The 115,343-nt window shown below is 33.6% G+C and carries 103 protein-coding genes and 1 tRNA gene (2 of these 104 running past the window's edge); 60 read left to right on the plus strand and 44 right to left on the minus strand.

Annotated elements, in window-relative coordinates; all coding sequences use genetic code 11:
- The 3 genes in view from gcvT to idi are tightly spaced (at most 24 nt apart) and all read right to left on the minus strand, a layout consistent with a single transcriptional unit that may run on beyond the window.
- A protein-coding gene (gene gcvT, locus AC2A1D_RS05855) for a glycine cleavage system aminomethyltransferase GcvT (protein WP_484042695.1) crosses the window boundary here: on the minus strand, nt 1–428 show its start. It extends 646 nt beyond the left edge of the window; 428 of the gene's 1,074 nt are visible here — the first part of the coding sequence; its start codon is at nt 426–428; the stop codon falls past the left edge of the window.
- Nucleotides 429–452: 24 nt separating this feature from the next.
- Nucleotides 453–929, minus strand: coding sequence for a hypothetical protein (locus tag AC2A1D_RS05860; RefSeq protein WP_484042696.1), 477 nt, complete (start codon nt 927–929; stop codon nt 453–455).
- Nucleotides 930–938: 9 nt separating this feature from the next.
- Complete coding sequence (gene idi, locus AC2A1D_RS05865; protein WP_484042697.1) at nt 939–1,448, minus strand: isopentenyl-diphosphate Delta-isomerase; 510 nt, start codon at nt 1,446–1,448, stop codon at nt 939–941.
- Between the two features lie 240 nt (nt 1,449–1,688).
- Between idi and AC2A1D_RS05870 the strand changes: the two genes are divergently transcribed.
- Nucleotides 1,689–2,093, plus strand: a complete 405-nt coding sequence (locus tag AC2A1D_RS05870) for an LNS2 domain-containing protein (RefSeq protein ID WP_484042698.1) — start codon at nt 1,689–1,691, stop codon at nt 2,091–2,093.
- A 101-nt stretch (nt 2,094–2,194) separates the two neighbouring features.
- A complete protein-coding gene (locus AC2A1D_RS05875; RefSeq protein ID WP_484042699.1) occupies nt 2,195–3,154 on the plus strand; it encodes a D-2-hydroxyacid dehydrogenase in 960 nt (319 codons plus the stop codon).
- Between the two features lie 169 nt (nt 3,155–3,323).
- On the opposite strand, the gene mscL is transcribed toward AC2A1D_RS05875, so the two are convergent.
- The gene (mscL, locus tag AC2A1D_RS05880; protein WP_484042700.1) at nt 3,324–3,770 is read right to left on the minus strand and encodes a large conductance mechanosensitive channel protein MscL; all 447 of its coding nucleotides are present in this window, start codon (nt 3,768–3,770) and stop codon (nt 3,324–3,326) included.
- Between the two features lie 135 nt (nt 3,771–3,905).
- Here mscL and AC2A1D_RS05885 point away from each other — a divergent pair, with 135 nt between their 5' ends.
- On the plus strand, nt 3,906–5,423 hold the full coding sequence (locus AC2A1D_RS05885) for an NAD(P)H-hydrate dehydratase (protein WP_484042701.1): 1,518 nt from the start codon (nt 3,906–3,908) through the stop codon (nt 5,421–5,423).
- Nucleotides 5,424–5,486: 63 nt separating this feature from the next.
- Here AC2A1D_RS05885 and lgt read toward each other — a convergent pair whose 3' ends face one another.
- A complete protein-coding gene (gene lgt / locus AC2A1D_RS05890; RefSeq protein WP_484042860.1) occupies nt 5,487–6,335 on the minus strand; it encodes a prolipoprotein diacylglyceryl transferase in 849 nt (282 codons plus the stop codon).
- A gap of 424 nt (nt 6,336–6,759) precedes the next feature.
- Entirely contained in the window at nt 6,760–7,005 is a 246-nt protein-coding gene (gene yidD, locus AC2A1D_RS05895) for a membrane protein insertion efficiency factor YidD (protein WP_484042702.1), read from the minus strand.
- A 172-nt stretch (nt 7,006–7,177) separates the two neighbouring features.
- Between yidD and AC2A1D_RS05900 the strand changes: the two genes are divergently transcribed.
- Nucleotides 7,178–8,455: a replication-associated recombination protein A gene (locus AC2A1D_RS05900; protein WP_484042703.1), complete on the plus strand. Its 1,278-nt coding sequence runs from the start codon at nt 7,178–7,180 to the stop codon at nt 8,453–8,455.
- A gap of 57 nt (nt 8,456–8,512) precedes the next feature.
- On the opposite strand, the gene AC2A1D_RS05905 is transcribed toward AC2A1D_RS05900, so the two are convergent.
- Nucleotides 8,513–8,950, minus strand: a complete 438-nt coding sequence (locus tag AC2A1D_RS05905) for a hypothetical protein (RefSeq protein ID WP_484042704.1) — start codon at nt 8,948–8,950, stop codon at nt 8,513–8,515.
- Nucleotides 8,951–9,242: 292 nt separating this feature from the next.
- On the minus strand, nt 9,243–9,653 hold the full coding sequence (locus tag AC2A1D_RS05910; protein WP_484042705.1) for an acyl-CoA thioesterase: 411 nt from the start codon (nt 9,651–9,653) through the stop codon (nt 9,243–9,245).
- A 136-nt stretch (nt 9,654–9,789) separates the two neighbouring features.
- Here AC2A1D_RS05910 and dnaA point away from each other — a divergent pair, with 136 nt between their 5' ends.
- From dnaA to AC2A1D_RS05925, 3 genes are all read left to right on the plus strand, one after another.
- The gene (dnaA, locus tag AC2A1D_RS05915) at nt 9,790–11,244 is read left to right on the plus strand and encodes a chromosomal replication initiator protein DnaA (protein WP_484042706.1); all 1,455 of its coding nucleotides are present in this window, start codon (nt 9,790–9,792) and stop codon (nt 11,242–11,244) included.
- A 93-nt stretch (nt 11,245–11,337) separates the two neighbouring features.
- Complete coding sequence (locus AC2A1D_RS05920) at nt 11,338–11,799, plus strand: low molecular weight protein-tyrosine-phosphatase (protein ID WP_484042707.1); 462 nt, start codon at nt 11,338–11,340, stop codon at nt 11,797–11,799.
- A 21-nt stretch (nt 11,800–11,820) separates the two neighbouring features.
- Nucleotides 11,821–12,519: an SAM-dependent methyltransferase gene (locus tag AC2A1D_RS05925; protein WP_484042708.1), complete on the plus strand. Its 699-nt coding sequence runs from the start codon at nt 11,821–11,823 to the stop codon at nt 12,517–12,519.
- Nucleotides 12,520–12,526: 7 nt separating this feature from the next.
- Here the strand turns inward: AC2A1D_RS05925 and AC2A1D_RS05930 are convergent, their stop codons facing one another.
- Nucleotides 12,527–13,393, minus strand: a complete 867-nt coding sequence (locus AC2A1D_RS05930) for a DUF4349 domain-containing protein (protein WP_484042709.1) — start codon at nt 13,391–13,393, stop codon at nt 12,527–12,529.
- Between the two features lie 68 nt (nt 13,394–13,461).
- Between AC2A1D_RS05930 and AC2A1D_RS05935 the strand changes: the two genes are divergently transcribed.
- On the plus strand, nt 13,462–14,529 hold the full coding sequence (locus tag AC2A1D_RS05935; protein WP_484042710.1) for a DUF2891 domain-containing protein: 1,068 nt from the start codon (nt 13,462–13,464) through the stop codon (nt 14,527–14,529).
- Between the two features lie 67 nt (nt 14,530–14,596).
- Here the strand turns inward: AC2A1D_RS05935 and AC2A1D_RS05940 are convergent, their stop codons facing one another.
- Complete coding sequence (locus AC2A1D_RS05940; RefSeq protein WP_484042711.1) at nt 14,597–15,070, minus strand: Mpo1 family 2-hydroxy fatty acid dioxygenase; 474 nt, start codon at nt 15,068–15,070, stop codon at nt 14,597–14,599.
- Nucleotides 15,071–15,244: 174 nt separating this feature from the next.
- On the opposite strand from AC2A1D_RS05940, the gene AC2A1D_RS05945 reads away from it, so the two are divergent.
- A complete protein-coding gene (locus AC2A1D_RS05945; protein WP_484042712.1) occupies nt 15,245–15,949 on the plus strand; it encodes a class I SAM-dependent methyltransferase in 705 nt (234 codons plus the stop codon).
- Nucleotides 15,950–16,166: 217 nt separating this feature from the next.
- On the opposite strand, the gene metG is transcribed toward AC2A1D_RS05945, so the two are convergent.
- Nucleotides 16,167–18,203 carry a methionine--tRNA ligase gene (metG, locus tag AC2A1D_RS05950; protein ID WP_484042713.1) on the minus strand — a complete coding sequence of 679 codons (2,037 nt, stop codon included), beginning with the start codon at nt 18,201–18,203 and terminating at the stop codon, nt 16,167–16,169.
- 327 nt (nt 18,204–18,530) lie between these two features.
- On the opposite strand from metG, the gene AC2A1D_RS05955 reads away from it, so the two are divergent.
- The 15 genes from AC2A1D_RS05955 to AC2A1D_RS06025 all read left to right on the plus strand — a co-directional run bounded on the left by AC2A1D_RS05955 (nt 18,531) and on the right by AC2A1D_RS06025 (nt 40,066).
- Nucleotides 18,531–21,410 carry a SusC/RagA family TonB-linked outer membrane protein gene (locus tag AC2A1D_RS05955; protein WP_484042714.1) on the plus strand — a complete coding sequence of 960 codons (2,880 nt, stop codon included), beginning with the start codon at nt 18,531–18,533 and terminating at the stop codon, nt 21,408–21,410.
- Between the two features lie 11 nt (nt 21,411–21,421).
- On the plus strand, nt 21,422–22,975 hold the full coding sequence (locus AC2A1D_RS05960; protein WP_484042715.1) for a RagB/SusD family nutrient uptake outer membrane protein: 1,554 nt from the start codon (nt 21,422–21,424) through the stop codon (nt 22,973–22,975).
- Between the two features lie 18 nt (nt 22,976–22,993).
- The gene (locus AC2A1D_RS05965) at nt 22,994–24,106 is read left to right on the plus strand and encodes a SusE domain-containing protein (protein WP_484042716.1); all 1,113 of its coding nucleotides are present in this window, start codon (nt 22,994–22,996) and stop codon (nt 24,104–24,106) included.
- Between the two features lie 72 nt (nt 24,107–24,178).
- A complete protein-coding gene (locus tag AC2A1D_RS05970; protein WP_484042717.1) occupies nt 24,179–26,338 on the plus strand; it encodes a glycoside hydrolase family 97 protein in 2,160 nt (719 codons plus the stop codon).
- A gap of 400 nt (nt 26,339–26,738) precedes the next feature.
- Nucleotides 26,739–28,595, plus strand: a complete 1,857-nt coding sequence (locus AC2A1D_RS05975) for a glycoside hydrolase family 13 protein (protein ID WP_484042718.1) — start codon at nt 26,739–26,741, stop codon at nt 28,593–28,595.
- Nucleotides 28,596–28,688: 93 nt separating this feature from the next.
- Nucleotides 28,689–29,198 (plus strand): nuclear transport factor 2 family protein, encoded by a 510-nt coding sequence (locus AC2A1D_RS05980; protein WP_484042719.1) that lies wholly within the window; start codon nt 28,689–28,691, stop codon nt 29,196–29,198.
- 49 nt (nt 29,199–29,247) lie between these two features.
- Nucleotides 29,248–30,711, plus strand: coding sequence for an MFS transporter (locus AC2A1D_RS05985; RefSeq protein WP_484042720.1), 1,464 nt, complete (start codon nt 29,248–29,250; stop codon nt 30,709–30,711).
- 129 nt (nt 30,712–30,840) lie between these two features.
- Complete coding sequence (locus AC2A1D_RS05990) at nt 30,841–31,569, plus strand: pirin family protein (protein ID WP_484042721.1); 729 nt, start codon at nt 30,841–30,843, stop codon at nt 31,567–31,569.
- 265 nt (nt 31,570–31,834) lie between these two features.
- Nucleotides 31,835–32,386: an NADPH-dependent FMN reductase gene (locus tag AC2A1D_RS05995; protein ID WP_484042722.1), complete on the plus strand. Its 552-nt coding sequence runs from the start codon at nt 31,835–31,837 to the stop codon at nt 32,384–32,386.
- Between the two features lie 246 nt (nt 32,387–32,632).
- A complete protein-coding gene (gene purM, locus AC2A1D_RS06000; protein WP_484042723.1) occupies nt 32,633–33,625 on the plus strand; it encodes a phosphoribosylformylglycinamidine cyclo-ligase in 993 nt (330 codons plus the stop codon).
- Nucleotides 33,626–33,703: 78 nt separating this feature from the next.
- Complete coding sequence (purN, locus tag AC2A1D_RS06005; protein ID WP_484042724.1) at nt 33,704–34,276, plus strand: phosphoribosylglycinamide formyltransferase; 573 nt, start codon at nt 33,704–33,706, stop codon at nt 34,274–34,276.
- A 187-nt stretch (nt 34,277–34,463) separates the two neighbouring features.
- The gene (gene purH / locus AC2A1D_RS06010; protein WP_484042725.1) at nt 34,464–35,981 is read left to right on the plus strand and encodes a bifunctional phosphoribosylaminoimidazolecarboxamide formyltransferase/IMP cyclohydrolase; all 1,518 of its coding nucleotides are present in this window, start codon (nt 34,464–34,466) and stop codon (nt 35,979–35,981) included.
- 91 nt (nt 35,982–36,072) lie between these two features.
- Nucleotides 36,073–37,311 carry a phosphoribosylamine--glycine ligase gene (purD, locus tag AC2A1D_RS06015; RefSeq protein ID WP_484042726.1) on the plus strand — a complete coding sequence of 413 codons (1,239 nt, stop codon included), beginning with the start codon at nt 36,073–36,075 and terminating at the stop codon, nt 37,309–37,311.
- A gap of 218 nt (nt 37,312–37,529) precedes the next feature.
- Nucleotides 37,530–39,059 carry a glutamine-hydrolyzing GMP synthase gene (gene guaA, locus AC2A1D_RS06020; RefSeq protein WP_484042727.1) on the plus strand — a complete coding sequence of 510 codons (1,530 nt, stop codon included), beginning with the start codon at nt 37,530–37,532 and terminating at the stop codon, nt 39,057–39,059.
- A gap of 134 nt (nt 39,060–39,193) precedes the next feature.
- Complete coding sequence (locus tag AC2A1D_RS06025) at nt 39,194–40,066, plus strand: aldo/keto reductase (RefSeq protein WP_484042728.1); 873 nt, start codon at nt 39,194–39,196, stop codon at nt 40,064–40,066.
- 73 nt (nt 40,067–40,139) lie between these two features.
- Here AC2A1D_RS06025 and AC2A1D_RS06030 read toward each other — a convergent pair whose 3' ends face one another.
- Complete coding sequence (locus tag AC2A1D_RS06030; protein WP_484042729.1) at nt 40,140–41,303, minus strand: thioredoxin family protein; 1,164 nt, start codon at nt 41,301–41,303, stop codon at nt 40,140–40,142.
- Between the two features lie 104 nt (nt 41,304–41,407).
- On the opposite strand from AC2A1D_RS06030, the gene AC2A1D_RS06035 reads away from it, so the two are divergent.
- The 9 genes from AC2A1D_RS06035 to AC2A1D_RS06075 all read left to right on the plus strand — a co-directional run bounded on the left by AC2A1D_RS06035 (nt 41,408) and on the right by AC2A1D_RS06075 (nt 49,304).
- On the plus strand, nt 41,408–41,896 hold the full coding sequence (locus AC2A1D_RS06035) for a DNA-deoxyinosine glycosylase (RefSeq protein ID WP_484042730.1): 489 nt from the start codon (nt 41,408–41,410) through the stop codon (nt 41,894–41,896).
- Nucleotides 41,893–42,567 carry a hypothetical protein gene (locus AC2A1D_RS06040; RefSeq protein WP_484042731.1) on the plus strand — a complete coding sequence of 225 codons (675 nt, stop codon included), beginning with the start codon at nt 41,893–41,895 and terminating at the stop codon, nt 42,565–42,567. Before AC2A1D_RS06035 ends, AC2A1D_RS06040 begins: the two co-directional genes overlap by 4 nt.
- Before the next feature lie 3 nt (nt 42,568–42,570).
- Nucleotides 42,571–43,230, plus strand: a complete 660-nt coding sequence (locus AC2A1D_RS06045; RefSeq protein WP_484042732.1) for a hypothetical protein — start codon at nt 42,571–42,573, stop codon at nt 43,228–43,230.
- A 12-nt stretch (nt 43,231–43,242) separates the two neighbouring features.
- Nucleotides 43,243–43,884, plus strand: a complete 642-nt coding sequence (locus AC2A1D_RS06050) for a hypothetical protein (RefSeq protein ID WP_484042733.1) — start codon at nt 43,243–43,245, stop codon at nt 43,882–43,884.
- Between the two features lie 158 nt (nt 43,885–44,042).
- Nucleotides 44,043–45,092 carry a tRNA preQ1(34) S-adenosylmethionine ribosyltransferase-isomerase QueA gene (queA, locus tag AC2A1D_RS06055; RefSeq protein WP_484042734.1) on the plus strand — a complete coding sequence of 350 codons (1,050 nt, stop codon included), beginning with the start codon at nt 44,043–44,045 and terminating at the stop codon, nt 45,090–45,092.
- A 99-nt stretch (nt 45,093–45,191) separates the two neighbouring features.
- The gene (gene rlmN, locus AC2A1D_RS06060; protein WP_484042735.1) at nt 45,192–46,226 is read left to right on the plus strand and encodes a dual-specificity RNA methyltransferase RlmN; all 1,035 of its coding nucleotides are present in this window, start codon (nt 45,192–45,194) and stop codon (nt 46,224–46,226) included.
- Nucleotides 46,227–46,423: 197 nt separating this feature from the next.
- On the plus strand, nt 46,424–47,350 hold the full coding sequence (locus AC2A1D_RS06065; RefSeq protein WP_484042736.1) for a sterol desaturase family protein: 927 nt from the start codon (nt 46,424–46,426) through the stop codon (nt 47,348–47,350).
- A complete protein-coding gene (locus AC2A1D_RS06070) occupies nt 47,343–48,224 on the plus strand; it encodes a hypothetical protein (protein ID WP_484042737.1) in 882 nt (293 codons plus the stop codon). The genes AC2A1D_RS06065 and AC2A1D_RS06070 overlap by 8 nt, the downstream gene beginning before the upstream one ends.
- A gap of 102 nt (nt 48,225–48,326) precedes the next feature.
- On the plus strand, nt 48,327–49,304 hold the full coding sequence (locus AC2A1D_RS06075; protein WP_484042738.1) for a polyprenyl synthetase family protein: 978 nt from the start codon (nt 48,327–48,329) through the stop codon (nt 49,302–49,304).
- On the opposite strand, the gene AC2A1D_RS06080 is transcribed toward AC2A1D_RS06075, so the two are convergent.
- Nucleotides 49,264–50,994 carry a helix-turn-helix domain-containing protein gene (locus AC2A1D_RS06080; RefSeq protein WP_484042739.1) on the minus strand — a complete coding sequence of 577 codons (1,731 nt, stop codon included), beginning with the start codon at nt 50,992–50,994 and terminating at the stop codon, nt 49,264–49,266. The genes AC2A1D_RS06075 and AC2A1D_RS06080 overlap by 41 nt on opposite strands.
- Nucleotides 50,995–51,311: 317 nt before the next feature.
- Here AC2A1D_RS06080 and AC2A1D_RS06085 point away from each other — a divergent pair, with 317 nt between their 5' ends.
- The gene (locus tag AC2A1D_RS06085) at nt 51,312–51,503 is read left to right on the plus strand and encodes a hypothetical protein (RefSeq protein WP_484042740.1); all 192 of its coding nucleotides are present in this window, start codon (nt 51,312–51,314) and stop codon (nt 51,501–51,503) included.
- A gap of 259 nt (nt 51,504–51,762) precedes the next feature.
- Nucleotides 51,763–54,195 carry an alpha-ketoacid dehydrogenase subunit alpha/beta gene (locus AC2A1D_RS06090; protein WP_484042741.1) on the plus strand — a complete coding sequence of 811 codons (2,433 nt, stop codon included), beginning with the start codon at nt 51,763–51,765 and terminating at the stop codon, nt 54,193–54,195.
- A gap of 76 nt (nt 54,196–54,271) precedes the next feature.
- Here the strand turns inward: AC2A1D_RS06090 and AC2A1D_RS06095 are convergent, their stop codons facing one another.
- The 4 genes from AC2A1D_RS06095 to AC2A1D_RS06110 are packed head-to-tail and all read right to left on the minus strand — an operon-like array spanning nt 54,272 to nt 57,277.
- The gene (locus tag AC2A1D_RS06095; protein ID WP_484042742.1) at nt 54,272–54,619 is read right to left on the minus strand and encodes a DUF4377 domain-containing protein; all 348 of its coding nucleotides are present in this window, start codon (nt 54,617–54,619) and stop codon (nt 54,272–54,274) included.
- Between the two features lie 24 nt (nt 54,620–54,643).
- Nucleotides 54,644–54,988 (minus strand): Mpo1-like protein, encoded by a 345-nt coding sequence (locus tag AC2A1D_RS06100; protein WP_484042743.1) that lies wholly within the window; start codon nt 54,986–54,988, stop codon nt 54,644–54,646.
- A gap of 4 nt (nt 54,989–54,992) precedes the next feature.
- On the minus strand, nt 54,993–55,601 hold the full coding sequence (locus AC2A1D_RS06105; RefSeq protein WP_484042744.1) for a hypothetical protein: 609 nt from the start codon (nt 55,599–55,601) through the stop codon (nt 54,993–54,995).
- 5 nt (nt 55,602–55,606) lie between these two features.
- Nucleotides 55,607–57,277 carry an APC family permease gene (locus tag AC2A1D_RS06110; protein WP_484042745.1) on the minus strand — a complete coding sequence of 557 codons (1,671 nt, stop codon included), beginning with the start codon at nt 57,275–57,277 and terminating at the stop codon, nt 55,607–55,609.
- Nucleotides 57,278–57,531: 254 nt separating this feature from the next.
- Between AC2A1D_RS06110 and AC2A1D_RS06115 the strand changes: the two genes are divergently transcribed.
- From AC2A1D_RS06115 to AC2A1D_RS06125, 3 genes are all read left to right on the plus strand, one after another.
- Nucleotides 57,532–60,495 carry a tetratricopeptide repeat protein gene (locus tag AC2A1D_RS06115; RefSeq protein ID WP_484042746.1) on the plus strand — a complete coding sequence of 988 codons (2,964 nt, stop codon included), beginning with the start codon at nt 57,532–57,534 and terminating at the stop codon, nt 60,493–60,495.
- A 29-nt stretch (nt 60,496–60,524) separates the two neighbouring features.
- Nucleotides 60,525–62,306: a TonB-dependent receptor gene (locus AC2A1D_RS06120; protein ID WP_484042747.1), complete on the plus strand. Its 1,782-nt coding sequence runs from the start codon at nt 60,525–60,527 to the stop codon at nt 62,304–62,306.
- A 77-nt stretch (nt 62,307–62,383) separates the two neighbouring features.
- Nucleotides 62,384–62,455: transfer RNA gene (locus tag AC2A1D_RS06125), tRNA-Arg, on the plus strand.
- A 498-nt stretch (nt 62,456–62,953) separates the two neighbouring features.
- Here the strand turns inward: AC2A1D_RS06125 and ccoG are convergent.
- The gene (gene ccoG / locus AC2A1D_RS06130) at nt 62,954–64,411 is read right to left on the minus strand and encodes a cytochrome c oxidase accessory protein CcoG (protein ID WP_484042748.1); all 1,458 of its coding nucleotides are present in this window, start codon (nt 64,409–64,411) and stop codon (nt 62,954–62,956) included.
- Between the two features lie 343 nt (nt 64,412–64,754).
- Here ccoG and AC2A1D_RS06135 point away from each other — a divergent pair, with 343 nt between their 5' ends.
- Nucleotides 64,755–65,645: an AraC family transcriptional regulator gene (locus AC2A1D_RS06135; RefSeq protein ID WP_484042749.1), complete on the plus strand. Its 891-nt coding sequence runs from the start codon at nt 64,755–64,757 to the stop codon at nt 65,643–65,645.
- Between the two features lie 178 nt (nt 65,646–65,823).
- Here the strand turns inward: AC2A1D_RS06135 and AC2A1D_RS06140 are convergent, their stop codons facing one another.
- A complete protein-coding gene (locus tag AC2A1D_RS06140; protein ID WP_484042750.1) occupies nt 65,824–66,228 on the minus strand; it encodes a hypothetical protein in 405 nt (134 codons plus the stop codon).
- A 391-nt stretch (nt 66,229–66,619) separates the two neighbouring features.
- Nucleotides 66,620–67,357 carry a sulfite exporter TauE/SafE family protein gene (locus tag AC2A1D_RS06145; protein WP_484042751.1) on the minus strand — a complete coding sequence of 246 codons (738 nt, stop codon included), beginning with the start codon at nt 67,355–67,357 and terminating at the stop codon, nt 66,620–66,622.
- 383 nt (nt 67,358–67,740) lie between these two features.
- Between AC2A1D_RS06145 and AC2A1D_RS06150 the strand changes: the two genes are divergently transcribed.
- From AC2A1D_RS06150 to AC2A1D_RS06160, 3 genes are all read left to right on the plus strand, one after another.
- Entirely contained in the window at nt 67,741–67,917 is a 177-nt protein-coding gene (locus tag AC2A1D_RS06150; RefSeq protein ID WP_312077381.1) for a histone H1, read from the plus strand.
- Nucleotides 67,918–68,144: 227 nt separating this feature from the next.
- Entirely contained in the window at nt 68,145–69,290 is a 1,146-nt protein-coding gene (locus AC2A1D_RS06155; protein WP_484042752.1) for a hypothetical protein, read from the plus strand.
- 11 nt (nt 69,291–69,301) lie between these two features.
- Nucleotides 69,302–70,135: a GLPGLI family protein gene (locus tag AC2A1D_RS06160; RefSeq protein WP_484042753.1), complete on the plus strand. Its 834-nt coding sequence runs from the start codon at nt 69,302–69,304 to the stop codon at nt 70,133–70,135.
- 280 nt (nt 70,136–70,415) lie between these two features.
- Here the strand turns inward: AC2A1D_RS06160 and AC2A1D_RS06165 are convergent, their stop codons facing one another.
- From AC2A1D_RS06165 to AC2A1D_RS06175, 3 genes are all read right to left on the minus strand, one after another.
- Nucleotides 70,416–72,539 (minus strand): Tex family protein, encoded by a 2,124-nt coding sequence (locus AC2A1D_RS06165; RefSeq protein WP_484042754.1) that lies wholly within the window; start codon nt 72,537–72,539, stop codon nt 70,416–70,418.
- 107 nt (nt 72,540–72,646) lie between these two features.
- The gene (locus AC2A1D_RS06170; RefSeq protein WP_484042755.1) at nt 72,647–73,225 is read right to left on the minus strand and encodes a hypothetical protein; all 579 of its coding nucleotides are present in this window, start codon (nt 73,223–73,225) and stop codon (nt 72,647–72,649) included.
- Nucleotides 73,222–75,051 (minus strand): hypothetical protein, encoded by a 1,830-nt coding sequence (locus AC2A1D_RS06175; protein ID WP_484042756.1) that lies wholly within the window; start codon nt 75,049–75,051, stop codon nt 73,222–73,224. Before AC2A1D_RS06175 ends, AC2A1D_RS06170 begins: the two co-directional genes overlap by 4 nt.
- 267 nt (nt 75,052–75,318) lie before the next feature.
- On the opposite strand from AC2A1D_RS06175, the gene AC2A1D_RS06180 reads away from it, so the two are divergent.
- Together AC2A1D_RS06180 and AC2A1D_RS06185 are read left to right on the plus strand one after the other, a co-directional pair.
- Nucleotides 75,319–75,996 (plus strand): YceI family protein, encoded by a 678-nt coding sequence (locus AC2A1D_RS06180; RefSeq protein WP_484042757.1) that lies wholly within the window; start codon nt 75,319–75,321, stop codon nt 75,994–75,996.
- A gap of 224 nt (nt 75,997–76,220) precedes the next feature.
- Nucleotides 76,221–76,601 (plus strand): hypothetical protein, encoded by a 381-nt coding sequence (locus AC2A1D_RS06185; RefSeq protein WP_484042758.1) that lies wholly within the window; start codon nt 76,221–76,223, stop codon nt 76,599–76,601.
- A 58-nt stretch (nt 76,602–76,659) separates the two neighbouring features.
- Here the strand turns inward: AC2A1D_RS06185 and AC2A1D_RS06190 are convergent, their stop codons facing one another.
- Nucleotides 76,660–77,106 carry a phosphohydrolase gene (locus AC2A1D_RS06190; protein ID WP_484042759.1) on the minus strand — a complete coding sequence of 149 codons (447 nt, stop codon included), beginning with the start codon at nt 77,104–77,106 and terminating at the stop codon, nt 76,660–76,662.
- A 392-nt stretch (nt 77,107–77,498) separates the two neighbouring features.
- A complete protein-coding gene (locus AC2A1D_RS06195) occupies nt 77,499–77,825 on the minus strand; it encodes a hypothetical protein (RefSeq protein WP_484042760.1) in 327 nt (108 codons plus the stop codon).
- A 258-nt stretch (nt 77,826–78,083) separates the two neighbouring features.
- Between AC2A1D_RS06195 and AC2A1D_RS06200 the strand changes: the two genes are divergently transcribed.
- Both AC2A1D_RS06200 and AC2A1D_RS06205 read left to right on the plus strand, forming a co-directional pair.
- The gene (locus tag AC2A1D_RS06200; RefSeq protein WP_484042761.1) at nt 78,084–78,758 is read left to right on the plus strand and encodes an ion channel; all 675 of its coding nucleotides are present in this window, start codon (nt 78,084–78,086) and stop codon (nt 78,756–78,758) included.
- Nucleotides 78,759–78,789: 31 nt separating this feature from the next.
- Complete coding sequence (locus AC2A1D_RS06205) at nt 78,790–79,791, plus strand: bestrophin family protein (protein ID WP_484042762.1); 1,002 nt, start codon at nt 78,790–78,792, stop codon at nt 79,789–79,791.
- 110 nt (nt 79,792–79,901) lie between these two features.
- On the opposite strand, the gene AC2A1D_RS06210 is transcribed toward AC2A1D_RS06205, so the two are convergent.
- The 8 genes from AC2A1D_RS06210 to AC2A1D_RS06245 all read right to left on the minus strand — a co-directional run bounded on the left by AC2A1D_RS06210 (nt 79,902) and on the right by AC2A1D_RS06245 (nt 89,555).
- Nucleotides 79,902–81,677 carry an acyl-CoA dehydrogenase family protein gene (locus tag AC2A1D_RS06210; RefSeq protein ID WP_484042763.1) on the minus strand — a complete coding sequence of 592 codons (1,776 nt, stop codon included), beginning with the start codon at nt 81,675–81,677 and terminating at the stop codon, nt 79,902–79,904.
- Nucleotides 81,678–81,804: 127 nt separating this feature from the next.
- Entirely contained in the window at nt 81,805–82,986 is a 1,182-nt protein-coding gene (locus AC2A1D_RS06215) for an acetyl-CoA C-acyltransferase (protein ID WP_484042764.1), read from the minus strand.
- A 104-nt stretch (nt 82,987–83,090) separates the two neighbouring features.
- The gene (tnpA, locus tag AC2A1D_RS06220) at nt 83,091–83,555 is read right to left on the minus strand and encodes an IS200/IS605 family transposase (protein ID WP_484042765.1); all 465 of its coding nucleotides are present in this window, start codon (nt 83,553–83,555) and stop codon (nt 83,091–83,093) included.
- A gap of 119 nt (nt 83,556–83,674) precedes the next feature.
- Entirely contained in the window at nt 83,675–86,068 is a 2,394-nt protein-coding gene (locus AC2A1D_RS06225) for a 3-hydroxyacyl-CoA dehydrogenase/enoyl-CoA hydratase family protein (RefSeq protein WP_484042766.1), read from the minus strand.
- A 46-nt stretch (nt 86,069–86,114) separates the two neighbouring features.
- A complete protein-coding gene (locus tag AC2A1D_RS06230) occupies nt 86,115–86,567 on the minus strand; it encodes a MarR family winged helix-turn-helix transcriptional regulator (RefSeq protein WP_484042767.1) in 453 nt (150 codons plus the stop codon).
- A gap of 165 nt (nt 86,568–86,732) precedes the next feature.
- Nucleotides 86,733–87,656 carry an ABC transporter ATP-binding protein gene (locus AC2A1D_RS06235; protein WP_484042768.1) on the minus strand — a complete coding sequence of 308 codons (924 nt, stop codon included), beginning with the start codon at nt 87,654–87,656 and terminating at the stop codon, nt 86,733–86,735.
- A 378-nt stretch (nt 87,657–88,034) separates the two neighbouring features.
- Nucleotides 88,035–89,006 (minus strand): FecCD family ABC transporter permease, encoded by a 972-nt coding sequence (locus tag AC2A1D_RS06240; protein ID WP_484042769.1) that lies wholly within the window; start codon nt 89,004–89,006, stop codon nt 88,035–88,037.
- Between the two features lie 9 nt (nt 89,007–89,015).
- Nucleotides 89,016–89,555 (minus strand): TlpA family protein disulfide reductase, encoded by a 540-nt coding sequence (locus tag AC2A1D_RS06245; protein ID WP_484042770.1) that lies wholly within the window; start codon nt 89,553–89,555, stop codon nt 89,016–89,018.
- A 29-nt stretch (nt 89,556–89,584) separates the two neighbouring features.
- Between AC2A1D_RS06245 and AC2A1D_RS06250 the strand changes: the two genes are divergently transcribed.
- Together AC2A1D_RS06250 and AC2A1D_RS06255 are read left to right on the plus strand one after the other, a co-directional pair.
- A complete protein-coding gene (locus tag AC2A1D_RS06250) occupies nt 89,585–90,709 on the plus strand; it encodes a 2Fe-2S iron-sulfur cluster-binding protein (RefSeq protein WP_484042771.1) in 1,125 nt (374 codons plus the stop codon).
- Nucleotides 90,706–91,323 (plus strand): SanA/YdcF family protein, encoded by a 618-nt coding sequence (locus AC2A1D_RS06255; RefSeq protein WP_484042772.1) that lies wholly within the window; start codon nt 90,706–90,708, stop codon nt 91,321–91,323. Before AC2A1D_RS06250 ends, AC2A1D_RS06255 begins: the two co-directional genes overlap by 4 nt.
- Nucleotides 91,324–91,330: 7 nt before the next feature.
- Here AC2A1D_RS06255 and tamL read toward each other — a convergent pair whose 3' ends face one another.
- The gene (tamL, locus tag AC2A1D_RS06260) at nt 91,331–93,928 is read right to left on the minus strand and encodes a translocation and assembly module lipoprotein TamL (RefSeq protein WP_484042773.1); all 2,598 of its coding nucleotides are present in this window, start codon (nt 93,926–93,928) and stop codon (nt 91,331–91,333) included.
- Between tamL and AC2A1D_RS06265 the strand changes: the two genes are divergently transcribed.
- Nucleotides 93,914–94,639, plus strand: coding sequence for a TrmH family RNA methyltransferase (locus AC2A1D_RS06265; protein WP_484042774.1), 726 nt, complete (start codon nt 93,914–93,916; stop codon nt 94,637–94,639). The genes tamL and AC2A1D_RS06265 overlap by 15 nt on opposite strands.
- Nucleotides 94,640–94,729: 90 nt before the next feature.
- Here the strand turns inward: AC2A1D_RS06265 and AC2A1D_RS06270 are convergent, their stop codons facing one another.
- The 5 genes from AC2A1D_RS06270 to porQ form a co-directional block, all read right to left on the minus strand.
- On the minus strand, nt 94,730–95,227 hold the full coding sequence (locus AC2A1D_RS06270; protein ID WP_484042775.1) for a phosphoribosyl-ATP pyrophosphatase: 498 nt from the start codon (nt 95,225–95,227) through the stop codon (nt 94,730–94,732).
- Between the two features lie 4 nt (nt 95,228–95,231).
- A complete protein-coding gene (locus AC2A1D_RS06275) occupies nt 95,232–95,540 on the minus strand; it encodes a phage holin family protein (RefSeq protein WP_484042776.1) in 309 nt (102 codons plus the stop codon).
- Nucleotides 95,541–95,614: 74 nt separating this feature from the next.
- Complete coding sequence (locus tag AC2A1D_RS06280) at nt 95,615–95,959, minus strand: YtxH domain-containing protein (protein WP_484042777.1); 345 nt, start codon at nt 95,957–95,959, stop codon at nt 95,615–95,617.
- Nucleotides 95,960–96,051: 92 nt separating this feature from the next.
- On the minus strand, nt 96,052–96,726 hold the full coding sequence (cmk, locus tag AC2A1D_RS06285) for a (d)CMP kinase (protein WP_484042778.1): 675 nt from the start codon (nt 96,724–96,726) through the stop codon (nt 96,052–96,054).
- Nucleotides 96,727–96,813: 87 nt separating this feature from the next.
- Complete coding sequence (gene porQ / locus AC2A1D_RS06290; RefSeq protein ID WP_484042779.1) at nt 96,814–97,806, minus strand: type IX secretion system protein PorQ; 993 nt, start codon at nt 97,804–97,806, stop codon at nt 96,814–96,816.
- A gap of 296 nt (nt 97,807–98,102) precedes the next feature.
- Here porQ and pyrH point away from each other — a divergent pair, with 296 nt between their 5' ends.
- From pyrH to AC2A1D_RS06325, 7 genes are all read left to right on the plus strand, one after another.
- Complete coding sequence (gene pyrH / locus AC2A1D_RS06295) at nt 98,103–98,810, plus strand: UMP kinase (protein WP_484042780.1); 708 nt, start codon at nt 98,103–98,105, stop codon at nt 98,808–98,810.
- A gap of 93 nt (nt 98,811–98,903) precedes the next feature.
- Nucleotides 98,904–99,458, plus strand: coding sequence for a ribosome recycling factor (gene frr, locus AC2A1D_RS06300; RefSeq protein ID WP_484042781.1), 555 nt, complete (start codon nt 98,904–98,906; stop codon nt 99,456–99,458).
- Nucleotides 99,459–99,792: 334 nt separating this feature from the next.
- Nucleotides 99,793–101,295, plus strand: a complete 1,503-nt coding sequence (locus tag AC2A1D_RS06305; RefSeq protein WP_484042782.1) for a GNAT family N-acetyltransferase — start codon at nt 99,793–99,795, stop codon at nt 101,293–101,295.
- 120 nt (nt 101,296–101,415) lie between these two features.
- On the plus strand, nt 101,416–102,252 hold the full coding sequence (pheA, locus tag AC2A1D_RS06310; protein ID WP_484042783.1) for a prephenate dehydratase: 837 nt from the start codon (nt 101,416–101,418) through the stop codon (nt 102,250–102,252).
- Nucleotides 102,253–102,258: 6 nt separating this feature from the next.
- Nucleotides 102,259–102,936, plus strand: a complete 678-nt coding sequence (locus AC2A1D_RS06315; protein ID WP_484042784.1) for a hypothetical protein — start codon at nt 102,259–102,261, stop codon at nt 102,934–102,936.
- 123 nt (nt 102,937–103,059) lie between these two features.
- Complete coding sequence (locus tag AC2A1D_RS06320; protein ID WP_484042785.1) at nt 103,060–104,667, plus strand: ABC1 kinase family protein; 1,608 nt, start codon at nt 103,060–103,062, stop codon at nt 104,665–104,667.
- A gap of 289 nt (nt 104,668–104,956) precedes the next feature.
- A complete protein-coding gene (locus AC2A1D_RS06325) occupies nt 104,957–106,309 on the plus strand; it encodes a DEAD/DEAH box helicase (RefSeq protein WP_484042786.1) in 1,353 nt (450 codons plus the stop codon).
- 50 nt (nt 106,310–106,359) lie between these two features.
- On the opposite strand, the gene AC2A1D_RS06330 is transcribed toward AC2A1D_RS06325, so the two are convergent.
- The 3 genes from AC2A1D_RS06330 to AC2A1D_RS06340 form a co-directional block, all read right to left on the minus strand.
- On the minus strand, nt 106,360–107,016 hold the full coding sequence (locus AC2A1D_RS06330; RefSeq protein ID WP_484042787.1) for a GDSL-type esterase/lipase family protein: 657 nt from the start codon (nt 107,014–107,016) through the stop codon (nt 106,360–106,362).
- A gap of 63 nt (nt 107,017–107,079) precedes the next feature.
- Nucleotides 107,080–107,535 (minus strand): lipocalin family protein, encoded by a 456-nt coding sequence (locus tag AC2A1D_RS06335; RefSeq protein ID WP_484042788.1) that lies wholly within the window; start codon nt 107,533–107,535, stop codon nt 107,080–107,082.
- Nucleotides 107,536–107,657: 122 nt separating this feature from the next.
- The gene (locus AC2A1D_RS06340) at nt 107,658–108,260 is read right to left on the minus strand and encodes a hypothetical protein (RefSeq protein WP_484042789.1); all 603 of its coding nucleotides are present in this window, start codon (nt 108,258–108,260) and stop codon (nt 107,658–107,660) included.
- Nucleotides 108,261–108,402: 142 nt separating this feature from the next.
- Between AC2A1D_RS06340 and AC2A1D_RS06345 the strand changes: the two genes are divergently transcribed.
- Nucleotides 108,403–110,937 carry a phosphoenolpyruvate carboxylase gene (locus AC2A1D_RS06345; protein ID WP_484042790.1) on the plus strand — a complete coding sequence of 845 codons (2,535 nt, stop codon included), beginning with the start codon at nt 108,403–108,405 and terminating at the stop codon, nt 110,935–110,937.
- Between the two features lie 75 nt (nt 110,938–111,012).
- On the opposite strand, the gene AC2A1D_RS06350 is transcribed toward AC2A1D_RS06345, so the two are convergent.
- On the minus strand, nt 111,013–111,726 hold the full coding sequence (locus AC2A1D_RS06350) for a hypothetical protein (RefSeq protein ID WP_484042791.1): 714 nt from the start codon (nt 111,724–111,726) through the stop codon (nt 111,013–111,015).
- 79 nt (nt 111,727–111,805) lie between these two features.
- Between AC2A1D_RS06350 and AC2A1D_RS06355 the strand changes: the two genes are divergently transcribed.
- Nucleotides 111,806–112,162 (plus strand): bleomycin resistance protein, encoded by a 357-nt coding sequence (locus tag AC2A1D_RS06355; protein WP_484042792.1) that lies wholly within the window; start codon nt 111,806–111,808, stop codon nt 112,160–112,162.
- A gap of 82 nt (nt 112,163–112,244) precedes the next feature.
- Here AC2A1D_RS06355 and AC2A1D_RS06360 read toward each other — a convergent pair whose 3' ends face one another.
- Complete coding sequence (locus AC2A1D_RS06360) at nt 112,245–113,840, minus strand: S8/S53 family peptidase (RefSeq protein ID WP_484042793.1); 1,596 nt, start codon at nt 113,838–113,840, stop codon at nt 112,245–112,247.
- 87 nt (nt 113,841–113,927) lie between these two features.
- Here AC2A1D_RS06360 and AC2A1D_RS06365 point away from each other — a divergent pair, with 87 nt between their 5' ends.
- Entirely contained in the window at nt 113,928–115,055 is a 1,128-nt protein-coding gene (locus AC2A1D_RS06365; protein WP_484042794.1) for a DegT/DnrJ/EryC1/StrS family aminotransferase, read from the plus strand.
- Nucleotides 115,052–115,343: the 5' portion of a hypothetical protein gene (locus AC2A1D_RS06370; protein ID WP_484042795.1), read on the plus strand. The gene runs 155 nt beyond the window's last position; the window shows 292 of its 447 coding nt (coding positions 1–292); its start codon is at nt 115,052–115,054; its stop codon lies off the right edge, out of view. The genes AC2A1D_RS06365 and AC2A1D_RS06370 overlap by 4 nt, the downstream gene beginning before the upstream one ends.

Below are 115,343 nucleotides of genomic sequence, written 5' to 3' on the forward strand. Positions count from 1 at the left end.
AATAAAGACATTTCGTCTGAAGCATTGGTCATTTTCGCACCAAAAGTGTTGAATTTTGAAATGTGATTCCAGTCTTTATCGATGTTTGAAGCATTTACTACGACAAAATATTTATCGTCTTCCATTTTGTAAACAATTAAATCGTCTACAATACCTCCGTTTTCGTTTGGAAGGCAAGAATATTGTGCTTTTCCGTTTTCTAGAGCATCTACATTGTTAGTTGTAACGTATTGCAAAAGGTCTTTAGAACCTGCTCCTTCTACGAAAAACTGTCCCATGTGAGAAACATCAAACAAACCTGCTTTTTCTCTTACTGCAAAATGCTCTTCCGTAACTCCGGAATATTGCACAGGCATTTCAAATCCTGCGAAAGGTACGATTTTAGCTCCTAGAGAAACGTGTTTGTCGTACAATGCTGTTTTCTTCATACTTATTTTTAGTTAAATTTATTTCTATTTTTTTACTTTAAAACTTTCAAATGTTTCATTGAATAGTTTCATATAATTTCCGTTCCAGTGTTTTTGCTCACAGTTAATCGAGACAATAAAAAGGTCTTTATCTTTTTGCAAAACCTTGGTAATCCAGAATAGTTTTTCTTTCTCTTCAAAATACTCGTAAAAGTATTCTGTATATCCTTTTTTACCGTTTTTCGTTTTGATTTTTGCTTCATCATCAGAAGAATGGTACAAGGCAAGGATAAACTTTTTCACTTCATTTTTAGGCAACTCTAAACCGTGATATTCTGAGATGGTAATTGCGCCAATTTGGCTACTCGGGAAGATATTCACAATACCTTCATTATCTGTTGCTTTCCACATTTCAGGTTTTTCAATAGAGTAGTTTTCACTTTCATAAACCTCGGTGCCTAAATGCTGGGAAAACAAAAAGCTTCCTGCAAAAATAAAAGCGGTGAATAAAATTTTTTTCATTTGTGTGTGTTAAAAATGATGTTTGTATTCTTCGAGAATAATCTTAAACCATTCGGTAAAATGTTCCGGATTTTCGCTCATTTCTTTATCTAAATCTTCCAAAGAAACAAATCGTACCTCTTCTACCTCGTCTTTATTAAGATTAAATTCTGCGTTGTAGTTTCCTATAAAAACGTGGTCTAATTCATGCTCCCACAAACCGCCACCAACATCTGCTTTATAAATAAAATGGAATTTTTCTGTAAGCTCAGTTTCAATGCCCAATTCTTCTTTCAGTCTTCGTTTTGCACCATCAAGATAAGTTTCCCCATTTCGTGGGTGTGAACAGACTGCATTGGTCCATTGTAGAGGAGAATGATATTTTTTTTCGGCTCTTTTCTGCAATAGCATTTCTCCGTTTTCATTAAAAAGAAATACTGAGAAAGCACGGTGTAGCAAGCCGTTTACATGAGCTTGCTGTTTTTCCATTAGGCCTAAAACATTATCTTCTGTGTTTACTAAAACTACCAGTTCTTCCATTCCGACAAATTTAAGTTTAAAAGGTGATTTTGTAAAATAAATGTTTAATTTTTTTAATAATTATGAAATATTGGGAAGTTTTAAAAGTATTTATTTTTTTTATTTTTTATTAAAAATGTAAGGAAAGCCCCTGAAATTTGTGGCTGTACATAAATTTTTCGTTAAATTTTTCATATTACTTAAGATTATAACCATGGTTTGAATGAGAAACATTAACTTTGCACTTTAAAATTTTGAGTGATGGAACTAGATTATATTGAGCATATCAGTCCGATTCTGAAAGACGGAATTAAAAATTATCTAATCGATATCGACGGAACAATTACAGATGATGTTCCCAATGAAGAGCCAGAAAGAATGGTAACTTGTGAGCCTTTCCCGGATGCATTAGCTACAATCAATAAATGGTACGACGAAGGGCACCAAATCTGTTTTTTCACTTCTAGAACAGAAAATCTAAAGCAAATTACAATCGACTGGCTAGACAAGCACGGTTTTAAATATCACAGTGTGCTTTGCGGAAAACCAAGAGGTGGAAACTATCACTGGATAGACAATCATTTGGTGAGAGCGACAAGATACAAAGGTAAATTTACCGACCTTATCGAGAAACAGGTAACCATTGAAGTTTTTAAAGAAGATTAAATTATAAAAAGGGTTTAAAAATTAAATAGAAAGGTTCACGCCTCAAAAATCTTTTAGTTTTTAAATCTTTTTGCATTTTTAAAATAGGATATATATTATTTATGAAAGTTTTAGCAAACGACGGTTTAGATCAGTCTGGAATTGATGCATTAAGAGAAAAAGGGTTTGAAGTAATTACAGACAAGGTACCTCAAGAGTTGTTGTTGGATTATATTAACGAACATCAGGTGAAAACTCTTTTGGTAAGAAGTGCAACGCAGGTAAGAAAAGATATTATTGATAACTGCCCGTCTTTAGAAATTATTGGTAGAGGTGGTGTTGGTATGGATAATATTGATGTTGAATACGCTAGAGAAAAAGGTATTCATGTAATCAATACACCGGCTGCATCTTCAGAATCTGTAGCTGAGTTGGTTTTTGCTCACTTGTTTTCAGGGGCTAGATTTTTACAAGATTCAAACAGAAAAATGCCTGTTGTAGGTGATACTGAATTTGCTTCTCTAAAGAAAGCTTACGCTGCCGGAATCGAATTGAAAGGAAAAACGATTGGTATCGTTGGAATGGGAAGAATCGGTCAGGAAGTAGCTAAAATTGCTCTAGGACTTGGGATGAGAGTAATTGCAGCAGATTCTAACGTGGGTAAAGCAAGTATTAAAGTTACGTTTTACAACAAACAATATATTAATGTTGATATTGAAACAGAGCCATTGCACGATGTTTTAAAACATGCTGATTTTATCACGCTTCACGTTCCAGCTCAAAAAGATGGATACATGATTGGGACTGAAGAATTTAAGATCATGAAAGACGGAGTTGCTATTGTAAACTGTTCTAGAGGAGGTGTGATCGATGAAACCGCATTAATTGCTGCTTTAGATTCTGGAAAAGTAAGATTTGCAGGATTAGACGTTTTCATCGGAGAGCCAAAACCTTCAAAAGAAATTTTAACGCATTCTAAAATATCTTTAACTCCGCATACAGGAGCTTCAACTTTGGAAGCACAAGATAGAATCGGACTTTCTTTAGCAGACCAGATTTCTAGTATTTTACAAATTCAGTAATAGCTCGGTTTGTTTAAATAATCTTTGTGTTTAAAGATTAGAAAGTGTCTCGAAGGAACCGCTTAGTAAAGGATAGGATAAAATCCTATCAAAAATAGATTAGTGTGATTATTCATAAAAAGCCCGGCGCAACGAAGTTGCGCCGGGCTTTTTCTTTATTGGTAAAAAATTATTTATTCTTCTTCAATTCGTCGCGAATCTCCGCAAGAAGCACTTCCGTTGCACTTGGTGCAGCAGGAGCTTCCGGAGCTGCAGCTTCTTCTTTTTTCATTTTATTGATTGCTTTTACCATCATAAATACAACCAACGCCAACAAGAAAAAGTTAATCGCCACGGTAATGAAGTTTCCATATGCAAAAATAGCAGCATCTGGAGCTAATTCCTTAGCTTTTGCAAGTGTAGCTCCCGCAGGAATGTTTTCTGCGCCTTTTCCCATAGCAAAATAAATGCTACTGAAATCTGGCTTTCCAACAATTGCCGCTACAATTGGCATAATTAAGTCATCAATTACACTGGTAACAATCTTGCCGAAGGCGCCACCGATGATTACACCGACAGCCAAGTCAAACGCGTTGCCTTTAATGGCAAACTCTCTAAATTCTTTAACAAATCCCATAATTTATATTTTTAATTGTTTTCAGGCAAAAATATCAATTTATAAATAGTATCAAAATAATTTCGGTATTTTTTTTAATTCATACCATCTCGTTTTTTTAATAATTATCTTTAAATTTAGTAAAAATCATTCAAGATGAAAATTTTTAGTGTTAAAAATATTAAATCTGCAGATTTATATACCATTCAAAATGAGCCTGTTTCTTCTGTGAATTTAATGGAAAGAGCAGCAAGTAAGTGCGTAGAATGGATTTTAGACAACTGTAACAACCATACAAAGTTTGCTGTTTTTTGTGGTAATGGAAATAATGGAGGAGATGGCTTTGCCATCGCAAGACTGTTGTATTTAAAAGGTAAAGACGTAGATGTTTTTATAGAAAAAGAAAATGAAAAATTTTCTCCTGATGCTTTGGTTAATTTTAAAAGAGCCAAAGAAATTTCTGGAATCGATATTTTTGATTTTCATGAAATTCATACTTATCAATTTAATTCTAAAACCATAATTATTGATGCTATTTTCGGAACTGGTTTATCGAGAAAATTGGAAGGAGCTCAAAAAAAAATTGTTGAAGATTTAAAGCATATTCAATGTCCAAAAATTTCAATCGACATTCCATCCGGAATGTGTGCCGACGAATTGAATGACAAAGACGATATGATTTTTCAAGCAGATTTTACGCTTACTTTTCAGTTTTGGAAAAAAGCGTTTCTTCATCCTGAATTTGGTGGTTTTGTTGGTGAAGTTAAGGTATTGGATATCATTCTCAGCAAAGAATTTATTCAAAACACAATTACCAATAATTTTGTGATTGACGAGGATTTAATTTCTCAAATTTTTAAACCAAGAAATGAATTTTCCCATAAAGGAAACCATGGAAAAACGGTGATCGTTGGCGGAAGTTATGGTAAAATAGGAGCTGTTGTTTTATCTACAAAATCAGCTTTGAGAGCGGGTTCGGGGTTAACATTTTCATTAGCGCCAAATTGTGGAAACGTCATTTTGCAAACAAGTGCACCGGAATCGATGTTTATTAATGGTGGCGAAAAAATGATTGAAGAAATTGAACAAATAGATAATGCAATCTACGGAATCGGTCCGGGGTTAGGAACTAACAACGAAACTTCAAAAGCTTTACTTGAATTTTTAAAAACTCAAACAAAAGCACTGGTTCTTGACGCCGATGCGCTGAATATTATTTCGACTCACTCTGAAAATCTAAAATTAATTCCTAAAAATTCAATAATTACTCCACACCCAAAAGAATTTGAAAGACTTTTTGGGAAAACTGAAAATTCATTTCAAAGGCTAGAATTGGCAAAAATGAAAGCCAAAGAACTGGAAATTTATATAGTTTTAAAAGACCATCACACCCAAATTATCAATCCTGAATCGAATGTTTATTACAATATTACGGGAAATTCAGGTTTGGCAAAAGGCGGAAGTGGCGATATTTTAACCGGAATTATCACCTCGTTTTTAGCTCAAAAGTATAGTTCTGAAGAAGCTGCTGTTTTGGGAGTTTGGCTTCATGGGAAAGCGGCAGATTTTGCGGCAGAAAAGCATTCAAAAGAAGCGATGCAGCCTTCTGATGTTATTAATGAAATCGGGAATGTTTTTCTAGAACTCAACAAAAAAGCCACAACTCAGTTGTGACTTTTTAATATTGATAGCAAAATTTTTTGGTTTAGCTTAAAAAAGCTGCCAATTGCTATTGATTTATTCAGGTTTACCGTTTTCTTCTTCGGTGATTTTAAAGTTTTTGGAGTAAATCATAATTACTAAACCAGCCACCATAAAAGGAATAGAAAGGATTTGTCCTGTATTTAAACCTCCAAATGAAATGAATTCTTCTCCTTGAGGTTCTTTCAAAAATTCTACAAAAAATCTTATAGCCCAAAGAATAATAAAAAACAAACCGAATAACCAACCTTGTTGATATTTTTTATCGGTTTTTCTATACAAGAACCATAAAAGTACAAACAGTAAAACGTATCCTATGGCTTCAAAAAGTTGTCCTGGAAATCTTGGAACTGTCAAGCCGTACTCGTCGCTCATTTGTGGAAAAAGAATAGCAAAAGGTGAGTTTGGATCTGCTGGTTTACCAATAATTTCAGAGTTGAAAAAATTACCCAATCTTACAAAAGCACCTCCTAAAGCCACCACAATTCCTAATCTGTCGTACACCCAAAAAGGATTTTTCTTAATGATGTTAAACGAGTAATATAGCGTGGTGAAAATTAAAGCGATTGTTGCGCCATGACTTGCCAAACCTGAAAATCCAGTAAATTCAAATTCTGGTTTTGTTCTGATAGGAAGAAAAACACTTAGGAAATCTTGTTTAAAAAGCTCTGGCTGATAAAAAATTACATGTCCTAATCTTGCACCAAGAATAGTTCCGATAAGTGTCCATGTAAAAAGTGGATCAAGATATTTTTGATTTACATTGTCGATTTTGAAAATTTTCGTCATTAAAATATATCCGAAACCAAAAGCAAAAACAAACATTAAACTATAAAAATGCAATGTAAAAGGTCCTAAATGAATTCCTACAGAAGGATCCCAAATTTTGTAAGTTGTTTCTAAAGAAACTTGATCGCTATCTTTTAAAGGCTGCTTAGACTTAACAAAGTATTTAAAATCTTCTTTATTTCCTGTCGGTTTAAAGTTTTTATCTAAAAACTGATATCCTTTTTGTTTTAAAATCATAAAAGAATTATCATAAAAAGCTCCTAAACCATTTTTAGACTCAAGATTTGCAGAGTTGATGATTACTAAACTATTGCCTATTTTTTTACCAGCAAAAGAAGCAAAAGTTTGTGCATCTGTTGTAGAGAAAACCTTTACTGGTACTTTTTGGCTGTTTACAATTAAATCTGCATCAGAAACTCCATCTGGATAATTCTGAGCAAACATATTTTGCACAAAAAATGCAAAAATCAAAAGATAAATTCTAAAGAATATGTTATTCATTATAAAAATGTTTTAAACTTTATTTTTTTTTCGGCGGAACAGGATCATAGCCACTTCCTCCCCATGGATGGCATCTCGCAATTCTTTTCGTGCCCATCCAAAGTCCTTTAAAAATGCCATGAGTTTGCAACGCTTCTATCATATAATGCGAGCAAGTTGGTTCATAACGGCAATTTTTGGGAAGTAAAGGCGAGATAAACCATTGGTAAAACCTAACGAGGATTACCAAAGGGAAAGTAATGATCTTGTTAATTCTGCTTTTCAAAACATTGCAAAAGTAGGGTAAAAATTTGAAAATTAGTTTAAATTTGTTGGAAGTTTAGGGTTGCGAATTGTTGCTTTTAGTGTTAATTCTAATGCTTTTCAATATTTGTTATGATATAGATTGTAACAGGAAAATCCCTTAATCGGTTTTTATAATTTCTAATATTAAAATTTTGACTCAAAATATTCCTTTAGCTGAAAAATTAAGACCAAAAACTTTAGACGATGTTTTAGGACAGGAGCATCTTACTGGTGAAAACGGCACCATTAGAAAAATGCTTCAAAATGATACGTTGAATTCATTAATTTTTTGGGGACCTCCCGGAACAGGAAAAACAACGCTTGCAGAAATTATTTCGGAAAAATCTGGACGAAAATTTTTTAAACTTTCTGCTGTTTCTTCTGGCGTAAAAGATGTACGAGACGTAATTGAAGATGCCAAAAAGCAAAATCTTTTTTCAGGAAAATCTCCGATTTTATTTATTGATGAAATTCACAGATTTAATAAATCTCAACAAGATTCTCTACTTCATGCGGTAGAAAAAGGTTGGGTGGTTTTAATTGGTGCAACTACCGAAAATCCAAGTTTTGAAGTGGTTTCGGCATTGCTTTCTAGAAGTCAGGTGTACGTATTGAAAGCTTTAACGTATGAGAAATTAGAAGAACTCATCGATATTGCCCTTGAAAGATTTAATAAAGATGAAAAAACTGATTTTACGATAAAAGACAAACAAGCTTTCATACAATATTCTGGCGGAGACGGTAGAAAATTGATTAATTCTGTGGAGTTGGTTTTGAATCAGTTCAAAAATTCATCAAAAAAAGAAATTGATAATGATGATGTGATGTCGGTTCTTCAAGAAACAATGGCGCTGTATGATAAAAATGGAGAGCAGCATTATGATATTATTTCTGCCTTCATTAAATCGATGAGAGGCGGCGATCCGAATGGAGCGGTTTATTGGTTAGCTCGAATGATTGCGGGCGGAGAAGATATCAAGTTTATAGCAAGAAGAATGTTGATTTTAGCTTCGGAAGACATTGGTTTGGCAAATCCAAATGCGTTGGTTGTAGCCAATAATTGTTTCCAAGCTGTGAATGTGATTGGAAATCCCGAAGCAAGGATTATTTTGAGTGAAACGGCAATTTATTTGGCAGTTTCTCCTAAAAGTAATTCGGCGTACATGGCGATTAACGAAGCTTTGGCTTTTGTAAAACAGACCGGAAATTTACCTGTTCCGCTGCATTTAAGAAACGCGCCTACAAAGTTGATGAAAGATTTAGATTATGGTAAAGAATATAAATATGCCCATTCTTACGAAGGTAATTTTGTAGAGCAAGATTTTTTACCCGAAGAAATTAAAGATTTGAAATTCTACGAACCCGGAAATAATTCTACTGAGAAAAAGATTTATGAAGAGCTCAAGAAAAAGTGGCAGAACAAATACTAAAAAACGGAAAAGGATATTCAATTTGAATATCCTTTTCTCTATAATGTATGGCAATATTTATTTTTTCATACTTGTAATGAAAAGAGTTTTCTTTCCATTATAATCTTTTACTTCAGCTTTAGCCATCAAGTCTGCAAAGATGTTTGTTTTTGTGTCTGCAAACTCGTATCCGTCGATTAAAACAGGAGTTTCTGCAGCCACACCATTTTGCTTGTTAAGTTCGCTTAAGCTAATGAAATCTAAAGTTCCATATTCTTTTTTAAATTTTACAGCAGCAAGACCATTTTCTGCAAGAAAGCTGAATTTTTTCAAATCCTGCGGTAGAGCAGCAGATGTTTTGTACACATTTACACTCTGTACAAATTCTTTTCTAGCATCAAACATTGCAACAGTACCAATGTTACCATTTGCAACAGCAAATTTGGTAGAAGGGTCTTTTTGTGCAAAAATGCTTACCGACGCAAACAAAAATAAAGAGTAAAGAAGTTTTTTCATAGTTGGAATATATCTGGATTAAATACTCGATAAATATACATGTTTTTTTCTTGATAACAATGCAATTTATTATTTTTTATTGCTCGTTTTGAGTTGAAATAGAAAAACACTACTGAAAACAGTAGTGTTTAAAGGAATGTTATTTAGTTGGGGTTGTTTTAAATTTTTATTATCAAAGATTTCTCATTTTAACATCAAATTTTATGCCTTGATGGTGAGTTATCAATTGATAGTTTTAATTATTACAATTACTTAAATTCTATTGTGTATAAAGTACCAATTCATACCTTTTTTAGATAATCCAATTCTTCTGTATAAATTCCATAAGAAAATCCGGACATTTTATGATTTTGTTGGTTTCAGAATCTAAGAAAAACAAAGTAGTACGTGCTTCAGTAATCTTTATTTTATCAGAATTGAAAATTTCATATCTAAATTCAATTTTTACTCCGGGTAATTTTTCCACAAAAGTGTGAATGGTTAATTCTTCATCGTAAAAAGCTGGTTTTAAATACTTAATATTGTACTCAGAAACAGGAAGCAAAATTCCACGGTTTTCAATCTCGTTATAAGAAATTCCTATGCTTCGGAAAAGTTCCACGCGCGCAACTTCCAGATACTCTGCATAGTTACCGTAATAGACGTATTTCATGGGATCTGTTTCTCCGTAACGTACTCGTAATGAGTGAGTTGTATGTATCATAATAACTTAGAAAATATACATACAAATATATTTTTAAATAATCAATAGGAGCAACATTTTTTTTTAAAAAGAAAAAAGTAGACATTTGCTGTCCACCTTTTTTTAACGAACAACTAAGCAATATCAGGGCATAAATATGAATGAAAATTTGATGATGATATGGCAAAATTGCCTTCAGTTTATGAGAGACAATCTCAATGCTGCTGAAGATAATTCTGACCTGAAAAAACTAGAAAAATCCTTCGATTTACTATTCGACAAAGTACAGCCAGTTTCACTGGTTGACAATAATCTTACGTTGATAGTTCCGAGTGATTTTTATAAAGAATATATAGAAGATAACTATTTGTCTTTACTTTCTGCTGCCCTGAAGAAGTATATTGGCAAAGGTGTTAAGCTTTGGTATTCTGTAATGGAAAATAAACCATCGGGACAGGAAAAACCTGTTACGATGAATATGAAAGGAAAAACTGTACCTACCCCAAAAGTACAGGAGACAATGCCACAAGGGTTTTCGGCAAATATTGTAAATCCTTTCGTAGTACCGGGAATTAAAAAAGTAAACATAGACTCTAATCTAAAGTCTGATTTTTCTTTTGATAATTATGTAGAAGGGGAGAGTAATAAGTTTGCTTCTACTGTAGCGAAATCGATTGCCAAAAGACCAGGAGCAACAGCATTTAACCCACTTTTTTTATACGGAGGATACGGTGTCGGAAAAACTCACTTAGGCCAAGCTGTAGGTTTAGAAGTAAAAAGCCAGTTTCCAGATAAAGTAGTTTTATACTTATCTTCTGAGAAGTTTATTCAGCAGTTTATTTCTGCTGCAAAAGCACATAAGCAAACAGAATTTGCCAACTTTTATCAGATGGTAGATGTGTTAATTATCGACGATATTCAGTTCCTTTCTGGAAAATCGGCAACGCAGGATAGTTTCTTCCATATTTTTGATTATTTACATCAAAACGGAAAACAGATTATCCTTACTTCAGATAAAGCTCCTGCAGATATTATGGATATTCAAGACAGGATTGTTTCTCGTTTTAAATGGGGACTTTCTGCAGAGATCAAATCTCCTGACTTGGAAACACGTAAAAAAATTATTGAAGATAAACTAAGTCGTGATGGTATTGTATTAACAGATGATATGCTTGATTTCTTGGCTGCTGAAGCGAAGACCAATGTAAGAGAGCTTATTGGTGTTATTAATTCTGTAATTGCGTATTCTACGATTTATAAATCAGATTTAAGTCTTGAATTACTAAAAGACACCATCAATAAGATTGCAGCCAATCAAAAGAAGATTATCAATATTCCTTATATTCAGGAGGTAGTTTGCGATTATTTCGGGATCAAAAGAGAGCAACTTCTTTCAAAAACTAGAAAAAGAGAGATTGCACTTCCTAGACAATTGGCAATGTATTTTGCAAAAGAATTTACCAACTCTACTTTCACTAAAATTGGTGAAGAAATGGGGGGGAAAGACCACTCTACAGTAATGTACGCTTGTGAGACAATAAAAGATGTTTCTAAGATCGATAAGGAAGTGAAAAAATACGTAAAAGATTTAACAGAAAGAATTAAACACTAAGGAAAATTTTACAACTTATATAAAAATGAAGGATAGATTTATTCTTCATTTTTTATTTTTGCATAAAATCAAATATCAAATATCAACTATCAAATGAAATTGTTAATGGTTTGCCTCGGCAATATTTGCAGAAGTCCGCTTGCGGAAGGAATAATGAAGTCTAAACTACCTCAAAGCTTTGAGGTAGATTCAGCCGGAACCATCGATATGCACGAAGGAAGCAAACCCGACAAAAGATCGATAGAAGTGGCAAGAAAATACGGTTTAGATATTTCAAACCAAAAATCAAGACCAATTACAGCAAAAGATTTAGATATTTTCGATAGAATTTTCTGTATGGATAAAAATAATCTTCGCGATGTACTTTCGATTGCTATAACAGACGAGCAGAGAAAAAAAATCTCTTTATTGATGCAAGATTTACATCTCAATCAATTTCCTGCGGAAGTTCCGGATCCTTATTGGAGCGGAGCAGAAGGTTTTGATCAAGTTTTTAAACAAATTGATGAAGCCTGTGAAATTATTTCAAAACAATTGATTCAAACTCAACCTTAACCTTAACCTTAACCTCAAACCATGCTTTTTTTAATCCCAGCTTATCTCTCAGAAAATACATCGATCACTCATTTTGCTCCGGTAATTAAAGATTACATTATGCAAACTGATTATTTCTTTGTGGAAAACGAAAAGACAGCCAGAAAAGTGGTGAAGTTTTTTGCGCCAGAGAAAAAACAGGCAGATTTAAAACTGTTTTTACTCGATAAATACACAGAAAATGCAGATGTGAAAGAAGCGCAAGAGTTGATGCTGAAAGGTCAAGATTTTGGTTTGCTTTCAGAGGCTGGTTTGCCGTGTATTGCAGATCCGGGAAATTTAATGGTGAAATGGTGCCATGAGAGAAATATAAAAGTAGTGCCAATTTCAGGGCCGTCTTCGATTATTTTAGCATTAATTTCGAGTGGTTTTAACGGACAAGAATTTACGTTTAACGGATATTTGCCTATAGATAAAAGTGAAAAGAAAAAGCAGATTCTTCAGCTTGAAAATTTGGTTCAGAAAACAGGATATTCACAGATTTTTATGGAAACTCCGTACAGAAATAACCAACTTTTTGAAGATTTAACTAAATTTTTATCGCCGAATACAAAACTGTGTATCGCCGCAAATATTAACGATCCAGAAACTGAATTTATCAAAACAAAAACCATTAAAGAATGGCAAAAACAAAAACCGGAACTTCATAAAATTCCGGCTGTATTTGTTTTAGGTAAATAGTTGATTTCTAATATTTTTCGTTGTTTTTCTTGGCTTGTTTTCGAAGTTTCCATTTCTTCCATAAAAATAAAATTACTGGGATGAAAAGTAGAAAGGGCCAGAACGAAATAATGCCAAGAATAAAGCCTACAAAACTGTTCCAACCTTCAGTTATTGAATCTCCAAAACGGCTTCCAAAACCTATTTTTGAAGTGGTGGAACTTCTTACTTTTTCTTTGAAAATAGTAAGGTCTAAACTGCTGTATTGCACTCGGTCGTCAATAAATTTAAGTCGTCGTTCAGAAATATCAATTTCGTCTTCCAATTCACGAATGTTTTCTTGAATTTCAAGCATATCTTTCGTGGTTTTGGCGCTTTTCAGCATGTCTCGATACTTCTCAAGATAAATTTTTTTGTTGGCTAATTTTATTGAAACATCGCTGTATTCTTCTGTGACATCGTCGGAAGAAATACTTTTCGAAATTACTGAACCCATTCCGTCTGAAAAAGAATTCACCAGTTTTTCAAAATTTTGATGTGGAACTCTAATCGTCATTCGTAGATTATCGGATTGATCAATATTTCTAAATCCTTCTGCTTGGATATATGCTTTATTTTCTTCAATGATTTTTAAAACTTGAGTTCGAGTCTTGTTAATGTCTCCAACTTGAACCGTCATTTCCCCATTTTTAATGATTTTTTTGTCGATTGTTTTGTTGGGATTTTCAAATTTAATATTTGCGTCTATTTTTTTATCACTTATTGAAGCTGCAGCAGGCTCTGCCAATTCAATATTTTCTAGGTTAACTTCCATTATTTTGTCTTCGGAAGCTACTTGTTTTTTACAGGAATAAATAAAAGAGAAAAAAGAAAGAGCGATAAATATATTTTTCATATAAAAGTTTTCAAAAGATTATCAAATATTATACTAAAATTTAAATATTTCTTTTTTATTTTTAAAGAATGAAAAAAAGTCTTGCTCTTTTAGGATTTCTAACAAATTTTTTATTTGCACAAGAAACGCCAACACTTACCGACGAAATGGCGGTGAAGCTTTCTGAAAAGCCACTACATTGTATCAATCAAGAATACCCGAATAAAACAGCACATATCATTAATAATTCTAATGAAGTACCGTTGAGCCCGAAAGAACTACATCCTAGTTTTTATGGCTGTTTCGATTGGCATAGCTCTGTTCATGGACATTGGATGTTGGTGCGACTTTTAAAAACAAAACCTAATTTATCGGTTTCAAAAGAAATTGAACAGATTTTAGATGAATCTTTTCAAAAAGAAAGATTACAGACAGAAGCAGATTATTTTTCAAAATATCAGTTAACAACAACGTTTGAGCGAACCTACGGTTGGGCTTGGCTTTTAAAATTAGACCAAGAATTGGCAACTTGGAACACTCCGAAAGCTAAAATTTGGCATCAGAATTTAAAGCCTTTAAGCGACAAAATTTTGAGTTCTTGGAAAGCCTATCTTCCGAAACAGACCTATCCAAACAGAACGGGAGTTCATCCAAATACCGCCTTTGCGATGGTTTTTGCATTAGATTGGGCAAGAGCTAATGGCGATAAAGTTTTTGAAAAAGAATTAGTAGAAAAAGCGAAATATTTTTACCTAAACAATACCAAAACTCCGGCTTATTTAGAGCCAGATGGTTCAGATTTTTTCTCGCCAAGTTTGGAAATTGCAGATTTGATGCGCCGAGTTTTGCCTCAAAAAGAATTTGTAAAATGGTTGGATGCTTTTTATGAAAAGAAAAGTATTGAAAATATTTCTCAAGTTCCGGTGGTGAGTGATTTAAATGATTATCAAACTGTACATTTAGTTGGTCTTTCCTTTACGAGAGCGTGGTGTATGAAAGGAATTTCAAAATCTTTACCCGAAAATCATCGTTGGAAAAAAGACTTTGAAACGAAAGCCAATATGTTTTTAAACAACGGTCTTCCGCTTTTATTTAAAGGGAATTATGGAGGCGACCATTGGTTGGCAAGTTTTGCGGTGTATGCATTGGATAATTGATTTTTTACTTCGCTAAAATGTTGGTGATGGAGCAGAAAACTGCTAAAATTATTGAAATAAAAACTGTTTAATATCGAATTCCAGCTTTTTTCAAAACGAAACTTAGAAGCCAAATCGGTCCAATCAAAAGAAACTGCAAATCTTTTAAAAAAGAAGGTTTTTTGCCCTCAATTTTGTGTCCCACAAATTGTAAAATCCAGGTGATGACAAAAACTGAAAGAAAGAGAATCCAAGATTGTGTTCCCAATTTTACATTGGCATAAGAAACAAAATGTTCCATAAGAAGCATTACGAAAATCATGATTACAGCAATTCGCCAAGATAATCTAAAGTAAAATACAGTAACCAAGCATATTGCAATAAAACTTGCAATGCTTAAAAATCCAAAATATTTTAGGTAAATATTCGGTGTAGGAATGTAAGAAATAAACCCTAGAATCGTCCAAAAAATAAGTGGCACACAAAACCAGTGAATCAGTTTGTTGGTAGAATTTCTGTGACTTTCGGCGTATTCTGCAAACAGCAAATCTATCTTTCTCATAGTTTCAATTTGGTGAAAGCTAAAATAATCATTTTTTGTAATCGGAAAAGACTTTCTTTATTTTTGTAAAGTAAAATCCTTAAGGTTTTGAAGATGAGTTGTTTGGGTTTTGTTGCTCTTTACTTTGAAAGTTATTATTCTTAAAACCTTTATCTTTGCACCACAATTACCACTATGAAAGACTTAATGGGTAAAGCGATTTGGGATTTTTATCATCATGAAAACCCAGAAGACTTACAGACCGAAACTTCTATTTCTGAGCTTGATGAACTTCCTGTTGCCTATCTTTTCAGAAACTTTGACGAGATGAATAATATCGAACGTAAAGCGCTAGAATTATCGAAAGGAAAAACGCTAGATATTGGAGCAGGAGCGGGTTCTCATGCATTGTATCTTCAAAATGAAAGGAATTTGGAGGTTATCGCTTTGGATATTTCTCCCAAATCTGTTGAGGTTTGTCAATTGAGGGGAATTCGCAGTGCGGTAGCGGAAAATATGCTTACTTTTTCTGGGGAAAACTACGATACGATTTTACTTTTGATGAATGGGACTGGGATTTTCCAAAGTTTAAAAGTGATTGATATTTATTTGAAAAAATTACATTCATTATTAAATGAAAACGGACAAGTTTTAATCGATAGCACCGATATTCTCTATATGTTTGATGAAGATGAAGACGGTGGTGTTTACATTCCTGCAGAAGGATATTATGGAGAACTCGATTATATTGTGCATTATAAAGGAGAGTCTGAAGACCCAATAAAATGGCTGTATTTAGATTTTAATACCTTGAAAAATGCCTCAGAAAATAATGGTTTCAAAATAGAAAAAATCTTGCAGGAAGAAGATTCTTATTTGGCGAGATTAACTAAGAAATAAAGTGTATGTCATTGCGATGAGCGAAGCGACGAAGCAATTTCTTAATAATCTTAGCAACTTAATATAAATCTTAATGTTTCAATTTTTTATCATTAAGTTATTGAAGAATTTAAACATTGCTATTAATTGAGATTACTTCATTCCTAGTAATGACAGGTAAATAACAAAACCACATGAAATTCATGTGGTTTTATCGTTTATTTAAAGCGCTGAAAACTTATCCAATCTCAATACCGTTCTCCACATTGCTGTCTTCTGGTGTTACGAAAGATAATTTCCCGTCTGGTTTTGTTGTTAATAAAAGCATACCTTGAGACTCAATTCCTCTAATTTTTCTTGGAGCTAAGTTTAACAAAATCATCACTTGTTTCCCAACAACTTCTTCAGGAGTAAAGCTCTCTGCAATCCCAGAAACTACCGTTCTTACATCAACACCAGTGTCTACCGTAAGTTTTAAAAGTTTATCTGCTTTTTCTACTTTTTCAGCTTCAAGAATAGTTGCTGTTCTCAAGTCGATTTTAGTAAAATCATCAAAAGTGATTTCTTCTTTCATAGGGTTTGCGTTAGGATTTGTTTTTTTATTGTTTTGTTTTGTATTCTCCAGTTTTTGGATTTGCTCTTCAATTACGCTGTCTTCAATTTTTGAGAAAAGAAGAGACGTTTCGTTGATTTTGTGACCAGTTTCCACTAGAACTGAAGTATTTTCTACCTTGCTCCAATCAGATTTTTCAACATTAAACATGGTTAAAAGTTTTTCTGAACTGAAAGGCATGAACGGTTCACATAATTGCGCTAAAGCTACGGCAATCTGAGCTCCAACAAATAAAGAATGTGCTGCTTTTTCTGGGTTGTCTTTAATGGTTTTCCAAGGCTCTTCTGTTTGAAGATATTGGTTTCCGAAACGTGCTAAATTCATTAAAGCGGTTAAAGAATTTCTGAATTCATAATTTTCTAAGAATCCTGCAACTTCTTTTGCTGCTTTGTTGATTTCGTTTAATTCAGGAGCATTTACATCACCTTGCGGAATAACGCCATCATAATATTTATGAATTAAAACCGCAACTCTGTTGATGAAGTTTCCGAAAATTCCAACCAATTCTGAGTTGTTTTTCGTTTGAAAATCCTTCCAAGTAAAGTTATTATCCTTTGTTTCTGGTGCAGACGAAAGAAGAGCGTATCTCAAAACATCTTGTTGCCCAGGGAAATCTTCCACATATTCGTGTGCCCAAACTGCCCAGTTTCTTGATGTTGAAATTTTATCATTTTCAAGGTTTAAGAATTCAAAAGCAGGTACATTTTTAGGCATAATGTAGTCGCCATGAGCTTTCATCATCGAAGGGAAAATAATACAATGGAATACAATATTGTCTTTCCCGATAAAGTGCACCAAATCTGATTCTTCGCTTTGCCAGTAATCTTTCCAGTTTTTACCGTTTTTCTCTGCCCATTCTTTGGTGAAAGAAATGTAACCAATTGGTGCGTCGAACCATACATAAAGTACTTTTCCCTCTGCTCCAGGAAGCGGAACCGGAACTCCCCAATTCAAATCTCTAGTCATTGCACGAGGTTTCAAACCGTCGTTCAGCCAAGATTTTACTTGTCCGTAAACATTGGTTTTCCAATCGTCTTTATGTCCTTCAATAATCCATTCATTAAGGAAATCTTCGTATTCATTTAAAGGTAAATACCAGTTTTTTGTTTCTTTTAGGATAGGAACATTTCCGCTCAACATCGATTTTGGATTAATCAATTCTGACGGTGAAAGAGTAGACCCGCATTTTTCACACTGGTCTCCGTATGCATTGTCGTTGCCACAGTTTGGGCAAGTTCCTACAATATATCTGTCTGCAAGGAATTCAGAAGCTTGCTCATCGAAATATTGCTCAGACATTTCTTCGGTAAATTTTCCTTTTTCATACAAAACTTTGAAGAAATCTTGGCTAGTTTCGTAATGGTTTTTAGAAGTAGTTCTGGAATATTCGTCGAAAGAAATTCCTAAATCTGCGAAAGACTTTTTAATGATTTCGTGATATTTATCAACGATATCTTGCGGCGTTACTCCTTCTTTTTTTGCTCTAATGGTAATGGGAATTCCGTGCTCATCAGAACCGCAGATAAACGCGACATCTTTTCCTAATCTTCTCTGAAATCTTGCATAGACATCTGCAGGGATATAAACTCCCGCCAAATGCCCTATATGAACCGGTCCATTTGCATAAGGCAATGCTGCCGTGATCAATTTTTTATTTGACATTATAGGTATTAAAATTTTAGATATGCAAAGATAATTATAATTTATCTAAACTGTAAGAAATGATTTTGTGGGAGGCTTGTCATATAATTCACCTTATAAATATTCATTTTGTTAAACGCTTGTTTGATTTTTTAGACATCTAACAACGGTATTATGCTATGAATAATTCATGTTAAGTTATTAATTATTAATTAATTGTGAAAAAATTAAGGTTTAATATAGAAAAAATTAATAAATAATTAATAAATATTAACAAGTGTTAGTTTTTTTTATAAATTGCAGTGCTGAGTTACAGCAAAGAATAGAAACTATATAAAAGATAATATTGTGAAAAATTTTACAACGGTATTAAAAATTGCTCCGGCTTTTTTATTGGCGAGTTCAGTAATGTTCGGGCAAAAGCAGGATTCTACTGCGAAGGAAAAAAAGATTGAAGAAGTTGTCCTTATTGGGTTTGGTGCTAAAAAGAAGTCTGATCTTACAGGTTCTGTAACTGCGGTTACGGAGAAAGACTTTAATAAAGGTGCTATTGTATCAGCTGATCAATTAATTCAAGGTAAAGCACCAGGTGTGAGAATTACAAATAGTGGAGGTTCTCCGGATTCGGCTCCAAATATTAGAATTAGAGGAGGTTCTTCGCTGAGTGCATCTAACAATCCCTTAATTGTAATTGATGGTGTTCCTTTAGATTCAACAAATCCGGCAGGGATCCAAAATCCATTAGCATTGGTTAATCCCAATGATATTGAATCATTTTCGATTCTTAAGGATGCATCAGCAACTGCTATTTATGGAGCAAGAGCTTCAAATGGTGTTATTTTGATTAAAACAAAGTCAGGAGGAGGAAGACTTAAAATGAGTTTTAATACAAATGTCTCTGTGGGAGAGGTTACCAAGTATATTGATGTAATGGATTCTGCTCAATTTGTAGATTTTGTTAAGAGCTATTTTCCAAATGATGTTTGGAAATTAGGAGTAGGTGGAAGTCCAACAAATCCTACTGTTATGGGGCAAGTTTACGATACTAATTGGCAAGATGTTGTGTATCGTACTTCTGTGTCTAGTGATAATAATTTTAGTGCATCAGGAAACTTGTTTAAAAAGTTACCAGTGAGACTTTCATTAGGTTATAATAGAACGGAAGGAGTTGTACGTAATGATGATTTAGAAAGATATTCTGCAAATCTACGTTTAACACCCACTTTTTTTGATAAACATTTAAAGGTTGATATTAATGCTAAAGGGTTTAAAGTAGATAAAAATACGGTCGATGCTTCAGGAGCTATTGGATCTGCATTATCTAGAAATCCTACATTGCCAGTATACAGTAGTGACGTTTGGGGGCAAAATGGACCTAATTATTTTGGTGGATATTATCAAAACTATTATGTGGATGGTTCAGGGAAATATAATTTAACTTACGATTCGAACCCGTTAGCGTTGCTTGAACAGAGACAACGCCCAGAGAACACAATGAGGTTTTTGGGTAATATGGAGCTTGATTACAAATTTCATTTCTTACCTGATTTAAGAGCGGTAGTGAATTTGGGAATGGAATCTTCTAGAACAAAAATTAGAGAAACTTATGATCAGAACGCAAGGAACTCTGTGATTAATCTTGTATACAATTCTCTAAATGACATTATCTATAACCCGGGATTAGCATATGCAGAAAATCAATTTACTAACAATAAGAATTTAGATGCTTATTTGGTTTATAATAAAAAAATAAATGATTTTTTTACTAATTTTTTGATTCAAGGAGGCTACACCTATCAAGATTTTAGGTATGATGGTAATAAGGAGCAGTTCTATGCAGATCCTACCGGTAGTGGAATTCGTATTCCTCAACCTAACAGAGCAAATCCAACATTTGGATATTTTAATCATTTGAATTTGCAGTCTTTTTTTGCAAGAACTAATATTGATATTAGAAATAAGTATTTATTTACGGCTTCTTTTAGAGCTGATGCTTCATCTTTATTTAGCGGATTTGATAATCAATGGGGATATTTTCCTTCGGCAGCTTTTGCATGGAAAATGCAAGAAGAAGAATTCTTGAAAAACTCTTCTTTTGTAAAAGAATTAAAATTAAGAATTGGTTGGGGGCAAACCGGACAGCAAGATATTACACAAATTGCAGGAGGTTTTTATCCTTCAAGACCTTTATTTTCTCTAGGATCTGAGAACGCTCAGTATCTTCCAGGGTATAATATTTACTCTGCGCTAGCTTTTAATCAAAATCTTAAATGGGAGACAACAACTAGTTGGAATGCTGGTTTTGATTTTAGTTTATTTGGAGGAGGAAGAATTTCTGGTTCAATCGATTTTTATGATAGAAAATCTACGGATTTGTTGTTGAAAGCTCCAGTTCCACCTGGACAAGGTTTAACAAATGAATTTTCGGATAACGTTGGTTCTTTGAGAAACCGAGGAGTTGAAATGAATCTAAATGTAAATGCTATAAAAAGTGAAAATGTTAATTGGAATGTTTTTGGAAACTTTTCATACAACAAAGGAGAAATTCTTGAGCTCAAATATTACGACAGAATTTCGGCAGGTGGAGATTTACCTGTAGGAACGGGTGTTAAAATTGCTTATCATGTTGTAGGTTTACAGCCTTATTCTGCTTGGGTTTTCCAACAAGTGTATGATCAGAATGGAAACCCTATTGCTGATACTTTTGTAGATAGAAACGGTGATGGTGTAATTACGAATGAAGATCGTTATGATGCTCAAATTGTACCTAACTTTACTTATGGCTTCGGAACTTCATTGAATTATAAAAAATGGGATTTAACAGCTAACTTGAGAGGTCAGATTGGAGGTAAAGTGTATGACGGAAGACATGTAGCTCAAGGTTTTATAAACCAAGTAAAACCTTCAAATTCTGAGCATTTAAACAATGCCCTTGATTTTTCTAATGGAAGATATTCGTCGAATTTAGTTCAACCAACAGACAATATGTTTTTCTCTGATTATTTTCTTCATGATGCTTCTTTCCTAAGATTAGATAATATTACTATAGGTTATAATTTTGAAAAAATATTTGGAAATAAACTAGATTTTAGAGTTTATGGTTCGGTAAATAATGCCTTTATTATAACAAAATACAAAGGGCAGGATCCGGAGAATTTTGGAGGTGTTGATAGCAATTTTTATCCAAGACCAAGAATTTATACAGTTGGTTTTAATTTCAATTTTTAATTTTAATTACAATGAAAAGAACAAAAATATATAGTTTATTGGCAGTGGCAGGATTGTTTTTTGCTTCATGTACAAATGATTTAGATACAGAGCCAAAATACGAACTTACATTAGAAGAACTTTTGGTAAGGGATCCTAATGCTGTAGAAGGTCTTCTTTCAAGAATGTACTCAACTTTTGCCTTATCGAGTGTTTCCGGTCCTGGAGATTCAGACATTGCTGGAGCAAATGCTGGTGAGTCCCCTTTTATTAGAGGTTTAGTAAATTTAAATGATTTTACTGCAGATGGTATGAAGAATCGTTGGGGGGATAATGGGCTAGATCAATTAACAACTACGACTGGATGGAATTCTAATAATAAGTTTTTCAAATATGTTTATGACAGAATTTATTATACAATTCCTCAAACAACCAACCTTATCCTTATTCTAAAAGATAAAGTAGATGTTGCTAATGAGGATCAATACATTAGTGAACTAAGGTTTTTAAGAGCACTTTCTTACTATTATCTTATTGACTTTTTCGGTAAAGGGCCTTTGGTTAATGATGAAACATATGGTTCTGCAACTCCTCTTCCTCAAGCTTCAAGAACAGAGTTATTTAATTTTGTAGAAAGTGAATTAAAAGATATTGAATTTAAGATAGCTACTTCTAATACTTACGGCAGAGCAAATCAGGCTGTAGTACAAATGTTGTTGGCAAAACTTTATCTTAATGCTGAAGTTTATACAGGAACTGCAAGATATAATGATGCAGGAACTTATGCTACGAAAGTTATTAATTCTGGGACTTATCAACTAGAATCTAATTTTGTGAAAAATTTCAGAGCAGATAATAATTTGTCGAAAGAAATCATCTTTCCTTTAATTGCTGATGCTGTTTCATCACAGAGTTATGGCAATACAACATATATTGTGAATGGTAGTCTGAATTCTACAACAATGACATTAGCAACCTATGGAGCCGCAGAAGGTTGGGGAGGTCATAGAGCAACAAAAGCTTGGTATGGGTTGTTTGCTTCAAACGCTTCGGGATTAGCTGCAAGTACTGACGTTCGCGCTCAACAATTTTGGTTGACAGGACATAATTTCGAAATGAGCGATTATAAGGAGTGGACAGATGGCTATCCTTCAATTAAGTTTTCAAACAAGAATACAGACGGAACGGGAGGAGTTATATCATTTTCTTCTACAGATTTCCCATTATTTAGGTTAGCAGATACATATCTTATTTATGCGGAATGTGCTCTTAGAGGAGCTACAACTGTAAATACAGCTCAAGGTCTTACCTATGTAAATTTAGTAAGAACAAGGTCTAATGCATCATCATTACCAACTCTAACACTTCAAAATATTCTTGATGAAAGAGGTCGTGAGTTTGGTCTTGAAGGAGTTAGAAGACAGGATTTAATTAGATTTGGAAAATTTACTGGATCAAGTTATTTATGGCCATGGAAAGGAGGTGTAGTAGGAGGTACTTCAATTTCAGATAACTATAAAGTATTTCCAATCCCTGCATCTGCACTTCAAGCAAACCCAAATCTTACACAAAATACTGGATATTAAGATTAAATAAACATTAGAATGAAAAATATATTTAAAATTATCGTTTTAGGATTAATATCTTTTTTTATATTTTCTTGTGAAGGAGAAGATGAAAAATTAGTCCTTAATAATACCAATCCGAGTACTTTAGCTGTTAATAAAACATCTGTTGTATTAGATGAAACTATTGCTGATCAAGCTGCATTAACATTTACTTATACTAATCCAACATTTAGTCCAAATATTGCATTTTCTAATTCTGTTGAATTTGCATTAGAAGGATCAAACTTTTCACCAAGTGAAACGGAAGAAGTTTCTATGGAAAGTAAAACATTTTCACTTACTCATCTTCAGATGAATAATATTCTTGCTTCTCTAAATATTGCACCTAATTCTGTAAAGGTTATTGAAGCAAGATTGAAATCAAATGCAAATAGCGTAACAGCATTTTATTCGAATATTATCAAAATTAATATTACAGGTTATGCACCTAATCCAGATTTGATATATCCAAAAATAAATGTACCGGGAGGATATGCAGGTGCAGCTGGGTATCAAGACTGGACTCCTGCTATTTCCCCAAATTTATTTTCTCCTGAAAAAGATAATAAGTATAGAGGTTTTATCTATGTTACAAATGCAAATAGTGAATACAAATTTACAATCAATCAAGATTGGGCAGGAGACAAAGGCGATGATGGAACTTTTACAGGTAAGCTTGTAGAAACAGGCGAGCAAAATATTAAAGCTGCAGCAGTTGGTACTTATTATTTAAAAGCTGACTGGTCTGCAAATACATATTCTGCAGTTCTGGCAAACTTCGGGGTAATTGGAGATGCTACACCGACAGGTTGGGGATCCGATACAGATTTTGTTTACAATCCTACAACAAAGACTTTTGTTATTAATTCAATTGCACTTAGTGCTTCTGGAGTATTTAAATTCAGAGCTAATGACGATTTGGCAATGAAGTTTCAGCCAGCAAGTGCAGATCAAACTCTTACTTCTGGAACAGGAGTGGTTACCTATCTAAGTACTGAAGGAACGGTTACAGGCGACTCAAGTTACAAAGTTGCAGTTTCAGGTAATTATAAAATAGAATTAGATTTACATAATTCAGCGAATTATAAACTTACTGTTACTAAACTATAAAAGTAATCATACATTAAAACTGTTGCTTTTTGGCAACAGTTTTTTTATTTTTAAAGCTTATAAATAATCATTATGAAGAAAATTACAACTGGAGTAGCTTTGCTATCCATGATGTTTGCAGGATTGAATGCACAATCTCTAAAATCTCCAGACGGAAAATTTGAAATGAATTTTCAACTGAAGAATGGAGTTCCTTTTTACAATTTAAAATATGATGGTAAAACAGTACTTGAAGATTCAAAATTAGGATTGAGATTATTTAAAGACACATCTATCAAATTTGCTTCGGAAATCGCGAAAGCTGAAGATGCAAAATTTGATCTTAACAACGGTTTCACAAAGACCGACGAAAAGAGAGACTCCAAAAACGAAACATGGCAACCTGTTTTGGGAGAGAAAAAAAATTACATAAACCATTACAACGAGCTTGCGGTTACCCTCAACCAAGCGGCAACAGATAGAAATATCATTATTAAATTTCGTTTGTTTAATGATGGTTTAGGATTCAGATACGAGTTTCCACAGCAGAAAAATTTGAACTACTTTGTAATTCGCGAAGAAGATTCAGAATTCGATTTTCCTACCGATATGAAAGCTTGGTGGATTGTTGCAGATTATGATTCTCAAGAATATCAATTCCAGGAAACAAAAGTTTCTGAAATCCCAGCAAGATGGCCAAAAGCGGCAGATGCAAATGCCTCTCAAACTTTAATTAAAAATGCAGTACAGTCGCCTTTGATGTTGAAAGTAGAGGGAAAAACTCCTCTTTACATTAACGTTGCAGAAGCAGCAGTTTTAGATTATCCCGCTTCTCACCTTGAGGTAGATGCGAATAATTTTAAGCTAAAAACTCACCTTACTGCAGATAGACAAGGTGCAAAAGGGTATATGCAAACTTCGGCAACAACACCTTGGAGAACTGTAATTGTTTCGCCAAAAGCAGAAGAAGTGATGGATTCTAAAATGTTGTTCAACCTGAACGAGCCCACTAAATATACTGATACCTCTTACATTCATGCAACAAAATACATGGGAGTTTGGTGGGAAATGATTATCGGAAAATCTCAATGGGCATACGGACAACCAGAATCTAATGTACATTTAGATACAACAGATTTCAGTAAATTAACGCCAAACGGAAAACATGGTGCAAACAACACTAAAGTAAAAGAATACATCGATTTTGCTGCTGCAAATGGTTTTGAAGGACTTCTTATCGAAGGTTGGAACATCGGATGGGAAGATTGGTTTGGACATTCTAAAGAATATGTTTTTGATTTCCAGACTCCTTACCCAGATTTCGACATCAAAATGTTGAATGAATACGCTCATTCTAAAGGAATTAAGTTAATCATGCACCACGAAACTTCTGGTTCGGCAACCAATTACGAAAGATTTGCAGACAAAGCATTCCAATTGATGAACAAATACGGATATGATGCTGTGAAAACAGGATATGTTGGAGATATCATTCCAAGAGGAGAACATCATTATTCTCAATGGATGATTAATCATTACTACAGAATTGCAGAAAAAGCAAATGAGTATAAAGTAATGGTAAACTCTCACGAATCCGTAAGACCAACGGGTGAAAGCAGAACCTATCCAAACTATATTTCAGCAGAAGCAGCAAGAGGAACAGAATATGATGCATTTGGTGGTAATAATCCAGATCATCATACTATTCTTCCATTTACAAGATGGATGGGTGGGCCGATGGATTATACTCCAGGAATTTTCCAAACAAAACTAGATTATTATTTCCCTGGAGATACTCGTTTTGTAAAAACAACGTTGGCAAAACAATTGGCACTGTATGTGGTAATGTATATGCCAATTCAGATGGCTGCAGATTTACCTGAAAACTATGCAAAACACATGGATGCTTTCCAGTTTATTAAAGATGTAGCTGCAGATTGGGACGATACTAAAATCTTATCTGCGGAACCTGGAGAATATATTCATACTGCTAGAAAAGCTAAAGGTTCAGAAAATTGGTTCGTGGGCGGTATTACAGACGAAAAAGCCTTAGATTATACTGTAGATTTTTCTTTCCTTGAAAAAGGTAAAAAGTATGAAGCTACAATTTATGAAGATGGTAAAGATGCAGATTATGTAAACAATCCTCAGTCTTATCACATTTATAAAAAGACAATTACAAGCAAAACAAAATTGCCTGTACATTTAGCAAGAAGTGGTGGTTATGCTATTTCGGTAAAGCCGATTAAATAGTTTTCCAACCTTTAAAATTTTTAGAAAATCCTTAGAGGGAAACCTTTAAGGATTTTTTTTGAAATTGATTAAAAACAGGCTTATCTTCATTTTATAAAATCATTGTTTTGACTTAGGAAACGGAGGCGTTAAAAAATTTTGAAAAAATTCCGTTAAAAAATCTCCATTGTTTGAGTGGCGGCAAAAATTTTGTTAGATGTCGAATTTTTATTTCCGCCCGAGTTTTGGAGATTTTAGAAATTTTTTCAAAATTTTAGCCGAGTTTCCAAGTCTTGAATTTTTGGTTATTTTGCTTCAAGGCAAAAGAACAAGGAATTAAAAATAGAATAAGTGTTAAAATTCTTAATTTGTGCTGAAAAACCATAGTATATAAACCGGCTCTTAAACAAAGAAAAAGATTATGAAAAATTTATATGCAATTGCAGCGCTGTCTGCAGCTTCGTTAGCCTTTTCACAAAAACCTTTAGATAAAGTAGAACCCGCTTTTTGGTGGAAAGGAATGAAAAATCCTGAACTTCAACTTTTGGTGTATGGAAAAGATATTGCCAAAAACGAAATCGAAATTTCTGATGGTATAAAAATTAAAGACCTACAGAAAGTTGAAAACCCCAATTATCTTTTTGTAACGCTGAATACTAATGAAATTAATGTTTCTAAGTTTTCAATCAACATTAAAAACGGAAAGAAAAAACTAGGTTCTTACACGTATGAATTGAAGGAAAGAAAACCCAATTCTGCCAATCGAAATTCGTATACTTCCAAAGATGTAATGTATCTCATCATGCCGGATCGCTTCGCGAATGGAGACGAAAAAAACGATTCGCAACCCGACCTTACCGAAAAAGCAAACAAAAACTTACCTGGAGGTCGCCACGGAGGAGATTTACGCGGAATTATCAATAATCTCGATTATCTTCAAGGTTTAGGGGCAACTGCAATTTGGCTTACCCCCGTTAATCAAGACAACGAAAAAGTATATTCTTATCATGGATATGCACAAACAGACCTGTATAAAATTGATGTTAGATACGGAACCAACGAAGAGTATAAAGAGCTTTCGCAAAAGCTAAACCAAAGAAATATGATGTTGGTGATGGATTATGTAACCAACCACTGGGGAATTTCTCATTGGTTAATTAAGGATTTGCCGACAAAAGATTGGGTGCATTGGTTTGCGGATGGAGAAAATGGTTTTAAGCGTTCCAATTACAAAATTTCTTCACAATTTGATACAAATGCGGCAGAAATTGATAAAAAATTGGCTTTAGATGGCTGGTTTGATACGACGATGCCCGATATTAATCAAAGCAATCCTTTGGTGTTGAAATATCTTACACAAAATGCAATTTGGTGGATTGAATATGCTGAATTAGGCGGTTTCCGTGTCGATACATACCCTTACAACGATAAAGAAGCGATGGCGAAATGGGCAAAAGCAATTACAGACGAGTACCCAAAATTCAATATTGTTGGTGAAACTTGGTTGAGTAACGCTGCTCATATTTCGGCTTGGCAAAAAGATTCTAAAACAGGAGAAGCTGCGAATTTCAATTCGTATTTACCTTCGGTGATGGATTTTCCTTTGTATGGCGAATTGCCAAAAGCGATTCAAGAAAAAGAAGGTTGGGATACGGGTTGGAATAGAGTTTACAACAGTTTTACAAACGATTTTTTATATAAAGACATCAACAATCTTTTGGTGTTTTTTGAAAATCATGACACAGAAAGATGGAACGAAATCTTTAAAGGTGACCCAAAAGCATATCAATTGGCATTAACTTTAATTTCTACCGTTCGTGGAATTCCGCAGATTTATTACGGCTCTGAAATTGGAATGCGTGGCGACAAAAATAAAGGTGGCGACGCAGATATCAGAAGAGACTTCCCTGGAGGTTGGAAAAATGATACTCAAAACGCATTTATTCCTTCAAAACAAACTTCAGAACAGAAAGAATTTTACGATTTTACTCGAAAATTGTTGAATTGGAGAAGAAATAAAGAAGTAATTCATACCGGAAAAACGAAAAATTTCGTTCCTCAAAACAATGTTTTTGTGTATTTTAGATACAACGAAAAAGAAACCGTAATGGTAGTTTTAAACAACAGTGATAAAACTGAAATATTAGATTTAAAAAGATTTGAAGAAGTATTAAAAAGTTTTTCTAAAGGCAAAGATTTTATCTCCGAAAGAGAATTTTCATTACAAAATACTTTGTCGGTTCCTGCAAAAACACCGATGGTTATTGATTTAAAATAATAAACCTACAACTTTGCCAAAGTTTAAAGCGATAATAATGTTACTTTGACAAAGCTTTTGATATAATTTATTTATGTTTAAAAATAATAATACATGAAAAAAACGACGATATTTTTTACTTGGGTATTATTGATGTTGAATTTTAAAGTGATTTCAGCTCAATCAAAACTTGAAAAAGAAAAAACTGAAATTGCACAAATGCTCGACGGTTTCAACGTTGCCGCAGCGAAAGCAGATTTTACAAAGTACTTCAATTATTTTGCTGACGAATCTACCTTTATTGGAACTGACGCAACCGAAGTTTGGGATAAAAAAGCTTTTATGATTTGGGCAAAACCGTATTTCGATAAAAAATCTACATGGAATTTTAAAGCTTTAAAACGAAATGTATATTTTTCAAAAGACGGAAAAATAGCTTGGTTTGATGAGTTGCTCGATACACAAATGAAAATCTGTAGAGGTTCTGGCGTTGTAGAAAAAATCGACGGACAGTGGAAAGTGAAGCAATATGTTTTATCGATGACTATTCCAAACGATGTGGTCAACAAAGTCGTTGAGGTGAAAGCACCAATTGAAGATGCTTTAATTCAGAAATTGAAATAATAAAAAGATAAAATCATTTATCAATCATCATTTATCAATTATAATATTTATGGCGAAAAAAATAAAACCAAATCTCTCAATGCTCCAAATTATCAACATGAGCATGGGTTTTTTAGGAATTCAAATGGCTTTTGGACTTCAAAACGGAAATGCAAGTAGAATTTTGGCAAATTTAGGTGCCGATGTGCATGAGCTTTCTTGGTTTTGGTTGGTTGCACCAATTACTGGTTTAATCGTTCAGCCCATTATTGGTCACATGGGAGACAATACTTGGAGTCCTTTAGGAAGACGAAAACCTTACTTTTTGATTGGGGCAGTTTTGTGCGCCATTGGTTTGGTTTTACTTCCCAATGCAGCCTCCGTAACGAATCTTATTGCTGCGAATGTGTTATTATTGGCAGTAATTTTCCTGGCAATGATGGATGCTTCCATTAATGTTGCGATGGAACCGTTTCGTGCTTTGGTAGGAGATATGTTGCCGAAACATCAAGGTACTTTGGGCTTTTCAGTACAGACTATTCTAATCGGAATTGGCGCTGTAATCGGGTCTTATTTACCAGATTGGTTAGCGAATTTTCATGAAAATAATCTTATATTCAATGATGTTTTAGAAAAATATTTTTCTTTTGGATTACCGCAGTGGATTTTAGATTTGAAATCTATTTCAAATGAAGCTCCTGAAGGTTTTGTTGCAGATAATGTGATTTATGCTTTTTATATTGGAGCTGCAATTTTAATTCTTTCTATTTTGTATACCATTTTTACGACAAAAGAGTATTCTCCTGAGGAGTTTGCCTCATTTGAAGATGGAAAAGAAGTGGTGGAAGAGAAATCTAAATTTTCAGATATTTTCAAAGACTTTGCGAATATTCCAACTCAAATGAAGAGATTGGGAATTGTGCAGTTTTTCTCCTGGTTTGCCTTATTTACGATGTGGGTTTTTACGACAAGTGCTATTGCAACGCATCATTTTGGGCTTTCACCAGAAGACACGCATTCCAAAGCGTTCAATAATGCAGGAGATTTAACAGGAAAGCTTTTCGGAATGTACAATCTTTGGGCAATTCCTTTCGCGTTTTTATTAACGCCAATTGCAAAATTTATTGGGAAAAAACAGACTCATGCTTTGGCTTTATTATCAGGAGGTTTGGGTTTAATTTCGATGTATTTTATTAAAGATACGTCCTTGCTTTGGGTTTCTATGATAGGTTTAGGCTTTGCTTGGGCAAGTATTTTGGCTATGCCTTATGCGATGTTGATAGAAGTTATTCCGCAAAGAAAAATGGGAGTTTACATGGGGATTTTCAACTTTTTTATTGTAATTCCGCAAATTATAAACGGAATTTTCGGAGGACCAATTGTTTCAAATATATTCGGGAAAATGGCGATTGATTACGTTGTTGTGGGAGGAGTTTGTATGGTGATTGGAGCTGTCGTTACCATGATGTTTATCAAATCTGAAAACGAAACTTCAAAAGAAGTTGCGGAAGAAATTAAGCAAGTACATTTTTAAATAATTTACTAAATATTTACAACTAAAATCCACCAATCGGTGGATTTTTTCTTATCCTAAATCAATGCGAGAGATTTCTTGTTTTTGCAATTTTGTCACATCAAAACAACAACAAGTAAATCATCAGTTATGAAAACAATATATCACAAAGCAGATTCAAGAGGCCATGCAAATCATGGTTGGTTAAATTCTTATCATACTTTCAGTTTTTCTGGGTATCAAAACCGAGATAGAATGAATTTCGGAGTTTTAAGAGTATTGAACGACGATACTGTTGCGCAGGGAATGGGTTTTGGAACGCATCCTCACAAAGATATGGAGATTATTTCTATTCCTTTGGAAGGCGATTTGGAACACAAAGATTCTATGGGAACAACGGCGGTTATCAGAAAAGGTGAAATTCAGGTAATGAGTGCGGGAACTGGGGTTCAACACAGTGAATACAATAAAAGTAAAGATGAAGAAGTGAAATTTCTTCAAATTTGGGTATTTCCAAGAAGCTTAAATGTAGAACCTAGGTACGACCAGAAAAGCATAAAAGAAGGAGAGAAGATTAATGATTTTCAACAAATTTTATCTCCAAATAAAGAAGATGATGGGGTTTGGATTCATCAGGATGCTTGGTTCAGTATTGCAAATTTCACTAAAGGAAACAGTAAAGATTATACTTTCCACAAAGAAGGAAACGGCGTTTATCTTTTTGTATTGAAAGGCAGCGCAAAAGTAGGAGATACTGTTCTAAGAGAAAGAGACGGTTTAGGAATTTGGGATACGCAAAATTTCAATTTGGAAGCTCTTGAAGATAGCGAAGTTCTTTTAATGGAAGTTCCAATGGAATTGCCAGATTATTTGAAATAAAATAATTGAATCACAAAAATCACAGAAGCTTTTTAAGATTATCCGCTTTTAGTCAGGTTGAAAAAAAAAAAATCTTTGCGGTTGCTGAGCTTGTCGAAGCGTGCATTAAATTTTTAATTAAGATTGAAAACGAACATTGATTAAAGCTTTATTTAAAAACTTAAGTATTCTTATTAGCAATTTTAAATTAAACTTAAAATAACTAAAGTATTAAAATCTTTTGCGATTTTTGTAGTTTGAAAATTAAGTAAATATAAATTATACAATGAAAATTTTAGCAATAGCAGGAAGTAATTCCGAAACATCAATCAATAAATTATTAGTTTCTTACGCATCAACTTTGGTTGAAAATGCAGAAGTAGAAATCGTAGATATGAACGATTTTGAAATGCCCATTTACAAACACCAAAGAGAAGCAGAAAGCGGTGTACCACAACAAGCTCACGATTTTGCAGCGAAAATTGATAATGCAGATGCTCTTTTAATTTCTCTTTCTGAGCACAACGGAACTTATTCTACAGCATTTAAAAATGTTTTCGACTGGACTTCAAGAATTAAAGACAGAAAAGTTTGGAATCAGGTTCCGATGTTGTTGATGGCTACTGCTCCAGGTGGAAGAGGCGGATTGGGAGTTTTGGAAGCGGCAGAAAAACGTTTCCCTTTACACGGCGGAAATATTGTGGGAACATTTACGTTACCTTTCTTTGGGGATAATTTTAATAAAGAAGAAGGCAAAATTTCTAACGAGGAGAAAAACAGCGAATTAAAAGAGAAAATTCAGAAACTTTCGGTGGCAGATTCTATCCTTGAAAAATAGAATTGCAATATTAAGTTAAAATTAATATCTTTGCAAAAATTAAAAAGACATGACATTTCAGGCTTGCAATACACAATATCTTTCCAAAAATGGGGAAATTGTGCACTCTGAAATTCAACGATAAAATCACGGCCGATAATCTACCAAGATTGTCGGCTTTTTTATTTAAGTAATTTAAAATTAAAAAGTGTCTTAGTCAAAACATAGTTATATTGTTACACTGGTACACTGTTACACTAAAATATTATGAGCAACACTTACAAATCAGCAGGAGTAGACAAAGAAGAAGGGTACAAAACGGTTGATAAGATTAAAAAAGCAGTCGGTGAAACCCACAATTCAAATGTGTTAAATCATTTGGGAAGCTTCGGTGCTTTCTACGAAATCGGAGGATACAAAAATCCTGTTTTGGTTTCTGGAACAGACGGTGTCGGTACAAAACTTAAAGTAGCTTTAGATTCTAAAAAATACGATTCTATCGGGGTAGATTGTTTTGCGATGTGTGCAAACGATATTCTTTGTCACGGTGCAAAACCATTGTTTTTCCTAGATTATTTAGCTTGTGGAAAACTAGACTCTGAAATTGCTGCAGAAATCGTTCTTGGAATGGTAAATGCTTGTAAAGACAATAACTGCGCATTAATTGGTGGTGAAACTGCCGAAATGCCGGGAATGTACCAACCAGGAGATTACGATGTTGCAGGTTTCTGTGTAGGAATTGTAGAAAAAGACCAAATTATTGATGGTTCTAAAATTAGAGCAGGAGACAAAATTATAGCATTGCCAAGTTCAGGATTCCACTCAAACGGATTTTCTTTGGTAAGAAAAGTTTTCCCTGATTTCAACGAAGAATTTGAAGGAAAACCTTTGTACGAAACGCTTTTAGTACCTACAAGATTATATTTTAAAGATATTCATAAAGTAATCGCTGAAGTAGAAGTTTCAGGTATTGCTCACATTACAGGAGGTGGTTTGTACGAAAACGTTCCTAGAATTATTCCGGAAGGATTGTGTGCTACAATCGATGCTTCAAGCATTCAAATCCCAAGCGTAATGTTGGAACTTGAAAAAAGAGGAGGTGTAGCTCGTGAAGAAATGTTCGGAACTTTCAACATGGGAATCGGGATGACGGTTGTAGTAGACGCTGCACAAGCTGAAAAAGTACTAAGCCTTCTTGAAGATGCCTATGTTATCGGAGAAATCACAGAAGGAAGCGAAAAAATAAATCTTACATTTTAATGTAGCTATATAACAATGTACTAGTTTAGCCATAACAGAATTGTTACATCGTTAAACTGATACATTGTTACATTAATTATGAAAAACATTGTCATTTTAATTTCAGGTTCAGGAACCAATCTTCAAAGAATTATTGATACCATCGATAGCGGAGAAATCCAAAACGCAAAAGTATCATTAGTAATTGCAGACAGAGAATGTTTCGGACTTGAAAGAGCAAAAAATCATAATATAGACCACGTTCTCATCCCGAGAGGGAAAAACTTCAGTACAGAGTTGAGTAAAGTGATTCCGGAAAATACAGATTTAATTGTATTGGCTGGGTTTTTATCCATTCTAAAACCTGAGTTTTGTGAAAACTGGAGCGGGAAAATTATTAATATTCATCCTGCTTTGCTTCCTAAATTTGGTGGTAAAGGAATGTGGGGACAACACGTTCATAACGCAGTGATTGAAGCAAAGGAAAAAGAAAGCGGGGCAACAGTACATTTCGTAACTCCTGGGATTGATGAAGGGGAAATGATTCTTCAAAAATCTTTCGAAATTACTGAAAACGATACCCCAGAAACGGTTGCCGAAAAAGTTCATCATATTGAATATGAGATTTTTCCAATCGCAATAAATAAAGTATTGAATAATCTAGCAGTCTAGTAATGTAGCAATTTATCAATAAAAGGATTATTACATTCTTACACTGTTAAATTAAAATTAAAAACACATTTAGATTTAAAAAAGTTTTCAACTAAGAAAATCTAAGTAAAAATAAAAATAAGACCGGAGGTGAAAGACCCGGTCTACAGTTTGGAATAGCTGTAAAAAGTTAAAAATTGAAAGTAAGATGAGCAAAAAGAGAGTTTTGATCAGTGTTTCTGACAAAAGCGGTTTGATTGAATTTGCACAGTTCTTGGAATCAAAAGACTACGAATTGATTTCTACGGGAGGAACGTTCAAACATTTGAAAGATGCTGGTTTAAATCCTATTCAGATTGATGAGGTTACCAATTTCCCTGAAATGTTGGACGGTAGAGTGAAAACGCTACACCCGAAAGTTCATGGTGGTTTATTGGCAGTACGTTCAAACGAAGAACACATGAACACTGTACAAGAGCACGGAATTGGGCTGATTGACATGGTAATCGTAAATCTTTATCCTTTCTTTGAGAATGTGAACAAAAACATTTCTTTACATGAAAAGGTAGAATTTATCGATATCGGTGGTCCTTCAATGCTTCGTTCAGCGGCAAAAAACTTTGATTCGGTTACGGTAATTACCGATGTTGAAGATTATGCAGCTGTAAAGATTGAAATGGAGCAATACGGTGATACATTTATTGAAACTCGTAAAAAATTGGCTGGTAAAGTTTTCAACCTTACTTCAGCGTATGATGCTGCGATTTCAAGAATGCTTTTAGACGAAGAATATCCTACGTATCTAAATGCTTCTTACAAAAAAGTATCAGATTTAAGATACGGCGAAAACCCTCATCAAACGGCAGCTTACTACGTTTCTACTTTTGAAAACGGTGCGATGAAGGATTTCGAACAGTTGGGCGGGAAAGAATTATCTTTCAACAACCTTCGCGATATGGATCTTTGCTGGAAAGTGGTGACTGAATTTAAAGAAGAAATGGCTTGTTGTGCCGTAAAACACTCTACACCTTGTGGCGTGGCAATCGGAACTTCAGCTTTGGAAACGTATCAAAAAACTTTCGAGTGCGATCCTGTATCAATCTTCGGAGGTATTGTAGCGATGAATTATAAAATTGATGCGGCTACAGCAGAAGAATTAAACAAAACTTTCCTAGAAATCGTAATGGCTCCTGAGTTTGACGAAGAAGCAATCGAAATTTTAAGAAAGAAAAAGAATTTAAGAATCATTAAAATCGTAAATCCAGTTTCAGACAAACAAACTTGGGTGAAGATTGATGGTGGAATCTTGGTTCAGGATAACGACAGTATTTTCTCTGATGATATTAAAGTAGTAACTGAAACTCAGCCTACAGAAGAGCAGAAAAAAGCATTATTATTCTCTCAGAGAGTAGTAAAATATGTGAAATCTAATGCTATTGTAGTATCAAACGGAGTTCAGGCTTTCGGTATCGGAGGAGGTCAGGTAAACAGAATCTGGGCTACACAACAAGCAATAGAAAGAGCAAAAGAAAAGTACTCTGGAGAATTGGTTTTGGCTTCTGATGCGTTTTTCCCTTTCCGTGATGTGGTAGATTTCTGCGCTCAAGAAGGTATCACAGCCATTATTCAGCCAGGAGGTAGTGTAAAAGATCAGGACAGCATTGAAGCTGCTAATGAGCACAAAATTCCTATGATGTTTACAGGAATTAGACATTTTTTACATTAATTAAAATAGAATTAAAAAATATAATTGAGATTGTATTTATAGCATTCAAAATTATATATTTGTAATATTAGACTTAGATAATAAATAAAGTATGAGAATATTAATCATAGGTGAAGGTGGAAGAGAATCTGCTTTGGCAGCGAAACTACAAAAAGACTCTAGAGTGAGCCAAATGTTTTTTGCCAACGGAAACGCTTCTACAGACAAAATAGGAACAAACATCCATTTATCGGAGATTAAAGAACTTAGAGATTTTGCAATTAAAGAAAAGATAGATCTTACAATTGTAGGTCCTGAAGCACCTCTTGTTGCAGGTTTGAAGGATGAATTTAAGAAGCACGATCTTAAAGTTTTCGGTCCAAATCAAAAGGTAGCAAGTCTTGAAGGAAGTAAGGCTTTCTCTAAGAAATTTATGCAGACCTATGATATCAAAACAGCAAAAGCAGTCGTATTTGATGCATACAATGAAGCTAAAGAATACATCCAAACTCAGGAGTATCCTTTGGTAATCAAAGCGAGTGGTCTTGCAGGAGGAAAAGGTGTGGTAATCTGCGAAACTTTAGAAGAAGCAGAAGCTACGATTCACGATTTCATGATCAGAAGAATCTTCGGAGATGCAGGGATCAGAGTGGTAATTGAAGAATACCTTGAAGGTTTCGAAGCATCAATTATCGCATTCTCAAACGGAAGCAAACTTTTCCCTTGTATTGCTGCAAAAGATTACAAAAAAGCAGGAAACGGAGATACAGGTCCAAACACAGGAGGTATGGGAACTGTAGCACCAAGCCCAGAATTCACAGCAGAGCATTTTGCAGATTTTGAAAAAAATATTCTTGAAACTACTTTAAAAGGTTTAAAAGCAGAAGGATTTGGCTTTAAAGGAATTATCTTCTTCGGATTGATGGTTACCAATAAAGGAACTTACCTTTTAGAATACAACATGAGATTCGGAGATCCGGAAACTCAGGTATTAATGGCTTTGATGGAAAACAATCTTCTAGACGTAATCAACGATTGTATGGACGGCAAAGACATCGAGCTTAAATTCAAAGACGAAAAAGCAGTTTGCTTGGTAATGTGTTCAGGAGGGTATCCTAGAAACATCGAGCTAGGCTTCGAAATCGTTGGAGAAGACAAAGTAAAACACAGCCAGCTTTTATACGCAGGTGCTGTGAAGAAAGGAGACAAAGTGGTTTCAAACGGCGGTAGAGTTTTAAATATCGTTGCTACAGGAGCTACTTTCGACGAAGCACGCAAAAAAGTGTACGAAGACGCAAGCCATGTACATTTCGATTATAGCTTCTATAGAGAAGACATCGGAAAATTTTAATATAACGCCCTGATTTTTTTTCGGGGCTTTTTTTTACAAAGCCAATTCAGAAAAAGGATGCCGCTGCAATCAGGGCTAGAAAGAAGCACGTAAAAAGAACAAGAAAAAGTCATTGTGAGCAGTAAGAGACAAACAATGTAGAAATCATTTCGAAAGATTACCACACTCCGTTGTACTTCGCTCGCAAAGACATCAATCATCATTTATAAATTATCAAAATGAATAACGGTATTATCATATTAGATTTCGGATCACAATACAACCAACTTATCGGAAGAAGAATCCGTGAGATGGGCGTATATTCGGAAATTTTACCATTCAATACACCATTAGAAACGCTTTTAGAAAAGCAACCAAAAGGTATTATCCTTTCTGGTGGACCAAGCTCTGTAAACGCAGAAAACGCACATTTAGTAGAAAAAGAATTGTACGAGCAGGGAATTCCTGTCTTGGGAATTTGCTACGGAATGCAGCTTACAGCACACCTTTTAGGAGGTAAAGTTCATAAAGGTGTAAAAGGAGAGTACGGTAAAGCACATTTAGAAATTGTAAAAGAATCGTCTCTTTTGAAAGGCGTTACCAACAATTCTGTTGTTTGGATGAGCCACTTCGATGAGGTAGGAGAATTACCTGTAGGTTTTGATTTAAATGCAAAATCTGGTGTTATCGCTTCTATTTCAAATGAAGAAAAGAAAATCTATTGCGTTCAGTTTCACCCAGAAGTTTCTCATACAGAAGAAGGAGGCAAAATGCTAGAAAATTTTGTTTTCGGAATTTGTGAGGCAGAAAAAAACTGGAAACTAACCAATTATATCGAAAAAACAGTTCAGGAAATCCGTGAGAAAGTAGGAGATCAAAAAGTAATTTTAGGTCTTTCAGGAGGGGTAGATTCTTCTGTTGCTGCTGTTTTAATTCACAAAGCGATCGGAGATCAATTAACGTGTATTTTCGTAGATACAGGTTTGTTGAGAAAAGACGAAGGCAAAAAAGTGATGGATAATTACGGAGAGCATTTCCACATGAATATTAAATTGGTGGATGCAAAAGAAAGATTCCTTACAAAATTAGCCGGAGTAGACGATCCTGAAGCAAAAAGAAAAATTATCGGGAACGAATTTATCTACGTTTTCGACGAAGAATCTCATAAAATTGAAGGGGCAAAATTTTTAGCTCAAGGTACAATTTATCCAGACGTTATCGAAAGTCAGTCGGTGAATGGTCCTTCTGCAGTAATCAAATCTCACCACAACGTTGGTGGTCTTCCCGAAGACATGGAATTTGAATTGTTGGAGCCATTAAGAGAGCTTTTCAAAGACGAAGTAAGAAAAGTAGGAGAAGAACTGGGAATTCCTCATCATTTGGTGTACAGACATCCATTCCCAGGTCCAGGTTTAGGAATCAGAGTTTTAGGAGCTGTAGACGCTGAAAAAGTAAGAATTCTTCAAGAAGCAGACGATATTTTCATCGAAGAATTGTACAAAAACGATTTGTACGAGAAAGTTTCTCAGGCATTCGTAGTTTTACTTCCTGTAAAATCTGTTGGGGTAATGGGCGACGAAAGAACGTACGAATACACAGCCGTAGTTCGTTCTGCAAACACCATCGATTTTATGACTGCAACGTGGAGTAGACTTCCTTATGAGTTTTTAGATACGGTTTCAAGCAGAATCATCAACGAAGTGAGAGGTATCAACAGAGTAGCTTACGATATTTCAAGCAAACCACCTGCAACTATTGAGTGGGAGTAATTTAAACTTACAATATTTTAAAACCAGCTTTTTTAAGGCTGGTTTTTTTGTGAATTTTCTCTTTATTTTAAAAGTATTTTAACATCAGAAACAAAAAAAATCACCGACCTTTGTTTCGATCAAAACAAAAAGTTATGCACAAAAATTATACAGGTCAACCTGTCATTACCATGAATAATGGCGTTGCAATTCCCGCTTTAGGATTTGGAGTTTGGCAAATGGAAGACCTTCAACAATGTGAAGATGCTGTAATAAAAGCTATTGAAGTAGGGTATAGGATGATTGATACAGCCTCAATATATCAGAACGAAACAGCGGTGGGAACGGCAATCCAAAAATGCGGTGTGAGCAGAGATGAACTTTTTATCACTTCAAAACTTTGGGTGCAATCTCACGGTTATGAGGAGGCAAAAGCGGCATTTCAAAGAACCTTAGATCGTTTACAACTCGATTATTTGGACATGTATCTTCTTCATTGGCCTTTCGGAGATTTTTTAGGAGCTTGGAAGGCGCTTGAAGAATTGTACAACGAAGGAAAAATTAAAGCAATTGGCGTTTGTAATTTCACTATTGAAAAATTGGAAGAGCTAAAAGCCAATGCAACGGTTTTACCGGTTATCAATCAAATTGAATTGCATCCTTTGTTCCAGCAAAAAGAATTGCAAGTGTACAATCGTGAAAATAATATCGTTACACAACCTTGGAGCCCGCTTGGAAACGGTAATGCGGGACTTTTAGAAAATGAAAACCTTAAAAATATTGCTGAAAAATACGGGAAAACTGTTGCTCAGGTTATTTTAAGGTGGCATTTGCAGGAAGGTTTCTGCGTTATTCCGAAATCTGTAACACCTTCACGAATTGCGGAGAATTTTAATGTATTCAATTTTGAACTTTCAGAAGAAGAAATGAATGTGGTAAGAGGATTAAATACTGACAAGAGACTGTTTTTCGATCCAAAAGATCCAGAATGGGAGCAAAAAATGCTTAATTCGAGAGCAGATATTTAATTTTTTTTCTCTTAATAAAAAAGGAAAGTCCGACAAAATTTTTGCCGGACTTTTTTATTCACTTATGAAAGTTTTACAAGCTTTTCAATAATTTTTCTGTGTCTGCAGTATCTTCACCTGCTGCTTTTCCTAGAGAAACAGATTTCTCTGCCCACAATTTAGCATTTTTCTTGTCACCAACTTTGTTGTAAAGATTAGCTAAAGTATCTGTATTTGCATAGTTTTCATCTTTTTTTACAGATTCTTGTGCCCATTTCACCGCTGTTTCAAGACCGGATTTTGAATTTACATTTTCGAAGAAGTTCCATGCGATGCTATTCAGTTCTTCAGAAGATAAACTTTGATAGTCTTTGTAAACATCCATTGCAAGAGTTTCGTAAGTTTTGTAATCTTTTGCTCTTGCCGCCATATTCATTTTAGCTTTTGTCAAAATTTTCGTAGACTCTTCTTTGGTCATAAATTTTCCTGTTTCAGCATAAAAATAAGCTTCATCCCAAGTTTTTGTAGTTTTGTTATAAGCTTTAGACATTACACCGTTTAGCTTAATGTTTTTATCTAAAGCGGTGTAGTTTTTCTCAGGAATTAATTTTAGCAATTGATCTTTTCTATCTACAAAAACTTTATAAAGAGGGCTTTCTGTACTTTTTATATTTCCTAAAAGCAAACCAACATCTTCTGTTTTAAGTTCTTTGTTTCCTGCGAAATATCTTTCTAAAACTTTAGCAGTATAATCTGCATCACTGTACATTGTTAATCCTGCAAGGTTTTTCAAAAATTCTGGGTCAGATTCTCCTTTTTCAAATCTTACTTTTAATGCGCTCAATCTTTTGCTTGGATCGTTGGCATCTTTTGCGATAGTGATAAAATCTTTCGCTTCTGGAGTATAACCTAAAGAACGGTGCACTTCTTCACCATCTCCGTTGATGAAAAGGTAAGTAGGATAAGACCTTACGCCATATTTTTTAGCAATATCCAAACCTTCACCTTTTTCCATGTCAATTTTTGCATTCACAAAATTCGCGTTGAAATAATCTCCCACTTCTTTCTGTGGGAAAATGTTTTTAGCCATCAATTTACATGGGCCGCACCAAGTGGTGTATGCGTCTAGAAAGATAAGTTTGTTCTCTTTTTTTGCTTTTTCTAAAAGGTTTTTAAATTGTGTTTCTTCAAATTTGATTCCCTGTGCAAACGCCGCAACGCTGATTACAAATGAAGAAAGAATCGCAAGTTTTTTCATTTAAACTAATTATTAATTGTTACAAATTTAAATATTATTGTATTCGGTTGTGAATAATCTTTTTTATTTAACATTCATTAAGTTTTCAATAGTTATATTTGAATATGGAAAGCAGAATATCATCTTTTTCTCCCATTATAGACGAAGAATCTAAAATTTTAGTTTTAGGTTCTGTTCCTGGCGTAAAATCTTTAGAAAAGCAAGAATATTATGCGCATCCTCAAAATGCTTTTTGGAGAATAATTTTTGAACTCTTTAATGAAAGTTTTACAAATATTTATTCTGAAAAATTAGCAATCTTAACGAAAAACAAAATCGCTTTATGGGATGTAATCGATACTTGCGAAAGAAAAGGCAGTCTAGATTCTGAAATTAGAAACGAAGAAGCGAATGATATTGAAACGCTCTTAAAAAACCATCCCAATATTTCAGCAATTTTCTGTAACGGAGGAAAATCTTTTAAAAACTTGCAAAAAATACTAAAAGATAAATCAAATATTGGTGTATATTTATTGCCATCAACAAGTCCGCTTCATACCATTTCATTTGATAAAAAATTAGCGGCTTGGGAAGTTATAAAAACGTATATATGAAACAACTTTTAACCGCTTTATTCTGCTGTATTTCGTTGCAGTTTTTTTCACAGTACTCTTATCATTTTGATAATTATGTTGTTTATGAAAATACCATTAAGACCGATGGTGAGAGCAATAAACATGAACATCAATATTTCGTGAACTCAAAAAATCATTCGTATGAAATGATTTTAGTAAGAGGGGAAGCAGAAAAAATAATTCTAAAAGTTTTAGATTTTGAAAATTATTATACACATTTTTTTGAGCTGAAAAAGAAGGATTTCCCTTACGCAGATTCAGATTTTGTGTATCTCTATTCAATTGAAGAAAAATTGTTTAAAAAACAGTTTAATGATGAAGATAAAAGAAGGTTCTTCAGTTATAAACCTATTAAGGAAGCAAATAGTTCTTATAACTTCGAGATTTCTGAGTATAGAAATGCGAAAATGAAAAGCTTAACTCAAAAATTTAAAGTAGAATTAGTGCCTTACACAGGAGATTTGGCGGTGGTTGGTTTGGGTTTGGCTGCAGATTATTACGGTATTTATAAAAAGCTAAGTTTTCCAGAAAACTTCGTGATGAAAAGTTCTTTGTCAAATTATAATACCATTAAAATTGTAGCGGTTGAACCGCAAAATTTTACTTTAAAGATTGATAAGATTGTTTACCAAAATACGCCACAAAAATAAATTATGAAGATTTGTATTTCCGCTATACTTTGTTTTTACTGTACTTTTTTATTTTCTCAAACTTACAATTTCGATTATGCAGTTGAAAGTAAAGCAGAGAATAATAATTTAGATAATTCCATTGAATATTATGATTCTAAGAATAATGCGAGAATGAGTTTTGAAGGAAGTGAAAATAAAATTTTTGCTGTTTTGTTTGATGAAAATACTCGTTTTAGGCATTGTTTCAAGGTCAAAACACAAGAAGAGAATTTTATATTTAATTATTCTCATAGTAATGATTTTAGTAAAGAGAAAAACTATAATATAAAAAAAGAACTAATTTCTATCAATAAAATCGACTCTTTAAATTTTGAGATTATTGGTTTTAAGACTAAAAGCAGGAAGACAAAGAAATTTATAGCTAGATTAACTTTAGAAAAGTCGGATTTTAATTTTTTGGAGATAAGCATTGATCATGCAAATTCTGAAGATATAAAGGAGGAACTTAAAAAGTTACTTCCTGAAAATTCTAAATTTTTCTTAAAAAAAATAAAAGTAGAGTTTGATACAGGCGTCACTTACAGCAAAATAAATACGATAAGAAAAATTAATTTTTCCTTAGTTATTCCTAATGAAATGAAGATAGTTCATTATAATCCTTTGAAAGAGTTTAATAATTAAATAGATTTAAATATGAAATATTTTCTGTTTATTTTTTTGATTTCATTTTCTGTAAAATCTCAAACCTATCACTTTAATTATTCTTTAGAAAGTAAAAGATTTGGTCCTGGCAAAAAAGATGTTTGGGATTTTGGAAGTGTCTTCTTCGATTCTAAAAATAATACTAAAATGAGTTTCTATAATGATTCGGCTCAACTAAAAGCTATTATACACGACCAACCTAGAGAAATGACTCATCTATATAACGTAGAAGTTGGAAAAGAAAATACAAAATTCAATTATTTGCACAGTAATACCTATTCTGAAAAAAGCATGTATGTTGAAAACCCCTATTTCATTGATGTTGAGCAATTGGCACCTTTGCTTTTTAAAGTGAATGTTTATGTTTACAACAACGAGAAAAAGACAAAAAAGCATAAAAAAGTTTCAGCTGTTATAACTTTAGAAAAAGCAGAATTTGAATATTTTTTAATTAAGAGTGATTTTTTGGGCGCTACTTATATTAAGGAACGTATTCTAGCCATGCTACCTGCAGATTCAAAATACTATATTAGCAAAGTAGAAGAAGAATTTTCGGATGGAAGTAAATATACTATTGTAAATACTTTGAGGAATATGGATATTGTATTATCCGTTCCGCAGGAGAATAAATAACAAATTTTGGGTACAAAAATACAGCAGCCAACTGCTGTATTTTTTTTATTTCAAGCAAACTTCGGGAAACACTTGACAAAGGGGTATCGAATGTCGTATATTTGCACCTCGAAAATTACACACTGTAATTGATTAATTTTTAAACCGTAATTTAAAAAATGAAAACATCAGATTTTAATTTTGATCTTCCTGCAGAATTATTGGCAGAACACCCTTCAGAACACAGAGACGAAGCTAGATTAATGGTTTTGGACAGAAAAACTCAAACAATCGAACACAAATTATTTAAAGATGTGGTAGATTATTTTGACGAGAAAGACCTTTTTATCTTCAATAACACTAAAGTTTTCCCAGCTCGTTTATACGGAAATAAAGAAAAAACAGGTGCTAAAATCGAAGTTTTCTTGTTGAGAGAGCTTGATAAAGAAACTCGTGTTTGGGACGTTTTGGTAGACCCTGCGAGAAAAATTAGAATTGGAAATAAATTATTCTTCACAGAAGACGAGTCTTTGGTTGCTGAAGTAATCGATAATACAACGTCTAGAGGTAGAACTTTAAGATTCTTATTCGACGGTTCTTATGAAGAATTCAGAGCGAAATTAAAAGAATTAGGAGAAACTCCACTTCCAAAATACATCAAAAGAGAGGTAGAGCCAGAAGATGCAGAAAGATACCAAACAATCTATGCTAAAATAGAAGGAGCGGTTGCTGCACCTACTGCAGGTCTTCACTTCTCTAAGCATTTGATGAAAAGATTAGAAATTAAAGGAATCGATTTTGCTGAAGTTACGCTTCACGTTGGTTTAGGAACTTTCAACCCAATCGAGGTAGAAGATTTGTCTAAACACAAAATGGAATCTGAAGAAATCTTCATCGACGAGAAAAATGCTCAAATCATCAACAACGCAGTAGACGAAAACAGAAGAGTCTGTGCTGTAGGAACAACTACAATGAGAACTTTGGAGACTTCAGTTTCTTCAAACAAAAAAATCTCTGCATTCCACGGTTGGACAAATAAATTCATTTATCCGCCACACGATTTCGGAGTTGCAAACTGTATGATTACCAACTTCCACACGCCAAAATCTACTCTTATCATGATGATTGCAGCGTTTGCCGGAAGAGATTTCGTAATGCACGCCTACGAAGAAGCCGTAAAAGAGAAGTATAAATTCTACTCTTATGGAGACGCAATGCTAATATTGTAATTAATTTTAAATGATAGATTATAAATTTTAGATTATTACAGAATTCTAATTTTGTTTTTAATCTAAAATTTATAATTTAAAATCTATAATCATTTTATTTTGAAAGACATCCGTACATTATCACTCGATCAGCTCAAAGATTATTTTGGTACAATTGGCGAAAAGCCTTTTCGTGCTAAGCAAGTTTATGACTGGATTTGGAGCAAAAACCTTCATTCTTTTGAAGAAATGACGAATCTTTCTAAAAATCTGAGAGATCACCTTACACGAGATTTTGTAATGAATCCTGCAGCGGTAGATCAGTTTCAGAAATCTACAGATGGAACCATCAAAAACGGAGTGAAATTGCACGACGGATTAATAGTTGAATCTGTTTTAATTCCTACCGAAACAAGAACTACAGCCTGTGTTTCTTCTCAAGTAGGTTGCTCTTTAAATTGCGAATTCTGCGCAACAGCCAAACTTAAAAGAATGAGAAATCTTGAGGTGGCGGAAATCGTAGATCAAGTGGCTTTAATTGATCGCCAAAGTAAAGAGTATTACAATCGACCGCTTACCAACATCGTTTTTATGGGAATGGGAGAGCCGATGATGAACTACAAAAATGTAGTAGAAGCCATTAAAAAAATTACTCAGCCCGAAGGTTTAGGAATGTCTCCTCGAAGAATTACCGTTTCTACTTCCGGAATTCCAAAGATGATAAAAATGTTGGCAGAGGACGAATTGAGGGTGAAACTCGCTCTTTCTCTGCATTCTGCTGTAGAATCTACTCGTAACGAAATTATGCCATTTTCCGATAAATTTCCTTTAACGGATATTATGGATGCGCTTCAATATTGGTACAAAAAAACAGGTTCTGTTATCACTTTTGAATATTGTGTTTGGAAAGGAATTAACGATAAGGATGAAGACATTAAAGCTTTAATTAAATATTGCCGACAAGTGCCTTCTAAAGTAAATCTTATCCAGTACAACCCAATTGGCGAAGGTAAATTTGACCACAGAAGTGTTGCTGCTGAAGAAAAATATGTTCGCGAACTAGAAAAAGCAGGAATTACCGTAATGGTAAGAAAAAGTAGAGGTGGAGACATCGATGCTGCTTGCGGACAATTGGCGAATAAAACAGCGGAGTAAAGAATTTCCTTCTCAATTTTTTTCTTCAAATCTTTTCATTTCGAAAAATAAAAATTACTACAGTAAAAACCATGCATTAGGATATATTCTAAAAGATCCTGTTTCAGTTCTATCTATTAAAAATTGATTGAAATCTTCATTTTTTTAAGAATTTGTGTGTGTAAAATCTTAAATTTACAACATAAAACTTATAATTAATGGAACTTTTTTTCGGAGAAGATGGCTTAGAAAATGTTTATTCTTGGGCAATTCCTCTACATGCGACGGTTATTTTAGCAGAAATGATTTACAGTCATTTTGCGGATGCTAAACTCTATGATAAAAAAGATGTTGCAACGAGCGTATTTTTGGCGCTTCTCAATTTCAGTTTAGACCTTTTGATGAAAGCTTTTGCAATGGGAGTGATGTTTTTCTTCTATTCGCATCGTCTTTTTTCATGGGATTTCAATATTTGGTATTGGCTCATTTGCTTTGTGGTAACCGATTTTGCCTATTACGTTTTGCATTATATCGACCATCATTCACGAGCGTTTTGGGCAGTTCATATCACGCATCACAATTCAGAATATTTTAACCTTACAACAGGTTTTAGAAGTCCGGTTTTACAGCCTTTGTACAGATATTTATACTTTTCGCCGCTTGCTTTTTTAGGTTTCAATCCGTGGCATATTATGGTGGTTTATGCAATTGGGCAGGTGTACGGAACTTGGGTTCATACACAAACCATCAAAAAAATGGGCTTTCTGGAATATTTTTTGGTAACTCCTTCACATCATCGAGTTCATCATGCGTGTAACATTAAATATTTGGACAGAAACATGGGAATGTGTCTGATTATTTGGGATAAAATTTTCGGAACCTTTGAAAAAGAAGATCCAAATGTTCCTGTAAAATTCGGGATTTATCCTAAAATGCCCAATCAAAAGCCAGATACGGTTCTGTTTTATGAATGGAGAAAGATTTACAAAGACATTTCGCAACCCAATATTTCTTTTTCAGACCGAGTGAAATATATTTTCAATTCTCCAGGTTGGAGACATGATGGAACAGGAAAAACGGTGAGACAATACCAAAAAGAATTTAATTTAAAACAAAAAAATAAGAAAGCTAAAACGAATGTTTAAAAGATTTTCTCTTGTCGGGTTTTTGATGTTTTCTGCGATTTTTTCTGCTCAAAAAGTAGAAAATTTTAAGCTAAAACCATACAGAATTGCTGTTTTAAATGATTCGATAAAAGAAACTTCTGGTTTAAATTTTTTTGAAGACAAATTATATACTTTCAACGACAGTGGGAATCCACCACAACTGTATGAGATTGATAAAAATTCGGGAAAGATTCTTCAAACCTTAAACATAACAGCAGAAAATAAAGATTGGGAAGCGCTTACGAATGACGGGAAATATTTTTACATCGGAGACTTTGGAAACAACGCTGGAACTCGTGAAGATTTAAAAATTTTTAAAATTCCATTTGATAATTTTCAGCTTAAAAATGATTCTTTACAAACAATTTCGTTTTATTATGCTGAGCAAAAAGATTTTACGCCAAAAAATCTTTCGACAGATTTCGATTTGGAAGCTATGCTTTATTTGAATGGAAAATTGCATCTTTTTACCAAAGAATGGGCTTCAAAATCGACAACTCATTTTATTTTAGATTCAAACAATTTTCAAAAACAAGCTGCTGAAAAGATAGAAACTTTCGATACTGGTTTTGTGGTTACTGATTCTTATTATTTCGACAAAAAGCTTTATTTATTGGGCTATACAAAGAAAACTGAGGTTTATTTAATGATTTTTAATGAGTCTGAATCTGGAATCTTTTTTAAACAAACGCCTAGAAAATTTTATTTAGGAAGTGCTTTAACGGTAGGACAAATTGAAGGAATTGCAGTGAATGAATCTGGAATTTATATTTCTGGAGAAGCCTTTCATTCTCCTATAAAAAATACGGATGCCTTCTTGTATTTTATTCCGAAAGAAAATTTAAATTTTTAAGTCGTGTTCTATGTTGAGATAATTTAATTTTCTCTTAAAACTGACCGAAAAAAAAATTATCTTTGTGAGAATTAAATATCAATTACCCATCATTCAAAGATAGTGGCGAATACTGTAGAAGAAATCAAGCGACCAATAAACGAGGAAATGAAACTTTTTGAACAGAAGTTTTACGAATCGATGCAGACTAAAGTACCTTTATTAGATAAAGTAACCCGTTTTATCGTTACCACAAAAGGGAAGCAAATGCGCCCAATGTTTGTGTTTCTTTGTGCAAAACTCACAGGTTCAGTAAACGAAAAAACGTATCGCGGTGCTTCGATGATTGAGCTTATTCATACCGCAACTTTGGTGCATGATGATGTGGTGGATGAAAGTTTTAAACGTCGTAATTTCTTTTCAATCAATGCTTTATGGAAGAATAAAATTGCTGTTTTAGTGGGCGATTTTTTACTTTCGAAAGCTGTTTTACTTTCTACAGACCATAAAGACTACGATTTATTGGCGGTAATTTCAAGAACGATACGCGAAATGTCTGAAGGAGAGCTTCTTCAACTTGAAAAAGCCCGTAAATTGGATATTACGGAAGATGTTTATTATGAAATTATTCGACAAAAAACTGCTACTTTAATTGCTGCATGTTGTGAAAGTGGTGCGCTTTCTAGCGGAGCCGATGAAACGGTCGCTAAAAAAATGATGGACTTTGGAACTTATACCGGAATGGCTTTTCAGATTAAAGACGACCTTTTCGATTACCTAAGTTCAAACGTGATTGGTAAACCTGTAGGAATTGATATTAAAGAGCAAAAAATGACTTTGCCTTTAATTTATACTTTGAAAACAGCCAACGAAGCTGATAGAAAGTACTACTTTAACACCATTAAAAAGTATAATAACGACCAGAAAAGAGTGAAAGAGTTAATAAACTTTGTGAAGTCTTCAGGTGGTTTAGAGTATGCAATTGGGGTGATGAAAGATTTCCAGCAGAAAGCCAAAAATATCTTAAACGACTTTCCCGAATCGGAGGCAAAAACTTCTCTTAATCTAATGTTGGATTATGTGATTGAGAGGGAGTTTTAGACTTCTCTTTCATCATTTTAATAAAATAAGAAGGTTTAATCTCAAACTTTCTGTAGAAATTGTCTGAAAAACTTTCTGCATTAGAAAACCCACAAATATTCGCCAATTCTTTTACATCGTATTGCAAATATTTTGCATCTGTTCTCAAAAGATTAATAATGTAATTTAATCGAAGATTATTTACGTATATATTAAAGTTTGAACCTTTGTATGTATTGATGATTCTTGATAAATAAGTAGAGTTTGTTCCTAATTCTTCAACAAGAGATTTCTGTGTAAGTTGGCTGTCTAGATAATCTTCGTCTTCCTCAAACTTTTCTAGCTGCGCTAAAACAGATTTTACTACAAGCGGATTAAGTCCCGGAATTTTTGAGTAATAATCATCTTGATTATCTGGTGTTTCTATATTTATGTCTTTTACATCTTGGTCCGAAACCGGCGTTACCACTGTGATGGTTTCGTTTTGAGATGATGTAATTGGGTCATTATAATGATTTGTATGCTTTTTTTCTTCTGCCTCAGAATTAATGATAATATTTTCAAAACGTTGCTTGTAAAGCTTTTTGATGCGATAGTAACGAATGCTGAAGAATAAAATGATCCCTAAACTGATAATAAAAATGAGCAAAAAGATGTTACTTCTTAATATAAGTAGGTTTTCTACCTTGTTTTTCTCTGAAATTAGCTTTTTTGTATCGTATTCTTTGTTGATTTTTGGGTATAGATATTTGAAGTTTTTCTCGTAAGATTTATCGAGAATCATCAATTTATTAATGTATTCTAGCTGTTTATCTCTATTTTTAATAGAATCGTTGTATTTAATCAGAATTTCGTAGGCGGATCTGAATTGAGGATCCAGTTTGTTAGATTCATTGTATTGTTTATCAATAACTTCCATGAATTTTACAGCAATTCCTCTTTTTCCAATTTTCCAGTTATTTAAACCCAAATAATAAATTTCCGTGATGTGCGGATACTTATCATTATACATTTCTAAAGCTTGAGTGAGTTTTTTTATAGATTCGCTGTAGTTTTTCTTGTAATATTCATCGGTTCCTTCCGAAGAAATGAAGTAAGGAATGTATTGGTTTAAGTTGTTGTCTTCTAAGTATTTAATGGTTTCTTTGATGAGTTTTTTGTTGTCATCTATTTTCCCCATTTTTGTGTTATTGTCTATGTAGCTGAGCATAGAATAGATGTAGTAAATCTGATAATCTTGCCCCAGTTTAGAATCCGTAGTGTGTTTTTTAAAGAAATCGATACAAACTAATAATTCTTTGGCGGCATCTTCATGCAGACCTAGATATATTTTATTCTGACAGATTTGATATATACTTTTATATATACTGTATTCATCATTTATCCTAGTTGCATATTTATTTGCAATTAAAATATCATCTAATGATTTTTGGTAAAACCCTTCCTGAGTGTACAAAGCACCTCTATTAAAATAAGCAGTTGCAAGCAACTTTTCATCATTAGACTTCATAGCTACATTCATAGCTTGATTTGCATAATCTATATTTTGAGGATATTTAGAAAAATTGCTTGCGTAGCGATAAGCGTAGATCAGAGCTTCATTATTTCCGTCATTTTTTGCAATTTTTATGTAATGCTGAATTAAATTCCATGCTTTTTTTTGGTCATTGTGAAAGCTGTCAATCTTTGCTTCAATTTCTAGATAATTCACGTTTCTTTTAGAATTTTCCTGTGCTTTTAAATTATCCGATAACAAGAAAATTGTAAAAAAAACTAGTAAAAATCTCAAAGTGAGGTTGTTACGAAATGTGTATTCTATTGAGGGAAGCACTTGTGGTTTTATTTAAAATTTAATAGTCTACAATATTAACATAATTAATTTGAATACGAAATCAAAAATTTAAAAATTGCCGGTCATTTTTTATGAATTCCCTGTCCTAAAATTTGAAATAGTAGGGTTTTCGGGTGTATGTTTGCAATAGAAAAAACAACCACAATCAAAAATTAACCCTCACAAAAATAGTAATTATGAAAAGATTAATATTTTTAGTATCAGCGGTTATATTAACTTCAGTAGTTTCTTGTCGTCAAGATGATGAAAACTTTGGAAGTGAAGATAGCCAGAATTTAGAACTTATACATCAAGCTACTCAGAAAATTTCTGATTCAACTAACACAACAGGTGATGAGGGTGATCCAATTGCTCCACCAAAAAAATAAAAACAGACCAAACCACACTCACATATATAACAATTTTTTTTTTTTTTTTCATCATTTGTGTTTTTAGATTCCTTGCGTGATTCACGCAGGGATCTTTCTTTTTTAAGCAGTTATGATTTTTTGTACATATTTTTAAAGATATCTTAAAGATGTCTGCTATTATGAAATGTTTAAAAAAAATACTTTAAAATATGAATTCTGCAAAATTGTTTTATTGCGTACAGTAAAATTTATATATATTTGTAAAAATCATAGTGCTATGCAGACAACATATATAGAAACACAACAGATTTCTTTTCAAGATTTTAAAAATCAGATCATTAGTGATTATAAATTGGGAAGAATCTCTCGAGAAATGTCGTACCTAGGTAGAAGAGAAGTTCTCACAGGAAAGGCTAAATTCGGGATTTTTGGGGATGGAAAAGAGCTACCACAACTCGCAATGGCAAAAGTGTTTAAAAACGGAGACTTCCGTTCTGGATATTACAGAGATCAAACATTTGCTTTAGCTGTAGACGCCCTTACTGTTGAAAGTTTCTTTGCTCAGTTGTATGCAGATACAAGCGTAGAACGTGAGCCTGCTTCTGCGGGAAGACAAATGAACGGCCATTACGCTACGAGAAGTTTAAATGAAGATGGAAGCTGGAAAGATTTAACAGCTCAAAAAAATATTTCTTCAGATATTTCTCCAACAGCTGGTCAAATGCCTAGATTATTGGGTTTAGCGCAAGCTTCTAAAGTTTATAAAACCGTAAAATTTGATGGTTCAGAAAAGTTTTCAAAAGACGGTAACGAAATCGCTTTTGGAACAATTGGTGATGCGTCTACAGCAGAAGGTCATTTTTGGGAAACTTTGAATGCGGCTTGTGCGCTTCAAGTTCCGATGGTGGTATCTATTTGGGACGATGGTTACGGAATTTCGGTTCCTACAAAAAACCAAAGAGCTAAAGCAGATATTGCTGAAATGCTAAGTGGTTTCCAAAGAAAAGAAGGAGAAAACCAGGGTTGTGAGATTATTCAGGTGAAAGCTTGGGATTATCCGGCTCTTTTGGATGCGTATGCAAGAGCAGAGCATTTTGCAAGAACAGAGTCTGTTCCTGTGGTTGTGCATGTTATTGAAGTTACTCAACCTCAAGGTCATTCTACGTCTGGTTCTCACGAAAGATATAAAAATGAAGAACGTTTAGCTTGGGAATCGCAGTTTGATGGATTATTAAAATTCAGAGAGTGGATTTTAAATTATTCAATCGAAATTGAAGGAAAAGAAGAGCTTTTAGCAACAGCTGAAGAGTTGGATGCAATAGACGAAGATGCTAAAAAGATTGTAAAAGCAGGTCAGAAACTGGCTTGGGAAAACTATCAGAATACAATTACCGAACTTAAAAATTCAGTTCTTCCTTTAGTTGAAAATCTTAAAGGACAAAATAGCGAGATTGAAAAGTATATCAGCAACTTTAATAAATTGGTTTCAAAAGCTAAAAAAGATATTTTCCATTTGGTAAGAAAGTCTTTAATGGCTACAAGAGGTACAAACTCTGCAGAAAGAAATCAGTTGATGCAGAAGTATAACGAGATTTTTGAAGTAGAAAAAGATAATTATTCTTCTCATTTGTACTCTCAATCTCAGTGGAAAGCTGAAAATGTAAAAGAAATTAAGCCAATTTACTCAGATTCTTCTGAAGATGTTGATGGAAGAGTAGTGGTAAGAAATAATTTCGATAAAATTTTCGAAAAGTATCCTCAAACTTTAGTTTTTGGTGAAGATGCCGGAAATATTGGTGATGTAAACCAAGGTTTGGAAGGTATGCAGGAAAAATACGGCGAAGTACGTGTTGCAGATACAGGAATTCGTGAAGCTACCATTCTTGGACAAGGAATCGGAATGGCGATGAGAGGTTTAAGACCAATCGCTGAAATTCAGTATTTAGACTATATTTTGTACTGTTTACAAGGGATGAGCGACGATTTGGCAACGGTTCAGTACAGAACAAAAGGTGGTCAGAAATCTCCGGTAATTATCAGAACAAGAGGTCACAGATTAGAAGGAGTTTGGCATTCTGGTTCTCCAATGGCAGGAATTTTAAATCTTTCTAAAGGTATTTTGGTATTGGTTCCAAGAAACCTTACAAAAGCTGCAGGATTCTACAATACAATGCTTCAAAGTGATGACCCAGCTGTAATTGTTGAGTGTTTGAACGGTTATAGACTGAAAGAAAAACAGCCAGAAAATTTAGGTGAATTCACTGTTCCTGTCGGAAAAATTGAGGTAACAAAAGAAGGAGCTGATGTAACTTTGGTAACGTATGGTTCTACTTGGAGAATCGTAATGGAAGCTGCTGCAGAACTTGAGAAAATCGGAATTTCTGCGGAAGTTATCGACGTTCAGTCTTTAATTCCTTTCGATTTAACGCATGAAATTGCTGATTCTGTGAAGAAAACAAACAGATTGGTCGTGATTGATGAAGATGTAGAAGGAGGAACTTCAGCGTTTATTCTTCAACAGATTTTAGAAAAACAAAAAGCGTTTAGATATTTAGATTCAGATCCTTTAACGATTTCTGCAAACGATCACAGACCTGCCTATGCAAGTGACGGAGATTACTTCTCTAAACCTTCTGCAGACGATATGGTTGAAAAAATCTATGCAATGTTCAACGAAACAAATCCTCAAAAATATCCTGCGATATTTTAGTGAGAATTTTTAGATAAAATAAAACCGCTTTCTTTTGGAAGCGGTTTTTTTATGCTGTAAGATTGAAATGAATTTTTTATTTCTTCTTTTTACTCACTTCCTTTACCAAAACATATCTAATTGAAGATGCATCTGCGGGAACGTTTTCACGTTTTTCTGTTCTGACAATCAATTTATATTCATAACCAGGTTCGTAGGTGAAACCTTCAATTTTTGTGTAGAAATTTTGCCATGGTGCGCTTTCTGTTTCTTTTACCTGAAGACATTTCATGGGCCCAACTCCAACGCAGTCTTTGGTTTCTGAGGCAATAAACATGGTTTTTTCGGAAGGATTTGAAACTTTCGGGGTAGAAGAGCATTGCGCAAAAGAAATTAAAATTAGCGCAAAAGAAATTGGTTTTAGAGCTGAAATAACTTTTATCATTATTAAATACGTTGTAGGGTTAAATTATGGATTTTTTATGATTTCTGAATGCATTGTTTTTCCAGAGAATTTTTGCTTACCGATAAGCAACTCAAAAAACATTCTAAAATCAGAAATTAAAGTCCAAATAGGGTATCTGTAGGTTGTAGGTTTATTTCTTTCGATAACAGCATGGCTAAACCATGCGAATCCATAGCCAAAAATAGGAAGGTAGAATAAAAATCTTTCTTTTCCAGAGGAAATTACGTATCCAATTACAAAGAAAACTAAAAATGTTCCTATAAAATGAAAAATTTTAGTGGCTGTTTTGCTATGTTCTGTAAGGTAGAATTTGTAAAATTCTTCATACGTTTTGATTCTTTCAGACATTGTTTTAATATTTTAGAGTTCCAATCATATAGGTTTTAGAACTGTTCAACGCTTGTGAACTTTCAGTATTCTCCTTTACCACTCCTTTATTACGAATGTAATTGGAGTGTATAAAGTAAGTATCCTTGTCTTCGCGTGTAATAAAACCTGTGTGAAAATCTAGTCCAACAATGTAAACTGTATTTTTTGGTTGTTTTAAAATATAATTTTCGAGGTCTTTTCTTTGTGTGAAATATTTTATATTCGAACAAAGTTTTTTAATCATTACAGACGAAGGTTGCTGTGCTAAAAAAACTCTTTCAATTTTAATACCAAAGTCACTAAGAGTATTGGTTACAAAATATCCACAAGCAATGCTTCCTGATTTTGGTTTGCGAGTGGTGCCGCCAAACGACCAAGGTGTATCTTTCCAGTATTTAGGAATGTCGTAGTTAATGAAAGTGAAAAAGTATGTGCTCTTTTCACTTTCAGTTTTAGAATGTATTTGCTTTAAGAAGTCTTCGTATTTTACATCAGAAACTATTGTGTTTATTGCGCTTTCATGATTTTGCATTCCGTCTTTTTTTTGACAGCTTAAAACCATAAGTGCACACAATAAAAGTAGTTTTTTCATGATTATTATGTAGTTCTCAACTTGCTGTTTTTGTAGCCGTAGAAGAAGTAAATAATAAGCCCAATCGCAAACCATAAACCGAACCAGAACCAATTGTCGTGGCTCATTCCTGTTAAAAGATATAAGCAAGAACTTAGACCGATCAAAGGAATTAATGATAGATTTTTAAGGAAAGCAATAACACAAAGTACTAGATTTATAATAATAAAGAAGAAAATAGAAGCTCTAAATTCACCTTCGGATGGATCTTTCCAATCCATTATATGATCAAAAAATTCAGGTTGAAAATAATGAAAACCAACCAGACTTCCAATAAAAATAACAGGGAAAATAATTTTTCCGTTAATGTAAGGAAGGTGAAATCTGCCTTTAATTTTTTCTTTTGCTGGAAGCATTAAAACACCCGCACAAACCAATACAAAGGCAAAAATGGTTCCGATACTTGTGAAATCTAAGATGAAACTTTTGTCGGTGAAAATAATTGGAACTCCCACTACAATACCTGTAATAATCGTTGCGAATGATGGTGTTTTGTATTTTGGATGTACATCCTGAAACTTTTGTGGCATTAAACCATCACGACTCATTGCATACCAAATTCTTGGCTGTCCCATCTGGAATACTAAAAGAACGGTTGTAATCGCAATAATCGCAATAAAAGATACGGTAAGTTCCATCCAGGCTACATTGGCGTTGTCTTTTTCAAAAATGAAAGATAGAGGATCTCCAACTCCGTCGAATTTTCTGTAATCTACCATTCCTGTAAGAACAAGAGTAAGTGCAATATATATAACAGTACACAAAACTAAAGAGATAATCATCCCTTTTGGAAGGGTTTTTTGAGGGTCTTTTGTTTCTTCGGAAAGAACACTTAACGCATCAAAACCAATGTAAGCGAAGAAAACCCCAGAAACCGCACTCATAACTCCGGCAAAACCATTTGGCATGAAAGATGAAACACCGGTTTCAGGATTTAAAGGTGTCCAATTTCCTGTGTTTACATATTTATAACCCACTAAAATTACCAGAACAATAACCGCTAGTTTTAAGATTACCAAGGCGTTGTTGAAGTTTTTACTTTCTTTTACCCCAACATAACATAGCCAAGTGATTAAACCATTAATGACCAAAGCTGGAATATCTACAATAAATTTTAAACTACCTAAAGGTGGTGCACTATTCCAAGCGTTGATAAGCTCTTTGTTGGTAGAATTATTGAGAATCGCTTTATGTGCTTCAGAATAGCTGCAGGTAAGGTATTCCGGAATATGAATGTCTAATCTTGCCAGAAAACTTGTAAAATAATCAGACCAAGAAAACGCTACATAAATATTCCCGAAAGAATATTCCATTATTAAAGCCCAACCGATAACCCAAGCAATGAGTTCTCCAAAACTCGCGTAAGCATAGGTGTATGCAGAACCTGCTTTTGGAATTCTACTTGCAAATTCTGCGTAGCATAATGCGGTAAAACCACAAGCAAAACCACAGATTAGGTAAAGTAAAATAACACCGGGACCGCCTCTAAAAACGGCTTCACCAAGACTACTGAAGCTTCCTGCGCCGATAATGGCGGCAATTCCGAAAAAAACAATGTCCCAAACTCCTAAAACACGGAGTAATGATGTTGAAGTATCTGTTTCTGAATAGGTTTTTCTCTTGAAAAGCTGGTTCATCCAATAGTATATTTTGAGTTGAAAGAAACAAAAGTAGTTAAATCTTTGAAATTATTAGCTTTTTCTTAACATTTCTTAATGAGAAGTTAATAAGTTTTAAAAAATAATCCACTTACTAACAATATGTTAAAAACCTTGTTTAAGCAATATCTTTTTGATATTTTCGTTGGTAAATTGTGGATAAATCTTATCTTTATATTTGAAGACCTAAACGATTAATTTTCAACACAGATCATTCAAAAATATACCCATTAATGAAGTCAAAAAAAATACTTTTAGCCGCAGCTGTTGTCTATTTTGGAATCAGCGACGCGCAACAATCACAATATTTTAGCCAAAAAGAAAACTATAGATTTGGGCTTGCCGAAAATCTTTATCAAACTAAAATTTACAACGCTTCTCAATACGAATATGCAAGGCAATATTTTTATAATCAAAACCTTTCGCAATCTAAAAAAGAAGCTGCGCAGTTTTTTGATAATGTAATTGGCGTTATTCTTCAAAAAAACCATGCAGAAGAAGGTTTAACAGCTTTCATGAAAGAATATCCAAATTCAGCTTATTTTGCACAGGCAAATCTTCCGTTGGCAGATTATTATTTGGCAAAAAAAGACTTCAAAAAAGCGCTAGAAACTTTAAAGAAAGTTAATCAATATCAACTTACAAAAGAAGAAAATACGCAGTATATCCTTAAGTTAGGTTATGCTAAATTTATGTTGGGCGATTCTAAAGGAGCGATTGATGCTTTGGAAGAAGCATACAAAACTGCAGATGGAAGCCAAAAGGGAGACATTGCCTATATGTTGGGACATTTGAATTATGCCAACAGAAACAATGTAAAAGCTTTCCAGTATTTTGATTCTATTAAAAATGAAGAGAAATATTCTAAACTGGTAAGACCTTATTATGTTCAGATGTATTTTAATGAAAAAGACTACGATAAGGCAATTTCTGAAGGAAATTCTTTATTAAACGAAGATATTTCTGAATCTTACAAAGCAGAAGTTCATAAGATTATTGGTGAAAGTTATTTCATGAAAGACGATTATGCTTCAGCATATCCTCACTTGAAAGATTATCTTGCAGTACAGCAGAATCCGAGCGAAAACGATCTTTATGAAATGGGTTTTGTAGCTGCAAAGCTTAAAAAATATGATGAAGCGGTTTCTTATTATAATCAATTGGTGAACTCAAATTCTGCTTTGGCACAGAATGCGTATTATCAATTAGGGAACGCGTATCTTGAGGTAGGGAAGAAGCAGGAAGCGCTTTCTGCATTCAGATCTTCTTATCAGATGAATTATGATAAGGGTGTGAAAAAACTGGCGCAGGAACAATACGCAAAACTAAGTTACGATATCGGAAACCCGTTTGAAAATCCTTCGCAGGTAATTCAGTCGTATATGACTGAGAATTCATCGGAAGCAGATAATACCGAAATGAAATCTCTTTTGGTAAAATCTTACCTTTATTCCGGAAACTATCGTGAAACTTTAAATGCGATTGATAGGTTGAAAAACTCAACTCCGGAAATTGATAAAATAGACCAAGAAGTTTCTTATTTACTAGGAACGGAAGAATTCAACAAAGGAAATTTTGATGAAGCCGAACGTTTCTTATTAAGAAGTTTAGAATTTAATATCAATAAAGAATTCAACAGCAGAGCGCTGTATTGGTTAGGACAAACGTATTATCAAAAAGGAAATTATCCTTCGGCAATTGTACGTTATGAAAAACTTTTAAACGAAACTTTCCCTGAAAAACAGCAACTGCCTTATGATTTAGGATACGCTTATTTTAAATCTAAAAAATTCGACCAGGCTCAAAAGTATTTTAAACAATATTTAAACAATCCAAAATCTGAGTTTAAAAATGATGCAGAACTTCGTTTAGCAGACATCGATTATGCCAATAACGACCTAGATTCTGCAATTGCGGTGTACGATGCCAATCAGGATGTTACAGATTATACTTTGTTCCAAAAAGCAATGGCTTTAGGGTTTAAAGGAGATAATAATGCGAAAATTTCAAACCTTAAAACGTTAATTTCTAAATATCCGGATTCAGAATACATGGATGATGCTCAGTACGAATTGGGTGTTGCGTATGCAAGTCAGGACGATTTTGGAAATTCTAATGATTATTTCTCGAAAGTGGTAAAATCTTCTTCAGACCGAGATTTGGTGGCAAATGCTTCCATTTACAGAGCTCAGAATATGATTGACCAAAACCAAGACGATAAAGCTTTATCTGAACTGAGAAGTTTGGGCGAACAATACAGAAATACGCAGTATGCAGACAAAATTGTTGCCGCTGCAAAACCAATCTTTACTAAAAACGGTGATGTTTCTGGATACGAAACTTTTGCTAAAAACTTAGGCGTAAATGTTGATGCTTCAGAAATTGACGAAATCAACCTTTCGACAGGGAAGCAATATTTTGCGAAAAAAGATTACAAAAATGCAATTTCTTACTATGAAAAGTATTTAACGCAAAACCCTACAGGTGAAGGTCTTTACCAAGCGAAATATGAGTTGGGAGAAAGTTATTACCAAACAAAAAATACAACGAAAGCATTATTGGTACTTCAAGATGTGGCGAATGTTGCCAACGATTATCAAGACGATGCACAGACGAGAGTAGCACAAATTCAGATTGCACAAGGAAATACGGCAGAAGCGAAAAAATCTTTGGAACAATTGGTAAATTCTTCAAACATCGGAATCAGAAACTATGCAAATGTAGAGTTGATGAAGATCTATGCTGAAGAAAAGAATTTCTCTCAAGCAGAAAAATTAGCAGATGCTGTAATTGCTAATTCTAAAAACTCTGCAGCCGTTATTGAAACTGCAAAAGTGATTAAAGCGAGAAGCTTAATGAACTCTGGAAAAGATAAGGATGCACAATCTGCTTACGCTTCACTCGAAAAATCTTCGAATACAGAAGTTGCGGCAGAAGCGTTGTATGCAAAAGCCTTTTATCAGAATAAATCTAAATCTTATAAAACATCAAACGAAACCATCTTCAAATTGGCAAATAATTATGCTTCAGAAGAATATTGGGGAGCAAAAGCTTTGGTTTTGATGGCGAAAAATTATGTTGGCTTAAAAGATAACTATCAAGCAAGTTATACCTGCGATCAGATAATTGAAAACTACGCCGATTTCCCAGAAATCGTAGCGGAAGCGAAAGAAGTGAAAAAGCAGATTAAAAAGTAAAACAGCAGGTAAACTTAAAAAGCAAAAAAATGAACAAACAAATTCAAATATTATCCATATTATTTCTAGGAATTTCTTCGGCTGCATTTTCTCAAATTAAAGAAGAAAAGCTGATTTTAAATAAAAAAAGAGAGCCAGAAGTAAAAAAAATCGAGAAAAAGAAAACTTCGGTGGAAACGGTAAAAAACTATCCGCCTGAAGAAAAATCTGCAAACCCAGTAAAATATACAATTACCGATGTTCCTGTGGTGAGCGATTTCAAAACATCAACCATTCAAGGTGAAGATGTAGCTCCGAAGTTTGATGGAACTGCTCAAAATAATTACGTGCAGTTTGGAATGGGAAATTATGGCAAGATTTTAGGCGATGCGCATGTTTCTAAAGTTCTTCAAAATAAATTGGAGGTTGGCGCAGATGCGCATTGGCTTTCAACAAGCGGTTTAAAGAAAGTTTACGAATGGGATTCTAAGCAAAGCACAGCCAATATTGGAGCGTTCTTAAATTCTTACGGAGATAAAGGAAAATTCAATTTGAATGCTGAATATGGTTTAGACAACTTCAATTATTACGGAATTTATGCTTTGGCGCCGTCTGCAGATGTAGATTTAAACCAAAAAGTAAATCAGTTTAAAGTAAATGGATACTACGATTTTTATTCAAATGAAATTTTAAATGATGTAAGAGTAAAATCTTCTTTTTTGAAAGACCATTTTGATGCAAGCGAGAATCAGGTTTCTTTGCTAGGAAATTTCTCTAAACATGCAGTAGAATTGGGTGATTCTGGGTTTACTTTAAATGCAGATTTGGGTGTAGGTTTAGATGCAGTAAACACGGAATTTACGATTCGTAATGCCAATACTTCTAATTTTGTAAATGTAGGTTTAACACCGAAAGTTAGCTTTAGAAAAGGAGATTCTTACCTAAGTTTAGGTTCTAATTTCTCTTTCTTGAATGGTAAAAACGATAATTTGCTTTTAGCAGAACAGTTAAAAACAAATAAAACGTATTGGTTTCCACAAGCTGAATTCCAAATTGCAGCCGTGAATGAGTTTAAATTTTATGGTGGAGTAGATGGTGGTTTAAAACTGAATACATATGGAGAATTGCTTCAGCAAAATCCGTTCTTGCTTTCTGACCAATTTCTAACACCTACGGAAACAAAATATCATTTTTACGCAGGTTTAAGAGGCGATATTGATGAGACTTTCAAATATGATGTTTCTGCTGGTTTTGGAAAAATGAACAATATTATGTTCTTCAGAGCCAACTCAATTTTCGATAATGCGTATACTTTGAACCGTTCTGCCTACAATTTTGCGAATACTTTTTCGGCGGTGTATGACGATGGAAATGTGAGTGATATTAAAGGAAGTTTACAATATTTCCCTCTTGAAAATTTGATTATTGATGGGGAAGTTCGTTTCCAAAAATTTGATTTGAAAAACTACGATAATATTTACAACGTACCACTTGTAACGGCATCTTTTGGAGCAAAATATACGATGTTGGAAAAGAAACTTCTTTTAGGCTTCAAAGGAATCTTCGCAACCGACAGAACAACAAATTCTTACAGTATTACATCGGTTCCAGATCCATTGAATCCGAGTTCTACCATTTTCCAGTCTAGTGAAAATACAGACGAAAAAGTGGGTGGTTATGCAGATTTAAACTTATCTGCAGAGTATAAATTTCACAAAAATTTTAGTATTTTCGCGGTCGGAAATAACCTTCTAAGCGCTAAATATTCTACTTTCCAGGGATATAAAGTTTTAGGAGCTCAGGTTTTAGGAGGCGTAAAAATTACGTTCTAAAATATGAGTAATGAGTAATTGGTAATAAGTAATTAATCAAAAATTACACATTACCAATTACTCATTACTAAAGAAACGGCTGCATAGTTTAATGGATAGAACTTCGGATTTCGGCTCCGACAGTGAGGGTTCGAATCCTTCTGCGGTCACTTGGACGGACAAGACATTTTTTTTAATGTTTTGTTCGTTTTTTTTTATGTAAAGTGCTGCTAATGTGTGTGTGATGCTGTATAGACCGGAGTTTAATTTTGGTCTTCGAAATAGATTTTATTGACATTATAATTTGTTCTATAATATCAGTGCTTTTTTTTAAGTCAACTTTTGATTTTAAACATTTATTTTTAATGTATCAATTTTTATTGCTTTCACTTTTAATCCAGATTAAGAAATTTCTTTGTGAGGATTTATAATGGATGGAAGAGCAAAAAAAAATAGAGTTTTTGAAAGTGTTATTTAACATTTAGTTGAATTCTATCTAAACAACGCAGCGATAAAAAGAATCCTCATATAAAAATATATTTTTTGTATATTCTTATATGAGGATTTTTATATGTCTTCTCTATGCGATTGATAATTTCACCTTTTTGTAAGTAAAAGTATTCAATAATGTTTTACATTTAACTGTTGGTCATAGAGTTGCTTTTTAATTATGGTATTCTTAATATAAAAGGTCCTTCAAAATAGGTTTTGTAAGAATCTATTAGCTTTCCTTTCATATCATATACACCTATTGTTATGTTCTGCTTAGATAACTTCATCTCTGATTCTGGGAAACTAATATTAATAGTTCCTTTTGATATTTTATCGCGTTCTACAGTGATTTTGCTTGTTGAACTATAGCTAACAACTCCGTGGGAAGGTTCTAATACTTTAATGGTTACAATTTTTTTATCATTAGTTTTATTAAGAAAAGTGTAGTTATAAGTATTTGTAATTTTACCATCTCGAACAAAAAACGTACTTCCAGCAGGTTTAATAAATTTGGTTTCCATGTCACCTCTGTTATACAATAAGAAAATTAAGAATCCGACTAAAAGTATTAAGATTGCAGCAAAGCCCTTCATTCTTTCAGTAAACTTAAACTTAGTTTGATTTTCTATTTCATTTTCAGATGCATATCGTATCAATCCTTTAGGTAATCCAACTTTCTCCATAATCTCATCACATGCATCAATACAAGCTGTACAATTGATACATTCGAGTTGCTGGCCGTCTCTAATATCAATTCCGGTAGGGCATACCACTACACACTGATGACAGTCGATACAATCACCCTTACCAGCGATTTTTCGATTTTCTCCATTTCTCCATTTAGCTCGGTTTTGACCTCTTTTATAGTCATAAAAAACATTGATTGTATCTTTATCTATTAAAACACCCTGCAATCTACCGTAAGGACAAACTAATGTACAAACCTGCTCTCTAAACCAAGCAAATATGAAATAAAATACAGAAGTAAAAAGTATCATTACCACAAAATTTGTAACATGAGCAAAAGGCCCTTGCGAAATGATTTTCAATACTTCTTCGTAACCCACGATGTACATAAACATAAAATGGGTTATTAGTAAAGAAATAACAGCATAAACCGTCCATTTTAAGCTTCTTTTCCAAATTTTTTCTGAATTCCACTCTTGTCTGGCCAATTTCATTTGCTTATTACGATCTCCTTCAATAAGATAATCTATCTTTCGGAAAACAGATTCCATGAAAATAGTTTGAGGACATATCCAGCCGCAAAAAATTCGACCATATGCTATAGTAAAAACGATGATAAATATTAAAGATGCTATAGCTCCTAAAGTAAGTATAAAGAAATCCTGAGGATAAAAAGGATTTCCTCCAATAAAAAATTCACCTTCTAAAACATTAAACATAAAGAGTGGATTACCATTTATTTTTACAAAGGGTATTGTGAAAAATATAATGAGTAGTAGATAGCTTACCAAAGCTCGGTAATTTGTATATTTCCCTTTAGGTTTTCTGGGAAACACCCATTTCCTTTTTCCAGATTGTTCCATTGTTCCTAAGGAATCTCTATAGGTTTCTGGAATGACAACCTGTCCTTGACCACCTTTTATTTTTTCTTCTTCTATTTTCGACATTAATAGTAAGCTTTTGTTATATTTTTATTAGTTTAAAATGATATGCAATAAAAAAATCATCACCCGTTACAATTTAAATGTCTCAATAGAATGAGGGCGCAAAAATTCAATATAAATTGTAATGTTGAAAGTATTCAAATTATCCATATTCAATGTAGAAGAAACTTTCTTTCGTTTTTAACTCCTTTTTTACTTATAAATGGTTAAAATAACTTTTACTGCTAAGTTTTGTGAGCATTTCTTTGTGAAAGTTTAATGAAGCAAAGGTATCGAATCGCATTCTCGGTTTTATGGTAGTTTTTACTGAAAAAATTGTTATTTTTATAAATGATATTCAAATAGAATGAAAGATCTGTATCCCATTTTTGATATAAATAGCCTGTCGACATGCCATTCAATTAATGAAATTTTCAGCATTGATCAATTTTCAGATTACTTGCCGGGAAATCCTCACACAACACAAGTTCATCGGCATTCATTTTATCATTTAACCTATTTTATCAAGGGAGGAGGGTATAATGTTATTGATTTTAAAATATATAAAGTTTTGCCACAAAGCTTGTTTTTTATGCGACCCGGCCAAGTTCACAGCTGGGATTTAGACTCTTCAGTTGAAGGGTACGTTATTAATTTTGCTCCTACTTTTTTTGATCAATTGCAGATAAGTTCGTCTCTTATTGATGAATTTCCTTTTTTTAGTATTTTTCACGAGGAGCAAAGAGTTGTTTTATGTGAAAACAAAAAAGATAAAATTCTTAATTATTTTCAGCAAATTATTACAGAGTCTCCCAATGATGCCAATCGCAATTCTCAAATAATTATTGCTGCAGCTATTTTACAAATATGTGGTTTGGCTAGCCAGGAAATTCAGAGTAGTTTTAATTTTGCTGAAAGTGGATACAATTCTCTGATATTTAAAAAATTTATAGAATGTATTGAAAATAATTTTTTGGAATTAAAAATGCCTAAAGATTATGCTGCATTGCTAAACATTACCCCAACTCATTTGAATTTTATTTGTAAACAGCAATCTATGTTTTCTGCGGGAGAGCTAATAAGAGATAGGATTATTTTAGAAGCGAAAAGATTGTTAGTTAATTTTAATCTTTCTGTAAATGCAATAGCTGAAAAGTTAAATTATCACGATTCTTCTTATTTTGTGAAATTTTTTAAAAAAAATACGGGCTTAACTCCAGAAGCTTTTAGAAAACAATACTATAAAAAAGAGTTTTAAGCAAATATTGGTTTTTAATATCATAAACTCCTTTTGAAGATTTTGTGTATTATCTATTAAGAAATATTCACGATAAATCTCAGGAATAATGCGGAACGTGGCAATTTTTTTGAGGATGATAAAAGAAAATTGTTTTTTCTTTAATAAAACCTTGTACTTTAAAATAATCAAATTAATCCTACTGAAAAGTAATTTTATAATACCCGTTCTCGTCCGTAACGTCTATTGCAATGCCGGTAAAGGTTAATTTATTAATTTGGTAACCATCACATCCGCCTTTGTATTCTGATGATTCTATGCTGAAATCAAAATTTCGCACGGATGAATAGAATTTGTAGTTTTTAACACCGTTATAAACCCCAACGTTTTCCAAGATTACTTTATGATCATCTGTTGTGGTGAGAGGTACGTTGGCTTGGTTTTCATCTTTAATATAAAATGTACCAAGACTTCCGTTGGCGATTAAATTTTCATTATTAGCATTTACAAATTCAAAAACAATAGGTTGTGGCGCATTGTAGCACTCTTCACCACAGGATATAAGTACCAAAGTAAGAATCAGAAAACATATTATTTTTTTCATGTGATAAAGGTTGAGGTGACTACATGTAAAGTTAATAATTCTTAGCTGATCACCCAAATGAGAAAGTATTCAAATTTATCTGTCAATATTTCTCTTACTATGGTTTCCATTGCAGAAATTGTCTTTCATTATAGAGTAAAATAGAAAGGCGCTCCCATTATAAGAGCACCTAATTGCCTATTAAATTTGTACCCTATTGTACGGGGGCAAATGTAGAGTTTGAGAGATTTACTTTTTTACGGTTTTCCGTAAAACGTGAAAAAAGATTTAAAAGTTATGTTTTTAGTTTTTCACACCACCAATTAAGAACTGGTACTATATCGAAAGAATTTTTTTACGCATAGCTTTTAATCTTAATAAAAAGAGTGAAGTTTAATATTAAAAAAATATTTCAGCTTGAAACATTAAAGTATTTTACAACCTGAAACGCAGCGGTAAAAATAATAACAGACAATACAATATATCTAAAAAGCTTTTCAGAAGTGTATTTAAGGATTACTTTGCCGAGAAAACTTCCTAAAATACTTATGATTACAAGAAAAGGAATCAGGAAAATGTATTCTTTTTGAAAGTAACCATTACTTGTGTACACAATTGCACGACTTGTATCTACACCCAAATCTATCAAAGCAGATGTTGCAATAAAAATATCTTTCGGAAGTTGAAAAGCCGCTAATGTAATACCTCGTATTGCGCCTCCTGTACCGGCAATTCCGGCAAGAAAACCAGAAGCAATTCCGCCTAAATATAGATTTTTATTAGTTTGAGCGAGCGTTTTATTAAAATTGATGATGAGATAAATGGCTAGAACGATAAGTGTTAAATTCATTGCAAGCTCAATTTGCTGGGTTGGGATAAAAGTTGTGAGATAAGCTCCAATAATCACAAAAATAACAGCAGGAATGCCTAGTTTAATGGCAATCTCTTTATTAATTCCTTTTCTGAACAGTGCTATTTTAGACAAGTTGCTAAAAACATGAAAGATTGCTGTAATTCCTAAAACCGTTTTAAAATCAAAAAATAAAGAAGCAACCGGTACAAAGAGTATGGAAGAACCAAAACCCGAAACAGTTCCCAAAATTTCTGAAAGAAAAGCCAAAACCAGAAATAGATAGTATTTATCTTCCATAAACAATCAATTTAGAATCCTAGAACAGTAATCTCTATGCAATTTTGTACTTTTCTAAGTTACAAAAAATGTGACGTGTTTCAACTAAAAATTTAGGTTTTTAATAAAGGAGAACTTTTCTTTTTTCCATGATCTTTTATCTGTTAAATATCCCAAATTTGTGGTACTTACAAAGTTTTTTTTGGGTAATTAATAAGTTTAATGGGAATGTGTTTTGGTTCCGAATTTTGTGATTTTGCTCTCTTGGACGGTTATTATTTTAGTAAATTGACAAAAATGTGGTGTTAAAGCCCATAAAATCGACTTTTTTGCGTTAAATTTCTGTAATGATACTAGGCTCGAATTGTCTGAAAGCATATATTTGCAACCTAAATTTATTAGACATGAAAGAACTTATTGAAAAAATCAACGCAGAATTTGAAGCGTTCACAACTGAAGCTAATGCTCAAGTTGAAAAAGGAAACAAAGCAGCTGGAACAAGAGCTCGTAAGTCAGCTTTAGAGCTTAGCAAACTTTTCAAAGATTTCAGAAAAGTTTCTGTAGAAGAATCAAAAAAATAATTCAGATTTTTTACCGGTTTTCTAAACCGGTTTTTTTGTGCTTTTTATTTTCAACTTTTCCTCTTTTTATCATCTTTTACAGAAGATATTCAAATGTTTTAACAGTTCATTTACAGGATAATGTTAATAAAATAATAAGTTTCACAAAATATTATAAATAAATCATTTGGTGTTGAGTTTTTTGGAATTTGATTTTATATTTGTTTCATCAAAAACAGCTCAATACCATGAAATATCTTTCTCTATTTCTTTTTTTTTCGGCTTTTGTTAATGCTCAAAAACTTCAGGTTCTAGATTCCGAAACCGGAAAACCTATTCCCAATGCCAGAATTATCTTAAAAGAACAGGTACTTTATACCAACGACGATGGTTTTGCACCGGTAGAAAACAACGCTTCAGATTTTGAAATTTCTGCATCTGGCTTCAACAAAGAACATCTTTCAACTTTCAAAAACTTGGTAAAACTAAAACCAATCGTAAGAGAAATTGATGAGGTGAAAATTGTGAGTGTAGATCTAAAAGAACTTTTTGATGATTTGTATTCGCATTATGGCAAAAGATATTATTCTAAACCTTCTTTGTATGATGTCACTTTAAAATCTAAAGGATTTAATAATGATAAACTTTATTTCTTGATTATTGCAGAAGCTAAATTATGGAGCAAAAGCAATATGTATAATTTTAGAGATGGATATCGTAAAGATTATGATGAAATTCTTCAGATGCAGTTGAATAACGTGAAGTATAAAAAAGAAATTAAATCGGACGCTATTTTTAACGCAAAAACGAATGAATTTACCCATTCGGAAATGGGAGAGTCTTTCTTTTCGTTTGAAGTATATAGAGCGCTTGCGAATATGAAAATGAAAGAGTCTAAAACTTCCGGAAAACTAATTGCCGAAGAAGGAGACGAGCAACTCATTAAAATGAAAGTGAAATCTGGAAACGGAATTATCATTGAAGGCGAATTTAAATACAATAAGGTAGATAAGGTGATTACGTATTACAACATGAATTATTTTCAAGCGGGGTATAAACCTTATAAACGAACCAATACCGATGGAAAAGAGTATGAATATCAATTAGGAGATGTTTCTACAACCTACGAATTTTATAAAAAAGATAAGAAATACATTCAATCTTTGAAAAGGAGCGAAGGAAGCAAGTTTTTTGTAATGTACGATGACAAGAAAGATGAAAGAAAATTTGTAAGTGAAACAATCTATAACACTTTTGAAGAATCGACCAAAAAAGGGCTCGAAAACAAAGTAGATTTTACCAAAAGTATTTGGGAAAATATACCTGTGAAAGACGATAAAGAGGCTACCGTTTTACTTTCCAAAGAAGAACAAGAGTTTGTGAATCAAAACTAAAGAATCTTAGAATGAAGAAATTTATAATAGCGACAATCGTTTTGGTTTCTTGTGCTTCAAAAGCTCAAATGCACCGCTTTATTTATGATGTAGAATATAAAAAAGACTCTACTAAAAACTTTACTACGAAGGAAAATTATCATTTAGACATCGATGCGAAAGATACAAAATATTATCCGCGAGATTTTTACATTGGCGATTCTCTGGTTGCGCACAACATCAATATAACCGATGGTTCTAAATTCAATACATCTCACATTATTACACACAAAAATGGCTCGTCGCAATATCAATATTACGATGTTTTAGAAATAGTAAATGCCGTATTGAAACTCACTTCTGAAGCTGCACAAAATTGGAAACTTACCAACGAAAAAAAGCAAGTGAGTTCGCTAAATCTGCAAAAAGCAACCACAACTTGGGGCGGTAGAAATTGGACCGCTTGGTTTTCGCCCGATATTCCTTTTCAGGAAGGTCCATATAAATTTCATGGACTTCCAGGTTTAATTGTGGAATTGTACGATGATAAAAATAATTACAAATTTGAGCTCGTAAAAACAGAGAAAATTTCGTCTCCAAAAAGAAATATTTACATCGATTATATGACGAAAAACAGTACTGCGGTTGATGAAAAAAAATACAAAGATTTAAAACTAAAATACTACGATTCCCCTGTAAACTACCTGCGAAATGCTTCTTCACAAACACGTTCTAGTGACGAGTTTTACCTTAATGATGGTACAAAAGTAGGGCAGAGCAATTCTCGTGAAGTAAATGAAAGGCTGAAAAATAAAATCAAAACTTACAACAACCCGATTGAGCTAGATAAAGCGATTCATTATTAGGCATTGAAACAAAAAATATCTGAATAAAACTCGCGTTTTTATCTTTAGGAAAGTAAAAAATTCCCCCAAAGGTTAAAGTACCCTTGCATCAAACTTTCCCGATTTCCCGAAAGTTCCTTTCACCCTCGTTGCAGCCTTTAGAGTCTTCCCGAAAACCTGTTGCACCCTAGAAAAATACTTTCGGATAAATTTTACAGATAACAACGAAAGTTTATTCAAACAAAAAAGCATCTGAATAGAAATTTTCAGATGCTTTTTTTTAGTTGAGATATAATGGAGATTACAAAATCATACTCAGCTGAATTCTTTTTCTCGCCTCATCAACTTCGGTAACTTTTACCTGAACGTGTTGGTGAAGTTTTACCACTTCATTCACGTCAGAAACAAAACCGTCTTTCAGTTGAGAAATATGAACAAGACCGCTTTCTTTAATACCAACATCCACAAAACAGCCAAAAGCGGTAATGTTATTAACAATTCCGGGAAGAATCATCCCTGTTTTTAGGTCTGTAATTTTCTTTACATTAGGGTCAAACTCAAAAACTTTTGCTGCTTTTCTAGGGTCTAAACCTGGTTTTTCCAATTCTTTCAGAATATCTTTTATGGCTAAAATTCCGATGTCTTCAGTAATGTATTTTTCAGGTTGAATTGAAGCGATTTTCTCTTTGTTTGCCACTAAATCGTTGGTTTTAATGCCCAAATCTTTCGCCATTTTTTCAACGATTCCGTATGCTTCAGGATGCACCGCCGAATTATCTAAAGGATTTTCGCCGTTCGTAATTCTAATGAAAGCAGCCGCCTGCTGAAAAGCTTTTTCTCCCAGTCTCGGAACTTTTTTCAGTTGCTTTCTGTTTTCAAATGCACCATTTTCGGCACGATAGTTTACGATGTTTTCAGCCATCTTTTCGCCAATCCCAGAAACATAACTTAGCAAAGATTTACTTGCTGTGTTGAGGTTAATTCCCACAGAATTTACACATTTCATCACCGTAGAATCGAGCTCATTTTTAAGCTGAGTTTGGTCTACATCATGTTGATACTGCCCAACTCCGATAGATTTAGCATCAATTTTTACCAATTCCGCCAAAGGATCAGACAATCGTCTTCCGATAGAAACTGCACCACGAACGGTTACATCGTAGGTTGGGAATTCGTCTCTCGCAATTTTACTCGCAGAATATACCGATGCTCCCGCTTCCGAAACTACAAAAACCTGCAAAGGTTTATCAAAAGCAATTTTCTTGATAAAGAATTCGGTTTCACGGCTTGCCGTTCCGTTTCCGATAGAAATCGCTTGAATGTTGTACGCATTTACCATAGAACGAATTTTCTTCATCGCCATCCCGCTTTCGTTTTGCGGCGCGTGTGGATAAATGGTTTCGTTGTGCAATAAATCTCCTTTTTCGTCTAAGCAAACTACTTTACAACCGCTCTTAAAACCTGGGTCTATCGCTAGAATTCTCTTTTCTCCCAAAGGCGGCGCAAGAAGTAGCTGACTTAGGTTTTCTGAGAAAATCTCAATCGCTTTTTTATCTGCTTTTTCTTTCGCTTCCTGCAAAGTTTCGTTGGAAATTGCGGGTTCTAGAAGTCTTTTATAAGAATCTTTTATGGCTAAAACAATTTGCTCTGCACTTTCATTTTTAGATTTAATGATAGCGTTTTCGATAAAATCTAAAGCCTCGTCTTTATCAATACCGATACTGAGTTTAATGAAACCTTCATTTTCGGCTCTTAACATGGCTAAAAGTCTGTGAGAAGGCGTTCTGTTTAGGTTTTCTTCCCACTCGAAATACTGAGAGAATTTTTGTGCGTCTTCTTCATCTTTTTTTGCTTTTACCACTTTCGAACTTACGACAGCCTTTCTTTGGAATAAACGACGCAGATTTTTTCTCACGTGCATATTTTCATTAATCCATTCGGCAATAATGTCTCTTGCGCCTTGCAAAGCCTCTTCTTCAGTAGAAACTTGGTCATTCAAATATTTTGAAGCCAAGAAAGAAAGGTCGTTCGTTTTCTGGCTCATAATGATTTTAGCCAAAGGTTCTAAGCCTTTTTCTTTTGCGGCATCTGCTTTGGTTTTCTTTCTTTTTTTGAAAGGCAAATACAAATCTTCGAGCTCCTGAATATCAAAGCTATTTTGAATTCTTTCTTTTAAATCTGGGTTTAAAGCATCTTGCTCTTCAATAGATTTTAAGATACTTTCTTTGCGTTTTACGAGTTCTTCAAACTGTTTGTTGAGTTTTGAAATTTGCTCAATTTGGGTTTCATCTAAATTTCCTGTCGCATCTTTTCGGTATCTGGAAATAAAAGGAATAGTGCAGTCTTCTGAGAGTAATTTTAAAGTGGCGTTAATGCTTTTTTCGGATATATTGAGCGTTTGCTGAATGTAGCGCGTTGTGTTCATGTATTTTTTTTGGAAAGGCTAAAATACAGACTTTTTTATAAAAGAATGTAGGATTGGAATATAAAAAAGCAGTACAAAAAATACTGCTTTCAAATGATAAATTTGTTTTATTTAATCGTTTCGTAGTAATAAACTGGAGAGAAGTTTTTCTCGTCGAAGCCCATAATAATTACCTTAAAGTTTTTGGCATCATCATTATTATAAAATTGTACGGTTGAAGGTTCTTTCGGGTCGAATTTTAGATTAGGTTCCCAATAAAGTGTAGTTCGGAAATCTTGTGAAGTATCCTTTGAAGTATCATTTCCGTAAATTGTATTTACAAAAGGAATCGTTTTATCGAAACCTGTTAAAGTAATTTTTTTCAATTTTGAAGGGCTTGTAGAATCACTTACCGCTCCGGTAATTCCGCCTCTTCGTGTATAGATAGCAATTGCGCCGCTTCCACCACCGGAACCACCTATAAAAGAGTCTTTAATAACTTTCACCATAGCGATTTCTGATGTGGATACTGAACTTACTTGTGAAGGGTCTATCTTCATTTCGTCGAGATAGATATTTACGTTACTTCCTCTAAGTTTAGGAACGTAGTTTCCCATATTCATTTCCAGGGTTAATCCGGCAACTCTTCCTTGTAGCCATTGTAAAATATTCATAGAACCGAGAGCGCTGTTGTTATTGTCGTTCACAAAATCGAATATCGTTCGTTGACACTTTGGAAAAGTGACCCACTTAAAGCTTCGTTCAGTGCTTTGGTTTTGTCTTTTTTGGAGTTTATTATTTCTACTTCCTGAATAAGTGTTGCTTTTTCATCAATAGAATTTTGATTATTTTTTGTTGTCACATATCTTTTCACCTCATTGTTTATTTGCTCTCCGCTATTACGTGGCACTAACTTGTAATTGCTTTCAAGAAGACTATTTTTTAATGGAACAAAAGAATAATCAGGCTGAAAAATAACCTGTACTTTTTCCTTAGGAATCTTCGGGTCGTTGAGTTGATAAGAAAATGTAATTGAATCTTCAAAACTTAAACCTTTCAAAGTAAAAAAGCCATTTGCATCGGTTTTTACCTGATAAAATTTAATGCCTTTTTCTGGCATATTAAACAAAAGATTCAAATCTGTATTTGCGGCTGGCTTTCCTTGAACTGTTACTTTTCCTTTATATGAAATGTAAGGTTGTGGTTGGTAACTAATAATAGGGAAAGTTCCCGCCATTATGGTAGACCAATTAAATCTTTTCCACTTTTCTGTAATTAGAAGAGCGTCTAGAGCTTCAGAATTATGATGTGGAGTAAAATACTGTGAAGGAGTATAAATTTTAGAAGTAATATCTCCTGTAAGCCATAAAGTGCTGAGTAAGCTATTTTCGTCTTCCGATGTTTTTGAATTTCCGTCACTTATAAGAACTGCATAATTTTCAACTTCGGAGTTTTGTTGAACATTAAAAGAGTTAAAGGCTTTTGGAGATTCATTTAAAGATAGAGATTGAATGGTGGGTTTTTGAATTTTTAATAAATCAGGCTGTACAAAACAAAGTCTCTGCGCCAAAACATTTTCTTTGTCATCAAAGACAGTAAACACCAAAATACCATTAATAAGCGTGTTGGTAGGAATTGTATAACTTTTTTCAATTATTTTATCTGAATTTACTTTAAAAACCAATTGATTATTAAGTGTCGCAATAACTTTATACAAAGTTCCGGGAGCAATATTTTTAGATTGAAGCGAAAACTTCACTGCATCGTTACTACTGTCCACTTGAAGGTGTATTCCTGTGCTTGAAACAGCAGGAAGGTCAATAAATTGTTTATTTCCTTTGGTATCATTTACAACGAGTTGATATTTTTTTCCAGTTTGTGGTGTTATTGAAAATGCTCCTACATTTTCATCAAAACCTTTAAAAGAAATAATTTTTGTGTTTGGTTTTTCTGAATCTATCACATAACCACTCCAATCTGAAGGAGGAATTCCTTTGGATTCAAGACGCACTGCAAATTTGGTATTGATACCGTCTAAAAAAGTTCCGCTTTCTGGGAAAGCAGAAGCAGTCCATTTTGAATCAGTATTGAGAACAACTTTCTGAGAAGAAGAAGGGTTGTAAACTACAATAGGCTTTATAGTTTGGAAATCTTCGTTGAAATTCGCCATCCACGTGGTGTAAGCTCTCACATAGTAAATGCCTTCCTGCGCATTTTTAGGAAGAGAAAGATTACCATTGCCACGACCATTAATTATTGGGATTATTTTTTTAGTGATTTGAGTTTTATTTGCGTCATACAACTCCACAAATAAAGAAGTAGAAATTCCAGAAGTATCATAACCGTTAAAAACAAACGAGGTAAACCAAATATTTTCTCCAGCGAGATAGCTGTTTTTGTTAAAAACCAAATGCACTTTCTCTTGAGGATATTTTTCTGAGAATGTTTTAATAGCTTTTTCAGCTTTATTCTGTGCCTGAAAATATCCTAAAGTCATTATAACGATTAGAAAGGAAAAAATTATTTTTGACATATCACGAAAAATATTTTAAGTAAAATTACTTTAATAAAATGTCAATCAGTTGAAAACAAATTACAATATTATTAAAAATGAAGACGATTTTATAGTAAATCAAGTTTTTTGTGATAAAAATAAAAATTTTTGTATTTCTTGATGTATGTTAAGGTTTGTAGAGTAAAAGTGCTCCTATATTTGCCCTATAAAAATTATCAAGGTTGGTAGATATTTTGATAAGTTTTATATTTAACAACTTTAAAACATTTAAATAATTAAATTAATATGAAAAAACTAAGCGTAATCGCATTGGTAGCTGTAGGTTTATTAGCAGCATCTTGTAACAAAGAAAAATCTGCTGATGCAGCTGCAACAGGAACAGAACAAGCAGTAGCAGAAAGCAAAGGTGAAGTTTTGAAAGCTGATGTTGCAGCATCAAAAGTAAACTGGAAAGCATTCCACAAAGGAGGTTTCGCACCAAGATGGGGAACTCTTTCTATCCAAACTGGGGAACTAAGCGTAGATGGTGGTCAACTTACTGCAGGAAACTTTGTAATCGATATGGCTTCTCTAAAAGTGGATCCAGCTTCTGTAACTGAAAAAGATAAAAAACCAGAAGATCTTGAAGGTCACTTGAAAAACCCTGATTTCTTCGACGTAGCGAAATTTCCTACTGCAGATTTCAAAATCACAAGTGTAGCAGATCTTGCAACTGCACCTGCAGATGCAATTGCTGGAGCTAACAAAACAGTAAGCGGAAACCTTACGCTTCTTGGTAAAACTGTCAACGTAACTTTCCCTGCAAAAGTAGATGTTGCTGAAGGTACAGCTGCAATTCAGGCTAAATTTACAGTAAACAGAGCAGATTGGGGAATCAAGTTTGGAACAGACGAGACAGATCCAGCAGAATGGATGATCAGCAAAGACATCGAAATTTCTGTTGATGTGAAAGCTGCAAAATAATTTTTTGAAGATTTAGATAACAGTTCGGGCTCATTTCGTAGAAATGAGCCCGAATTTTTTATATTTTTAGCAAAGGAAAAACGTTCAACCAAATTATGAACTACGAGCTTTATTGGTCAGTTCTCGATACGCCCGCGAAGTCGATACGAGCTTATGATATTTTGTTATACACGAGCATAATTTCATTTGTTCTCTTTGTTATTATTAAAATCTTCAAAAAGAGCATGGAAAATATAGAAAAGAAGATTCTATTATGGTGTGTAGGCGTTTTTTTTATTTTATCAATTTCTTCGTTTTTGTATCTGAAAATTTACGACAAAGACGAAGGATTTGTAAGTACTCAAAAAGCACTTTCATCTAATAATGTAAAAGTGGTAGAAGGTAAAATCAATAATTTTAAACGAATTTATGTAGGCGGTAGAAGAGGCGTTATACAAGAGTCATTTAATGTCGATGAGGTGTATTTTTCGTATTCAAGTGAGCTTTTGGCGGGTTTTCATTATTTCAATAAAACTAATAATGGAATTTTTCACGATGGTTTGCAGGTTAGAATCACTTATGGAAAAGAAAAAAATACAATTTTGAAAATAGAAATTGCAAAATAAGATGTAATTAAAAAACAAAAAAAATCCTAATTCATTTTTTTGAATTAGGATTTTTTCTTTAATATTTCTCAGACAAATATCGATATGCTTTCAGATATTTATTAAAACGATGGATATCTTTTGACGTAAGTTCGCGGTTTACACGTCTCAAATCCATATTGTCTCGTAAATCGTTGAGTTTTACGGCTACGGCAAGAGGAGAACGCTCTGTACGTTTGATGAAATCGTCATAATTTTCATCCGTGTCAAACTTGGTAAGACAACTGATTGCAAAAATAATATATTCAGGAAAACCTTCATTTCGTAAATATTCAAAACTGAATTCTTCAGGATGGTCTTCTACCACGTCGTGCAAAACGCCTACAATTTTTTCGTCGTAGGTTTTTCCGTATTCCATCACGCGCATTACGTGTGCAATGTAAGGAGCGTGATATTTATCTTTTTGCCCTTTATGTGCTTTGTCTGCTATTTTTATTGCTTTATGCAGTAGTTCTTCTTTAGTCATGCTTTTTTGAAAGTAGACTGCAAAAATAAAAAATGAAACGCTATTTTTCTCATCAAAAACGATGAAAAAATGATTAAAATTTAAAAATATAAAAGAGATTGAACTTTTACCACAGATTGTGGATTTTAAATCTTATCACTCATTGTTTATTTTTAATCTTTATTCTTTTGCCTTGAAGCAAAAGAACCAAAAATTCAAGACTTGGAAACTCAGCTAAAATTTTAAAAAACTTCCTAAAATCTCCAAAACTCGGGCGGAAAGTAAGGTTCGTATATTGTAAGATGAATTTTTGCCGCCACTCAAACAGTGGAGATTTTTTAACGGAATTTTCTCAAAATTTCTTAACGCTTCCGTTTCCGAAGTCAAAGACTAATTTTTTTGCTAAAAGAGTTTTATTTTTTAACTTTTTCTAATGGCGTTTGGATTTTGGCGATTTGTCTTTTTTTATCGGCAGAATTTAAAATTTTAATCATTTCCTGGTCAGATTCTTTTTTTACGAGACTTAAATAAAGCGAATCTGAAGGTTTTTTTGAAAGAATAGAGTATTGCAAACTGTCTTGTTTTTGCAACGGATTATATCGTAAACTTCCGTTTAACATTTTCGTATCCAATTTCGGGATTGTAACAGAGTCGATTTTCAATTTTGGACGCAATTCAGGAGTTGTTTGCGCAAAATAAATTGCCGGAAATATGAGTAATGACGCAAGTAAAGTTTTCATTATAATGTAAGTTTTCAATGTTTTTAGGATGAAGTTGTCATCTTAAAGTTAAATCAAATATAAGAGAATTTGCTCTGAGAAAGTAAAACCTAAAACGTTAAAATTATGCTAAATCCTTTTTTTGCGTACCTTCGCAGTTACAAAAAAACATTAAATGAGTACACAATTGATGAGCGATTCTTCTTGTAATCGCTTGAAAAAGGTTTTCGTACCTATAATTTCTACCCATATTTCTTTAACTAAATTCTTTTTAATGTAATGAAAAGAGTTTTAGATTTTTTACAGAAAAATAAGTACGAATTTTTGCTTTTTGCATTGATTCAGCATTTATACATCAGTGTTTTTTTAGACGACCTTGATTTTTATACAAAGGTAATTTGGCCAATCAATATGCTGGTTTTAGGACTGGGAAGTTTTGCTGTTTTCAGCGGAAAATATAGCTGGAAACACTGGTTTAGAAATATTCTTTTTGTTTTGGTGTTGCTTCTTCCCATCGGAATTCCTTTTTTTAAAGATGTTTCCTGGTATTTTAAAGTGTTAAACATCAGTTACGTTTTGTTCTTTATGACAATACTTTACGAATTGATGAGGTTTTTACTTAAACCAAGCTACATCAACCGTGATATTATTACGGCATCTATTTGTGGTTACCTGCTTTTGATTGAGATTTCGGTGTTTCTTTTACAGTATTTTATGTATCAAAATCCGACGTCTTTTAAAGGAATTGATATGAGCAGCAATGCTTCAATTTATACTGATTTGGTCTATTTTTGTTCGATAACTTTTACGAGTATTGGGTTTGGAGATATTACGCCCAATAATCATGTCACAAAGCTTATAACATCTGTTGTAGGGATTGTAGGGCAATTTTATGCTGTAGTTTTGGTCGGAATCTTAATCAGTAAATTTAAAGGAAACACAGAAAATAAATAATTTTAAACGATTCAAATAAAAAAATAAAAACATGAACGCAGGAAGAAGTTTCACCCCAAAAGAGTTTATTCTTTGGACAAGAAGAACGATTTACAAAGTATTTTTTTTAGCATTAATCCCAACTCTTTGCTTTTTTTTAGGTGCTAAATTTTTATCAATTCCGTGGCAACCGATTGCTATTTTGGGAACGGCAGTTGCTTTTATTGTCGGGTTTAAAAACAATGCAAGCTACGCCCGTCTTTGGGAAGCAAGACAAATTTACGGAGCGATTATTAATGACAGCCGTTCTTTCGCCTATACTTTAAGAGATGCTTTACAAGGAAATCCTGAAGAAATTAAAACCATTTTTTACAGACATTTTGCTTGGCTTACTGCGTTAAGATTTCAATTAAGAGAGCCAAGAATGTGGGAAAATATGCTACAAAAATCGAATATCGAATATTTGAATTACTATGAAATTCCTGAAAGAGTTTCTAAGCTTGAAGATGAGTTGAAACCTCTTCTCTCTGAATCTGATTACGACTATATTTTGAAGAAGAAAAATAGAGCAACGCAGCTTTCTGCAATGCAATCTAAAGACCTTTCCGAGCTTTACCAAAGCGGAAAAATTAATGATTTTCAGTGGAGTTTGTTGCAACAGTCGTTGTCTAAATTTACCGACAATCAAGGAAAAGCAGAGCGTATTAAGAATTTTCCTTATCCGAGAAATTTCAGTTCGATTACTACTTATTTATTGGTTTTGTTTGTGTTGTCGGTTCCGTTTGGTTTGTTAAATGAGTTTGATAAAATTGGTGCAGGAACTTTTCTTGAAGGTCATTCTATTTGGCTAAATATTCCTTTTACGATGATTCTTACTTGGGTTTTTCTTTCGCTTGATACAGGAGGAGAGAGCTCTATGAATCCGTTTGAAGGAAGTGCAAACGACGTTCCTATCACACAAATAAGCCGTACAATTGAAATTGATATGAGAGATATGTTGGATGAGCAGAATCTACCTTCTCCAATTGGTCCAAAAAATAATATTGTGCTTTAAGGAGTTTTTGTATTAGTGATTTCGGCGGCGAAGCCGCCGAAATCCTTCAAAAAAAAGTTGCGCGAACCGGAGGTTCGCGCAACTTTTTTTAATATCCTTAAGAAAAGATTTTAGTAATGACCTTTTTCAATGAAATGCGCCGCTACTTTTTCAGTTATAGCAACTACATTCGGATGATTTGTATATTTCGTGAATCTTCTCAGTCCAGAAAGCATCATTCTTTGCTCATCGCCTTCTGCGAAAGAAACAATTCCTTCTTTTGCTGCTGTAATAATCTTTTCAACTGCTTTATAAAGGTTTAACTGTGCCATAGAAGCTTCTACAGATTCTGGAGAGAAATGTTTTTCAGCTCTTAAAATTGCAGATTCTGCCATGTAAATTTGGTTTAGAATTTCAGAAGCATTCAACAGTAAATGTTGTTGTTTCTCAATATCCATCATGTATTTTTGAAGAGCAGCACCAGAAACCATCAAGAAAACTTTCTTAAGATTTGCGATAATTGCTTTTTCTTCACTCATAAATGCAGAATAATCAGGAACTTCAAAAGACGGAATTCCCATCAATTCTTTAGAAATTGCCATTGCCGGAGAAAGTAAATCCAATTCTCCTTTCATCGCTCTTTTAATCAACATTCCAACTGCTAAAAGTCGGTTGATTTCGTTAGTTCCTTCATAAATTCTACCGATTCTTGCGTCTCTCCATGCAGATTCCATTGGAGTATCTTCTGAGAAGCCCATTCCTCCATAAATTTGGATTCCTTCATCGGCTGTAACTTGCGTTAAATCTGATACGAAAACTTTCAAAATTGAAGCTTCCACTGCAAATTCTTCAACACCTTTTAATTCAGCTTGTTGGTGGTCCATTCCTCCTGCAACCAGTTCTGCGATTTTGTCTTCAACATTTTTCGCTAAACGGTAAGAACCTGCTTCACTTACAAAAACACCAGTTGCCATTTCTGCAATTTTCTTTCTGATCGCTCCAAAAGTAGAAATTGAAACACCAAACTGTTTTCTTTCGTTTGAATATTGAATAGAGTGATTTAAAATTCTTCTTTGTCCGTCTAAGTTTGCAGCAGCTAATTTTATTCTACCAACATTTAAAGCGTTTAAAGCGATTTTGAAACCGTTATTTCTTTCGCCCAACATATTTTCAACAGGAACTTTCATATCATTAAAGAAAACCTGACGTGTTGATGATGAACGAATTCCCAATTTGTGCTCTTCTTCACCGAAGGTCAAACTTTCAGGATTTTCCAATTCTGAACGATTGATAACGAAACCTGTAATGTTTTTATCGTCGTCAATTTTCGCAAATAAAGTGAAAGTATCGGCAAAACCTGCGTTAGAAATCCACATTTTTTGTCCGTTGATGATGTAGTGTTTTCGATCTTCAGACAATCGTGCTCTTGTTTTTCCAGAGTTTGCGTCAGAACCTGCATCAGGTTCAGTCAAGCAATAAGCTCCGAATTTTGTTCCTGCAGCCAAATCTGGAAGATATTTTTTCTTTAATTCTTCGCTTCCGTATAATAGAGTAGGCAAAGTTCCAATTCCCGTATGTGCGCCATAAGCTGTTGCTAATGAGCCATTTCCTCCTGAAACGTAATCACAAGCCAACATGGTACTCACAAAGCCCATTCCAAGACCGCCGTATTCTTCGGGAACAGTAATTCCTAACAATCCCATTTCGCCTAACTGACGCATTTTTTCTTCTGTAAGTGCGTAATCTTTTTTCTCAAAACGGTCGTGTTGAGGGATTACTTCTCTATCTATAAATTCTTTCGCAGAATCACGAAGCATTTTTTGTTCTTCATTCAGTTCTTCAAGACTGAAAATTTCGTTTGCCGGAATTTCTTTAATTAAGAATTCTCCGCCTTTTGGTGTAGCCATATTATTATTTTCTTTTTGTAAAATTTACTATGTACAATGTACGAGTGTTGTTTAATTTTTAATATTTTAAAGCAGTTTGATAATCATCAAAAAATACTTTATAGATTGTACTTTTTACCTTGTACAATTAAAGTAGTTCAAAAATACTCGCCGCTCCTTGTCCAGTTCCCACGCACATGGAAACCATTCCGTATTTGTTGCCGCGTTTTCTCATTTCATCTAAAAGCTGAACGGTTAATTTCGTTCCTGTGCAACCAAGTGGGTGACCGAGAGCGATGGCGCCTCCGTTTACATTGAGAATGTCAGGATTTAAGCCCAATTCTTTTTTAATGGCAACAGATTGAGAAGCAAAAGCTTCATTCAATTCAATAAGTTCGATGTCGTTCAGTTGAAGTCCAGCTTGTTTTAGCGCTTTCGGGATTGCATAAATCGGTCCCATTCCCATGATTCTTGGTTCTAAACCTGCTGCAGCGTAAGCCACTAATCTTGCTTCAGGTTCTAATCCTAATTCTTTCACCATTTCTTCACTCATCACCATTACAAAAGCGGCTCCGTCGCTCATTTGAGAAGAGTTTCCGGCAGTTACGCTTCCTCCGTTAGCGAAAACAGGTCTTAGTTTTGCCAAACCTTCCAAAGATGTATCGGTTCTTGGACCTTCATCTACTGAAAAATCAAACTTTTTGGTTTGCATTTTTTGGTTTTCATCCAAGAAATTATATTCAACAGGAATCGGAACAATTTGGTTGGCAAATTTTCCTTCCTGATTGGCTTTTAAAGCTTTCATGTGAGATTCAAAAGCAAACTGGTCTTGTTCTTCCCTTGTAATGTTGTATTGTTTTGCCACTTCTTCCGCCGTGTAACCCATTCCCCAGTAATAATCTGGATTGGTTTTAGCGATGTCGGTTTCCGGAACCGGTTTGTAACCCCCCATTGGAATGTAAGACATCGATTCTGTTCCTCCTGCAATGATGCAATCTGCCATTCCAGCCTGAATTTTTGCTGAAGCAATCGCAATGGCCTCACTTCCAGATGCACAATATCTGTTGACTGTAACACCCGGAACTTTGTCTGTATTTAAACCCATCAAGGAAATTAAACGAGCCACATTTAAGCCTTGTTCTGCTTCTGGCATTGCGTTTCCTACGATAAGGTCGTCTATTCTGTTTTTGTCTAATTGCGGAAGTTCAGCCATTAATTTTTCAATTACGGTTGCCGCCATTACATCGGGACGAGTGAAGCGAAGCGAACCTTTTGGCGCTTTTCCAACCGCTGTTCTGAATCCCTTTACGATATATGCTTGTTTTGACATTTTTTTATTAATTAAAAATTAGGTTAAAAATTTTTGCCTCGGAGAGGCGTGCTGTTAATAGCAACCACATTGCGGATTGTGCGGAGCTCCGTAGGAGCGACCTGTTAATCTTCAATCCATTCAAATAAATATTTCGAATCATATTCAATTTCAAATTTTTCCATAAAATCTAAATATTCTTCTTTGAATGTTTTCTTTTTATGATGTTCTTCTTGGTTTAAGATATATTTTACGACAGAATCTACACTGCTTTTAGAATAGGAAAATGCTCCGTACCCTTCTTGCCAATTAAATTTTCCATTCATCCATCCTTGTTCATTAATGAATTTTGATGAACCTGCTTTAATATCTCTTACCAAGTCTGAAATTGAAATTGTTGGACTCATGCTTATGAGGATATGAACATGATCCGGCATTGCAAAAACGGCAAATAATTTTTGATTTCTATTGGAAACAATACCTGTAATAAATTTATGTAATTCTTCTCTGTTTTCATTGGAAATCAGATTTTGTCTACCTTTTACAGCGAAAACAATTTGAATATAAATTTGTGTATATGTATTTGCCATAAGATTAATATTCAAAGATTAAAAATTGGTAAATCTTTTATTAACAGGTCGCCTCTACGAGGCTCGATGCTTTCTAAAATTATTATGCTATTAACAGTTCGCTCCTACGGAGCTTCCTATTAATTCCTCAACGGTTTTCCATTTTGCAACATGTACTGAATTCTTTCCAAAGTCTTTCTCTCACCACAAAGCTGTAAGAAGGTTTCTCTTTCAAGATTCAATAAATATTGTTCGGTAACGATTGTTGGTTCAGAAAGATTTCCGCCGACCATTACGTTGGCTAATTTGTCTGCAATTTTCTTGTCGTGTGCAGAAATGTAATTTCCGGTTAGCATTTGGTCAGTTCCTACGTAGAACATTCCAAGAGCATCTTTACCCAAAACTTTTACTTTTTGCTCAATAGGTTGAGTATAACCTTGTTCAGCTAATAATTTTGCAACTTTTTTAGCTTCGGCAATCTGTCTGTTTTTGCTTACGGAAACGATGTCTTTACCTTTTTCAAGAATTCCCATATCGTAGGCTTCGTATGCTGATGTTGCTACTTTACCCATGGCAATATTCATGAAAGCATCACGAAGTCTGTTGTTTTTCACATCATCGCTGTGGAATTCTCTTGACGTTCTCAAAGTCAATTCCTTCGTTCCACCACCACCAGGAATTACACCAACTCCCGTTTCAACCAATCCGATGTAAGTCTCTGCTGCGGCAACCACTCTGTCTGCGTGCATAGTCATTTCGCAACCACCACCTAAAGTCATTCCGTGAGGAGCAACCACTACAGGGATTGAAGAGTAACGTACTCTCATCATCGATTTTTGGAAATATGCAATTGCCATATTCAAATCGTCCCAATCTTGCTCGATTGCCATCATTAAAATCATGGCTAAATTGGCTCCAACTGAGAAATTAGCACCTTGATTTCCAACAACTAATCCGTCGTATTCTTTTTCAGCTAAATCAATCGCTCTGTTTAATCCATCCAGAACTTCGCCTCCTAAAGAATTCATTTTAGAACGAATTTCGAAGTTGATAATTCCGTCGCCTAAATCTTCAATCGCTGCACCAGAATTGCTCCAAAGTGTTTTGTTTTTTCTGATGTTATCTAAAATAATGAACGCATCCTGCCCTGGAATTTTATTGTATTCGCCAGAGTTTTTATCAACATAAATGCTTTGTCCTTCATCATTTACTTTGTAGAAAGTCTCAACATTTTTAACCCAGTCTGAAACTTCATAACCGGCTTCTTTTGCTAATTCAATTCCTTTTTGAACACCAACTGCATCCCAAATTTCAAAAGGACCATTTTCCCAACCGAAACCTGCTCTCATCGCATCATCGATTTTGTAAACTTCGTCTGAAATTTCTGGAACTTTATGCGAAACATAAGCGAATAGTGCTCCCAAAGATTTTCTGTAAAGCTCTCCGGCTTTGTCTTTTCCGCCAATTAAGACTTTAAATCTGTCAATTGGTTTATCGATAGTTTTCGTTAATTCTAAAGTTGGGAAAGAAGATTTTCCTTGAAGTTCGTACTCCAAAGTATCAAGATTTAACCCGTGAATTTCAGATTTTCCTTCTGCATTTTTCACTTTTTTGTAGAAACCTTGCTCTGTTTTAGAACCTAACCATTTATTATCAACCATTTTCTGGATGTAATCAGGAAGTGCAAAAACGTTATTGAAATCATTGGCTTCAGCGCCGCTTTGGCGAACGCCGTTTGCTACCATTACCAAAGTATCTAAACCAACAACATCCGCAGTTCTGAACGTTGCAGATTTTGGTCTTCCAATTACAGGGCCTGTTAATTTATCAACATCAGAAACGTTTAAACCTAATTTTTGAACATTGTGAAGCAAATCCATCATCGAAAATACTCCAATTCTGTTGGCGATAAAAGCAGGTGTGTCTTTTGCTAAAACGGTAGTTTTTCCTAAGAATTTTGCGCCATAATTCATATAGAAATCAATGATTTCCGGAAGCGTGTCGTTGGTCGGAATAATCTCTAAAAGAGGAAGGTATCTTACTGGATTAAAGAAGTGTGTTCCCGCAAAATAATGCTTGAAATCGTCGCTTCTTCCTTCTGTTAAAAGATGAATCGGAATTCCAGAAGTGTTTGAAGAAATCAAAGTTCCTGGTTTTCTGAATTGCTCAATTTTTTCGTAAACAGATTTCTTAATGTCTAGTCTTTCAACGACTACTTCAATAATCCAGTCTGTATTTTTTATTTTAGATAAATCATCGTCGAAGTTTCCAACTTTTATTCTATCTGCGAATTTCGGAGAATAGAGTAGAGCGGGGCTTGCTTTTTTCAGTTTTTCAAAGTTTTCAGAAGCGATTCTGTTTCGTACCGCTTTGTCGTCTTTGGTCAAACCTTTTTTCTGTTCTGCTTCAGTAAGTTCAAAAGGAACAATATCCAGGAGCGAAACTTCTACGCCAATATTGGCAAAGTGCGCTGCAATACCGCTTCCCATAATTCCTGAACCAAGAACCGTAACGTGTTTGATTCTTCTTTTCATTTGATATATTTATTTTATTTAGTGGTCTAAATGAAACCGTTGGGTTTTATTTTTTGTTGTTTAAATCGTTGGAAATTTTCATGATTTCAGACATTACTTCTTTGAAGATTTCTAATTTCTCAGGAGAAATTTTTTCCATCACTTTTTTGTTGAAGTTTACCACGACTTCTTTAGACATGTTTCTGGAATTCAAACCTTTATCGGTAAGTTTTATAATTACCTCACGTTTATCTGTCGTTGTTTTTTCTTTGTAGATATATCCGTTATCTTCTAAAAGTTTAATAATTCTGGTTAAAGAAGTAGGTTCTATCGCCATTTTCGGTCCCAAATTGGTACTTCTCGTTCCTTCTTTTGGGTCTATTTTTAAAAGTGTAAGCGCTTGTACAGCCGTAGAATCGTATTCCTGAGCAAGGTCTGAGTACATTTTTTGTACAGAAATCCATGTTTGCTTTAGAATAAGGTCAATGTTCTCTATTTTTTCTTTGTTATTTTGATCCATACTTTTTTGTGTTATGGTTTAATTCAAATGTAGCAAATATTATGCATGCATAACACTTTTTTACGTTAAAATTTGTTAACAATCTGAAAATGAAATAGATAAATTATATGAAAAGCATAATACTATGCATGCATAGTATGTGAAAAATGCAACGTAAATGTATTGTTAATGAATGTTTTGGATTAATTTTAAGATTTCTTCGAAAGATTCGCAATGGTAGGTTTGGTTGCGATATGTAATCACCCAAAAGTTATCTTGACGGTCAAATTTTAAATCAGAAAGATTTTTTTTGAAGTTTTTCTGCAAAAGAGAATACAACATTTCTGTATAAACATCTGGTGCTGAAATTTGAGGAGCAACAAATTGGTCATTAATTTGAAACAAAGAAGCATTCGTTAATTCTTCGTGTTGCAAAAGAATATCTTCCACAATTCCAGAATATAAATGTTGATTTTTTACGTACCAAATTTTATCTGCAAATTCCTTTGCTAAACGCCAATCGTGCGAAGAAAACAAAATGATTTTATTTTGCTCTTTCGCCAATTTTCTTAGTGTTTTTAGAATGATGATTTTATTTTTTTCATCCAAATGTGTCGTTGGTTCGTCCAGAATAATGATGGGGGAATTTTGCGTTAAAGCTCTTCCAATAAAGGCTTTTTGAAGATTTCCATCCGAAAGATTTTTAATTAAAACATCTTTATATTGAAGCAAATCTAATTCTTCAATAATCTCTGTAACTTCTTCTCTGTCCTCTTTTTTAAGTTCAAAATAGAAAGGATAATAAATGTATTTTCCCAGTGAAATAAGGTCTTCAACCGTATAATTTTGAGGAATATTTGATTTTGAAAAAACGACTGCAATTTGCTCTGCAATTTCTTTTACCGAAAACTGCTTTATGTTTTTATTTTCGATTAAAACTTCACCACTTAATAAAGGAATCTGGTGTAAAATAGATTTAATTAAAGTGGTTTTTCCGACACCGTTGTTGCCAATCAGAAGACAAACTTCACCTAAATTCAAATGCGTATTCACATTTGAAATTAACGTTTTGCTGTAACCGATATTTGTCTGTTTGATTTGTAGATGCATTTAATTCTTTTTAATGAAAGTGTTATAAATAATGATTAATAAGAATATGAAAATTGGTAAAAGACTGAAGAAAAAGTAATCAAATCTTTTCTTTTTAAGTCTGAAAAAACTATTAAGTGCTAAAATAATTGAACAAATCATAGAGATTGGAAATCCTATACATAAATGAAATAAGTTTGTATAGCTGTAAATCCAATGTAGAGATTGATTTAATCGAAATTGATTACCAAATTTAACCAAACTAAAACTCAATACAAATAAAAGAATGTTTGCAGTTATTAACAGTTTTTGTGTTATGTTGATTTTCATGTTTATTTTCAATTTTTCATGCAAAAAATCATTTGTCAATCTGTGCAATCTGCTAAATGTTTTTATAATTCACACTTTATTCTGCTTCAACAACATCACTAAAATTACAGGAATTCCGAAGACGGAGCTTATTACATTCAACGGAATTTGTGATTTTTCTGCTACAATCGAAAATAAAAGCATGATGAGCATTCCTAAAAGCATATTCAAAATCCATTGTTGCCAAAGTTTTGAAGGATTGTACGTTAATCTGCAAAAATGCGGAACAATAATTCCGATGAATAAAATTGGTCCTAAAAAAGCCGTCACAGAAGCTGAAAGTAGGGAAGATGCAAGAATAATCATTAGTTTTAAATGATTAAGATTTACGCCTAAACTTTGCGCATAAGCACTTCCTAATGAATTTCCAATTAAAGGTTTTATGGTTTTAAAACAGACCAATAAACCGATGGAAACTAAGATTGAGAGAACATAAATTTGATTTCTCGAAACTAAATTATTCGCCCCAAATGACCATAAAATGTAGTTTTTTAAGCTTTGATTTTCGGCATAAAATTGTAGCAAAGAAACAATTGCTCCTGCAAAGGCAGAAACCAAAAAACCGAAAATAATGAGATAAGATTTATCCTGAAATTTATTCGACATGGAAAGTAAAACCATCATCAATCCTAAACTTCCGATAATGGAAGACAAACTTAGAAAACTGTTTTGTAGAAAATCTGGAAGCGAAATATTGTACGAAAAGAAAATATAAAACGCCACCGATAAACTCGCGACAGAAGTAATTCCTAAAATATCTGATCCCGCCAATGGATTTTGGAAATATTCCTGCATTAAAAATCCAGAGGTTGGAACTGAAATGCCTGCCAAAAGCATAACTAAAACACGATTTACACGTATCTCAGCAATTTGGCTGTTGGAAGTTTCTCCCAAAAAGTCGTTGAAATGTAAATTTAAAAATCCTGTATTCAGATTAATAATTGACACCAAAATGATAGCCAAAAGTAAAACCAAACACAGAATTTTGAATTTTTTAGACATAAAATTGTCTTATTTTAAAAGCTTTTCGATTTTTTCATTCAGTTGTTCTTCGGTAATCATCCCGCTTGTTTCATCGATTTGATCGCCTTTTCTCATGAATGTAAACGGAATAGAATTTCCGTCCCATTGTTTAAAATTTGTCGCAAAAAAGTGTTGATCTAGAAGTGTTCCGTCCAACAAAATTGTTTGATCTGTAATACCTTGTTCTTTTGTGAAATTAGGAAGAACAGAGTTCCAGGCTTCTTTTTGGTCTAAACTGATAAAAGTAATTTTTACTGGCTGATTTTTTAGTTCTTCAATTTTTTTCTTGAAATGAGGAATTTCTCTCACGCAAGGACCGCACCAAGTCGCAAAAAAGTTGGTAATATATAAAGTATCATTCTTTTTGTCCAATAATTCTTGAGTTTGTGCCACAGAAACCATTGGAATACGTTTTGTGACGATTTCTTCGGTTGTAGCTGTGTTTTCTGAGTTTTCTGTAGTTTCATTTTGTTTTTTACAAGCCGATACAGCAACCAAAACAAATGCAGACAAAATGATTTTCTTCATAATTTTTTATTTATTTTTGAAATGAAGTTATGAAACAGCAAATTTACAAAGGCAAACCAACGGAGTTTCATCCGCTAAAAATAGCTAAAAAGCAAGACCTGACCAAAAATACTTTCGCTCTGGAATTTGATATTCCGGAAGCTTTTGTCGAGCTTTTTTCTTTTGAAGCAGGGCAATTTGTGAGCATTTTGTTTGAGGTTAATGGTAAAGAATCTATTCATGATTATTCGATAACTTCTGCGCCTTTCGAAAAGAAAATTTCCTTAGGAATAAAAATGAATTCGGAAGAAAGTAGCGCTGCTCAATTGTACAAAAATTGTCAGGAAGGTGATTTTCTTTGGGTAAGTAAACCGTCGGGAAGATTTACATTAGTCTCAAAACCGAGTGAGTTTCGAACTATTGTGGGGTTTGCAGCCGGAATTGGGATTACGCCAATTCTGAGTCATTTTAAAAACATTCTTCATAAAGAACCCAGAACAAGGCTTTTTTTATTTTACGGGAACAAAAATTCTCAGGATTTAGCCTATCGGGAAACGTTGGATAATCTTGCTCAAAAATATGGAGAAAGGTTGCAAATCTTCTATTTCTATTCACAAGAAAAGACGGAAAATAGTTTCTTTTACGGAAGGTTAGACGAAAAGAAACTCAATTTAATTATCAACCAGATTTTGCATTTGGATGATACAGACGAAGAATCTACAATTTGGGATGCGGTTGATGAAGTTTTAATTTGTGGAAAAGGAGAGATGATAAAGAGTCTCGCCAATGCGTGTTATCATCACGGAATTCCGAAAAATAATATCCATTTTGAGCTTTTTGAAGAATTTAATGACGATATTTATCCGCTAGAAAAGGAATTTCCTTTAATCGAAAATATTAAAGTTGAATTTCAGGTTTTAGGTAAAACTTATGAGACAGAACTTTCTGATAACCGTGAAAAAATATTGCAACAACTTTTGATGAAGAATTTCCCAGTTCCTTATTCATGTAAATCGGGGATTTGCGGGAGTTGTGAATGTTTTTTAGAGGAAGGAGAAGTAGAATTGTTAGAAAATGAATACCTAACCGAGAAGGAAGAAGCGCAAGGAAAAATTTTAGCCTGCATGTCGATTGCAAAAACAAAGAAAATAAAGCTTAACTTTGATTTTAATTGAGAATCATTAGAAACATATTCAAATTTATTTCTTTATCAGCAGAAGTGGTTATTTTGTTGATGTGTATTTGTAATGCATGGGTTTTTGGGCTTACTAATGGAAGAACATACAATAAAATTTCGAAAATTCCGCCGCGAGAAGTGGCGCTTGTTTTGGGGACTTCCCCGAGAATGAGATCCGGCCTTTCTAATCCTTATTTTACTAAAAGAATGGATGCAACTGCTTTGTTGTATCATCATGGAAAAATTAAAACCATTATTGTAAGTGGAGAAAAAAGTAAAGGCTACGACGAACCCGCTGCGATGAAAAACTACCTGATTTATCAAGAAGGCGTTCCTGAGCATATTATTGTGGAAGACCCGAAAGGTTTTAACACCTACAAAAGTATTCTTCGCTGTAAAAATACCTACAAAAAATCTAATGTGATTATTGTTTCACAAGGATTTCACAACTTAAGAGCTTTGTTTTTTGCAAGAAATAATTCGATGAATGCTTTAGGTTTTGATGCACAAGATGTGAATAAACCTGAAAGTTTTTATAGAAATCAATCAAGAGAAATTCTGGCGAGAGTAGTTGCTGTGGTGTACTACATTTTGGGAATTTCTCCTGACTAAGATTTTTTTAGAATGGATATCCGAAAGCGAGATTCATTGTTGGTTTCAAAGGTTGGAAATATTTGAATCTCCATCTTTCTGCATCTGGTTTATTAGGATCATATATTTTGTAAGCAAGATCAAGTCTCAAAGTAATGTAAGCCACGTTTATTCTTAATCCGAAACCACTTCCTATCCCCATTTGACTGATAAATTTGTTGAATTTAAACTGATCATCAAAACCTGTGTTTTTAATATTCCAAATGTTTCCCATATCTGTAAATATGGCGCCTTCGTACATGTCATTAAACGGAAGTCGGTATTCTATGTTGGTAGTTAGTTTAATATTTCCCATTAAATACGTTCTTACTCTCTCGTCAATTTGAGAAGCTCCCGGACCAAGACCTCCGAATGCCACCCAAGCTCGGATGTCGTTAGAACCTCCATTGAAATAGGAACGAACAAAAGGCATGGTAGATGAATTGCCATAAGGAATTCCGATTCCAATAAATTGACGGAGTGCAAGTGTTTTATCACCGTTAATTTTAAAATATTTTCTTACATCGAAATCAAATTTTACAAATTGCGCATAAGGAGTACCGAAAATTGTTTTTTGAGGATTAGTAACCAAGCTTCCTTCAGTAGTTTTTTCGTTAAAAAGACTTGGTATATTTCCTGCCAATTCTACTTTTCCGTTAAAATAAAATGCATTAGGGTAGTCTTTTTTACCAATTTCGTTATATACAAAGTTGTATATCAATGATGATATGATAACATCTTGCGTTTGTCTTTCCTTATTCACTAAAGTTCCGCTGAAAGCTAAAAGGTTGTCTGCTTCTTGCCCATTTACAGAACTGATGTAGTTTTGATCTTGCAGGATAATTGCTGTTACCTGATCTTTTGTGAGCAGCCCGTTTTCAAAATCTTGTTTTACTTGTGGATTATATTCGAAATAATCATTAAAGGCAGCTTCTCTTATCAGGTCGTCCCCAACAAAATAATCATAATATTTATCTTTATTTTTAGTGAAACTGAACTGTGTATTAAAAAGCGAAAGCCTGTGAGAAACTCTGTCGTTTACGTTGGCAAAATAATTTAATCCGGTATTGAAGTTTACTCTTCCCAAACCAATATTATTCTGTACTGAAGCTCCCAAAACAATTGATGAAGTTGGAGTGTATCTCTTTGGAATTATCTTATAATAAGAAAATGGCAACAGCAAGCGAGGGAACTGCAATGAAGCTTGTGCAGATAGTTCGTAGGCACCAATTCTATTGTTGTAATCTCTAGGATCTACAATTCTACCAAAAGTTCCTGCGACACTTGTGGAAAGGTTTTCTGCCCCACGAAATACGTTTCTGGTCGTTAAATCTACCGAAGGCGAAATTCCTAGATTCAGAAGTTGCGAGTAATTAATATCGGTTGCAACTTTCAGTTCGTATTTATCTAAAGGTTTTAGAATATATAATACATCGATTATACTGTCGCTCTTTGTACCGTTATCATTTTTTCTCCAATCGTCTTCAACTTTTAAAAGAGAAAAATTGTTCATAGATAAAAAGTTTCTTTTGGTAAGATTCAGTTTTTCTTGGTCGTAGATAGATTTGTTATCCTCAATTACCGCACGCCAAAGAGCCTGGGTTTTATATCTTTCGTCGATTTTATGAAAACGAATTCTTCTAAGACTATCTTTTTTGGTTCTATGCTGATAATAATCTGAGATATCATCTACTACCGCAACATCTATATTCCCAATCGTTGCAATTTTGTACGGAGTGTTTACAGAATCTTTATGTATCTCCAAGGTAAGCGGAACCTCTTTTCTGCTTTTTAATGAATCTGCTACAAAATAAACTTCGTTGTTTCCACTGTTGAATCTGTAGTAACCTCGGCTGCGCATAAGGTCGTTGATCCTGGAAACTTCTTTTTCAAGTTTAGTTTGATCTAGAATATCTCCTTTTTTGATTTCTGTTTTTGCAACACTCTCCTGGAAATTGGCTTTTATGCCTGGATCTGGAATGTTATAGTAATAATCTTTAATAAAAGTAGGACTATTGTGGCGAATGCTATAATGTACACTTGCTTTTTTACTTGCAGAATCTTTTTTGCCAGTAGCTTTTACTTCACCGTCCCAATAACCTCTGTAAGTAAGTCTTTTCTCTATAGATTCTGCACTTTTCTCGGTTTTTGTTTCATCGAAAATAATAGGTGGAGATCCCCAATTGTGAAAAATTCTGTCCATGAACAGGCTTTTTCCTACATATTCCTGCATTCCGTTCTTAATGAAAAGAGAATCTCTAAGTTTTTGATTTCTCATTTCACTAGGATAAGTCATATATTCATTTAGTACGGTATCGTACTTTGGGTTTGCCGCGTTGTAAAACCAAAGACTTAAAGGAAATAAAAAAAGTTGCTTTTTATTGGGTTTTTGTTGTACATAATCTTTCAACTCTTCATCGAAAGGTTGTTTTTCGTCTTCAAACGTAAAAGTGTTACTATTTAAAAGATATTTGCCATCGGGTACTTTTTTGGTGGTACTGCATGCATAAAGTAGAATAGTAAATATTGCAAATAACAGATTTTTATAATACTTTTGAGGAGAATTCTTATAATGCTTACAGCTCATACAATAAAAGTTTTACAGTCTCTTGATAAAAAGAAGTTCAGGCAAAAATACAATTTGTTTTTGGTTGAAGGTAATAAAATCATTTCTGAACTGCCTAATTCTAACTATAAAATTAAAGAAATTTTTTCTACTAATTTGGAAAAATTAGAGACAAATTCTGTTCCAACCACTCAGATTACCGAAAATGAGTTAAGAAAAATTAGTTTTCTCCAAAATCCTAAAGATTCTGTGGCGGTTTGTTATCTTGCAGAGGAAAGCGAGTTTGTGGAAAAAGATTTTCAAATTGTTTTGGATGGAATTCAAGATCCGGGAAATTTAGGAACTATTATTCGTCTTGCAGATTGGTTCGGAATAGAGCAGATCGTTTGTAGTGAAGATACAGTAGATTTTTACAATCCAAAGGTAATTATGGCTACAATGGGCTCTTTTACCAGAGTAAATATGGTGTATAAAAATCTTCCTGAATATTTGGCGCAGACAAAAAATGTAAATATTGGCACTGATATGACGGGTGAAAATATTTACTCTTTCCAAAAACCAAAGAGAATTAATTTAATTTTAGGAAATGAAGGAAACGGAATGCGTCCTGAAACAGAAAAACTTCTTTCAGAAAGTATTTGTATTCCGAGGTTTGGTAAATCTCAATCTACAGAAAGTTTGAATGTTTCTATGGCGGCAGGAATTATTCTAGGGCAATTATTTTCAAAATAAAAAAGAAACCATTTCAAAATAAAAAACTGAGATTAAGAAAAAATATTTCATTTCTTAATCTCAGTCTTAATCTTAGCCTCAACCTAAAAATTAGATCAATTGTTCCATACTAGAAACACTTTTTCTTTTCTGGTAATCTTCCAGTTTGTTTCTTACATATTTTAAAGCAATTGGAGCAAGGTAAATCAGCGCAATTCCTATGGCTTTTTTCTTCCAATTTTTACTGCTCATATTTTTCTTTGCAAAGTTGGCAACTAAAGCGGTTGTACCAATTTTAATCATACCATCTAAAGCGTCTCCAGATAAAGCTGTATTGGCAATTCCTAAGGCTGTATTTTTGCTGAAGATTAAATTTTTCACTTCAGAAGTAACCTGTTTTGCGATAACGTCTTTTCTTAAAACGGTTGTTTCTTCGCCGTCTTCATCGGTTTTTTCTTTTAGATATTGATCTGTAAAACCATTGGTAAAAGCACTTAAACTTTCTTTTGCATTTTTGAATGTAAGAAGAGCTTCTAAATCTTCCACTTCATTTTTAACAAGTTTTTTCTTTCTTCTAAGTTCTTCAAGGCTATTGTAATTTACGCTCATGGTTTTAATGATTTAAAAATTCTACAACTTTATCTGCAATACTTCCTACAATTCTCTTTTTATATGCTAAAACGAAAATCATAAGAACTGCATAGAATGCAGCCACGATTAAAAAACCATAGGCTGTGTTATCCAAAGCTTTGCCAATAAGATATGCTACTCCCAAATTGAATAGGAGAACAAAAAATGCAAACGCAATAAGAAACGTTACAAGGAAGGTAATAACCCCTGCGGAAATAGCAGTTTTTTCAGTTGCTTGTATCTTGATGAGATCTAGCCGTTTGGTTGCGTATTCTTTTAAAGTTTCTACCATTGTATTTTTTTTAAAGTTACAAAAAAAGGAACTTTAATCTCAAAGTTCCTTGCACTATTATACTGTGAAAATAATTATTTTAAATCATTCAAACCAGCTTCCACATCTTTTACTACATCTGTAGTTTTAGACACGATCTGATCTTTATATTTATCATAACCGTCTTTTACGGTATGCGCTACATTATTGGCAGTTTCTTTAAAAGTAGAAGAAATACTGTCATATTGCTCCTTCATTTTGTCAGACACTTCACCATATTTATTTTTAGCTTGATCTTTTAAATCATTAGCTTTGGTTTTAATCTTTTTTCTGGTTTCTTTACCTTCCTCTGGAGCGTAAAGCATTCCAAGGACAACTCCCGCTGCCGCACCTGCTAATAAACCTGCTAAAATCCCTGCTGTATTTCCTTTCTTAGACATTTCTTGTATTTTTTAATTGTTAATATATTGAGTTTAATGTTTTAAGTTTTGCAATTTACATACCAAATATCGGAAATCATTATTAAAAACTGTTAAAAATTTTTCACATAATTTAATATTGCATCAATTGTTTCTTTTTTGGTCATAGAAGTATTATCTATAACGATAGCATCTTCTGCCTGTTTTAGAGGGGCTACTTCACGCTCGCTATCAATTTTATCTCTTTCGATAAGGTTTTCACGCACTTGTTGTTCATCTGCATCAATCCCTAAACTAAGAAGTTCACTGTATCTCCTTTTGGTACGCTCGTCGATACTTGCGGTAAGGAAAAATTTAAAATCAGCATTAGGTAAAACAACGGTTCCGATATCTCTTCCATCCATAATAACGCCACCTTTTTCAGCTAATTTTCTTTGATGATCTAGAAGAAAATGTCTTACTTCAGGCTGTTTTGCAATATTGCTTACATTGTCTGAAACTTCGTTGCTTCTAATTTCTTTACTAATGTCGTTTCCGTTTAAGAAAAGAACAAGTTCATTTTCAACTTTTTTAAATTCGAGATTAATACGATTAAAGTTGTTGAAAAGATCTTCAAGGTTCAGTGTACCGTCTTTGGCAAGGCAATTTTGTAATGCAAACCACGTAACACCTCTGTACAGCGCTCCTGTGTCTAAATGTACAAGGTCTAGTTTTTGAGCAATGATTTTAGAGATTGAGCTTTTTCCTGTGGAAGAAAATCCATCAATGGCAATTACTGGTTTTTTCATAAAGCAAAGTTCAATAATTTTTCTTAAAAAATCAATTATTTAAATTGCTATTATTTCATTTTTCTATCCTAAAAATATGATATTTATCTACTCACCGCGTCGACTTGTAAGATCAACAGAAATTCCTAACTGATTTACGTTGGAAGAATTATGGTATCTAATATGAGCGTAATCTAAACGGAATCTCGAAAGTTTAATACCAAAACCTCCAGAAAGCCCAGAAAAGTTACGTTGGTCTGCAACGGCAAGCTCATTTCCACGTCTAACATTGTATCCTAATCTAATGTTGAAGCTTTTTTCTGGAAACAATTCTGCTCCTAAAGAAAAATGATCTGCAATTTTTCTACCGACGTTTACTTCCTGTCCGTTAAGGTTATATTCTTCAGAAATGTCGAATTGTTGTAAATCGTGAGCTGTAATCGTTACCGCAAGTGGGAAGTTAGGTAAAATTCTGGTGTATCCTAAATCTACTCTAAAAGGAAGATTTTCTCTAAGCCCATTAAATGATTTGAATTGATATCCAAAATTTCTAAATACTAAAGAAGCGGTTTCCTTATTTTTTTTGTGATGATATGTAATTCCTGCATTTCCAGAAATAGCTGAAGAAGTATAAGTATCGATTTTTGAAGTGATAAAGTTTAAACCCCCACCAATTGTCCAGTTTTCTTCAAATTTATAGGCATAACCTGCACCTACTGCAACGTCAGACGCAGAGAATTCACCCATTTCAAAGCCACTTTCGTCGGTTCTAGGGATATTTCCGTAGCTCATGTATCTTGCATTTGCGGTTAAGAAATGACCATTTTGCATGTCTTTGGCAAAAGCAATTGTTCCGTATTTTGAATCTGCTAAATAAGCTGTTGCATTCAAAGCGAGTTGCATATCAGAATCAGCATTCAGCAAAGAAGGGTTTGCAATCGCAAAAGATACGTCTTGATCTCTTACAGAAATCGCGTCGCCACCCAAAGCAGCTTGCCTTGCAGAAACCGGAATGTTTAAGAAAGGATAAACATTTGTTCCGTTTTGGGCAAACGAAACAAAACTTGCGAGCAATAGAGGAAAAACTAGAACTTTCTTCAATTCAGTATATAATTAATGCAAAAATAATTCTTTTTAGAACTTATCAAAATATTTGCAGAAGTATTTATGATTATTATTGTTAAATATTAGAAATAGTATTACAAAATTGTATGTTTTGTGATCTTTTAACCATGTTTTAAAATTGGTTTTTAATCATGGTTGTTGGGAAAAACAGATGATGAATTTAAAATCATTCTCCTTACTAAAATTTCTAAATACTAATTGGTATTAATGTTTATATTTGCAGAGTTAATTTTTGAACGAAATTAACACCTTAAAAATTATTTAAAAATAACATGAAATATAAAAGAATCCTTCTTAAACTAAGTGGTGAAGCCCTTATGGGAAACAGACAATACGGTATCGACACTGAAAGATTGCAAGAATATGCTGCAGAAATAAGAAAAGTAGTAGATAAAGGTTGTGAGGTTGCAATTGTGATAGGAGGAGGAAATATTTTCCGTGGTGTAGCAGGAGCTGCGAAAGGGATGGATAGAGTACAAGGCGATTACATGGGAATGTTGGCAACGGTAATCAACGGGATGGCTTTACAAGGCGCTTTGGAAGATGCAGGAATCAAAACTAGACTTCAATCTGCGATTGAAATGGATAAAGTAGCTGAACCATTCATCAAAAGAAGAGCGGTAAGACACCTGGAAAAAGGAAGAGTGGTGATCTTCGGAGCAGGTACTGGAAACCCATATTTCACAACAGATACTGCAGCAACATTAAGAGCAATTGAAATTGGTGCTGATGTAATTTTAAAAGGAACTAGAGTAGACGGTATCTACGACAGCGACCCTGAGAAAAATGAAAACGCAGTAAAATATAATTCATTAACTTTCGAAGAAGTTTTTGAAAAAGATCTTAAAGTAATGGATATGACTGCCTTTACTTTAAGCCACGAAAACAAACTTCCTATTATTGTTTTTGATATGAACAAAGACGGAAACCTTCTTAAAATTGTTGAAGGTGAAACAGTAGGAACTTTAGTTGATTTGTAAAATAAAAAAGCAAGGTAAAAGTAAAAGCATTACGCATCACTCATTACTTATTACCCATAATAAATGTGTAACTTTTCAAATTTTAAATATATAATGGAAGAATTAGATCTTATATTAGAATCTGTAAAACAGGACATGGACGCTGCAGTAAAGCACTTAGAACATGCTTTCCAAAGAATTAGAGCTGGGCGTGCTTCTACAGCAATGGTGCAAGATGTAATGGTAGAATATTACGGAGCGATGACTCCTATCAATCAGGTAGCTAATGTTTCTATTCCAGATGCGATGACGATTTCTATTCAACCTTGGGACAGAACTGCGATTAACGCGATTGAAAAAGCTATTATCAATTCAAACTTAGGTTTTGCTCCTTCTAATAATGGTGAAAATATTATCCTAAATGTACCACCTCTTACTGAAGAAAGAAGAAGAGATCTTGCGAAACAGGCAAAAGGTGAAACTGAAGATACAAAAATCGTTGTAAGAAACGCAAGACAAAACGGTCTGAAAGATCTTAAAAAATTAGAAGGCGTTTCTGAAGATATCGTAAAAGGTCTTGAAGCAGAAATTCAGGAACTTACAGATAAATATGTGAAAATTTGCGACGAGCATTTGAAAACTAAAGAAGCTGAAATTATGAAAGTGTAATGTCACGCTTTTACAATATATAAAAGAGATTTCCAACCTTGGAAGTCTCTTTTTTTTGTTTTTAAATTGTAGGAAAAGATTAAAAAAAGAAGATAAAAAAACATTGCTATTGATATAAATTTCCGTCTAAAAAAGAGTTCCGAAATGATTTATTAAAAGATAAAATCCTATCGCAACGAATAATATGATGTAATTATAAAAACAATTCAAAGAATAAATGTAATTTTAAAGAAGTGTTTTTTCGATAGTGATAAACTTGGTTTAAATATTGTTGAAATATGGCATCAATAGGGTTTTATATTTAAAAAAGCCATTAACTTAAAAAAAAAGCAATATGCAAATAGAAGCAAGAAATCTGAGCGTAGAAGATTATTACGGTTTGGTGGAAACCATGAAAAGAGCCTATCCCACAATGGCAGATTACATTTGGCCGAAAAAAAGCATAGAAAAATTGACGAAAATTTTTCCTAAAGGACAAATATGCATCACTGTAGATGGGAAAATAGCCGCTGTTGCACTTTCTATTATTGTAAATTATGAAGAGTTTGGCGACGATCATACCTATAAAGATATCACCGGAAACTATACATTCAACACGCACACCAATGCAGGAAATGTTTTGTACGGAATTGAAGTTTTTGTAGACCCAGAATACAGAGAATTGCGTTTAGGAAGAAGACTGTACGATTTAAGAAAAGAACTTTGTGAGCAATTAAACCTTCGAGCCATCGTTTTAGGAGGAAGAATTCCGCATTATCATAAATACAGCGATGAGCTTTCGCCGAGAGAATACATTAGAAAAGTAAGAGATAAAGAGATTTACGATCCTGTACTTTCTTTCCAGCTTTCGAATAACTTTTTGCCGATTAAAGTTTTAAAAAAATACCTTTTAGAAGACGAATCTTCAAAAGAAAACGCTGTACTTCTTCAATGGAACAATATTTATTACAGCAAAAAACCAAACACAATGCAAGACAGTATCATTCGTCTCGGTTTGGTGCAGTGGCAAATGAGACAGTTCAGAGATATTGATGCGTTTTACGAGCAAATCGAGTTTTTTGTGAATGTGATGGGAGATTACAAATCGGATTTTGTGCTTTTTCCGGAACTTTTCAACACGCCTTTATTGGCGCCATTTAATCATCTTTCGGAGCGTGATAGTATGATTGAATTAGCAAAACTTACCGAAGAAATTAAAAATAAAATCTCAGAGTTGGCAATCAGTTACAACGTGAATATTATTTCCGGAAGTATGCCTTATTTTGAAAACAACGAACTTTACAATATTTCATACTTGCTTCATCGAGATGGTAGAATTGATGAATATCGAAAAATTCATATCACGCCCAACGAAAAAAAATATTACGGAATGAAGGGCGGAAGCGAAATTAAAGCGTTCGATACCGATTGTGGTAAAATTGGTTTGGTGATTTGCTATGATGTTGAATTTCCCGAACTTCCAAGAATTTTAGCCGATCAAGGGATGAAAGTACTCTTTGTTCCTTACCTTACCGATACTCAAAATGCATACATGAGAGTTCGCCATTGTGCTGCTGCAAGAGCAATAGAAAACGAATGTTATGTAGCCATTGCAGGTTGTGTAGGTAATCTTCCGGGCGTAAATAATATGGATATTCAGTTTGGTCAGGCTGCGGTTTTTACACCTTCAGATTTTGCATTTCCATCAAATGCCGTGAAAGGAGAGGCAACGCCGAACACAGAAATGACTTTAATTGTAGATGTAGATCTGAATTTGCTAAAAGACTTGCATCATAACGGTTCCGTTCAGATTTTGAAAGATAGAAGAACCGATTTATATGAAATTAAAGTTATGTAACTTAAAATGAATAAGATAAATTGTGAAAAATCTGGCGTTCTTTTGGAACGCTATTTTTTTGGATTTTTATGAATATAGATTCATTAAAATTTACTAAATTGTATCTACCAAACAAAATTTATGAAGATAGCATACTTAGGTCCAGAAGCCAGTTTCACGCAGTTAGCAGCCGCTCAGATTTTCCCTTCAGAAGATTTACTTCCACAATCAAGCATTCTGGATTGTTTTAATGCGGTAATTAATGAAGAAGTAGATAAAGCTGTTGTTCCGCTAGAAAATTCCATAGAAGGAACGGTTTCTATGACGTTAGATTATCTTTATACCTTCAAAGTATATATAGAAACAGAATTGGTGATGCCTATTGCTCATCATTTAATGGTTCATCCAAAAAATAATAATGTCGAAAAAATAATCTCGCATCCACAAGCTTTAGCGCAGACATATCATTTTAGATTTGAAAATTATCGTGATATTCCTACACAAGATTATAGTTCTACTGCAGCTTCTGCGAAGCTTGTTTCTGAAAATCCAGAAGAAAAATGGGCAGCAATTGCCAATCGTTCTGCAGCAAAACTTTATGGTTTAAAGACTCTTCATGAAGATATTCAGGATTTTGAACAAAATCATACCAAATTTATCGTGATTTCTAAAAACAAAGAAAATCTAGAGCTAAATTTTCAGAAAGTTTCAGAGAAGACATCTCTTATGATTACACTTTCGGAAGATTGTGCAGGTGGTCTGCATCAAGTTTTGTCCGTTTTTTCATGGCGAAAAATGAATCTTTCCAAAATAGAAAGCCGCACTCTGAAAACGGGTTTAGGAAACTATTTTTTCTTCATCAACGTAGACAGTAAATGGCATCCTGTTTTGTCCCAAAACGCCATCGACGAACTTGTCGCTTTAAAAGCCGATGTGAAGTTTTTAGGGCATTATAATGAGTATATTTTTGTGGAGTAATTTTACGTGAATAATATTGATGTTATAGAATTGATTCCGATTATTGAAATTTCAAATTATCATGAAGGTATAAAGTTGCCTGAAAATGGACCTTATTGGGAGTTTCAAGATGATTGGGAAGAATATAACCAGAAGTGTAATCAATTATCTGGATTTTCAAACGGATTAAAATCTTATAAAAGAGGATCATCATTTTATAAAATTCATACTGCTTCAAATGAAGATTTGCTGAAGTTGATTGAAGTTAAAATGGAAGATTATGACGAAAATGACGGACTGGAATTAAAAGAGTGTTTGATGCCGTTTTATGGAGGCATGATTCTTAAAATTAATAATGAGGATGTTTTATTTCCTCAATGTTGCTCAGATCTCTCAAGTATTAATGATTGGAAAGGCTTATTAAATAATGAATGTCATTATTTCTATTGCGGTCATCCTTTTCCCAAGGTTTCAATAGAAGATGAAGAGATTATTTTTGACTTTGTTAATATTCAAATTAAAGAAAAATTTTGTCCTCCAATTCAATATGATAAAATAAGTTTGGGTAAAAAAGAATTAGCAACTGCCGTTTATAACGCAGAAGAATTATTGATTAATTTTGCTACAAGATTACATCAAATAAACTCTGAATTCAAATTAGAAATACCTGAAATAGATAAAATTTTTGTATTTGGCTTTGATTAGTTTTTAAACTGAATATTGTACATTTCTTTATATTAATCAATTATTATTTCTACCAATCATTAACCATCATTTTCCCAAAATATGTTTGATAAACCACAACGAAAACTAAAAAGATCGGCCAAAATGATTTCCGTGTTGAGTAAATACGGTTTCAAAGACCTTTTATCTCGAATGAACGGAGGCAAAAAGTCTGAAAACATCGATGTTCAAACCGATGAAATTGTTTCTAAAGGAACAGTTTATGAGAGAATCAGGCTGGTTTTGGAAGAATTGGGGCCAACTTTTGTGAAACTGGGACAAACTTTCAGCAATCGTGAAGATTTGCTTCCACCAGAACTGATTCAAGAGTTGCAAAAACTTCAAGATAGAGTGGAAGTGGTGGAAATGAACGTTAAAGAAATCCTCGAAAACGAACTGGGAATTTCTACCGACGAATATTTTGCTTTTATCGAGCCAAAACCTTTGGCAACCGCTTCTATTGCGCAGGTTTATCAAGCTGAATTGTTGTCTGGCGAGAAAGTAATTCTAAAAATTAAAAAACCAGACGTCCAAACCTACATCGAAGACGATTTATTGTTGCTGAAAGACATCATCAAACTGTTGTATTCTTATTCAGATTTAGGCGAAAAACTGAATTTAAAACAAGCGATTTCTACTTTTGAAAAGTCTTTGTTAGAAGAAGTTTCGCTCGTTAATGAAAAAGAAAATATTCTTCAGTTTGCCCGAAATTTTAAGAATAATAAAGAAACGTATGTGCCGAAAGTGTACGAAGAATTTTCCAACAATACCGTGCTTTGCATGGAGTTTGTGGATGGAATAAAAGTAACGGATAAAGCTAAGCTTCTCGAAAATGAAATTGATCCGGTTACCATTTCTGAACTAGGTTTAAGACTTTTTGTCTCACAAATTTTAGATTACGGTTTTTTCCACGCAGATCCGCACGCAGGAAATATTTTGGTGAAAAAAGACGGGAAAGTGGTGTTCATTGATTTTGGAGCTGTCGGAAAAATTCAACCGAATGATAAAGAGGTTTTAGAAAATCTGATTATCGCTTTTGTAGCGAAAAATGCTCATAAAATCGTTCGTTATTTAAAGAAAATGGCGGTAAGTTACAGCATTCCGGATGAAAGAAGATTTGAGAATGATGTGCGGGAAATTCTGGATTTCGTTCATAGTTCGTCACTCAAAGATATCGATGCAAATGTGGTGATGAATAAAATGAAAGACGTTTTGAAAGATAATCGTTTGTACATGCCCGATTATTTTTACCTGCTTTTTAAAGGAATTGGTTTAATAGAAGGCGTTGGAAGAAGCATAAACCCAGATTTGGATGTAGTGAAAAGTTTAAAACCATACTCCAAAAAGATTTTTGCCCGAAAACTTTCGCCCGAAAACCTCTTGAAAACCGGGATGGATAAAATGATGACCTTCACCGATAATGTAGATGAAATTCCTAAAGAACTCCGTTCTGTGCTTCAAAAACTGGACGAAAATAAATTTACCGTAACGAGTGAAATTAAAAATATTGAAAGAACCAACCAACTCATTAAATCGAGTATTGTTAATTTAATTTTAGCCATGATTTTAGGCGCAAATATTATTGCAACCGCAATTGTTTTTGTTTCAGAATCGGGCCCAAGAATCGGTGAAATGTCTTTGGTGGCGGTTTTAGGATTTTGTTTTTCGGTAATTTTAGTAATTATTTTAATGCTTAGAATTTTGAGAAAATAATTTTTTCATCAAGCAATTTCAAAGATTTTTTTAATGCTATTAATTGAAAATCATTGATTTTCAAACTTATGAATTCTAAAATGTTTTCAAACATTTTGCCTAAAAACTTTGTGAATAATGTGTAAAGGCTTTTTGAAGTAATATTAAACGATGAAGATTATTTTAAAATTTACGTTTTAATAAGAAGAATTTTAAAATCGATTGAAGAAAAATTCACCAAGAACATATTCAAAAAACTTCCATCTTCTAAGTTTCAGCGCCCATCATAAAATTTGCCTATCTTTGCAAAATGGAAAAACTCACTTTTGCAGATTTTGACCTTCCGGTTAAAATACTTGATGTTTTAGCAGATTTAGAATTATTCGAACCTACACCTATTCAGGAGAAAAGTCTTAAACCGATTCTTTCTGGAAGAGATGTGATGGGAATCGCACAAACAGGAACCGGAAAAACTTTAGCCTATCTTTTACCCGTTTTAAAAACTTGGAAATACAACAAAACAGGAAATCCTACGGTTTTGGTTTTGGTACCAACAAGAGAATTGGTGGTGCAGGTAACGGAAATTTTAGAAAAGCTTACAGAAAATATTACTGCAAGAGTAATCGGAATTTACGGAGGGAAAAATATCAACACTCAGAAACTTCTCTTCAACGATGGTTGCGATATTTTGGTAGGAACACCGGGACGAGTGATGGATTTGGCGATTGATAATGCTATTTCTTTAAAGGAAGTTCAGAAACTGATTATTGATGAGTTTGATGAAATGCTGAACTTGGGTTTCAGACCACAGTTGACACATATTTTTGAAATGATGAAAGAGAAAAGACAAAACATTCTTTTCTCGGCAACCATGACTGAAGCTGTTGATGATATGTTGGATGAATATTTTGCAAGTCCGATAGAAATTTCTTTGGCAAAATCTGGAACTCCGCTTGAGAAAATCGAACAAACGGCTTATAAAGTTGAGAATTTCAACACAAAAATTAATTTATTAGAACATTTACTGAAAAACACTTCAGAAATGTCTAAAGTGTTGATTTTTAATAATAATAAAAGACATGCCGACCTTTTATTCACCAAGATTGATGAGCTGTTCCCAGAGCAATTTGATGTAATTCACTCAAATAAATCTCAAAATTACCGTTTGAAAGCAATGAAACGTTTTGAAAACGAAGAGATTAGAGGTTTGATTACAACCGATGTAATGGCGAGAGGTTTGGATATTTCTGATATTACACACGTTATCAACTTTGAAACGCCCGATATTCCAGAACAGTATATTCACAGAATTGGTAGAACGGGTAGAGCAGATAAAGATGGTAAAGCCATTACTTTCGTTACTAAAAAGGAAGAAACTTTAGCTTTAGATATTGAATTATTGATGGACAAGGAATTAAAGTACATCGATTTCCCTGCAGAAGTTAAAATAAATCCTAAAAAGATTGCTGCTGAAGAGGAGCAAGTTGTGATGAAGAACCCAGCGCAGGTAAAACTGAATGAAGGTGGAGGTGCTTTCCATGAAAAGAAAGCGAAAAACACTAAAGAAAACTGGGGTGGTCCTTCAAAAAGAAAAGCACCTAAGAAATTTGGAGCCAACAGAGCGCAGCAAAAAGCAATTTCAAAGTCTAAAAGAAAGAAGTAATATAAAAAAAACGATTCTCAGAAGGAATCGTTTTTTATTTTTATGATAAACTACTTCATGTAAGGATTCATAACAGAAGTCCAAAGTTTATATCCTTCTGGTGTCATGTGAAGCATGTCTTCTACAAAAATATCTTTTCGAATATTCCCCTTCGAGTCGTTCATTACTTTGGTGATGTCAATAAATTCTGCATTTTTTTCTTTCTTCATAAACTTCTTAATCTTTTTGTTGGCTTCCTTCATTTGAGGCCAAAGATGTTCTCTGCTCGGCGAATATTTAATTGAAATATAATCTACTTCAATGTTCGGGAATTTTGCGCGAATTTTTTGATAAAAAGTTTTGAATCTTTCCACAACAACGTCTGCTTTTAGGTTTTTGTCGTCTGCAAAGTCATTTTCACCACAATATACAATAATTTGTTTGGGTTGGTAAGGAGAAAGTAAATCTTCAGAAAAATAATTTAAATCTATTAATCTTGAACCTCCAAAACCTCTATTGATAATAGTTTTTCCTGGAAAATAATCAGAAACATCCTGCCATTTGGTGAAAGAAGAACTTCCGATAAGCAGAATGGCATCTTTTTGAGGTGGTGTTTGTTGGTCTTTCTTTTTGAATTCTTGGATGTCTTGCCAAAACATCGGCTTTTTTTCTTGAGAAAAAGCTAAGGCAAATAGCATCAGTAATACTACTGAAAAAATCTTCTTCATTCTATCTAAAATTTTAGTGGAATAAAGGTAATAAAAAACTCCCGAAATATTCGGGAGTATATTTTATCTTTTGTAGCTAATGTAAGTGGTGTCAATTACAAAATCTCCATTAATGTCGATATTGTCGTACATCTGCTTTAATTTTAGCTCAGTACTACTAAGGATAATCACCTTGTAAGGTCTTTTTTTATCATTTTCAAAGTTGATGACCATGTCTTTTTTATCAGCATCATAAGTAAACGTTCCTTTAGTGAAATTTTGAGTGCATGTAGTACCTCCAGAAAAAGAACGGTAATTAATAGCCATATCTGTTCTAAAAGTTGTTACATCTTGCTTGCTACAAAAAGTTGGTAATTGTGTATCAAGAGCTGTTGTAAGGTCTGCTCCTGAAATGATTTCTGTTTTTTCTGTCTTCCAGTCACCTTTCAGCAACTCTAGTTCATAGCTCCAGACATCTTCATCTTTGCAAGAATTGAGTATTAAAGCAGAAAAGGCAAATAAAAGTAGGTGTTTTTTCATTTTCACAAATTTAAGAATATGCTAAAATAAAAATAAATTTGAAATATCTCTAACGAAATGGAGCTTTTTTGGCGTATTATTTATAAAAACTATTTTTTATCAATAATTTTTTCGATTTTATGCTAGTTACAGGTCTTTTTCTCGGTATAAACTCCTTGTCTTTCAAATTTAATTTTGGCATTTTTACGATTAATGGTCACGAAATACTTTTCTCTCACATCGTCACATCTTTCAGGTCTGAAAGTATTTAAATAAAAAAAATCATCATCTTTTCTGAAAGAACCAGCTTCGAAATTTTCAGAATCTACATAGAAACTGTGCGTATTGGCAACCAACACAGCTTCTCCGATGTTATCAACAGTCCCTATAAATTTTACCAGTTCTTGCTCGGTATTGAAATATTTAGTTTGATCATTTTTACAAGCAATAATATAATGAAAACAATTGTCGCCTAAACATTTTTGGAAAAAACCTTTTTTAGGAGCAGGTTCCAAAATCGTCATAGGTTCGGGAGTTTGGCTTTCATATAAAATGGCTTTTTCAGAATCAGGGTCATTGGTAAAAACTTTCCAATAATCATAATCTTGATTGGGCGTAATAAAAGGATAGCTGTTTGCAGCTTTTTCAAAAACTTCCGGAATTTTTTGATAACCATCGGTTTTAGCTGTTTGACTAAAAATCAACTGTGAAAAGAATATTATTCCAATGCTTGATATTTTTATCATAAGGCTAATTTGTTTGAAGACTGCTAAATTTTAATAACAAAATCAATTTCTAGGATCTAAAATCATTAATTCTGGGTTAAATTTAATACTTTTTAAATGTTTATCGCTATTAAATTAAACATAAATCTCTTACATTTGTTGTATGATACACGACCAACGCGCAGAAAAATTCAGGCAGATTGTTGAAAATAAATTTCAAATCTACAACTCACTTTTTATGAGTTTGCCGTATGATAAAATGACGAATATTGGGATGTTGCTTCCTTTTCTGTATGAGGAAAGCAGAAATGGATACGAAGCCGGAAAAACTCCCGAAGATATATTAGAAGAGTTTTTTAAAAATCATACCGATCTTCAAACTGAAGACCAAAAATTAGAATTACTCTTTAAAATTATTCAATATATAGAAAGGCAAGTCGTTTTGTTTGATAGTATTGAAGACGCTGCTTTCCCGAGTTTGCATTCTGAAAGCGACAACGGAACAGTGGTAAATATGTACGAAAAAGCAGTAAACAATCATCAACTTGAAAAAGTGCGAAAAAAGTTGGAAGACTTCAACGTGAAAGTGGTTTTTACAGCGCACCCAACACAGTTTTATCCAAACTCGGTGCAGAAGATCATTCAGGATTTGAGAGGGGCAATTACAACCGATTCTGTTACACAGATTGATACTTTGTTGCAGCAACTTGGGAAAACGCCTTTTGTAAATAAAGAGAAACCTACGCCAATTGATGAAGCTTTAAGTATTATTACGTATTTACGTTTTGTGTATTATGAAACGGTGGGAGATTTGTTCACAAAAATTAAAAAAACATTTGAAAACGGTCATTTCAACCTTCATGAAGACATTATTCAGCTTGGGTTTTGGCCAGGAGGTGACCGCGACGGAAATCCTTTTGTAACGGCAGAAGTTACCAAAAGAGTAGCGGCAGAACTTCGAGAAGCCATTTTAAAATCATATTACAATCATTTAAAATTTGTAAGAAGAAGGCTTAGTTTTAGAGGTGTTTCTGAAGTTTTAAGAGATTTAAGTGAGCATATTTACAGAGCGATTTACGACAATAGAGAAATTTCCTGCGAAATTATCTTGAAAAAAGCGAAAGAAGCAGAACATATTTTAATTCATCAACATAATGGTCTTTTCTTAGATATTTTACAAGGTTTTATAGACCGTGTGAAAATTTTCGGGACTCACTTTGCAACTTTGGATGTGCGACAAGACAGTAGAGTGCATCAACAAGTGATTGACACAGTTTATTCTGCATTATTTGGAGATGAAGAGGCAAATTTTCAAACAAAATATACAAAGCTTATTGCTGTTTCAGAACAAGTAGATTCTAATCAATTTGAAGGTATTGTAAAAGATACTTTGGATACGGTTAGCCAAATTACTGAAATCCAAAAATATAATGGCTTGAGAGGGATGAATCGCTACATTATATCAAACTCAGACGATGTGAAAGATGTGATGAATGTGTATGCGTTTTTCAAACTTTGCGGCTATCAAGACGACGAAATTAAGATGGATATTGTTCCGTTGTTTGAAACCATGGAAGGTCTTGCGAATGCAGAATCTGTGATGAACGATTTGTACAATCATCCAATTTATAGAAAGCATGTTGAAAAGCGTGGCAACCAACAAACCATTATGCTTGGTTTTTCTGATGGCACAAAAGATGGCGGTTATTTGAAAGCGAACTGGGAAATTTACAAAGCAAAAGAACTTCTCACCGCAATTTCTGAGCAAAACGGAATTAAAGTCGTTTTCTTCGACGGTAGAGGTGGTCCACCGGCGAGAGGAGGAGGTAAAACTCACGATTTCTACGCATCACAAGGGAAAACAATTGCCAATAATAAAATTGAACTTACCATTCAAGGGCAAACAATTACGAGTATTTTTGGGAACAAAGAACAAGCGTCTTTCAACTTTGAACAATTATTGACTGCCGGTGTTGAAAATGATGTATTTAAAAGCAACAAAAAAGACCTTTCAGAAAAAGAAAGAATTTTAATTTCTGAATTGGCGGAAATCAGCTTTAAAAAATACTCAGATTTGAAGGCGCATCCAATGTTTGTGCCTTATTTACAGGAGATGAGTACGCTTCAATACTATGGGAAAACCAATATCGGAAGTCGTCCATCAAAAAGAGGAAGCGGAAATGAGTTGAAATTTGAAGATTTAAGAGCGATTCCGTTTGTGGGTTCTTGGTCGCAGTTGAAGCAGAATGTTCCCGGGTTTTTCGGTTTTGGTTATGCAATGAATCAATTGAAGGAGCAAGGAAGATTTAACGAAATTAAAGAATTGTATTTAGGTTCAGATTTCTTTAAAACTTTAGTTCTGAACTCGATGATGAGTATGAACAAGACTTATTTCCCGTTAACATATTATATTAGAAACAACCCTAAATTCGGCGAATTCTGGACGGTTCTTTTTGATGAATACCAACTTTCAAGAGATATAATGCTTGAACTTACGGGCTTTAAGATTCTTCAGCAGGAAGACCCGCTTTCGAGAAAATCAGTGAAAATTAGAGAGAAAATTGTTTTGCCGCTTTTGAGTATTCAGCAATATGCTTTAATGAAAATTCAAAAAGGTGAAGGTGATAAAGAAGCGTACGAAAAATTGGTAACAAGGTCTTTATTCGGGAATATTAATGCGAGTAGAAACTCTGCTTAGAATATATTTTAAACTAAAAAAAACACTCTTTTAAGCTTATTAAAAGAGTGTTTTTTTTTGTTTTAGTTGCGATATTTACGGCAAAATGTATTTTCCAAACTGAATCAGCCACAAATAATATCCTGAAATTCCACCTACCGAACCTGCTGCTAAAAATGTTAAGACTTGGTTTTTCGGAAGCATTCTAATAACGATAAACAGTACGATAAATCCGATGATAGCTGTAATTCCGTGTATTGTCCAAATATTCATGTTGAAGTATCTTGTAAGCCTCATTTCGTCGCCTCGCATCGATTTTTCGCCCGTAAAAAGATAAGCTAAAGTCCATAAAACTGAATTGGCACTTTGCCGAAGCCAAAACAACGAGCAAAAGACGAGTAGCCATCCTGCAAAACTTGTTTTGTTGCTAGAGAATACTTTTTTTCTGTAAATTATAAGAAAAATAAGACCAATTGTTCCCGTAATCATGGTTTGAAGGGGACCGCCGAGAAGTATCAATATATTTTTTTTTCGTAAGTCTAGCCTTATTTTGTCATATTCTTCTTTACCCGGAAAGTTTTCTTGTTTTCTTATTTCATTTGTATACTTTCTTTCTGTTTTTATTAGATATTCAATAGTTGCATCCCTGTCAATATGTGTGCTTTGATAATCTATTCTGGCATCATATCCAAAATATTTTGCAACAGCGTAATGACCGCATTCATGGCTTAATGTTCCAATGACCGTCATTATAATAAACGAAAAAGTAAGAATTAGAAATAATTTTAAATCGAAATATAAATACTTCATGGTATTAGTTTCTAATCACTAATTTAATTAAAATTTAGAGTATTAATTACTATTTTTATACTTTAAAAAACTACATCGCATGCTTACACACATTCATCCGAAGCTTCCAATGAGAAACAAAGAAGAAACTAAAGATTATTATATACAGCAACTTGGTTTCGAACAAATAGGGTCGGATGAATATCCGGATTATTTAATGTTGAAAAAAGACCATGTAGAAATTCATTTTTTTCTGTTTCACGATATAGATTCGAGAGAAAATTATGGAATGGCATATTTTAGAGTATTAGATATTGAGAAATTTTATAAGTCTTTGCTAGATTCTAACGTAGAGATTCATCCCAATGGAAGCCTTCAAACCAAACCTTGGGGTGTAAAAGAGTTTGCACTTCTAGATCCAGTATGTAATTTACTTACTTTTGGAGAGTTGGCTTAATTAAAAATGAGCTTTATTGTTTTTTAAAGCTCATTTTTAGATTGTTTTCGAATTAAGTGTTCCTATTTGTAAAAAATATTTTTCAGTTTTTCAAAAACTTTTCATAGAAAGTTCCTTCTTTTGTCTGAATTTTCAGATAATAAGTCCCGTTTTGGAAGTCTGAAACTTTAATTGATTTTTTGTTTTTTTCTGTGAGAATACTTCTACCTAAATTGTCAAAAACTTGAACTGAAATAACGTCTTTTTCTGAGGCAATATTTAGAATATCTTTTACAGGATTAGGAAAAATAGCGAATTGATTTTTCTTCACCAAATCCGAAGTACTTAACGTTGCATTGAAAAGACTTCCGAAATTTAAAATTCCATATCCCATTTGATTGGTGTACGTTGGCGCAAGTGAAGCGGTTGCACGTAATGAATTTCTCATATTGTCTCTGTTCATCGATGGAAAAGCCTGAATAAAACAGGCGACTCCACCCGCTGCAACAGGTGTTGCAATAGATGTTCCGGTGGCGGTGATTACACTGCTTTCATTTACGGTAACTGTGGCTGTTCCTCTTGCTGCTGCGTCGGGTTTTATAATTCCTAAAGAATTGGGACCATAAGACGAAAAAGGAGACGAAACTCCTGCCAAATCTACGCTTCCAATCGTAAAAACTTTTGAATTATCTGCAGGTGTCGTAATATATTGCCATGGTTGTTGACCTGAATTTCCTGCTGCAATAAGTACGAAAATTCCCTTGTTAACAGCTATTTCTGCGCCTCTTGCAATGAAAGATTTACTTCCGTTCATATCGTTGTAGGTGTAGCTGTATTTTGGGTCGTCGAAAATATTGTAACCAAGAGAAGATGTGATAATTTCCACGCCTTGTCTGTCGGCTTCTTCGGCAGCTTCAATCCAATAAATTTCTTCCTCTGGAATTTCGACAGTGGCGTTTTCGCTTCGGTAAAGATAAAAATTGGCATCTGGAGCAGAACCCACAAATTGATCTTGAACATAGCCTCCAATCGCCCCCAAAACAGCAGTTCCGTGTGCATTGAGAGTGGCATCGTAGATGTTTGAGGTTTTCGTAACGAAATCATACCCACCTTTAATTTGGGAGTTCGTCCAAAGTCTTGCGAAAGTAGAACCCGTATTTACATTCGGGAAACCAGCATCAATAACGGCAATGTTAATTCCGGTTCCTGTGTAACCTGCTAAATGAAGTGGTTTTAAATTAATTTGGTCGATTTGTTCCAAGCCTGTTCCATAATTGAAAATGGTATTGGTAAGCTCGGTTTCCTGGAATTTATTTTGATGCTGAACTTTTACGGTAAGTGAAGAGTTTTTAGCAAAACTTTCAACAGATTGTACAAAAGCTAAAGTTTTAATTTGATTTACTTGCGCCTGATTAGCATTTACAACGACACCATTCAACCATTTTGATTTATCGCTCACTGTAATTCCAAGATTTTGAATCGCTTGAATATACGTTGTTTCAATCGGTGCATCTTGAATGTTCAATGGAATTCCTAGCGTTGTTCTTCTGTTAATTGATTTTTGACTCAGTTCCGTTAAAGGATTAGCGTAAAAAGCGGCTGCATTGGGTTTTCCTGTAAAATACACAAAAACAAGTTCAGTTTGTGCGGAAACTGAAACAGAAATTCCTATGAGTAAAGCAAATAGAGATTTTTTCACGTATTATTTTTTAGTAAAGATAAAACAAAATCAATAAAATTTTTGGAAGCGTTTTAAAATGCTTATTTTTACGAAAATATTTTATATATGAAAAAGATTCAGATGGTTGATCTGCAGAGTCAGTATTACAAAATTAAGAACGATGTAGATAATGCGGTACTTAATGTAATGGATTCGGCAGCTTTTATCAACGGCCCTGAAGTAAAATCTTTCCAAGCAGAATTGGAGTCTTATCTTGATGTAAAACACGTAATTCCTTGCGCGAACGGAACAGACGCGTTACAAATAGCTTTGATGGCTTTAGACCTTCAGGAAGGCGATGAGGTTATCACGGCAGACTTTACTTTCGCAGCGACGGTAGAAGTAATTCATTTATTGAAACTAAAATCGGTTTTGGTAGATGTAGATTATGATACATTTACGATCTCAACAGAAGCTATTAAAAAAGCAATTACACCGAGAACAAAGGCAATTATTCCTGTTCATATTTTCGGACAATGTGCCAATATGGAGGAGATTCTGAAAATTGCTGAAGAAAATAATTTGTATGTAATTGAAGACAACGCACAAGCAATTGGTTCCGAATATACTTTTGCAGACGGAACTGTGAAGAAAGCAGGTACAATGTCTACTGTAGGAACGACGTCTTTTTTTCCTTCTAAAAATTTAGGTTGTTATGGAGATGGTGGTGCTATTTTCACCAATAATGATGAACTTGCACACCGTTTAAGAGGTATCGTAAATCACGGAATGTACGAAAGATATTACCATGATGAAGTAGGGGTGAACTCTAGATTAGACAGCATTCAGGCGGCAATTCTTAGAAAAAAACTTCCTCATTTGGATTCTTACAATGAAGCGAGAAGAAAAGCAGCAGATTATTACGATGAAGCTTTTGCCGGTGTTGAAAATATTTTAACCCCGAAAAGAGCAGAAAATTCTACACACGTATTCCATCAATATACTTTAAGAATCTTGAACGGGCAAAGAAATGAGCTTCAAAAGTTCTTAACGGAAAAAGATATTCCTGCAATGATTTATTATCCTGTTGCTTTAAGAAAGCAAAAAGCATATTATCAGGAATCTAACGATGCAGATTTTGTAAATACGGATAAGCTTTTGGATGAGGTAATTTCTCTTCCAATGCATACAGAATTAGACGATGAGCAGCTGAAATACATTACAGACGCTGTTTTGGAGTTTATGAATAAATGAAAAAGAAAATTTTTAAATACAAGTTGGTGTATTGGGTGAGCCTAATCACCAACTTTGTTACTGTTGGGATATTTGGTTTTGCTTCCTACAATAGACTTTCTGTGGGAGCGTATTCAAATATAAGAGATATTGTATTTTCAAGCACTACTTTTTCTATTGCTGTTACTTCTTTAATTTCGTTATTTTTTTTACTGTCGAAAAATAGAAACTCCGTTAAGACATTTTCTATAATGCTGATTTTATTGCTATCAACTTTTTCCATAGGAATTTTAGATTCAATGATTATTA

It is taken from the genome of Chryseobacterium sp. HNCC26DJ239, assembly GCF_057180445.1.

Coding starts and splice junctions, on each gene's coding strand:
- AC2A1D_RS05860 (WP_484042696.1), bottom strand. CDS start 929: ATGAAAAAAATTTTATTCACCGCTTTTATTTTTGCAGGAAGCTTTTTG.
- idi (WP_484042697.1), bottom strand. CDS start 1,448: ATGGAAGAACTGGTAGTTTTAGTAAACACAGAAGATAATGTTTTAGGC.
- AC2A1D_RS05870 (WP_484042698.1), top strand. CDS start 1,689: ATGGAACTAGATTATATTGAGCATATCAGTCCGATTCTGAAAGACGGA.
- AC2A1D_RS05875 (WP_484042699.1), top strand. CDS start 2,195: ATGAAAGTTTTAGCAAACGACGGTTTAGATCAGTCTGGAATTGATGCA.
- mscL (WP_484042700.1), bottom strand. CDS start 3,770: ATGGGATTTGTTAAAGAATTTAGAGAGTTTGCCATTAAAGGCAACGCG.
- AC2A1D_RS05885 (WP_484042701.1), top strand. CDS start 3,906: ATGAAAATTTTTAGTGTTAAAAATATTAAATCTGCAGATTTATATACC.
- AC2A1D_RS05905 (WP_484042704.1), bottom strand. CDS start 8,950: ATGAAAAAACTTCTTTACTCTTTATTTTTGTTTGCGTCGGTAAGCATT.
- AC2A1D_RS05910 (WP_484042705.1), bottom strand. CDS start 9,653: ATGATACATACAACTCACTCATTACGAGTACGTTACGGAGAAACAGAT.
- dnaA (WP_484042706.1), top strand. CDS start 9,790: ATGAATGAAAATTTGATGATGATATGGCAAAATTGCCTTCAGTTTATG.
- AC2A1D_RS05920 (WP_484042707.1), top strand. CDS start 11,338: ATGAAATTGTTAATGGTTTGCCTCGGCAATATTTGCAGAAGTCCGCTT.
- AC2A1D_RS05925 (WP_484042708.1), top strand. CDS start 11,821: ATGCTTTTTTTAATCCCAGCTTATCTCTCAGAAAATACATCGATCACT.
- AC2A1D_RS05930 (WP_484042709.1), bottom strand. CDS start 13,393: ATGAAAAATATATTTATCGCTCTTTCTTTTTTCTCTTTTATTTATTCC.
- AC2A1D_RS05935 (WP_484042710.1), top strand. CDS start 13,462: ATGAAAAAAAGTCTTGCTCTTTTAGGATTTCTAACAAATTTTTTATTT.
- AC2A1D_RS05940 (WP_484042711.1), bottom strand. CDS start 15,070: ATGAGAAAGATAGATTTGCTGTTTGCAGAATACGCCGAAAGTCACAGA.
- AC2A1D_RS05945 (WP_484042712.1), top strand. CDS start 15,245: ATGAAAGACTTAATGGGTAAAGCGATTTGGGATTTTTATCATCATGAA.
- metG (WP_484042713.1), bottom strand. CDS start 18,203: ATGTCAAATAAAAAATTGATCACGGCAGCATTGCCTTATGCAAATGGA.
- AC2A1D_RS05960 (WP_484042715.1), top strand. CDS start 21,422: ATGAAAAGAACAAAAATATATAGTTTATTGGCAGTGGCAGGATTGTTT.
- AC2A1D_RS05965 (WP_484042716.1), top strand. CDS start 22,994: ATGAAAAATATATTTAAAATTATCGTTTTAGGATTAATATCTTTTTTT.
- AC2A1D_RS05970 (WP_484042717.1), top strand. CDS start 24,179: ATGAAGAAAATTACAACTGGAGTAGCTTTGCTATCCATGATGTTTGCA.
- AC2A1D_RS05975 (WP_484042718.1), top strand. CDS start 26,739: ATGAAAAATTTATATGCAATTGCAGCGCTGTCTGCAGCTTCGTTAGCC.
- AC2A1D_RS05980 (WP_484042719.1), top strand. CDS start 28,689: ATGAAAAAAACGACGATATTTTTTACTTGGGTATTATTGATGTTGAAT.
- AC2A1D_RS05985 (WP_484042720.1), top strand. CDS start 29,248: ATGGCGAAAAAAATAAAACCAAATCTCTCAATGCTCCAAATTATCAAC.
- AC2A1D_RS05990 (WP_484042721.1), top strand. CDS start 30,841: ATGAAAACAATATATCACAAAGCAGATTCAAGAGGCCATGCAAATCAT.
- AC2A1D_RS05995 (WP_484042722.1), top strand. CDS start 31,835: ATGAAAATTTTAGCAATAGCAGGAAGTAATTCCGAAACATCAATCAAT.
- purM (WP_484042723.1), top strand. CDS start 32,633: ATGAGCAACACTTACAAATCAGCAGGAGTAGACAAAGAAGAAGGGTAC.
- purN (WP_484042724.1), top strand. CDS start 33,704: ATGAAAAACATTGTCATTTTAATTTCAGGTTCAGGAACCAATCTTCAA.
- purH (WP_484042725.1), top strand. CDS start 34,464: ATGAGCAAAAAGAGAGTTTTGATCAGTGTTTCTGACAAAAGCGGTTTG.
- purD (WP_484042726.1), top strand. CDS start 36,073: ATGAGAATATTAATCATAGGTGAAGGTGGAAGAGAATCTGCTTTGGCA.
- guaA (WP_484042727.1), top strand. CDS start 37,530: ATGAATAACGGTATTATCATATTAGATTTCGGATCACAATACAACCAA.
- AC2A1D_RS06025 (WP_484042728.1), top strand. CDS start 39,194: ATGCACAAAAATTATACAGGTCAACCTGTCATTACCATGAATAATGGC.
- AC2A1D_RS06030 (WP_484042729.1), bottom strand. CDS start 41,303: ATGAAAAAACTTGCGATTCTTTCTTCATTTGTAATCAGCGTTGCGGCG.
- AC2A1D_RS06035 (WP_484042730.1), top strand. CDS start 41,408: ATGGAAAGCAGAATATCATCTTTTTCTCCCATTATAGACGAAGAATCT.
- AC2A1D_RS06040 (WP_484042731.1), top strand. CDS start 41,893: ATGAAACAACTTTTAACCGCTTTATTCTGCTGTATTTCGTTGCAGTTT.
- AC2A1D_RS06045 (WP_484042732.1), top strand. CDS start 42,571: ATGAAGATTTGTATTTCCGCTATACTTTGTTTTTACTGTACTTTTTTA.
- AC2A1D_RS06050 (WP_484042733.1), top strand. CDS start 43,243: ATGAAATATTTTCTGTTTATTTTTTTGATTTCATTTTCTGTAAAATCT.
- queA (WP_484042734.1), top strand. CDS start 44,043: ATGAAAACATCAGATTTTAATTTTGATCTTCCTGCAGAATTATTGGCA.
- AC2A1D_RS06065 (WP_484042736.1), top strand. CDS start 46,424: ATGGAACTTTTTTTCGGAGAAGATGGCTTAGAAAATGTTTATTCTTGG.
- AC2A1D_RS06070 (WP_484042737.1), top strand. CDS start 47,343: ATGTTTAAAAGATTTTCTCTTGTCGGGTTTTTGATGTTTTCTGCGATT.
- AC2A1D_RS06085 (WP_484042740.1), top strand. CDS start 51,312: ATGAAAAGATTAATATTTTTAGTATCAGCGGTTATATTAACTTCAGTA.
- AC2A1D_RS06090 (WP_484042741.1), top strand. CDS start 51,763: ATGCAGACAACATATATAGAAACACAACAGATTTCTTTTCAAGATTTT.
- AC2A1D_RS06095 (WP_484042742.1), bottom strand. CDS start 54,619: ATGATAAAAGTTATTTCAGCTCTAAAACCAATTTCTTTTGCGCTAATT.
- AC2A1D_RS06100 (WP_484042743.1), bottom strand. CDS start 54,988: ATGTCTGAAAGAATCAAAACGTATGAAGAATTTTACAAATTCTACCTT.
- AC2A1D_RS06105 (WP_484042744.1), bottom strand. CDS start 55,601: ATGAAAAAACTACTTTTATTGTGTGCACTTATGGTTTTAAGCTGTCAA.
- AC2A1D_RS06110 (WP_484042745.1), bottom strand. CDS start 57,277: ATGAACCAGCTTTTCAAGAGAAAAACCTATTCAGAAACAGATACTTCA.
- AC2A1D_RS06115 (WP_484042746.1), top strand. CDS start 57,532: ATGAAGTCAAAAAAAATACTTTTAGCCGCAGCTGTTGTCTATTTTGGA.
- AC2A1D_RS06120 (WP_484042747.1), top strand. CDS start 60,525: ATGAACAAACAAATTCAAATATTATCCATATTATTTCTAGGAATTTCT.
- ccoG (WP_484042748.1), bottom strand. CDS start 64,411: ATGTCGAAAATAGAAGAAGAAAAAATAAAAGGTGGTCAAGGACAGGTT.
- AC2A1D_RS06135 (WP_484042749.1), top strand. CDS start 64,755: ATGAAAGATCTGTATCCCATTTTTGATATAAATAGCCTGTCGACATGC.
- AC2A1D_RS06140 (WP_484042750.1), bottom strand. CDS start 66,228: ATGAAAAAAATAATATGTTTTCTGATTCTTACTTTGGTACTTATATCC.
- AC2A1D_RS06145 (WP_484042751.1), bottom strand. CDS start 67,357: ATGGAAGATAAATACTATCTATTTCTGGTTTTGGCTTTTCTTTCAGAA.
- AC2A1D_RS06150 (WP_312077381.1), top strand. CDS start 67,741: ATGAAAGAACTTATTGAAAAAATCAACGCAGAATTTGAAGCGTTCACA.
- AC2A1D_RS06155 (WP_484042752.1), top strand. CDS start 68,145: ATGAAATATCTTTCTCTATTTCTTTTTTTTTCGGCTTTTGTTAATGCT.
- AC2A1D_RS06160 (WP_484042753.1), top strand. CDS start 69,302: ATGAAGAAATTTATAATAGCGACAATCGTTTTGGTTTCTTGTGCTTCA.
- AC2A1D_RS06165 (WP_484042754.1), bottom strand. CDS start 72,539: ATGAACACAACGCGCTACATTCAGCAAACGCTCAATATATCCGAAAAA.
- AC2A1D_RS06175 (WP_484042756.1), bottom strand. CDS start 75,051: ATGTCAAAAATAATTTTTTCCTTTCTAATCGTTATAATGACTTTAGGA.
- AC2A1D_RS06180 (WP_484042757.1), top strand. CDS start 75,319: ATGAAAAAACTAAGCGTAATCGCATTGGTAGCTGTAGGTTTATTAGCA.
- AC2A1D_RS06185 (WP_484042758.1), top strand. CDS start 76,221: ATGGAAAATATAGAAAAGAAGATTCTATTATGGTGTGTAGGCGTTTTT.
- AC2A1D_RS06190 (WP_484042759.1), bottom strand. CDS start 77,106: ATGACTAAAGAAGAACTACTGCATAAAGCAATAAAAATAGCAGACAAA.
- AC2A1D_RS06195 (WP_484042760.1), bottom strand. CDS start 77,825: ATGAAAACTTTACTTGCGTCATTACTCATATTTCCGGCAATTTATTTT.
- AC2A1D_RS06200 (WP_484042761.1), top strand. CDS start 78,084: ATGAAAAGAGTTTTAGATTTTTTACAGAAAAATAAGTACGAATTTTTG.
- AC2A1D_RS06205 (WP_484042762.1), top strand. CDS start 78,790: ATGAACGCAGGAAGAAGTTTCACCCCAAAAGAGTTTATTCTTTGGACA.
- AC2A1D_RS06210 (WP_484042763.1), bottom strand. CDS start 81,677: ATGGCTACACCAAAAGGCGGAGAATTCTTAATTAAAGAAATTCCGGCA.
- AC2A1D_RS06215 (WP_484042764.1), bottom strand. CDS start 82,986: ATGTCAAAACAAGCATATATCGTAAAGGGATTCAGAACAGCGGTTGGA.
- tnpA (WP_484042765.1), bottom strand. CDS start 83,555: ATGGCAAATACATATACACAAATTTATATTCAAATTGTTTTCGCTGTA.
- AC2A1D_RS06225 (WP_484042766.1), bottom strand. CDS start 86,068: ATGAAAAGAAGAATCAAACACGTTACGGTTCTTGGTTCAGGAATTATG.
- AC2A1D_RS06230 (WP_484042767.1), bottom strand. CDS start 86,567: ATGGATCAAAATAACAAAGAAAAAATAGAGAACATTGACCTTATTCTA.
- AC2A1D_RS06235 (WP_484042768.1), bottom strand. CDS start 87,656: ATGCATCTACAAATCAAACAGACAAATATCGGTTACAGCAAAACGTTA.
- AC2A1D_RS06240 (WP_484042769.1), bottom strand. CDS start 89,006: ATGTCTAAAAAATTCAAAATTCTGTGTTTGGTTTTACTTTTGGCTATC.
- AC2A1D_RS06245 (WP_484042770.1), bottom strand. CDS start 89,555: ATGAAGAAAATCATTTTGTCTGCATTTGTTTTGGTTGCTGTATCGGCT.
- AC2A1D_RS06250 (WP_484042771.1), top strand. CDS start 89,585: ATGAAACAGCAAATTTACAAAGGCAAACCAACGGAGTTTCATCCGCTA.
- AC2A1D_RS06265 (WP_484042774.1), top strand. CDS start 93,914: ATGCTTACAGCTCATACAATAAAAGTTTTACAGTCTCTTGATAAAAAG.
- tamL (WP_484042773.1), bottom strand. CDS start 93,928: ATGAGCTGTAAGCATTATAAGAATTCTCCTCAAAAGTATTATAAAAAT.
- AC2A1D_RS06270 (WP_484042775.1), bottom strand. CDS start 95,227: ATGAGCGTAAATTACAATAGCCTTGAAGAACTTAGAAGAAAGAAAAAA.
- AC2A1D_RS06275 (WP_484042776.1), bottom strand. CDS start 95,540: ATGGTAGAAACTTTAAAAGAATACGCAACCAAACGGCTAGATCTCATC.
- AC2A1D_RS06280 (WP_484042777.1), bottom strand. CDS start 95,959: ATGTCTAAGAAAGGAAATACAGCAGGGATTTTAGCAGGTTTATTAGCA.
- cmk (WP_484042778.1), bottom strand. CDS start 96,726: ATGAAAAAACCAGTAATTGCCATTGATGGATTTTCTTCCACAGGAAAA.
- pyrH (WP_484042780.1), top strand. CDS start 98,103: ATGAAATATAAAAGAATCCTTCTTAAACTAAGTGGTGAAGCCCTTATG.
- frr (WP_484042781.1), top strand. CDS start 98,904: ATGGAAGAATTAGATCTTATATTAGAATCTGTAAAACAGGACATGGAC.
- AC2A1D_RS06305 (WP_484042782.1), top strand. CDS start 99,793: ATGCAAATAGAAGCAAGAAATCTGAGCGTAGAAGATTATTACGGTTTG.
- pheA (WP_484042783.1), top strand. CDS start 101,416: ATGAAGATAGCATACTTAGGTCCAGAAGCCAGTTTCACGCAGTTAGCA.
- AC2A1D_RS06320 (WP_484042785.1), top strand. CDS start 103,060: ATGATTTCCGTGTTGAGTAAATACGGTTTCAAAGACCTTTTATCTCGA.
- AC2A1D_RS06325 (WP_484042786.1), top strand. CDS start 104,957: ATGGAAAAACTCACTTTTGCAGATTTTGACCTTCCGGTTAAAATACTT.
- AC2A1D_RS06330 (WP_484042787.1), bottom strand. CDS start 107,016: ATGAAGAAGATTTTTTCAGTAGTATTACTGATGCTATTTGCCTTAGCT.
- AC2A1D_RS06335 (WP_484042788.1), bottom strand. CDS start 107,535: ATGAAAAAACACCTACTTTTATTTGCCTTTTCTGCTTTAATACTCAAT.
- AC2A1D_RS06340 (WP_484042789.1), bottom strand. CDS start 108,260: ATGATAAAAATATCAAGCATTGGAATAATATTCTTTTCACAGTTGATT.
- AC2A1D_RS06345 (WP_484042790.1), top strand. CDS start 108,403: ATGATACACGACCAACGCGCAGAAAAATTCAGGCAGATTGTTGAAAAT.
- AC2A1D_RS06350 (WP_484042791.1), bottom strand. CDS start 111,726: ATGAAGTATTTATATTTCGATTTAAAATTATTTCTAATTCTTACTTTT.
- AC2A1D_RS06355 (WP_484042792.1), top strand. CDS start 111,806: ATGCTTACACACATTCATCCGAAGCTTCCAATGAGAAACAAAGAAGAA.
- AC2A1D_RS06365 (WP_484042794.1), top strand. CDS start 113,928: ATGAAAAAGATTCAGATGGTTGATCTGCAGAGTCAGTATTACAAAATT.